The organism is Pseudomonas sp. WS 5146 (assembly GCF_012985495.1).
Taxonomy (GTDB): domain Bacteria; phylum Pseudomonadota; class Gammaproteobacteria; order Pseudomonadales; family Pseudomonadaceae; genus Aquipseudomonas; species Aquipseudomonas edaphica.
The window spans coordinates 111,919-225,698 of sequence record NZ_JAAQWL010000005.1; the positions used below are offsets into that span (position 1 = coordinate 111,919).

The following is a 113,780-nucleotide window of genomic DNA, read 5'->3' on the forward strand; positions in this document are numbered from 1 at the left end:
AAAGCCTACCGCGCGCAGATCGTTGCACTGTTGATTGAGCAGGCGCAGCACCTCGAACGTTTTTACACGCGCCACGGCACTTTTATTGATGCAAGCGGCGCCAGTGCCGGCAATGATCACTATAGAATCAGCACTGCATTGAGCCCCCAGTCATTCACACTGGTCGCCTCGCCTGCAGTCGGCGCCATCATGGCAAATGACCCATGCGGTGAGTTCAGCTTGTCCAGCACCGGCGTGCGCAGCAACCCGGGCGCGATACCTGAAATGTCGCGCCAGGCGTGTTGGGGGCAATGATGAGAGTACTGGATGAATGGGCGCCGGGTGCGCTTTTCCCTTTTTATCGGCTGGATCAAATGATGGCTAAGCAACAGCAAGTGGTGATTGTCGGTGGCGGTGTCATCGGCTTGTTGACCGCGTTTAACCTGGCCACGGAGGGGCAGGCCGTGGTGCTGCTGGAGCGGTCGGGGCTTGGGCAGGAGTCTTCCTGGGCGGGTGGCGGCATTGTTTCGCCGCTGTATCCATGGCGCTACAGCCCGGCGGTCACCGCACTGGCCCATTGGTCGCAGGATTTTTACCCGCAGTTGGCAGAGCGGCTGTTTGCGGCCACCGGGGTTGATCCAGAGGTTCACACCACAGGCCTGTACTGGTTGGACCTGGAAGATGAAGCCCAAGCGTTGGCTTGGGCTGCCCGAGAGGGTCGCCCGTTGAGCAAGGTAGATGTGTCGGCCGCCCATGATGCCGTGCCGGTGCTGGGCGGTGGATATTCCCAGGCGATCTACATGGCGAACGTGGCCAATGTGCGCAACCCGCGTCTGGTCAAATCCCTCAAGGCTGCGCTGTTGGCGTTGCCGGGCGTGACCCTTCATGAGCAGTGCGAAGTGGAGGGGTTTGTTATTGAAGATGGCAACGTCGTGGGTGTAAATACCGCTGCGGGGCCGATCCTGGGCGATCAGGTGGTGCTGGCTGCGGGCGCCTGGAGCGGCGAAATACTCGGCAAGCTGGGCCTGTCGCTGCCAGTGGAGCCGGTCAAAGGCCAAATGATTTTGTACAAATGTGCGTCGGATTTTTTGTCGAGCATGGTGCTGGCCAAAGGGCGTTATGCGATCCCGCGGCGTGACGGGCACATTCTGATCGGCAGCACGCTGGAGCATGAAGGGTTCGACAAGACCCCGACCGAGTCGGCCTTGGAAAGTCTCAAGGCGTCGGCGGTGGAGTTGATTCCCGCGCTGGCAGACGCGCAGGTCGTAGGTCACTGGGCCGGTTTGCGCCCCGGTTCACCGGAAGGTATCCCTTACATCGGTGAAGTGCCCGGTTTCAAAGGGCTTTGGCTCAACTGCGGGCATTATCGCAATGGGCTGGTGCTCGCGCCGGCATCCTGTCAACTGTTCGCTGACTTGCTGTTGGGGCGTCCCCCGATCATTGACCCGGCGCCGTATGCGCCCGCCGGTCGGATCAACGCTGAATAGATTTCGGCCCTTGTTCCAGGTGCGCCTGGGTGCAGTACCACTCCTGGCGTGAATTGAGTGCGCGATCTTGCGGCAGGTGCACGCCGCAGTGGGCGCAGCGCACCATCAGGGCCGCGCCCGGCTCGGCGGAGCGTTGCTGTTTAGCCGCCGGGCTTTTGAATTTGCGCCAGAACCATACCGCGGCAGCAATGACGGCAATCCAGAACAGTAGACGAAGCATGATGGGCAGTTTCTCGACAGGGAATGCGCCAGTTTAGCCAAGCGCGTGGCAAGCGCACAGCGCAATAACAAGACGCCCACAAAAAAGGAGCCTCGAGAGGCTCCTTCTTGATGACGCTGTGTGCAATCAGTCAAACACGCCGAAGGTCATGTAGCTGAACCACGAACGGTCTTCATTGTTGCCCAGGGCCTGCGGTGCTTCTTCTTCGATCACGTCGCCATTGGCGTCATGCGGCTTGAGCTCCGAAGGAATGGCTTCCTTGGCGTCCTGGAACTGCTTCATCACGTCCTGGTTGGCGCGGGTTTCGCCCGGCGGCAACGGTGGGCGGGAACTGATCAGGCCCAGGGTGTATTTGCTCAACCAGGAACGGTTGTCTGCTTCAGCTACCCGAGGCACGAACTGGCCGTCTTTCAGACTTGGGGAGTCCGGGTAGTTGAGCTTCAGGGTTTCCAGGCTGGTGGTTGCCAATGCATCCAGGTGCAATGCCTGGTAAGCCTGGGTCATCACCGCCAGGCCGTCACCCACGGATGGGGTCTCCTGGAAGTTCTCAACTACATAACGACCACGGTTGGCGGCAGCTACATACGCCTGACGGGTCAGGTAGTAGTCGGCCACGTGAATCTCGTAGGACGCCAGCAGGTTGCGCAGGTAGATCATGCGCTGCTTGGCGTCCGGCGAGTAGCGGCTGTTGGGGTAGCGGCTGGTGAGCTGGGCGAACTCGTTGAAGGAGTCGCGGGCAGCACCAGGGTCACGCTTGGTCATGTCCAGCGGCAGGAAGCGCGCCAGCAGGCCAACATCCTGGTCGAACGAGGTCAGGCCCTTCATGTAGTAGGCGTAGTCCACGTTCGGGTGCTGCGGGTGCAGGCGGATGAAACGCTCGGCGGCGGATTTTGCAGCTTCCGGCTCCGCGTTCTTGTAGTTGGCGTAGATCAGCTCGAGCTGTGCCTGGTCGGCATAGCGCCCGAACGGATAGCGCGACTCCAGGGCCTTCAGCTTGGCTGTGGCACTGGTGTAGCTATTATTGTCCAAGTCTTTTTGAGCTAATTGATACAGCTCGACTTCGCTCAGGTTTTCGTCGACGACTTCCTTTGTTGACGAGCAAGCAGCAGTCATGGCGAGGATGGCGATCAGCAGCAGGTGTTTCACTTGCATGGCGGCTTGCGTCCCTATGACGGCCGCTGTCTTGGGCGGGGCCGTCCTGTTATGATGAGCGCCCCGTTGAAAGCCTCGGGGCAAAAGACGCCGTATTTAACCACAAGCGCGCAGCCGAAACCAAAGGCTGTGCCACGCCTAGTCTGAGCATGTCCGATAAAATTGAACTTCGCGCAGAGGTGCCGTCCGAATTGGGCGGCCAACGCCTCGATCAAGTCGCCGCACAATTATTCGCTGAGCACTCGCGCTCGCGCCTTTCCGCCTGGATCAAAGACGGCCGCCTGACTGTGGATGGAGCGGTTATCCGCCCGCGAGACATAGTCCATGGCGGTGCGATTCTTGAGCTGACTGCCGAGCAGGAAGCCCAGGGAGAATGGGTCGCCCAAGACATCGAGCTGGATATCGTCTATGAAGACGATGACATCCTGGTCATCAACAAACCTGCAGGCCTGGTGGTTCACCCGGCGGTCGGGCACGCTGATGGCACTTTGCTCAATGCCTTGTTGCACCACGTGCCGGACATCGTCAACGTGCCGCGCTGCGGCATCGTGCACCGCCTGGACAAGGACACCACCGGCTTGATGGTGGTGGCCAAGACCATTCAGGCGCAGACGCAGTTGGTCACACAATTGCAGGCCCGCAGTGTCAGCAGGATCTACGAATGCATCGTGATCGGCGTGGTGGTGGCGGGTGGCAAGATCAACGCCCCGATCGGCCGCCACGGCCAGCAGCGCCAGCGTATGGCTGTGATGGAAGGCGGCAAGCCGGCCGTCAGCCACTACCGTGTGCTGGAGCGTTTCCGCTCCCACACGCATGTGCGGGTGAAGCTGGAGACCGGCCGCACGCACCAGATTCGCGTGCATATGGCGCACATCAACTTCCCGTTGGTCGGAGATCCGGCCTACGGTGGTCGCTTCCGTATTCCGCCAGCGGCCAGCCAGACCATGGTTGAATCGCTGAAAACCTTCCCGCGCCAGGCACTGCATGCACGTTTCCTGGAGCTGGATCATCCGACGAGCGGTAAGCGGATGAGCTGGGAATCGCCTCTGCCGGACGATCTGGTCTGGTTGTTGTCGCTGCTCAAGCAGGATCGCGAGGCGTTTGTAGGATGAGTGACTGGCTGATTCCTGACTGGCCCGCGCCGTCGGGAGTCAAAGCCTGCGTCACCACCCGTGCGGGCGGCGTCAGTCTGGCGCCGTTCGACAGCCTTAATCTGGGCGATCATGTCGAGGACAGCCTTGAGGCCGTCCTTGAAAATCGTCGCCGTCTTACCGACGCTTTTACTATCCAGCCTGCCTGGTTACGCCAGGTTCACGGGATAACCGTGGTGGAGGCTGACCCTTCGCGTATCGCTGAAGCCGACGCCAGTTGGACCAGCACACCCGGCATTGCCTGCACCTCAATGACCGCCGATTGCCTGCCCGCGTTGTTCTGCAACCGCGCCGGCACACGTGTGGCGGCTGCCCATGCCGGTTGGCGCGGGCTGGCGGCCGGTGTATTGGAGGCTGCGTTTGAAAGCTTGAATGCCGAGCCCGATGAAGTACTGGTGTGGCTAGGCCCGGCCATTGGCCCGCAAGCGTTTGAGGTCGGCCCCGAAGTGCGTGAAGCCTTCATGCAGCAATTGCCGACCACGGCCGAGGCCTTTGTACCTAGCCGCAACCCCGGCAAGTACATGGCCGATATTTACCAGTTGGCGCGCCTGCGCCTGGCCGCGCGCGGTGTCACCGCTGTATATGGTGGCGGTTTATGCACCGTTACCGACCCACGCTTCTTTTCCTATCGTCGCAGCCCGCGCACCGGTCGGTTCGCCTCCCTTATCTGGCTTGAGCGCTAGACTCTCCTGACTTGGGTCAATGCTGATCCACATCAAGGATCAGTTGCTTGAATCTTCCAGAATCCACCCCATCTATAAGGGTATCTGGCAGGTTTCTTCATTCAGGATGTGTATTTCTAGCTCCGGCCTGCTCAAAAGGAAGGTGACTAATGCGTATTGATCGTTTAACCAGCAAATTGCAGTTGGCACTCTCGGATTCCCAATCCCTGGCGGTCGGCCTCGACCACCCGGCGATTGAGCCTGCGCACTTGATGCAGGCGCTCCTGGAACAGCAAGGTGGTTCTATTAAACCCTTGCTGATGCAGGTGGGCTTTGACGTCAACAGCTTGCGCAAGGAGTTGAGCAAAGAGCTCGACCAACTGCCGAAAATCCAAAACCCTACCGGCGACGTGAACATGTCGCAGGACTTGGCGCGCCTGCTTAACCAGGCCGATCGCCTGGCCCAGCAGAAAGGTGACCAGTTCATTTCCAGCGAACTGGTGCTGCTCGCCGCGATGGACGACAACAGCAAGCTTGGCAAATTGTTGCTGGGCCAGGGCGTGAGCAAAAAAGCTCTGGAAAACGCCATCAACAACCTGCGTGGCGGCGAGGCGGTGAATGACCCCAATCATGAGGAGTCGCGCCAGGCCCTGGACAAATACACCGTCGACCTGACCAAGCGCGCCGAAGAAGGCAAGCTGGACCCGGTGATCGGCCGTGACGACGAAATTCGTCGCACCATCCAGGTGTTGCAACGCCGCACCAAGAACAACCCTGTGCTGATCGGTGAGCCTGGCGTGGGTAAGACCGCGATTGCCGAAGGCCTGGCCCAGCGCATCATCAATGGTGAAGTGCCGGACGGCCTTAAAGGCAAGCGCTTGTTGTCGCTGGACATGGGTTCGCTGATCGCCGGTGCCAAGTTCCGTGGCGAGTTCGAAGAACGCCTGAAGTCCCTGCTTAATGAACTGTCGAAACAGGAAGGGCAGATCATTCTGTTTATCGATGAACTGCACACCATGGTCGGCGCCGGCAAGGGCGAAGGTTCGATGGACGCCGGCAACATGCTCAAGCCGGCGTTGGCGCGCGGTGAGTTGCATTGCGTTGGCGCGACCACGCTCAACGAATACCGCCAGTACATTGAAAAGGACGCGGCCCTTGAGCGCCGCTTCCAGAAAGTATTGGTGGAAGAACCGAGCGAAGAAGACACCATCGCCATCCTGCGTGGCCTCAAAGAGCGTTATGAGGTGCACCACAAGGTGGCGATCACTGACGGCGCGATCATTGCGGCGGCCAAACTGAGCCATCGCTATATCACCGACCGTCAGTTGCCGGACAAGGCCATCGACCTCATCGACGAAGCGGCCAGCCGCATTCGCATGGAGATCGATTCCAAGCCGGAAGTGCTCGACCGCCTGGATCGGCGCCTGATTCAGCTGAAAGTTGAATCCCAGGCACTTAAGAAAGAAGAGGACGACGCAGCGAAGAAACGCCTGGAAAAACTTCAGGAAGAAATCCTGCGTTTGGAGCGCGAGTATTCGGACCTCGAAGAAATCTGGACCTCGGAAAAAGCCGAAGTGCAGGGTTCTGCGCAGATCCAGCAAAAGATCGAGCAGTCCCGCCAGGAACTGGAAGCAGCGCGCCGTAAAGGCGACCTGAACCGCATGGCCGAGTTGCAGTACGGGGTGATCCCGGACCTGGAGCGCAGCCTGCAAATGGTTGACCAGCACGGCAAGCCCGAGAATCAGCTGCTGCGCAGCAAGGTGACCGAGGAAGAAATTGCCGAAGTGGTCTCCAAGTGGACCGGCATTCCCGTGTCGAAAATGCTTGAAGGCGAGCGCGACAAGCTGCTGAAAATGGAAAGCCTGCTGCACCAGCGCGTCATCGGCCAGGAAGAGGCCGTGGTGGCAGTGTCCAATGCGGTACGGCGTTCGCGGGCCGGTTTGTCCGACCCGAATCGTCCGAGCGGCTCGTTTATGTTCCTCGGCCCAACCGGCGTGGGTAAGACCGAGCTGTGCAAGGCATTGGCCGAGTTCCTCTTTGATACTGAAGAGGCCATGGTGCGCATCGATATGTCCGAATTCATGGAGAAACACTCGGTGGCGCGCCTGATCGGTGCTCCACCAGGCTATGTGGGCTATGAAGAAGGCGGTTACCTGACCGAAGCCGTGCGGCGTAAGCCTTACTCGGTGATCCTGCTGGATGAGGTCGAGAAGGCCCACCCGGATGTGTTCAACATCTTGCTGCAGGTGCTGGAAGATGGCCGGTTGACGGACAGCCACGGGCGCACTGTGGACTTTCGCAATACGGTGATCGTGATGACCTCTAACCTGGGCTCGGCGCAGATCCAGGAGCTGGTCGGTGATCGTGAGGCCCAGCGCGCTGCGGTGATGGATGCGCTGACCTCGCACTTCCGTCCGGAATTTATCAACCGGGTCGATGAAGTGGTGATCTTCGAGCCTCTGGCGCGGGATCAGATCGCGGGTATTACCGAGATCCAGTTGGGCCGTCTGCGTAGCCGCCTGGCCGAGCGTGAGCTTGACCTGGAGCTGAGCAGCGAGGCGTTGGACAAGCTGATCGCGGTGGGTTACGACCCCGTGTACGGCGCACGGCCTCTGAAACGTGCGATACAGCGCTGGATCGAGAACCCGTTGGCGCAGTTGATCCTGTCGGGCAGCTTCATGCCGGGGACCAGCGTGGCGGCCACGGTGGAAAACGACGAAATCGTCTTCCACTAAGCCCAGACTGTAAGGCGATAAGAGGAGGCCCCGCATCGCGGGGCCTTTTTTTTCGATAGGGCGTTGAACTGTAAGGCAAAGGCTTGTAAAGTGCGCCCCGCAGCAACGTCAGCCCACGGGTTTCTTCTCCCCAAGAAGAAATCAGAAACAAGCGCAAATCATTGTCTTAAAAGCAATTTAAAGGGTTGACAGGGGTTTTTAAGATTGTAGAATAGCGCGCCTCAGAGACGTGAACGTAGCGATACGGACAAGCCGATGAGAAGGTTGTAAAGCAGTAGAAGTTGTAAATTTGAAATATGTAGTTCCGTGATAGCTCAGTCGGTAGAGCAAATGACTGTTAATCATTGGGTCCCAGGTTCGAGTCCTGGTCACGGAGCCAATTTCAAAACCGGGGTATAGCGCAGTCCGGTAGCGCGCCTGCTTTGGGAGCAGGATGTCAGGAGTTCGAATCCCCTTACCCCGACCATTTTTTGGGTCGTTAGCTCAGTTGGTAGAGCAGTTGGCTTTTAACCAATTGGTCGTAGGTTCGAATCCCACACGACCCACCATTTTTGAGACCAGTTAACGCTGGAATCGAATCTTAAGATCAGAGGCCAAAAGCACTGATCGAAGAAGGCGACTGAGAGGTCGCCTTTTTTTTACCGGGGTATAGCGCAGTCCGGTAGCGCGCCTGCTTTGGGAGCAGGATGTCAGGAGTTCGAATCCCCTTACCCCGACCATATTAAAAATCCTCGTATCGAAAGATACGGGGATTTTTTTTGTGCGCGCAAATCTTAAATATTACGCAAAAAATGTGGGAGCTGGCTTGTCGAATCGTCGCACCGCTGCGATAGCGGTGTATCAGCCTGTGCATCTTGTGCTGATCGATCGCCATCGCGGGCAAGCCAGCTCCCACATTAGTTTGTGTTGTTAATGGAGCTTGAGCCGCGGCTCAGTCCCGCGCCCAATCTTGCTGCCCAGCATCAACATCGCCGTGCGGAAGAACCCGTACAGCGCCATCTGGTGCATGCGGTACAGCGACACGTAGAACATCCGCGCCAGCCAGCCTTCGAGCATCACGCTGCCCGTCAGGTTGCCCATCAAGTTACCCACCGCCGAAAAACGCGACAGCGAGATCAGAGAACCGTAGTCGGTGTACTTGTAGGACGGCAGGTCCTTGCCTTCGATCCGCAGTTTCAGCGACTTGGCCAACAGTGAAGCCTGCTGGTGAGCGGCCTGGGCGCGTGGCGGCACATTGCGGTCGGTGCCCGGTTGCGGGCAGGCGGCGCAGTCGCCAAAGGCGAAGATGTTTTCATCACGGGTGGTTTGCAGCGTCGGCAATACCTGCAATTGATTGATGCGGTTGGTTTCCAGCCCGTCAATATCCTTGAGGAAGGCCGGTGCGCGGATACCCGCAGCCCAGACCTTGAGGCTCGCTGGAATGACCTGGCCGCTGCTGGTGATCAAGGCATCCGCGGTCACTTCGCTGACCGCCGAGTTGGTCAGTACCGTTACCCCAAGTTTCTCCAGGGTTTTGTGCACAGGCCCGCCGATCCGCTCCGGCAGCGCGGGCAATACCCGTGGGCCGGCTTCGATCAGGGTGATGTGCATGTTTTCCGGTTTGATGCGGTCCAGGCCATAGGCAGCCAGCTCATGGGCGGCGTTGTGCAGTTCAGCGGCCAATTCGACGCCCGTCGCACCAGCGCCGACGATAGCGACGCTGATGTTCTCTTCCACGTCGGTCTGGCCTGCATGGGCGCGCAGATAGTGGTTGAGCAATTGTTGATGGAAGCGCTCGGCCTGTTTGCGGGTGTCGAGGAACAGACAGTGCTGCGCCGCGCCCTCGGTGCCGAAATCGTTGGTGGTGCTGCCGACTGCGATCACCAGGCTGTCATAGCCCAGCACGCGCGCAGGCACCAGTTCACGGCCTTCTTCATCGAGGGTCGCGGCCAGCTGAATTTTTTTCTGTTCACGGTCAAGCCCGCTCATGCGCCCCAGTTGGAACTCGAAGTGGTTCCATTTGGCCTGGGCGACGTAATTGAGCTCGTCTTCCGAAGAGTTCAGCGAACCGGCGGCCACTTCGTGCAGCAGCGGTTTCCAGATATGGGTGAGGTTGGCGTCCACCAGCGTGATGCTGGCGGTGCCGCGCTTGCCCAGAGTCTTACCCAGGCGGGTAGCCAACTCCAGGCCGCCGGCGCCGCCGCCGACGATAATAATACGATGGGTCATGGGGATATCTCGCAAGGCTAAAAGAAATCGGAGCAGTTACCCTCGCGAGCGCGATGCAGCTCATAGCGTCAGGTAACTCAAAAGGCGGCTCAGCAGGCCGAGCCCGATCACCACCAACAGCACCACACCCAGGAGCAACCACGGCCGGAAAGGCTTGCGCTCGACTCGGTTTTGGGAGAGTTGCAGGTACTCTTCGACATGCTGTTGGTCATCGGGGTTCAGGCGGCTGGTCATAAAGGCCTCGTCAGGTAGACGTTGCAAAAGGGCGCCACGTTACAGCCAGAAGGTTGGCGGGTTCGCCACAAGCGTAGCCGGTGCCCGCGTCACAGGCTGATGCCCACGTCGAATACTATGCTGCGCCCCAGGTTGTTGCGCAAGAAGTCCGGTGCGTCCGGGTGGGCAAACAGTACGCGCGCAAAGGTCGGGCCTACCAACGACAGCGAGCGCCAGCCTTGGCGCAGGTATTCGGTGGGCGGTGGAAAATGGCTGTTGAGGTCCAGCACTTCACGCTTGAGGCTGGTGAAGGCAATCAGGTCCAACTCGCCCAGGTCTATGCCGCGTTCTTTGTAGTTATGTGCCTTTTTGCGCAACGTCGGCGCCAGGCGCAGCAGGAATTCATGGGCCGGAATGCGCCGTGGCTTGGCTTCGCGTCGCACCAACTGGCTCAAGGAAAACGCACTGCGCCGCCGCAGCAACTCATCACGCCATTCGTCGTTCAGGCGCCGGCCTTCATCCAATACGAAAAAAACTTCGAAACTGGCGTCGCGAAACAACACGTCCGGCGGCTCTTGGCCGGCGGGGTGAAACTCTTCGGCACGGTAAGGCACGTTCAAGCCTTGCAGCAGGCGCTGGCAGACCCAACGCTCACGCTCCCATTTGCGGGCATTGGACAGGAACGCATTGGCTTGTTCGGCCGCTACGGTGAGCAGGCGCAAATAATCTGAGTCATCCATATTGGCAGCTTAGCGTCCAATTGATGACCGCAGGAAGTCTTGCTTTGAAACGCCGGTGTAGACTGCTCATTCAACAGCAACTGCATGGACGAGGTGTGTGGTGAGGTTTTCTGCGAAGGCATTACGCTCGTGATCAGCGCTGCAGTGTTGGCGCCGCAAACGCTCATCATTGGCTGGCTGTTGTACGCGCCATTGGTCATGTGGGCGATCCTGCGCGCACCGTGGGTCGAGTTGCTTGCCGACCGGCGGCGCCAGCATTTGCTGTTCGGCACCGTGTTTGCCCTGTTTATGCTCTGGCTGGTACGGCGGGATTTCGACACCGGTGTGTCTTACCACTTTATCGGCATGACCGCCGTGACCCTGCTGCTGGATTGGCCCCTGGCTATCGTCGGCGGGTTGGCCGCGCAATTGGGTTTGGTGCTGCTGGGGCGCCAGGACCTGACGGCGGTCGGGGTCAATGGTTTGCTGCTGATTGGCTTGCCGGTGCTGGTCACCGAGACCTGCGCGCTGCTGGTGGAGCGGGCGCAACCGCGCAACCCCTTTGTGTATATCTTCTGTTCCGGCTTTTTCGCCGCAGCGCTGTCGGCACTGCTGTGCCTGCTGGCGGCGTTGGGATTGTTGTGGTTTGACGGCCGTTTTGCCATGCCCGAGTGGCTGGAAGACTTCGTCGGTTACCTGTGGCTGATCATCTTCCCCGAGGCGTTTATCAACGGCATGGTCATCAGTGCCCTGGTGGTGTTCTGCCCGGAATGGCTGGAGACCTTCAACCGTACGCGCTACCTGTCGGCGCCGTGGAAGGATGACGATTCGCGGCGTTGATCCAGATCAAATCCCAGGCGGCCGCGCAGGCCCATGCTCTGCGAAATTTTACTGAGCAGGGCGGGGCACAGACTATGAGTGTGTACGAATGGGCGCGGCAAGAGTTGCGCAGAAGCCAGGATGCGGCACAGGAAATCGGTTTTGACCCAGGCCTTACCCTGCGCGCCATGCTCAGTGCGGTGGTGCAGCAGAGCAAGGGTGTGCGCAGTTTTGAAGACCTGGCCGACGAGCTGCAATACCTTGCAGAAAACCTCGACGACCAGCAGGAATACGCCTTTATGCGGCCTTAGTGGCGCGGCGGCAGGTCTTCTGAGAACAGCTCGTCCTCGGCATCCGGGCTCACCGGAATCTTGTGTTCTTCCGCGGCCCAGGCGCCAAGGTCGATAAGCTTGCAGCGGTCCGAGCAGAACGGCCGGTTGAGGTTGTCGGGTTTCCATTCCACGGGTGCGCCGCAGGTTGGGCAGTCGACGGTCAAGGGTTGGCTCATGATCGGCCTCCACGCAAAGTAAGGTAAAAGTGGTGCAGTCGCTCGACCTCGCTGTGCAGCCAGGCGAGGTCCTTGTCGTTGACCAGCACGTCATCGGCATGGTTCAGACGGTCTTCACGGCTGGACTGAGCCTTGAGGATCGCCTGCACCTGCTGTTCGCTGATGCCGTCGCGCTGCAGGGTACGCTGAATCTGCAGCGATTGCGGCACGTCGATCACCAGGATGCGCTGGGTCATGCTGTACTGGCCGGACTCGATCAGCAGCGGTGAGACCAGGATCGCGTAAGGCGATTGCGCACGCGCCAGATGGCTGCGAATTTCTTCGCCAATCAACGGGTGCAGCAGGGCTTCCAGCCAGCGACGTTCTTCGGGAACTTCAAAGATCAGCTTGCGCAGGGCGGCGCGGTCCAACTGGCCGTCCGCCTGCAGCACACCTGCACCAAAATGCTCGGCAATGCGTGCGAGTGCTGGCCGGCCGGGTTCGACCACCCAGCGTGCGGCATGGTCGGCATCGACCAGGTCAATGCCCAGGTCGATAAAGTGCTGGGCGGCCGCGCTTTTACCGCTGCCGATGCCGCCGGTGAGGCCTAGAATCCAGGGTGTTGCGACACAAGTGGTCATCTGAAACCGACAGACTGCAAATAGAAGTCGGTTATTTGACCACCCCAGAGCAATGCAATCCAGCCGGCAATTGCCAGGCACGGGCCAAATGGCATCGGCACCGATGCCTGGGACTTGCGCAAACGCATCAGGACAAGGCCTGCGAACACGCCCAGCAGCGACGCTATCAGCAGCGTCATCGGCAGAACCTGCCAACCACCCCAGGCACCGAGCAGGGCCAATAGCTTGAAATCGCCATAACCCATGCCGTCCTTGCCGGTGACCACCTTGAACACCCAGAACACGCTCCACAGGCACACATAGCCTACGACTGCGCCCCATAGCGCATCGGGCAGTGTCGCCAACAGGTCGCCGCTATTGAGGATCAACCCCAGCCACAGCAGCGGCAACACCAGCACATCCGGCAGCAGTTGATGATCGACGTCGATCAGGCTCATCGCCAGCAGGCCCCAACCCAGCAGCATCACTGCGCCAGCTTGCCAGCCGAAGCCAAAATGCCAGGCGACCATGGCCGAGAGCAGCGCACAGGCCAGTTCGGTAAAGGGGTAACGCGCGCTGATAGACTCGCGGCAGCGGGCGCAGCGCCCCTTGAGTAGCAGGTAGCTGAGTACCGGGATATTTTCCCAGGGGCGAATCGGCTGGCTGCAATGCGCACAGCACGAGTTGGGATGCATCAGGTTGTAGGCAGGGCCGGCGGGGTCGGCCGGCAGGCCGAGTATTTCCTGGGCCTGGGCGCGCCATTCGCGCACGAGCATCTTCGGCAGGCGCCACACCAGCACGTTGAGAAAGCTGCCGACGATCAGGCCGAGCACCAACGCCATCCCGACAAAGACCCAGGGTTGTTCACCCAGCAGCAGGCTCAAAACGCCGACCCCAACTGGAACACCGGCAGATACATCGCAATCACCAACGCGCCGACAATGCCCCCCAACACCACCATGATCAGTGGCTCCATCAGGCTGGTGAGGTTATCGACCAGGTTCTCCACATCGGCTTCATAGTGGTTGGCGACTTTTTCCAGCATGAGGTCCAGGGTGCCCGACTCTTCACCGATGGCCGTCATCTGGATGGCCATGCTGGGGAACAGCCCGCTGTGGGCCATGGACTGGTTCAACGGCACACCTGTGGATACATCGTGCCGCATATGTTCGATCGCCTTTGTGAACAATCCATTGCCTGCCGCGCCTGCCACGGAGTCCAGAGCCTGCACCAATGGCACGCCCGCGGCAAAGGTGGTTGAAAGTGTACGGGCGTAGCGGGCGATGGCTGAGCGCCTCAGCAGTGTGCCAGCCAGGGGCGCGTTCAACAAAGCGGCATCCAGCCCGTCACGAAACCCCGGGTAAGCCCGATAGGCATGGCGCAGCGCAGTTATTGCCATACCCAGCCCCAAGGCAAGCATCCACCAGGCGTGCTGCAGGAAGTTGGACAGCGCAATCACCAGCAAGGTAAAGCCCGGCAGTTGGCCGTTTACCCCGGCGAAGATGTTCTGGAACTGCGGCACCACGTGAATAAGCAAAACTGCGCTGACCAGGCAGGCGACGACGATTACGGCGATAGGGTAGGTCATGGCTTTTTTGATTCGCGCCTTGAGCTGCTGGCTTTTTTCCAGGTGAATCGCCACCCGTTCGAGCAATGTTTCCAGGGCGCCTGCCTGTTCGCCTGCGGCAATCAGGTTGCAATACAAGTCATCAAAGTGACGCGGCTGTTTGCGCAGCGCTGCTGCCAGGCTACTACCGGCGGCAATCTCCTGCTTCAAGCCTTTTATCAACGCGCGCATCTGCCGGTTTTCGAAGCCTTCGCAGATGATGTCGAACGCCTGCAGCAGCGCAATGCCTGCCTTTAACAGGGTCGCCAATTGGCGCGTGAACAGCGCGATGTCGGCGGGTTTTATCGGCGCGGCAAAATATGGCCGGTGCGAAGCCTTTTTGCGCACGCGCCCGGGGTAAATCCCCTGCTGGCGCAGCTGTGCCTTGATCAGTGCCAGGTTATGCCCGGTGGCTTGCCCGGACACCCGGCGGCCTTTGCGGTTGGTGCCTTCCCAGGCGTAGATCGTTGAAGCGTCATTCATGGCACAGGTCCGCACACAGGTCGTCGTAGATTTATAGCTTAGTCAGATGACGGATTCGGACCGCTCGTGGGCGCACGATAAAATGTCAGAATGTGCGTCTTACCCACAATTGGGCGCTCACGGATGAGTACACTGGCGCCGCTGCACACTGCGGGGCGCAGGACGCGCCTTGATAAGGTTTTTATTCTGGAGAGTGAATGTGATGCGTCAGAAAGGCTTTACCTTGATCGAGTTGTTGATCGTCGTGGCAATCATCGGCATTTTGGCCACCATCGGTCTGCCCATGTACACCAAGCACCAGGCCAAGGCCAAGTTCACGGCGGGGCTGGCTGAAATTGCGGCGTTGAAGGCCGGTTTTGAAGACACCCTTAACCAGGGCACTGTGCCGACCTTGCCTTTGATTGGTGGCACCAGCCCGACTGCCAACTGCACGATCACCGTAACCGGCGATGTGGCCACGGGCGTCGGTTCCATTACCTGCGAAATCCTCGATGCACCTGCGCCGGTACTGGGCAAGACCATCACCTTGACGCGCAGCGCCACCCAGGGTTGGGCCTGTGCCAGCACGGTCGAGGCGCAGTACGCCGCCAAGGGTTGCGGCGCCGACGGGGCGTAATGCCTGCCGGGCGGTCAGCGAGTTTGTTGCTGCCTGCCCAATGCGGTGCTAGCTTTAGCCCACCGCCCGTGTAGCTCAGTTGGTAGAGCAGCGCACTCGTAACGCGAAGGTCGCAGGTTCGACTCCTGTCTCGGGCACAAGGCAACACTGTTTCAACGGCGACACTGTTTCAAAGGCAACGTTTTCAGATGATCCCAGAATGGTTCTGAAGGCCAGACGAGGCGGCATTCGTGCCCACTCTTTTGTATCTGCGCAACCTTGATGACCCAGATGCATCCCCATTCCATGATCTAAGAGAACAACATGACCACACAAGAAATGACCCAGGAACAGCGGCACGAAGCAGCCCTCAAAAAATACGTCGCGGAATCCCCGGAACTGCTCGACGAGATCAAGGACCTGAGCGCCGATGATCAAAAGGACCAGATCCAGTGGGCCTTCGAGGATGAGGCCGAGGCCCAGGGCCTGCAGCCATGGGAACTGACCCTCAAGTACACCTCGACGCCGCAAGAGTTCGAAGCGGCGCGCCTGGCCTTGCACAAGGAGGCCGCCGAGGTACTGGGCGTTGACTGGAACGAGTATTGCGGGATGAATAATCTCGCGATCTGAGCGCGAAATTGAAGGAGCGAGCAACCTCGCTCCTTTTGCTCGGATGTTGCTTGCTCAGGTGCTCAGGCGCATCGACAAATCCACCGCCTTCACATCCTTGGTCATCGCACCGATGGAAATGTAGTCCACCCCGGTCTGCGCGATAGGCAGCAAGGTGGTTTCATTGATCCCGCCGCTGGCTTCCAGCTTGGCCTTGCCGGCATTCAGGCGCACGGCCTCACGCATGTCATCCAGGCTCAATTCGTCGAGCATGATGATATCGGCGCCCGCCGCCAGTGCTTCACGCAGCTCCTCCAGGCTTTCCACTTCGATTTCCACTGGCTTGCCCGGCGCGATCTTGTGGGCGGCGGTAATCGCCTCGGCAATCCCGCCACAGGCGGCGATATGGTTTTCCTTGATCAGGAACGCGTCATACAACCCGATGCGATGGTTGTGGCAACCGCCGCAAGTCACGGCGTACTTCTGCGCCAGGCGCAGGCCCGGCAGGGTTTTGCGGGTGTCCAGCAACTTGACCTGAGTGCTGGCGACAAAGTCCGCCAAGTACTGCGCGCGCGTGGCGACGCCTGACAACATCTGCAGAAAATTCAGCGCACACCTTTCGCCGCTCAGCAGTGAGCGTGCCGGGCCTTCGAGGTGGAACAGCACTTGATTGGGGCTCACACGCTCACCGTCGGCCACCTGCCAATGCACCGCAACCCGTGGGTCGAGCTGGCGGAACACCGCGTCCACCCAGGCCGTGCCGGCGATAACGGCTGCGTCGCGAGTAATGATGGTGGCCTTGGCCAGCCGTTCGGCCGGGATCAGTTTCGCAGTGATGTCGCCGCTGCCGATGTCCTCCAGCAGTGCGCGGCGCACGTTGGCTTCGATTTCGGCGGTGAGGTCGGCAAGACGGAGATTCGGCATAACAGGCTCCACAAACAAAGTGCCTCGATTATAGGGGCAGCGCGCCGCCGAACCCATACTCGCCACTCATTTACAGCGCATTGGCAGAGTTCACTGGCGCAACAGCCCCCATTTGCAAGATAATCTCGCGCCTTGCGATTGGCGTCATAGCTTTGACGTCCTTGGAGATAACCGGTGTTTGCAGCCCGATGGGGCCTGTAGCCGATTTTTCCCCAACTCATCACCGCCGTTTCAGGAGGCCAGGATGCACATTGACGGAAAGGTGGTGCCCATCAATCGGGCACAGGCCACGCCATCGCCGCTCGCGCGCCTGCCGGTGGTGTTGCTGCAGGTTCGCGACAAGGCTGCACAGCAGTTGCAGCAAGGTTTGCAGGAGCTGTTCGATAACGCTGACGACACCTTGTTTGAAATGGCCGACAAGGCCCGCAGCAACGTCGACCACCATATTTTCTTTGAAGCCATGCGTGACCTGCGCCTCAAGCGCAAGAATTTCGAGCGCGTGTTCATGGAGCAATTGTTCGCCGCATTTATCGACCTGGGCCAGGCCGAGCGCGGTGAGTTTCACCTGGTGCCGATGGTGTCCTATGAGGCGGCGCCGGGTACGTCCAGTGATGAGCTGGAAAAAGCCGTCGCGCTGGAGGCCATGCTCGGCCGGGTGCGCCATCGCGATGGCCTGGCGCTGGGGCAATTGACCGCGCGCCTGGGTGCGCTGCTCGGCAACCCCCTGGATGAGCGCGATAACCCGCTGGGCCCGGCACTGCTGTGCGAGTTCTTCCTGCGTGCGGGGCGCAGCCTGGGGGTGGAGATTCGCGTCAAGCTGATCATGCTCAAGCTGTTCGAAAAGTATGTGCTCAGTGACGCCGACCAACTGTACGCCGAGGCCAACCAACTGCTGGTTGCCACTGGCGTTTTGCCGCAGCTCAAGGCTGTGCCGTCACGCCGCCCAGGTGGGCGTGAAGCTCGCGAGCAGCAGCGCGAAGGCAGTGTGCAGGCCGTTGATCAGCCCATGGATGAAAACGGCCAGCAAGCCTTCGCCGCGTTGCAGAAGTTGCTCGCTGCCGTGCGTGGCAGCGTCGCGCCCACCCTGGAAGCCAGCGCCGAACCCCAGCCCATCGCCACCCGCGATTTGCTGCGCCTGCTCTCCCACCTGCAGCAATATGTGCCGGAGCCCGAGGCCGAAGACGACTTCGACCTGCGTAACCAGCTTGAGCAGTTGCTGACTCGCGTGAGCGTCAAGAGCGGCAAGTCCCGTGTGGTGGAAGACGCCGATGAGGATGTGATCAACCTGGTCGCGCTGTTGTTCGAGTTCATCCTCACTGACCACTGCGTGCCTGACGTATTCAAGGCCTTGATCGCACGCTTGCAGATTCCGTTGTTGAAAGTGGCGGTGCTGGACAAGAGTTTTTTCAGCCGCGCCAGCCACCCGGCGCGACGTCTGCTCAATGAAATCGCCAGCGCCGCCATGACATGGAGCCCGCGCGATGATTATCAGCGTGACAGCCTGTACCTGCGCACTGAGCAGGTGGTGCAACGGCTGTTGAATGAGTTCGTTGAAGACCTGGCGATTTTCCCCCAGGTGCTGGCGCAGTTCAGTGCCTCTACTGCCGACGAGCGCCACCGCAGCGAGTTGCTCGAACAGCACACCTGTGAGGCCGAAGAAGGCCGGGTGCGCAAAGACGCCGCGCGTCAGCGGGTGGCCGAGGTGCTCAATCGACGGTTGGTGGGCCGAGTGTTGCCGCAGTCCGTGGTGCAGTTTATCCAGCAGGCCTGGAGCCAGGTGCTGTTGCTGGCCAGCCTCAAGCAGGGCGAGCAGTCAGTGCAATGGCAGGCGGCCGTGCGCACCATGGACGAATTGATCTGGAGCGTCAGCCTGCAAAAAGACACCGAGGCCGGCCGGCACTTGCTTGAGCAGCTGCCCGGCCTGCTCAAAGCCTTGCGTGATGGGTTGACCAGTGCTGCGTTCGACCCCTTCAGCACCCGCGAATTTTTTCTACGTTTGCAGGCCATGCACCTGCAGTCGTTCGAAGGCGAGCGCCTGGACACGCTGATCGAGGTGCGTGAGCCGTTTTCGCTCAGTAGCGAGGTGCCTGACGCCATCCCGAGTCTGCCCAGTGATGATCCGGAGTTGCTCAAGGTCCAGCAGTTGCACATTGGTCACTGGTTTGAGTTCCAGCAGGAGGACGGCAGCCGGCTGCGTTGCAAGCTGAAGGCCATCATGGCGCCGGCCAACCGCTATATTTTTGTCAGCCGCACCGGGCTCAAAGCCCTCGAGAAAAGTGCCGGCCAATTGGCCATGGCCCTCAAGCAGGGCGCGCTGCGCAGCCTTGATGAGGGGCTGCTGTTCGACCGCGCGCTGACGTCGGTGATTGGCACGCTGCGCCAACTCAATCGCGGCAAGTGATCGCAACCGCAGGGCTGAACGCGGCATACTGGTAACACCTCGTCTCATTCAAGGAACCCGTATGCAGTTGGACCCCACCAGCGGTTGGTGCCAGGGCATCCGTCATTGCCCGTCGCCCAACTTCAACGAGCGCCCCGCCGGCGAGATCTCACTGTTGGTGGTGCATAACATCAGCCTGCCACCGGGGCAGTTTGCTACTGGCAAAGTGCAGGAGTTTTTCCAGAATCGCCTGGACGTCACGGAGCATCCCTACTTTGAAAGCATTGCCAGCCTACGGGTGTCTGCGCATTTTCTGATTGAACGCGACGGCTTGGTGACACAATTTGTGTCGTGCCTGGAGCGTGCCTGGCATGCCGGGGTGTCCAGTTTCGAGGGACGTGAAGTGTGCAATGACTTTTCCCTCGGGATCGAACTGGAAGGCACGGACGAGCTACCGTTCACCGATGCGCAATATGTGTCGCTGATCGACCTGGCCCGGCAACTGTTGTCGGCCTATCCGGGCATTACCCAGCAGCGTATTTGTGGTCACAGTGATATCGCACCGGGACGCAAGACCGATCCAGGCCCGGCTTTTGATTGGACGCGCTTTCGCAGCGCCCTGCAGGATGGAGGACACGCACGATGAGTTTCCTGGTGTTGGTGCTGGCGGTGTGGATCGAGAAGTTCTCGGCCCTGCGTCGGCGGTTGCAACGTGACGGCGGATGGCTGCGCGAACTGGCCAAGCTGGAAACGAGCCCGCGCATGGGCAAGCAGCCTTGGCTGATCCTGGTACTGCTGGTGTTGTTGCCGGTGGCCTTGCTGGGGTTGTTGCTGTTGGTGTTGGAGCCCGTGGCTTATGGTCTGTTGGCGTTGCCGGTGCATTTGCTGGTGGTGATCTACAGCCTGGGGCGCGGCGATCTGCTGGGCGAGCTTGGGCCGTTTCGCGACGCCTGGCGGCGCGGTGACCTGCAAGCTGCCGAGCACGTTGCCGAGCGCGACTTGAAGGTGGCCGCCGACAGTGGCGAGCAACTGCTGGAGCGGGTTCAAGGCCATTTGCTGTGGCAGGCCTACCAAAGCTTTTTTGCGGTGATTTTCTGGTATTTCCTGCTTGGCCCGGTCGCGGCCCTGGCTTATCGCCTGTTGGCATTGGCCAGCGAGAACAGCCAGAACCCGCTGGTCGCCGAACGCGCCGGGCAATTGCGTCACGCATTTGATTGGCTGCCGGTGCGTCTGTTGGCGGCCAGCTTTGCCCTGGTGGGTAACTTTGTCGCGGTCAGCCGGGTGATGCTGCATGAGCTGTTGAGCTGGGACATCAGCGCTGCGCAACTGATGGAAAAAGTTGGCTTGGTGGCGGCTGAAATTCCACCACCGGTGGTGGGGGCCGATGGCATCAACAGCCTGGATCGTCTGTGGGAACTGCTGCTGCGGGCTGCGGTGCTGTGGTATGCCGGGTTCGCGATCTGGACGGTGTTGCCTTAGCTCCTCGCAACAGGATGGCTGCATGCGGTCAAAGTGTGGGAGCTGGCTTGCCTGCGATGGCCATAGGTATCTACACAACCGGTTAGGCTGTTGTGGCGAGCAGGCTTGCCCTGCGTTGGGCTGCGAAGCGGCCCCAAACCCAGACGCTGAGTTCTTTCAGGAAAATTGCAGTGCCTTTACTGGGGCTGCTTCGCAGCCCAACGCAGGGCAAGCCTGCTCGCCACAGGAGAAAGTGGCTGCCTTCAAAAGTTGTGTAGATACCTATGCTGCGATGGCATCAACTCGGTATGCCTGATACACCAAGGTGCCTGCATCCCCACATTGGGTCTGTGGTGAATTTCCAAGCCATTAACCTTACGTTACAAAACTCCCTTTCAAATTGAGCTATACAGTCAGAGCGCCAAATAGTGGCTATCTGCCGCCGCCCTGCGCCTCAATAAAAATAAGAAAGGGAGCTCACCCGTGAAGCGCTTGCTCTATCCCGCTGTCGCCCTGATGAACCGCCTGAGTTTTGGCATGAAGTTCAGCCTGATCAGCGTGCTGTTCCTGCTGCCGATGCTGGCGACCAACTATTTTCTGGTGCGTGACTCCTGGTCGCAATTCCAGGGCACCCGCATTGAACTGCAAAGCCTCGATTTGCTCGGCAGCAGCCTGGCCCTGCGGCGCGATCTGGAGACCCTGAACAATCAGGTGCAGATCAACGCGGTGCTGGGGCAATCAGGTAAGGCCGGCGACCTCGAAGGCAAGATCAGTGCCCTGGAGCAGGGCGTGCTGAGCCGTCTGCAAAGTCTCAATGCCATGACCGTCGACCCTGAGCAAGCCAGCGCCTTTGACGGCAAGCGCGACGAGTTGATCGCCGCCTTCAAGGCCCAGCAGCAGGAAACCTCGCTGCTGAGCAAAAGCGCGCTGATCGGCAAATTACTCAACAAGGCGCAGATGTTGAGCCAGATCATTGCCAGCCAGTCCGGCTTGAGCCGCGACCCTCAGAGTGATTTGCGCCAGCTCAGTGAGCTGCTCACCAGCGTTACCGCGCAAGTCACCCAAACCCTCGGCGAAGGGCGGGCCATGGGTGCGTACTCCCTCGGCCAGGGCTTTCTCAATTCATCCTCCAGCACGCGCTTTGACGAACTGTTGCAACAGTTGGAAAAACTCCAGGCTGAATACGCCTTGAAGCTGCAGGATGCCCTGGGCGCCAGTACCGCCGCGCACACGGCGCTCGACAGCTTGGCCCAGGCCAGCAGTGCCAGCCTCAAACAAGGCAGCGAGTTGTTTGAAGAGCAGGTCGTCATGGCGCAAACCCTCGACGCGCCGTGGCAGGGGTTCTACGACGATGTCAGCCGACTGATGGCCCAGACCTACCAGCTCAATGACACCACCCTGAGGTTCCTTGAGCAGCAACTGCAGCAGCGCCTGGCGCAAAACCGCACGCACATGGTGGTGCTGGTGTGTGCCCTGGTGGCGGTGTTCTTGCTGATCTTCTATTTGTATGCAGGCTTCTATGCCTCCACGCGCACTACCTTGCGCCGCCTGGGCGCGATGATGGACAAAGTGGCGGCCGGCGACATGACCGTCACGTTTGTGGCCCACAGTCGCGATGAACTGGGCGACCTGGGCCAAGTGTTCAACGGCACCGTGGCCAAGATCCACGACTTGATCGAACGTGTGGGGCACACCGTCAGCCAGGTCGAGCTGCAAGCCGGCCAGGTGCAGGCCGTCTCCTCGCAAAGTAACCAAGCGGTGTCCGGCCAGCGCAGCCAGATTGAACAGGTGGCGACGGCGATGAACCAGATGTCTTCCACGGCTCAGGAAGTGGCACGCAGCGCGGCGGCGGCGGTCAACAGCGCCCATAGCGTCAACCACGAAACCGTCACCGGCCGTGGCCTGGTGCAATCCCAGCAGGGCAGCATTGCGCGCCTGGCGTCGGAGATTGATGAATCGGTGCGGGTGATCAATCAACTGGCCGCCGACAGCCAGTCCATCAGCAGCGTGCTGGAAGTGATCAAAAGCATCGCCGAGCAAACCAACCTGCTGGCGCTCAATGCGGCGATCGAGGCGGCGCGCGCCGGTGAGCAGGGGCGCGGTTTTGCGGTGGTGGCCGATGAGGTGCGCACCCTGGCCCGGCGCACGCAGCATTCCACCGAAGAAATCGAACAGATGATCAGCCGTTTGCACAGCGGTGTAGGCGCAGCGGTGAAGGCCATGGGCACCAGCCATACCATGGCCGATGGCACCGTGGCTCAGTCGGAAAAGGTCCAGCAGGCCCTGGAAAATATCCTTGGCGCCGTGGGCATGATCGTCGATCAGAACCAGCAGATCGCCGCCGCCGTCGAGCAGCAAACCGCAGTCGCGCAGGATATCGACCAAAACATCGTCGAAATCAATCGAGCCGGCGAACATGCGGCCCAGGGCGCGCAGCAGACCGAGGCCGCCAGCCGGCAGCTGTCGTTGCAGGTCATTGAACTGAAGCACTTGATCGGGGCGTTTCGTGTGTAAGACCTGCGCGTAGGAATAGGCTTGATGGTTTGTGGTGCCTGTCCTTATTTTTCGGTGTGCCTGTTTTGATCATGTGATTGGGTGAGAATTTGTTTCACCCAATCCGGGTACTCGGGAGGCAACGCGATGACGGCGGTTATCGGCATCAAAGGGCACTGCGCCCATTGCGACATCACCTTCGAACTCAAGCCCTGGCAATTGAACGCCATTGCCATCCGTGAGCCGTTTGATTGCCCGTATTGTCAGCGGGTCCTGGAATTGAACTGCCCCAGGCAACTGCGCCAGTTCAAATCCCTGGATCACTGGGCCATGGTGCACCCCAGCATGATGGTACTGACCAGCGCGGTGCTGATCGTGGCGATGGTGGCCGAGTGGCTCGGCTTGATCAGTATGGTCGGGCAGCTCAACGTTTCATTGATAGTGGTACTTATGCACTTTCTGACGCTGCGTTACGTGCGCCACCGGCAGCGACTGACCTTGGATTTGCAGGTGGTCAACGTGCTACCAGTTGAACAGCTCGCACGCGTTGCGTGTGCTCGTTTCGGCCAGCACTGAAGGGCTGATGCCCATGCGTTCGGCCAAGGCGTCGCAGATAGCCGGCAGATGTTGCGGGCTGTTGCGCTGGCCGGGGTACATGGCCGGCGCCATGTCCGGCGAATCGGTTTCCAGCACCAGCGCCTCAAGCGGCAGCTGGGTCAGCACCTTGTGCATACGTAGCGCCTGGGGCCAAGTGGCCGCGCCGCCCAGGCCCAGTTTAAAGCCGAGTTTGATGTATTCGCGGGCCTCCTCAACGCTGCCGGCAAACGCATGAATGATGCCGCCGCGCGGCAGGCGGATGCGTTTGAGGGTGGCGATCACTGCCGCGTGGCTGCGGCGCACGTGCAGCAGGGCTGGGAGCTGGAAATCCACAGCCAGTTTCAGCTGCGCTTCAAACAGGCTTTGCTGACGTTCGCGGTCCAGTTGTTCGAGGAAGTAATCCAGCCCGATCTCACCGACGGCGCACAGTTGCCGATGGCCCTGTAGACGGGTCAGCCAATCACCCAACTCGATCAGGTCGGCGGGGCGATGATCTTCCAGATACACCGGGTGCAGGCCGAAGGCGGCAAATAAACCGTCATCGTCCTGCACCAGATCCCACAGCCGTTGCCAGTTCTGCTGATACACACCCAGCACCACCATGCGCTGCACGCCGAGTTGGCGGCTGTGGGCGAGGACTTCCCGGCGATCCGTGTCGAAATCCGGGAAGTCCAGGTGGGTGTGGGTGTCGATCAGCTCCACGCTCAAGCCTCGTGAATGCGCTGCTTGAAGGTCCGGCCGATGGCATGCACGCCGGGCTCATACTGTTCTTCTTCGATGGCCGCCAGGGCCAGGCGCAGGGCGGTGTCGGCGATCAGTTGATGTTGCTGGGCCATGGCGTTGACCGGCAGGGGCAGGAAGTCGAGCAGTTGGGTGTCGCCGAACGTGCCCAGGCGCAACGGCCGGGACTTGAGCGGGAAGTCATGCAACGCGTCGAACACACCTTGCAGCAGCACGTAGGAAGTCGTCACCAGCGCGTCAGGCAAATGCCCCAGGCGTTGCAGGAGTTCTTCCATCAGTTGGCGGCCACAGTCACGGCTGAAGGCTTCACCCTGCTCGATCAGCACGTCGCCCTTGAAGTCTCTCAAGGCTTCACGGAAACCGGCAGCGCGTTCCTGGCTGATGCTCAGTTCGGGGTGTGCGCCGATCAGCGCGATCTGCTTGGGCAGCGGCTGCAACAGGCTGCTGGTGAGTTGCTGGCAGGCCTGGCGGTCGTCGCTGACCACCGAGCAGAACTGCCCGGGTTCCATCACCCGGTCGATGGCGATCACCGGCAGGCCCTTGGCTTGCAGCTCACGGTAGCTGTCATCGCTGGCCGGCAAACAACTGGCCACGAACAGTGCATCGCAGCGCCGCGCGCGGAACAGTTGCAGGAGTTGGCGTTCGCTGTCGGCTTCATCATCGGAGCTGGCGATCAGCAGTTGGTAGCCGCGCGCCCGCGCGCCTTGTTCCAACAGCTTGGCGATGCGTGCGTAGCTGGGGTTTTCCAGGTCGGGCAAGATAAAGCCCAAGGTGCGCGTGTGCCGACTGCGCAGCCCGGCGGCCTGAGGGTTGGGCGTAAAGCCATGGGCTTCGACCACAGCACGCACACGCTCGACGGTGGCGCTGCTGATGCGTTGCTGTTCGGCCTTGCCGTTGATGACATAGCTGGCGGTGGTAACGGACACACCGGCCAGACGTGCGATATCACTGAGTTTCAAACCGGGATTTCCTTGTTTTTTAGAGCTTGCCCCGACATTTTGTCCAATCGTAACCGATTCCTGCACACGACTATTGTCTGAGCTCAAGTGCCGAGTGGTCCTTCAAGCTTGCATAATTAGCGCATAATCTGCCATAAATTCTAGATTAAACGTTTCAGCAAGCGTATTTTTACGATGTTCGCCACTGAGTGACTACTGCCAATTGACCACTCAGTCAGTTATTTATGAACGCGCCTGCGCTGATTTATTCAAAACAATACCTAGTGCCCACAGTGCACTAACTAGGAGAACGGCATGCTTGAGCTCACTGTAGAGCAGATTTCCATGGGCCAGGTGGCTGTGGATAAATCTGCTGCCTTGCACCTGCTCGCGGACAAACTGGTGGCCGATGGCCTGGTCGCCGAGGGTTATCTGAGCGGCTTGCAAGCCCGTGAAGCCCAAGGCTCGACTTTTCTCGGCCAAGGTATTGCCATCCCCCACGGTACGCCGGAAACCCGTGACCAAGTGTTTTCCACGGGCGTACGCCTGCTGCAATTTCCCGAAGGGGTGGATTGGGGCGACGGCCAGATCGTCTATCTGGCGATCGGCATCGCGGCTAAATCCGATGAACACCTGCGCCTGCTGCAACTGCTCACCCGCGCCCTCGGAGAAACCGACCTGGGCCAGGCGCTGCGCCGTGCCGGCTCCGCCGAAGCCTTGCTGAAACTGCTGCAAGGCGCACCACAGGAACTGGCGCTGGACGCGCAGATGATCAGCCTGGGCGTATCGGCCGACGATTTTGAAGAGCTGGTCTGGCGTGGCGCACGCCTGTTGCGTCAGGCCGATTGTGTCAGTAATGGTTTCGCCGCCGTGTTGCAGCAAGTCGACGCGCTGCCGTTGGGCGATGGCCTGTGGTGGCTGCACAGCGAGCAGACGGTGAAGCGCCCAGGCCTTGCGTTCGTGACGCCGGACAAACCGATGCGTTACCTCGGCCAGCCCCTGAACGGCCTGTTCTGCCTGGCCAGCCTGGGTGAGGCGCATCAAACCTTGCTCGAACGCCTGTGCGCGTTGTTGATTGAAGGGCGCGGCCAGGAATTGGGCCGCGCTACCAGCAGCCGGGCGGTGCTTGAAGTGCTTGGCGGCGAGTTGCCACCGGACTGGCCGAATGCGCGCATCACCCTGGCCAATGCCCATGGTTTGCATGCACGGCCGGCGAAGATCCTCGCGCAGTTGGCAAAAAGTTTTGACGGCGATATCCGCGTGCGCATCGTCGACGGCCCGGTGGGCGCGGTGTCGGTAAAAAGCTTGAGCAAATTGCTGAGCCTCGGCGCCCGTCGCGGCCAGGTGCTGGAGTTTGTCGCCGAGCCTGTGATTGCCGGTGATGCATTGCCCGCGCTGCTGGCAGCGGTGGAGCAAGGGCTCGGTGAGGAAGTCGAGCCGCTGCCGACCGTGAGTGCCCAACCTGCCATCCTTGATATTGAACCGGCGATCAGCGCGCCTGTGTCCGGCAGCCAGGTCCAGGCCATCGCCGCCGCGCCCGGCATTGCCATTGGCCCGGCGCATATCCAGACCCAGCAGGTCTTCGATTACCCGCTGCGCGGCGAGTCTGCAGCCATTGAGCGCCAGCGCCTGCACGCAGCGCTCACCGACGTGCGCGCTGATATCCAGGGCTTGATCGAGCGCAGCACATCCAAGGCGATCCGCGAGATTTTCATCACCCACCAGGAAATGCTCGACGACCCGGAGCTGACCGACGAGGTCGACACGCGCCTCAAGCAGGGCGAAAGCGCCGAAGCTGCGTGGATGAGCGTGATCGAAGCCGCGGCCAAACAGCAAGAGTCGCTGCAGGATGCCTTGCTCGCTGAGCGCGCCGCCGACCTGCGCGACATTGGCCGCCGGGTGCTGGCGCAATTGTGCGGCCTTGAAACCGCCCAAGAGCCAAGCGAGCCTTACATCCTGGTGATGGACGAAGTCGGCCCCTCTGACGTTGCCCGCCTGGACCCAACCCGCGTCGCCGGCATCCTCACCGCCCGTGGCGGCGCCACGGCCCACAGTGCCATCGTTGCGCGTGCCTTGGGCATTCCTGCTTTGGTAGGCGCCGGCGCGGCGGTGTTGTTGCTGGCCGCTGGCACACAGCTATTGCTCGACGGCCAGCGCGGCCGCCTGCATGTTGACCCCGACGCGGCCACGCTGCAACGCGCCACGGTCGAGCGCGACACCCGCGAACAGCACCTGCAAGCGGCCTCGGCCCAACGTCACGAACCGGCCATGACCCGCGATGGCCATGCCGTGGAAGTGTTCGCCAATATCGGTGAAAGCGCCGGCGTTGCGGCGGCGGTGGAGCAGGGCGCCGAAGGCATCGGGCTGCTGCGCACCGAGCTGATTTTCATGGCCCACCCGCAAGCACCGGATGAAGCCACCCAGGAAGCCGAATACCGCCGCGTGCTCGACGGCCTTGGCGGTCGCCCGCTGGTGGTGCGCACCCTGGATGTGGGCGGCGACAAACCGCTGCCGTATTGGCCGATTGCCGAAGAAGAAAACCCCTTCCTCGGTGTGCGCGGCATTCGCCTGACCTTGCAGCGCCCGCAGATCATGGAAGCGCAATTGCGTGCGCTGTTGCGCTCGGCGGACAACCGCCCGCTGCGCATCATGTTTCCCATGGTCGGCAGTGTCGATGAATGGCGAGCCGCCCGCGATATGACCGAGCGCCTGCGCCTGGAAATCCCGGTGGCCGACCTGCAACTGGGCATCATGATCGAAGTACCGTCTGCCGCTTTGCTCGCGCCGGTACTCGCCAAGGAAGTCGACTTTTTCAGCGTCGGCACCAACGACCTCACCCAGTACACCCTGGCCATCGACCGTGGCCACCCAACCCTGTCGGCCCAGGCCGATGGCCTGCACCCGGCCGTGTTGCAACTGATCGACATCACCGTGCGCGCCGCCCATGCCCATGGCAAATGGGTCGGCGTGTGTGGCGAACTGGCGGCGGACCCGCTGGCGGTGCCGGTGCTGGTGGGGCTGGGTGTGGATGAGTTGAGTGTGTCAGCCCGCAGCATTCCCGAAGTGAAGGCGCGGGTGCGTGAATTCAGTCTGAGCGAGGCCCAGGGCCTGGCGCAAAAAGCGCTTGCGGTGGGTTCGCCCGCGCAAGTGCGAGCCCTAGTGGAGACCGTGTAAATGGCGAAGATTCTGACCCTGACGCTGAACCCGGCGTTGGACCTTACGGTACGCCTGGCACACCTGGAACCCGGTGCAGTCAACCGCAGCGAAACCCTGTTGACCCATGCTGCCGGCAAGGGCGTGAATGTCGCCCAGGTGCTGGCGGACCTCGGGCATGAGGTGAGCGTGGGCGGTTTTCTCGGCGCCTCAAACCCTGAGGCTTTCGAAGCATTGATCGCCAGCCGCGGGTTTGGCGACGCGTTCATCCGCGTGCCGGGCGAAACACGTAGCAACATCAAGATTGCCGAGCAGGATGGTCGGGTCACCGACATCAATGCGCCGGGGCCGCTGGTGAGTGAGCAGGCGCAAAAACAACTGCTCAAAATGGTCGCGATCATCGGCCCTGAATTCGATGCGGTGGTGGTCGCCGGCAGTTTGCCGCGTGGCGTCAGCGCACAGTGGTTTCAGGAACTGATACACGCGTTGAAAGACCTTGGTTTGAAAGTCGTCCTCGACACCAGCGGCGAAGCCTTGCGCGCGGGCATCAAGGCCGGCCCGTGGTTGATCAAACCCAACACCGAAGAACTCGCCGAAGCCCTCGATTGCACCACCGACTCCATCGCACAGCAGGCCCAGGCCGCCGAGCGTTTGCATGCTCAAGGCGTGGAGCATGTGGTGGTCTCCCACGGCGCCGAGGGCGTGAACTGGTTCAGCCCAGGCACCGCGCTGCATGCCACGCCGCCCAAGGTCAGCGTCGCCAGCACCGTGGGTGCGGGCGATTCGTTGCTGGCCGGAATGCTGCACGGTCTGCTCAGGTTTGATCTGCCGGAAACCACCTTGCGCCGGGCCACGGCGATTGCCGCCATGGCGGTCACGCAGATCGGTTTTGGCATCAGCGATGACGCGCAGTTGGCGCGCCTCGAAAGCGGCGTCCATGTGCGCACGCTGACAGAACAATAAGAGGGTTTGTGATGAAGTTAGCCATTGTTACCGCCTGCCCGAACGGCATGGTCACCAGTGTGCTGTGCGCCCGCTTGTTGGACGCCGCCGCGCAGCGCCAGGGCTGGAGCACCAGCACCGAAGTCGTAGATGTGCAGCACCCTGAGCGCCAGTTGTCTCAAGCCACAATCGATGCTGCCGAATGGGTGTTGCTGGTCAGTAGCACGCCGGTGGATATGCAGCGGTTTGTCGGCAAGCGTGTATTCCAGAGCACGCCGGCCCAGGCGCTGGCGGATGTCGACGCGGTGCTGCGCCGTGGTGCCGAAGAGGCCCAGGAATACGTCGCCAGCCAAGCGCCGGTGGCGGCGAAGAATGCCCCGCGTATCGTCGCGATCACGGCCTGCCCGACCGGCGTGGCCCACACCTTCATGGCCGCCGAAGCCTTGCAGCAAACGGCCAAGCGCCTGGGCTATGACTTGCAGGTCGAGACCCAGGGGTCGGTGGGCGCACGCACGCCGTTGAGCGCGCAGGCCATCGCCGATGCCGATGTGGTGTTGCTGGCGGCGGATATCGAAGTCGCCACTGAGCGTTTCGCCGGCAAAAAGATTTACCGCTGCGGTACCGGCATCGCCCTCAAGCAGTCCGAGGCCACGCTCAACAAGGCGCTGGCCGAAGGCGCGGTAGAAAACGCCGCCAGCGGTGCGGTCGGCAAAAAAGAAAAAACCGGCGTGTACAAGCACCTGCTCACCGGCGTGTCGTTCATGTTGCCGATGGTGGTGGCGGGCGGGCTGTTGATCGCCTTGTCGTTTGTGTTCGGCATCCATGCTTTTGAAGAAAAAGGCACCTTGGCTGCCGCCCTCAAAACCGTCGGCGACCAGGCCTTTATGCTGATGGTGCCGTTGCTGGCGGGCTACATCGCTTATTCGATTGCCGACCGTCCGGGCCTGGCGCCGGGCATGATCGGCGGCTTGCTGGCGGGCACCTTGGGCGCCGGGTTTATCGGCGGCATCCTCGCCGGTTTCCTTGCCGGTTACTGCGTCAAGCTGATCACCCGCGCGGTGCAATTGCCGCAAAGCCTGGAGGCGCTCAAGCCGATCCTGATCATCCCGCTGCTGGCAAGCCTGTTCACGGGCCTTGCGATGATCTATCTGGTCGGCCCGCCGGTGGCGCGGTTGCTCACGGGGCTGACGGATTTTCTCAGCACCATGGGCACCACCAATGCGGTGCTGCTGGGCATTTTGTTGGGCGGCATGATGTGTGTGGATTTGGGCGGGCCGATCAACAAGGCGGCGTATGCGTTTTCTGTCGGCCTGCTGGCCGCGTCCAGTGGTGCACCGATGGCGGCGACCATGGCCGCTGGGATGGTGCCGCCAATCGGCATGGGCATCGCCACCTTGCTGGCGCGGCGCAAGTTCGCCCAGACCGAGCGCGAGGCGGGCAAGGCCGCAATGATCCTGGGCCTGTGCTTTATCTCTGAAGGCGCGATTCCATTTGCCGCCAAAGACCCGCTGCGGGTGATCCCGGCCAGCATCGCCGGTGGCGCGTTGACCGGCGCGCTGTCGATGTATTTCGGCTGCAAACTCGCCGCACCCCATGGTGGTTTGTTTGTGTTGGTGATTCCGAATGCAATGAACCATGCGCTCCTGTATTTGCTGGCGATTGTGGCGGGCAGCTTGGTGACTGGGCTGGTGTATGCGCTGATCAAGCGTCCCGAGGCGGCGGAGCTGTCGATCACTTCAGCCAAGGCCTGACACTGTTCAAAATGTGGGAGCTGGCTTGCCTGCGATTGCTTTCTGTCAGTCACCCTTTCAGTGACTGATTCACCGCTATCGCAGGCAAGCCAGCTCCCACCTTTGATCTCCAGTGTTCTTACGGTCGGTGTCACATCCGCTTCATGCTCCCGTGTTTAAGTTGCCCTTTTGATACTCAAGAGGGCACCTGCATGAGCCACTTCGATCTCGGCCGTCGCCGCGTGATGCAAGCCGTTGGCGCCGGTTTGTTGCTGCCGGGCCTGGCGCCGGCAGTGATCGCCTCGGTCAAGGACCGCCCGCAACTCACCGACGGCGTGCAGTCCGGCGACTTGCTGGGCGATCGGGCGATGATCTGGAGCCGCAGCGACCGCCCGGCGAAGATGGTGGTGGAGTGGGACACCCGCAGTGTGTTCAGCAACCCGCGCAAATTTATCTCGCCCCTGGCCGACAGCCGCACCGACTTTACCGCCCGCGTCGAACTCACCGGGCTGCCGGTCGATCAGGCGATTTTCTACCGTGTGCACTTTGAAGACGCCCAGACCGGCGTGGCCAGCGAGCCGTGGTTCGGCCACTTGCGCAGCGTGCCGCAGCAGCGTCGTGATATCCGTTTTGTGTGGAGCGGCGACACTGTCGGCCAGGGCTTCGGCATCAACCCGGACATAGGCGGCATGCGCATTTACGAAGCCATGCGCCTGCGCCTGCCGGACTTTTTTATCCACAGCGGTGACACCATCTACGCCGACGGCCCAGTGCCGGCCCAGCTGACCGTTGAAGACGGGCGCATCTGGCGCAACATCACCACTGAAGCCAAGAGCAAAGTCGCCGAAACCCTCGACGAATATCGCGGCAATTATCGCTACAACCTGCTGGATGAAAACGTGCGCCGCTTCAATGCCGAAGTGCCGCAGATCTGGCAGTGGGACGACCACGAGGTGATCAACAACTGGTCGCCGAGCAAGGTGCTCGATGAGCGTTACCAGACCAAGGACATCAACACCTTGGTCGGCCGCGCACGCCAGGCCTGGCTGGAGTATTCACCGATGCGCCGCCAGAGCGCCGATGGCGGTGGGCGCATCTATCGCAAGCTCAGCTACGGGCCGTTGCTGGATGTGTTCGTGCTGGACATGCGCAGTTATCGCGGGCCTAACGACGACAATCTGGGCGGCGAAAAGCCCTTTATGGGCCGTGAGCAACTGGACTGGCTCAAGCGCGAACTCAAGGCCTCCCAGGCGCAGTGGAAAGTCGTGGCCGCCGACATGCCTATCGGCCTCGGCGTGCCCGACGGTGAAGTCAGCCCCGGCGTGCCACGTTGGGAAGCCATCGCCAACGGCGACCCAGGCCCGGCCCAAGGTCGTGAGCTGGAGATTGCCGAACTGTTAGGGTTTTTGCGCGCGCAGCAGGTGCGCAACCATGTGTGGCTGACGGCGGATGTGCATTACTGCGCGGCGCATCATTACCACCCGGACCGCGCGGCGTTTCAGGATTTCGAGCCGTTCTGGGAGTTTGTGGCCGGGCCGCTGAATGCGGGGAGCTTCGGGCCTAATCAACTGGACAAAACCTTTGGACCGGAGGTGGTGTTCCAGAAGGCTCCGCCTGCGCAGAACACTTCGCCGTTTGCCGGTTTTCAGTTTTTTGGTGAAGTGCAGATTGACGGGCAGACGGCGGAGTTGACCGTGATCTTGCGTGACTTGGATGGGGTCTCGGTGTTCGAGCAAAAGCTGCAGCCCGCCTGACCTGCAATGCACGTAAAACTGTGGGAGCTGGCTTGCCTGCGATGGCATCACCCTGGTGTCACTGATACACCGAGGTGCCTGCATCGCAGGCAAGCCAGCTCCCACAGTTGCTCCTCGGTGTTTATGAGGGCTTAGTACACATCCCGTCGATAGCGGCCCTGCTCAATCAAACGCTCCACCGCTTCGCTGCCCAGCACCTCGTGCAGCACTTGATCCACACCCGTGGCCATGCCCTGCAAGCTGCCGCACACATAAATCGCGGCGCCTTCGGCCAGCCATCTACGCAATACGTCTGCCGATTCGCGCAGGCGGTCCTGTACGTAGATTTTCTCTGCCTGGTCGCGGGAAAACGCCAGGTCCAGCAGGGCCAGGTCACCGCTGGCCAGCCAGCCTTGCAGCTCGTCCTGGCACAGGTAGTCGTGGGCAATATTGCGTTCGCCGAACAACAGCCAGTTGCGCTGCTGGCCATCGGCGATGCGCGCTTTAAGCAAACTGCGCAGGCCGGCCAGGCCGGTGCCGTTGCCCAGCAGGATCAGCGGCACCGGCGCTTCGGGCAAGTGGAAGCCACTGTTGCGGCGCAGACGCAGGCTGACGCCGGAGCCGATGGCGGCGTATTCGGTCAGCCAGCCCGAGCCCAGGCCCAGGCTGCCGTCGGGGTGGCGCTCCTGGCGCACGATCAGCTCCAGCACGCCGTCGCTGGCGATCGAGGCGATGGAGTATTCGCGCATGCCCAAGGGCACCAGCGCGTTGACCAGCGCTTGTGCGTGCAGGCCCACCAGATGCGCGCGGTTGTCCGGCAGTTGGCGGGTGGCCAAAGCCTGGTTGAGGGTTTGCGCCAGGCCGTCGATCAACACACCATCGCTGCCGACCAGGCCCAGGCCTGCGAGGAAATGCTCGATGGCCCACGGGCAATTGCGCGGCAGCACTTCCACCAGGTCACCGGCCAGCCAGCTTTGCGGCGCAGGCGGCGTGAGGCCCAGCAGGTAGATGTCTGAGCCAACGCTGTCGCGGTTAAGCAGGGTGCGATGGGTGAGGGTCCAGTTTTCAAACTGAGGCGCTTGCCAGGCCGCTGCCGGTGCTTGGCCGGTGAGTTGGCCCAGTTGTTGTTGCCACATCAGCAGCGCTTCGCTGTCGCCGCTGTCGACTTCCACCGGCGCGAATAACGGCGTGCCGCCCTGGTGGGTCAGCCAGAAGTGCAGGCGCCGGGCAAAACCGCAGAAGTGTTCATACTGGCGATCACCGAGGGCCAGCACCGAGTAGTTCAAGCCTTTGAGCGACAGATCCTGGCCGAGCACGCTGCGCTCAAACCCCCGGGCGCTGTCTGGGGCTTCGCCGTCGCCGAAGGTGCTGACCACGAACAGCGCATGCTGCGATTGGCTCAGGTCGTGCTGGCTGACGCTGCCCAGCGGCTGCACTTTCACCGGCAAGCCGGCGGCCTGCAATTGCCCGGCGGTTTGCCAGGCCAACTGCTCGGCAAAACCGCTCTGGCTGGCAAAGCCGATCAGCCAGGCCGGCGCATCGCTGTGGTTGGCGCCGAGGCCGTTGCGGGCGTCGCGCACCTGGCGCTTTTTGCGGCGACGGTCCAGGTACAGCAGCCAGCCGGTGATAAAGAACAACGGCATCATCAGCGAACTGAGGGTGAGGAGGATGCGCCCGGTCCAACCGAAGTAGCTGCCGGTGTGCAACGCATAAATGCTGGTGAGCAATTGGGACTTGAGCGTCTTGCTGGCGTACGGGGCGTGGGTTTTGACCTCGCCGGAGGACGGGTCCAGGTTGATCTGGTTCAGCGCGCGGTCGTGGGGCGATGTGTTGAGCAGGTAATACACAATGGCTGGCTGCCCGGCGACGGCCGGCATGCGAATGTTGTAGGCGATCAAACCGGGGCCGGCGTTGGCGTAGATGCTGCTCCATATGGCGTCGTAGTTGGCCACCGGCGCCGGGCCTTCGGGCGGCGGGCCGCGTTTGCGCAGGCGCTCGTTTTGCGGCGCGTCGGACAGCAGTTTGTTCAGGCCCTGGCTGTACCAGTCGTAGGACCAATACAGGCCGGTGAGCGCCGAGAACAGATAGAACAACAGGCACCAGGTGCCGAACACCGAGTGCAGGTCCCAGTTGAAGCTGCGGCCTTTCTTGCGCCAGTCCAGCGTCAGCCAGGCGCGCCAGCTTGCCACTTGGCGCGGCCAGCGCAGGTACAGGCCCGAGAGGCAGAAGAACACCAGGATGAGGCTGCAGGCGCCGGTGATGTTACGCCCGGTTTCGCCGATGGCGAGGAAGCGGTGCAGCTGCAAGATAAAGCCGAGCACATCCTGGCCGACGGCGTCGCCCATGTAGTCGCCGGTGTAGGGGTCGAAGTAGCGCATCTGGCCACGCCGTTCGCCCGGCGGGGCGGTGAAGAACACACGCGCGGCGTTGCCGCTGTCGCTTTCCACCCACAGCATCGATACGGTCTTGCCTTCGGTGGCCTCAAGCTTGCGCACCAGTTCGGCAGGCGGCAGCACACCGGCTTCGCGTTTTTCGACCTTCAAGACTGTGGGGTTGAGCGCCCGCAGGATTTCATCCTGAAACGAGACCGCAGCCCCGGTCATCCCCATCAACGCCAGCACCAGCCCGGCAGTGATGCCGAAGAACCAGTGCAATTGGAACAGGGTTTTTTTCAACACGTCGGACCGCCTCGCTCATCTGGATGTCGTTGTCACGGCGCGCATTATGCCGTGGGTTAACGAGAAAAATTCTGTTTTACACGCAAAAGCCCCACGCATCCGATGCGTGGGGCTTTTGGCTGAACGTTGACCGGGTTTAGAAGTGGAAACTGGTGGTCAACAGCGCCGTACGCCCGGCGGCCTGGTTGGCAAAGTGCGCCGCGTAGGCTTTGTCGTAGTAGGTCTTGTCGGTCAGGTTTTGCACGTTCAATTGCAGGTCGACGTTCTTGGTCAGCTTGTAGCTGGCCATCGCGTCGTAGCGGGTGTAAGCCGGCACGTACACGGTGTTGGCCGGGTCGCCGTACACCTGATCGACGTAGAACGCGCCGCCGCCGATGGTCAGTTTTGGCGTGATGTCGTAAGTGGTCCACAGGCTGAAGGTGTTCTTCGGCGTGTTGGGCATTTGGTTGCCTTTGTTGGAGCCGGCCGACACTACGTTTTGACGGTTGCCGATCTTGCCTGGGTCGACCAGTTCGCTTTTCAGGTAGCTGTAGCCGGCAAACACCTGCCATTGATCGGTGAGCTTGCCGCTGGCCGACAGTTCCAGGCCATCGACACGGGATTCGCCGCCGTTTTCGAAGGTGTTGGAGTCCACCAGGATTCGCGTGTTTTTCTTCTCGGTACGGAACGCTGCTGCCGTCAACGACAGGCGGTTGTGGAACAGGTCCCACTTGGTGCCCAGCTCGTAGTTGACGGTCTCTTCGGGTTTCAGGTCGCTGGTGTTGATGCCGGTGACGAAACCATTGGTTTCTTGCCCTTCACCCACCAGCCCGCCGACTGGCTGCGCCGAGGTGGCGTAGGAGGTGTAGATGCTGCCGTTTTCCAGCGGCTTCCAGACCAGACCCGCCTGCCAGTTGAAGAACTGGCTGTCGTCCTTGAGCTTGCTGCGCCCGGCTGCGGCGTTGGTATTGGCTTGTGTATCAAAGGTGTCGTAACGCACGCCGACGTTCAGCAGCCATTTCGGGTCCAGCTCGATGGTGTCGAACACATAGGCTGCGCGGCTGGTGGCCTTGGTGTTGGTGCCCATGTAGTTGCGTGCCACGCTGCCGGTCCAGGCGTCATCCGGTGTCGGGTTGCTCAGCGAGGTGCACTGGCCGCCCAGGCTGCCTTTGGCCACGGTGCAGGTCGGGTTGCTGTTCGGGCTGACGGTGTAGCTGCTGACGCGGGTTTCTTCACCGGTGAATTCCAGGCCGGTGGAGTACGAGTGTTTCATGCCCGCCAGTTGGAAGTTGCCGAACAGATCAGTCTGGTTGGTGGTGGTGTCGGTGGTTGACACGCGGGTGTTGGCGCGGCGCCACACGGTGCCGAAACGGCTGACGTTGCGCTGGCTGTCATCCGGCTGAGTGAGTACGTAATCCTGGCCGGTGCTGCCATGGCGCAGGGTGTTTTTCAGCGTCATGTTGTCGTTCAGGTCGTGCTCGATGGAGAACGTGCTGATGTCGGCGCGGGTCTTGCGGAAATCGCGGTCTTTCAAACCGTAGAAGTTGTTGCCGTCGCCGCCGTCGGTGGGTTTGTCATGCCCGTGGGCAGTGGCGGTCGGCGAGCTGTAGCCATACGGAATGCCCGAGTCCGGGAGGTCGTCGCTTTCCATGTGGTAGTAGCTGAAGTTGACGCGGGTCGGTGTGCCCAGGCCGAAAGTCAGCGACGGTGCCACCCCCCAGCGGTCGTAGTTGATGGTGTCGCGGCCGGCCACATTCTGCTCGTGGCTCATCAGGTTCAAACGGAACGCGGCGTTGTCGAGGAACTGACGGTTCACGTCGAGTACGTAGCGGCGGGTCTGGTCGGAGCCGTAAGTGAAACCGCCGTTGGTGAAGTCACGCGCCTGTGGCGTCTTGCTCACCAGGTTGATGCTGCCGCCGGCCGAGCCACGGCCTCCGAACGAGGAATTGGGGCCTTTGCTGACTTCGATCGACTCGATGTCGAAGATCTCGCGGCTCTGGCCGCCGGTGTCGCGCACGCCATCCAGGTAGGTGTCGCCCTGGGCGTCAAAACCACGGATGAACGGGCGGTCGCCCTGGGGGTTGCCGCCTTCGCCGGCGCCAAAGGTGATGCCCGGTACGGTGCGCAGGGCATCCTGCAGCGACGTGGCGGCAGTGTCTTTCAACACTTGCTGCGGCACCACGGTGACCGAGCGCGGGGTGTCCACCAGCGGCGCGGTGTATTTTTGCGACGAGGCTTTTTCGACCTGGTAGGAGGTGTTGTCCTGTTCCTGGCCGGTGATGCTGGTGGCGCCGAGGGAGATGCTGTTGCGCTCGCCTTTTGGTTCGGTGCTTTCGGCCGCTTGCGCCAGTTGGGCGGCAGAGCTGGCACTGAGTGCAACGCCGATGGCCGAAGCCAGCATGCGCGGTGAACTGGCAGGTGTTTTTAGCGTAGTGCGCGACATAACAAGTCCTTTCCCCAAGGAGGTGAGGCCGCGGAATATAGGGTCAACAAGACTTTCTATCAATTGCGATACATTACTATTCGCACTGAATTTACATTCTTTACACTTTTGCCTTACGGTTTTTACCCACTCATTCGTCCGCCGCGTTTTACAGGGCAGATAAGAATCAATACCATTAGCGCCTCTCTGTTTTCAGGTATTGCCCCATGTTGCTGCATATTCCCGGCCTGTTCTCTCGCGAGGAGGTGCTGCGCATTCGCCAAGCCCTGGAAAACACTGAGTGGGCCGACGGTAAAATCACCGCCGGGCACCAATCCGCCAAGGCCAAGCACAACCTGCAATTGCCCGAAGGCCATCCGCTGGCCAAGGAAATCGGCGCGGCAATGCTGGAGCGTTTGTGGAACAACCCGCTGTTTATGTCGGCGGCGCTACCGCACAAAGTCTTCCCGCCGTTGCTCAACTGCTACACGGCCGGTGACAGTTTCGATTTTCATATCGACAATGCCGTGCGCCAGGCGCGCGGCAGCCACGAGCGGGTGCGCACGGATCTGTCGTCCACGCTATTCTTCAGCGACCCGGAGGAATACGACGGCGGCGAACTGGAAATTCAGGACACTTTTGGCCTGCAACGGGTAAAACTGCCGGCGGGCGATATGGTGCTGTACCCCGGCTCCAGCCTGCACAAAGTCAACGCCGTGACCCGTGGCACGCGCTACGCCTCATTTTTTTGGACCCAAAGCCTGGTGCGCGAAGACAGCCAGCGAACGTTGCTGTTCGAAATGGACGGCGCTATCCAGCAACTGACCACGGACGTACCCGACCACCCGGCGCTGATCCAGCTTACCGGCACCTACCACAACCTGCTGCGCCGCTGGGTTGAGGTGTAAGCATGGGCTTTTTATTGCGCCGTGAAGAAGTGCTCAATGTCGAGCAACTGCAAAGCATGCTCGACGACTCCCCGGTGCGCGCTGCGCAGGCGATTTTGATGGCGGCGAAGGAAGGCGTGGTCGACGCTCAAGCGTTGCTCGGGCAAATCCTGCTGGAAGGGCGCGGCATTGCACGCGATGAAGCGCTGGCACTGCGCTGGTTCCAGATCGCGGCCCATGGCGGGCATTGGATGGCGCGCAATATGACCGGGCGTTGCCTGGAGCATGGTTGGGGTTGCGCCGTCGATGAAGCAGCGGCTGCGCGCAATTATCGTCTGGCGGCAGAAGCTGGATTGGATTGGGGGCAGTACAACTACGCCAACTTGCTGGCGACCGGCCGCGGTGTTGCGCAAGACCGGGCGCAAGCGTTTGCGTTTTACCGGCTGGCCGCAGAGCAGGGCCATGCCAAGTCGATGAACCTGCTGGGGCGTTATCTGGAAGACGGCCAGTATTGCCCTCAGGATCTGGATGCGGCCGTAGCGTGGTATCGCCGTTCAGCCGAAGGCGGGGATTTTCGTGGGCAGTTCAGCTATGCGGCGGTGTTGGCTGATAGGGGCCAGATCGAGGAGGCGCTGGGTTGGCTGCGCCAGGCACTGGCTGGAGGGAACCTCAAGTTTTTGCGCACCGCGCACAAGGCGCTGTTAAATGCAGCGCAGCCGGAAATCAGGTCTTTGGCTAAAGATTTCGAGCAGCGAGTGGCTCAATTAAACGATGAGCGGCATGGGTTAGCAGTTGCCGCACCGATCTAAATCACTATGATTGAAGCTGATTCAGATTTAATCATATGTTTCGCAATGCTGCGAAGAGAGGATTTATGGGCGCCGACACTAAAGTACTGACCGCTCACGTCCCCACCGCCTTGGCGCAAAAAGTCGATCAGATGGCGGCACGGATGGATCGTTCGCGGGGCTGGATCGTTAAGCAAGCGCTCGCCGATTGGGTCGATATGGAGGAAGCACGCAGCCGGCTGACACGAGAGGCCATGGCCGATGTCGATGCCGGTCGGGTGATTGATCAGCAAGCGGTTCAAGCCTGGGCGGATAGTTTAAGCACTGATTCGCCGCTGCCGGTACCTCGCTGATGGAGTTGAAGTGGACCAGTAAGGCTTTATCGGATCTGGCTCGACTTTTCGACTTCCTGGCCGTCGTAAATCGCATGGCGGCGGCGCGTACGGTGCAGTCACTTTCCCAAGCACCTTTGAGCTTGTTAAGTAACCCACGCATCGGTGAACGCGTTGAAGAATTTGAACCGCGGGACGTAAGACGACTGTTGGTTGGTCATTACGAAATGCGCTACGAAATTCAAGAATCAACACTCTATATTTTGCGTTTATGGCACGTGCGCGAAGATCGTTGAAATGTGCAAGCCCGTAAAAAAACCCATGACATGTCATGGGTTTTTTGTGTGCAGCGTTCTTACACGTAGTAAGACTTCAGCGGCGGGAAGCCATTGAATTCAACCGCGCTGTAGCTGGTGGTGTAGGCACCGGTCGACAACCAGTACAAACGATCACCAATCGCCAGGTTCAGCGGCAGGCCGTACTTGTAGTTTTCATACATGATGTCGGCGCTGTCGCAGGTCGGGCCGGCGATGACCACTTCTTCCATCTCGCCTTTCTTCTCGGTCCAGATCGGGAACTTGATGGCTTCGTCCATGGTTTCGATCAGGCCGGAGAATTTGCCCACATCCGTGTACACCCAGCGCTCGACGGCGGTGCGCGATTTACGTGCAACCAGTACCACTTCGCTGACCAGGATACCGGCGTTGGCGATCAACGAACGGCCCGGTTCCAGGATGATTTCCGGCAGGTCGTCGCCGAAATCTTCCTTGAGGAAGCGGATGATTTCTTCGGCATAGGTTTCCAGGCTGTTGGTACGGGTGATGTAGTTGGCCGGGAAGCCGCCGCCCATGTTGATCAGCTTGAGGTGGATGCCGTCTTCTTCCTTCAGGCGTTCGAAGATCACTTTGACCTTGGCGATGGCGGCATCCCACACGCTGATGTCGCGCTGTTGCGAGCCGACGTGGAAGGAGATGCCGTAAGGCACCAGGCCCAGGTCGCGGGCGAGGATCAGCAGGTCCATGGCCATGTCGGTCTGGCAGCCGAATTTGCGCGACAAAGGCCAGTCAGCCGTGGTCGAGCCTTCGGTGAGGATACGCACATACACTTTCGAACCCGGCGCGGCCTTGGCGATGTTGCGCAGGTCGGCTTCGGAGTCGGTGGAGAACAGGCGCACGCCTTTATCAAAGAAGTAGCGGATGTCCTTGGATTTCTTGATGGTGTTGCCGTAGCTGATACGGTCCGGGCTGACGCCACGGTCCATCACTTTATCCAGCTCGTAGATCGAGGCGATGTCGAAGCTCGAACCCTTGTCTTTCAACAGGTCGATGATCTCGACGGCCGGGTTGGCCTTGACCGCGTAATAGACTTTGGCGAATTCGAAACCGGCGCGCAGGTCATCGTAGGCCTGGCTGATCATCGCGGTGTCGATCACCACGAACGGGGTTTCTTGCTTGTCGGCGAACGCCTTCATTTTGTCAAAAGTGGCGCGCGCGAAATAATCTTCGACGTTGATCGACATGCTGGGAACTCCTAAGGGCAAACTGTAGTAATCAATGGGTGCAACTGAACGTCCTCCGTATCCCCACTTTGGTTCGCCTACTTCCCAAGGCATGTCGCCGAAAGCAAAAAGGCCATGGGATAACCGCGTCCCTTGGCCTTGCTGTCTCGTCGTCAGTACTTGAGCCGGATGGATCGTTTCCAGCATGGACGTTCGGCGCGAACTTTAGGACGTGAGGGGCCATAGATCAACTAAAAATGTCGCGTTTTTGCACGCGTTCGTCGCGGGACCCGGTGCAGCTACTTATGTAACCGACAGGTGTGACGGATTGATGTTCCCCCGGGAGTGTTATTTGAGGGGGATTTGGAGCGCTTTGTGGCGAGGGAGCTTGCTCCCGCTGGGGCGCGAAGCGGCCCCAAAATCAGTCAACCCCGTTTACCTGAAACTATTGAGTCGTCTGTTCTGGGGCTGCTGCGCAGCCCAACGGGAGCAAGCTCCCTCGCCACAGAAGTTAATCAGGCCAGCGCGGTCTCGGCCGGCGACACGATACTGGTCTTGCCCCCACGCGACTTACCGGAACTCAGGTACTCGGCAATCGATTCCTGGGTCACTTCACCGAGGAACACCCGCTCAGCGTCCATCACCGGCAACCACGAACGGTTGAACTCGTACATACGCGACAGCAGGATGCGCAAATGCTCGTCATACGCCGCCGTGGCATTGAACTCGCGCAGGTACTGCCCGCAGGTACCGGTCTGACGGTGCAGGTCGCGACGTCGTACATACCCCAGCGCCTTGTTCTCGGCGCAGGTGACCACCACATAACGGCGGTCAGTTTCATCCATCAGCTCCAGCGCATCCGCCACCGGGGTTTCCGGGCTCACCGACGGGGCGTTGTCCGCCGCGTCTTCGGCTTTGACCAGCAGCAGGCGCTTGAGGGTGCTGTCCTGGCCGACGAAGTTGCTGACGAACTCGTCAGCCGGATGCGCCAGCAAGGTGTCCGGATGGTCGATCTGCAGCAGCTTGCCGGCGCGGAAGATCGCAATCTTGTCGCCCAGCTTGATGGCTTCATCGATGTCGTGGCTGACCATGATCACGGTCTTGTTCAGCGCCCGTTGCATCTCGAAAAACTCGTTCTGGATCATCTCGCGGTTGATCGGGTCGACCGCACCGAACGGTTCGTCCATCAGCAGCAGCGGGGCATCGGCGGCCAGCGCGCGGATCACGCCAATGCGCTGTTGCTGGCCACCCGACAGTTCACGCGGGTAGCGATGCAGGTACTGCTTGGGTTCCAGCTTGATCATGCTCATCAATTCGCGGGCGCGGTCGTGGCATTTCTGCTTGTCCCAGCCCAGCAGCTTGGGCACGACCACGATGTTTTCCTCGATGGTCATGTTCGGGAACAGGCCGATCTGCTGGATCACATAGCCGATGTTGCGACGCAGGGTCACTTCGTCGAGGTCGGTGGTGTCCTCGCCGTTGATCAGAATCTTGCCCGAGGTGGGCTTGATCAAGCGGTTGATCATTTTCAGCGTGGTGCTCTTGCCGCAGCCCGACGGGCCGAGGAATACGCAAATTTCGCCTTCGTTGACGGTCAGGCTTACGTCGTTCACGGCGGAGACAGTCTTGCCGTTGCTTTGAAAAGTCTTGGTCAGGTTTTGAAGTTCGATCATTTGAGCAGTCCTTTTGGAGTCAGCGAGCGTTGCAGCCATTGCAGAAGCAGGTCGGCGAAGATGGCCAGGAGACTGACCAGCACGGCGCCAACGATCAGCATCGACATGTCGCTGCGGCTGATGGAAGCCAGAATAAGTACACCCAGGCCACCGGCGCCGATGGTGGCGGCGATGGTCATTACACCAATGTTCATCACCACGGCGGTGCGCACACCGGCGAGGATCACCGGCACGGCAATCGGCAGTTCGACCATGCGCAGGCGCTGGCCGAAGGTCATGCCGATGCCTTTGGCGGCTTCGCGAATGCCAGGCTCGACGCCGGTCAGCGCCAGGTAGGTGTTACGCATGATCGGCAGCAGTGAGTAGAGGAACACCGCGGTAATCGCCGGCATCGGCCCCAGGCCCTGGCCGAACTTGGAGTAGAACGGCAGCAGCAGGCCGAACAGCGCGATGGACGGCACGGTCAGCAGCACCGTGGCGCTGGCTTGCAGCGGGCCGGCCAGGGTCGGGAAGCGTGTCATCAGCACGCCCAGCGGCACGCCCACGACAATCGCGAGAATGACCGCAATGCCGACCAGGGTGATGTGCTGCCAGGTCAGTTGCAGGACAAGTGCCCAATCAAGATGGGAAAAGGCGTTCAGGAATTCCATGTCTTCTCCTCTTATTGGCTGATGGGATGTTGGCGCAGAAAATCTGCGGCCACGGCGGATGGGCTTTCATGGTCGACGTCGACCCGCGCGTTCAACTGGCGCATGGTGGCGTCGTCAAACAGCGCAGCCAGCGGCTTCAGGTCGGCGGCCAATTGCGGGTGAGCGTCCAGATAAACCTGACGCACCACAGGCGCTGCGGTGTAGTCCGGGAAGTAATGCTTGTCGTCTTCCAGCAGCTTCAATTTGAAGGCATTCAGGCGACCGTCGGTGGTGTAGACCAACCCGGCAAACACCTGGCCATTACGCAGTGCGGTATAGACCAGGCCGGCGTCCATCTGCCGAGTGTTTTTACGCGTGAGGTTCATGTCATACAGCTTGACCATGCCGGCCATGCCGTCGGAACGGTTGGCGAACTCGGTGTCCAGGGCTACCAGGCGGTTTTCCTTGGTTTTTTCCGCCAGGGCTTGGGTCAGGTCGCTGATGCTATTGACCTGCGGGAACTCCTTAGCCACGTTCTCCGGCAATGCCAGGGCGTAGGTGTTGCTGAATTTCGACGGCGACAGCCAGACCAGGCCTTTTTTCGCGTCGAGTTCTTTCACCCGAGCGTAAGACTGTTCGCTGTCGAGCTTCTCGTCGATATGGTTGTAAGCCACCAGCGACACGCCGGTGTACTCCCAAATTAAATCAAGCTGCCCGCTTTCCTGGGCACTGCGTGCCAGGTTACTGCCCAGGCCGCCGGTCACACGGGTGTCGTAGCCCTTGGTGCGCAGGTACTGGGAAGTGATTTCGGCGAGCAGGGTCTGTTCGGTGAACACCCGGGCGCCGATGCGAATCACCGGTTTTTCGGCGGCTTGCGCAATGCCTGCAAACAGCAGGACGCAGCTCAATATCAAAGTCAGTTTTTTCATGTGATTTCCTTTGCCAAGCCTTAAGACGCACGCACTCCGCGTTCCAGCCAGAGGCGGCTGGCCATGGTCACCAGACCGTCGAGCAGCAATGCCAGCAGCGCGGTGCACGCGGCGCCGAGCAGCAGTTGCGGCTGATTGTTCAGGGCGATGCCGGGGAAAATCAGGCTGCCCAGGCTGTTGGCGCCAATCAGGAACGCCAGCGGGGCGGTGCCGACGTTGATCGCCAGGGCCACGCGCACGCCGCCGATGATGATCGGCACGGCGTTAGGCAGCTCCACGCGAAACAGCACCTGGCGCGGCGTCATGCCGATGCCGGTGGCAGCTTCTTTGAGTGAGCCTTGAACGTTTTTGAGGCCTTCGTAGGTGTTGCGCACGATGGGCAGCAACGAGGCGAGGAACAACGCGAAGATGGCCGGGCCACTGCCGATGCCGAGGACGCCGAGGGCGATGGCCAGTACGGCCAGGGGAGGGACGGTGTTGCCGATGTTGAAGATCTGCATGAAGCGTTCTGCGCGCCCGACCATGTTCGGTCGGCTGAGCAGGATGCCGGCGGGGATGCCCACAACGAGGGCGGCCAGCATGGAGACTAGAACGAGGATCAGGTGTGCTTGCAGGTAAAACAACAAATCGTCGCGGTACAGTTCGATCGTGTTGATGCCGATCCAGTGGACCAGCAGGGCCAGGAGTGCGACGACAACCGCACCTCCTATCAGCCCTTTGCCATAGCGAATAGCCACAGGCGGACTCCTTTTTTTCTTTTGTCGGCGAACACATTCTCCGGCGGCAATGCCATTGCTGGCTGCCTTCGAATGTGTTCGCGAAAAGCAGCTCGCCGATACCGGCAACGCGGTATGCGATCGAGCCATGAGCGCAGCCTCGTCAGGCTAACTTGCTGATTTTTCAGCCCCTGTTCCGAGTGCGGTAGCAGGGGAGTGGACGTCTCTACCTTTTAAAAGGTTCCATACTTGGCAGCATTTAGCCACCCCCAATCGGGTGAACGGTGGTCCGGTGCCTGGGGTTTGCGCTATACTCGCCGCCCTTTTTTGACTCACCTGCCAGGCGATTTCCCATGACCCACCAGGCCGCCGAAGTCGCGAAACGCCGCACTTTCGCCATTATTTCCCACCCCGATGCCGGTAAAACCACCATCACCGAGAAGCTGTTGCTGATGGGCAAGGCAATCGCTGTGGCCGGCACGGTGAAATCCCGCAAATCCGACCGCCATGCGACATCCGACTGGATGGAAATGGAAAAACAACGGGGTATTTCCATTACCACGTCGGTCATGCAGTTCCCGTATCGCGACCACATGGTCAACCTGCTCGACACCCCCGGCCACGAAGACTTCTCCGAAGACACCTACCGCACCCTCACCGCGGTGGACTCGGCCTTGATGGTTCTCGATGGCGGTAAGGGCGTTGAGCCACGGACCATCGCGCTGATGGACGTGTGCCGCCTGCGTGACACGCCCATCGTCAGCTTCATCAACAAACTCGACCGCGACATTCGCGACCCGATCGAGTTGCTGGATGAAATCGAAGCCGTCCTGAAGATCAAGGCCGCGCCGATCACCTGGCCGATTGGTTGCTACCGCGACTTCAAGGGTGTGTACCACCTGGCCGACGACTACATCATTGTCTACACCGCCGGCCACGGTCACGAACGCACCGAAACCAAGATCATCGAGAAGCTCGACTCGGACGAAGCCCGCGCCCACCTGGGTGACGAGTACGATCGTTTTGTCGACCAGCTGGAGCTGGTACAGGGCGCCTGCCACGAGTTCAATCAGCAGGAATTCCTCGACGGCCAGCTGACGCCGGTGTTCTTCGGTACTGCACTGGGCAACTTCGGTGTCGACCACGTGCTCGACGCCGTGGTGGACTGGGCACCGAAACCCCTGGCCCGGGTTGCCAACGAGCGCACCGTGGAACCGGTCGAAGAGAAATTCACCGGCTTCGTGTTCAAGATCCAGGCGAACATGGACCCCAAACACCGCGACCGGATCGCCTTCATGCGCATCTGCTCCGGCAAATACGAAAAAGGCATGAAGATGCGCCACGTGCGCACCGGCAAGGACGTGCGCATCGGCGACGCCCTGACGTTCTTCTCCTCCGAGCGTGAACAGCTGGAAGAGGCGTTTGCCGGCGACATTATCGGCCTGCACAACCACGGCACCATCCAGATCGGCGACACCTTCACCGAAGGCGAAGCGCTGGGCTTTACCGGCATCCCGCACTTCGCCCCGGAATTGTTCCGCCGCGTACGCCTGCGTGACCCGCTCAAATCCAAGCAACTGCGCCAAGGCCTGCAGCAGCTGGCGGAAGAGGGTGCCACCCAAGTGTTCTTCCCCGAGCGCAGCAACGACATCATCCTCGGCGCCGTCGGTGTGCTGCAGTTCGATGTGGTCGCCAGCCGCTTGAAAGAGGAATACAAGGTCGAATGCTCCTACGAGCCAATCACCGTGTACTCCGCGCGCTGGATCGATTGCAGCGATAAGAAGAAGCTGGAAGAGTTCTCCAACAAGGCCGTAGAAAACCTGGCGATCGACGGCGGTGGTCACCTGACCTACCTGGCACCGACGCGGGTCAACCTGGCGCTGATGGAAGAGCGCTGGCCGGATGTGAAATTCCGGGCGACCCGCGAACACCACTAAGGTCTGTGCGGTACACCAAAGGGCGAAGCTGTCATGGCTTCGCCCTTTTTTGTGTGCGCGACGCTGGTCCATTGTGGGAGCTGGCTTGCCTGCGATGGCGGTCTGTCAGTAACCCTATCAGTGGCTGGCCCACCGCTATCGCAGGCAAGCCAGCTCCCACATTTTGATCTTCATCTGTCCGGGCCATTGGCGCGAACCCCGCATCCGGTCTAGCGTTTTCAAATACTTCACCCACTCACCGACGGATCCGGAGGCGACCTTGCGTTTAACTCAACGTGCCGTCCAGTTGATGTTGCTGGCAGCCCCAGGCTCAGCCCGCGCCCAAAGAAATATCAAGAAAACCCCTACAATGACGGTGAGGACAGGATACGTGAGGCCTGATTGGCATAAACCCGAGAACGGAACTAGCTTCATTCACAGCGCCGGTCGAACGCTGGCGCACGTGTTTCACTGACTGGACGGAAATCGACCATGACTATCTTTCAACGTTTGGTGCTGTTGCTGAAAGTGTTGGTGATGTTATCGCTGGGCGCTTCTTCGGCGTGGGCCAGTACGGCTGTGCAGAGCCAGGCCCCAGGCTATGTGGCGGCGAAGACGGCGCAGGTGGGTGGTTTGCAGTTGGCCAAGAGCGAGTCTGAGGCCGGTGATGAGGACCAGGGCGGTTCCAAGGATGATGATGACCAGCAAGCGCCGCCAGATGACGATGACAACTCTGAAGGTGACAGCGATACCTGAGTCGAGATGAAAAAAAGCCCCGCCTGCCGGACTGATGCGCAATCCGACGGGTGGGGCGGTAGAACTCCTCTAAGTCGATCGTTCCCACGCTCCGCGTGGGAATGCATCCTGTGACGCTCTGCGTCACGCCTTAATCGAGCGACGGGACGCAGAGCGTCCTGGGCGGCGTTCCCACGCAGAGCGTGGGAACGATCCAGCGATCTCGTCACGCCACAAACTGCTCCGCATAGTGGCAAGCCACCTGACGGTTATCCAACGCTCGCAACTGCGGCTCCTCACTGCTGCACCGCGCCGTGGCATACGGGCAACGCTTGTGGAAAGCGCAGCCAGGCGGCGGGTTCAGCGGGTTGGGCAGTTCGCCGACGATCTTGATCTTCGGCTTGTTCGGGTCCGGGTGGATGGTCGGGGTGGCCGACAGCAGCGCCTGGGTGTAGGGGTGCAGCGGGCGCGCGTAGATGTCTTCCTTGGGGCCGACTTCCACGGGGCGGCCGAGGTACATCACCATCACGTCGTCGGCGACGTGTTGCACCACCGCCAGGTTGTGGGAGATGAACACGTAGGCGGTGTTGAATTCCTGCTGCAGGTCCATGAACAGGTTGAGTACCTGGGCCTGGATCGACACGTCCAGCGCCGAGGTCGGCTCATCCGCCACCAGCACTTTAGGCTGCAACATCATGGCGCGAGCCAGGGCGATGCGCTGGCGCTGGCCACCGGAGAACATGTGCGGGTAGCGCTGATAATGCTCAGGGCGCAGGCCCACTTGCTTCATCATGGCCTGCACTTTCTCGCGGCGTTCGGCGGCGGACAGGTTGGTATTGATCAGCAGCGGCTCGCCGAGCTGGTCACCGACCTTCTGGCGCGGGTTCAACGAGGCGTACGGGCTCTGGAACACCATCTGCACGTCTTTGCGCAATTGCTTGCGCTGGGCCTTGTCGGCGCCGGCGACTTCCTGGCCAGCGATTTTCAAGGAACCGGACGACGGCTCTTCGATCAGCGTCAATGCACGGGCCAGGGTGGATTTACCGCAACCCGACTCGCCTACCACGGCGAGGGTCTTGCCGGCTTCCAGTTCAAACGACACACCATTAAGCGCGCGCACCAGTGCATGGCCCTTGAACAGGCCACGGGACACTTCGTAGTGACGGGTGAGGTCGCGGGCGGTAAGAACGACGGCCATTACGCCACCTCCTGGTTCAAGGGGTAGAAGCAGCGCGCGAGGCTGTTGCTTTTCGGGTCAAGGCCGGGGCGCTGGGCACGGCAGGATTCCTGCACATACGGGCAGCGTGGCGACAGCAGGCAACCCTGCGGGCGGTCATAACGACCAGGCACGATACCCGGCAGCGTGGCCAGGCGCGTGGCGCCCAGGCTGTGCTCGGGAATGGCCTTGAGCAGTGCTTCGCTGTACGGGTGCGCCGGAATGTCGAACAGTTGCGGCACCTGGCCGACTTCCACGGCCTGGCCGGCGTACATCACGCACACGCGCTGGGCGGTTTCAGCCACGACCGCGAGGTCGTGAGTGATCAGCACCAGGCCCATGTTCTGCTCTTTTTGCAGGGCCAGCAGCAGTTCCATGATCTGCGCCTGGATGGTCACGTCCAATGCCGTGGTCGGCTCATCGGCGATCAGCAGCTTCGGCTCGCCGGCAATCGCCATGGCGATTGCCACGCGCTGGCTCATACCGCCGGACAGTTGGTGCGGGTAAGCATCCATACGGCTGGCGGCGCCTGGGATTTCTACCTTTTCGAGCAGTTCGATAGCGCGTTTGCGGGCTTGCTTGCCGGACATTTTCAGGTGCAGGCGCAGCACTTCTTCGATCTGGAAACCCACGGTGTAGCTGGGGTTCAGCGCGGTCATCGGGTCCTGGAACACCATCGCCAGGTCTTTGCCGACGATCTGGCGACGCTGGCGGTTGCTCAGCTTGAGCATGTCCTTGCCGTCAAAGTTCAGCGCGTCGGCAGTAACGATACCGGGGTGCTCGATCAGGCCCATCAGCGCCATCATGGTCACGGATTTACCCGAGCCCGACTCGCCAACGATCGCCAGTACTTCGCCTTTGTCGACGGAAATGTCGAGGCCATCGACCACCGGCACGGCGGTCTTGTCGCCGAAGCGCACGTTGAGATTCTTGATTTCTAACAGTGACATGGGAATCTCCTCAGGCGGCGTTCTTGAGTTTCGGGTCCAGCGCATCGCGCAGGCCGTCACCCATCAAGTTGATTGCCAGCACGCTGAGCAAAATGGTCAAACCAGGCAGGCTCACCACCCACCAGGCGCGTTCGATGTAGTCACGGGCCGAAGCCAGCATGGTGCCCCACTCAGGGGTTGGCGGTTGTACGCCAAGGCCAAGGAAGCCCAGGGCGGCAGCATCGAGGATCGCCGAGGAGAAGCTCAAGGTGGCCTGTACGATCAGCGGTGCCATGCAGTTGGGCAGCACGGTGATGAACATCAGGCGTGGCAGGCCGGCGCCGGCGAGGCGGGCGGCAGTCACGTAGTCGCGGTTCAGTTCGCCCATTACCGCAGCGCGGGTCAGACGGACATAAGACGGCAGCGACACGATAGCGATGGCGATGACGGTGTTGATCAGGCCAGGGCCGAGGATTGCGACGATGGCAACAGCCAGCAGCAGCGATGGCAGGGCCAGCATGATGTCCATCAAGCGCATGATGGTCGGGCCAAGCACGCGTGGGAAGAAACCGGCGAACAGGCCCAGCAGGATGCCCGGGATCAGCGACATCACCACCGACGACAAGCCGATCAGCAACGACAGGCGCGAACCCTGGATCAGCCGCGAGAGCAGGTCACGGCCCAGCTCGTCAGTACCCAACAGGAACTGTATTTGCCCACCTTCCAGCCAGGCCGGTGGGGTGAGCAGGAAGTCGCGGTATTGCTCGCTGGGGTTATGTGGCGCAACCCACGGGGCGAAAATCGCGCAGAACACGATCAGCAACATAAACAGCAGGCCGGCAACCGCGCCTTTGTTTTTGGAAAAGGCTTGCCAGAATTCTTTGTACGGGGACGGGTACAGCAGGCTTTGATCGACTGCTACCGCTTGAGTAGGTGTGCTCATGGTCATGATCTCAGCGCTGGTGACGGATGCGTGGGTTGGCGAAGCCGTAGAGGATATCCACCACGAAGTTCACCATGATCACTAGGCAGGCGATCAGCAAGATGCCGTTTTGCACCACCGGGTAGTCCCGCGCGCCAATGGCTTCGATCAGCCATTTGCCGATGCCGGGCCACGAGAAGATGGTTTCGGTCAGGACCGCACCGGCCAGCAGGGTGCCGACTTGCAGGCCGACCACGGTCAGTACCGGGATCAGCGCGTTACGCAGGCCGTGCACGAATACCACGCGCGCCGGCGACAGGCCTTTGGCCTTGGCGGTGCGGATGTAGTCTTCACGCAGTACTTCGAGCATCGACGAACGGGTCATGCGCGCAATCACCGCCAGCGGGATGGTGCCGAGCACGATGGCCGGCAGGATCAGGTGGTGCAGGGCATCCCAGAACGCGTCCGGCTCGTCAGCCAGCAAGGTGTCGATCAGCATGAAGCCGGTGCGCGGCTCGATGTCGTAGAGCAGGTCGATACGCCCGGAAACCGGGGTCCAGCCCAGGCTCACCGAGAAGAACATGATCAGGATCAGGCCCCACCAGAAGATCGGCATCGAATATCCCGCAAGGGAGATGCCCATCACCCCATGGTCGAACAGGGATCCTCGTTTAAGGGCCGCGATCACCCCGGCCAACAGGCCCAGGATACCGGCGAACAACAGGGCGGCCATGGACAGTTCCAGGGTCGCAGGGAAGAGGGCGGTGAATTCGGTCCACACGCTGGTGCGTGTGCGCAGGGATTCGCCGAGGTCGCCGTGGGCGAGCTTGCCTACATAGTCAAAGTATTGCGCATAGAGCGGCTTGTTCAGGCCAAGGCGTTCCATTGCCTGTGCGTGCATCTCGGGGTCGACACGGCGTTCGCCCATCATGACTTCTACGGGGTCGCCGGGAATCATGCGAATCAACGCAAACGTCAGCAACGTGATGCCGAAAAACGTGGGGATCAATAACCCCAATCGGCGGGCAATAAAACTAAACATCTTGTTGTGTACCTCAATCAGCCGGTTAGGCAGGTTCGGCACCGTCAATGTCGACGGTGCCGAGCGTCTTCTCTTATTTACTTCACCTGGGTGGTGGCGAAGTTATTTGTACCCAGAGGGCTTTGGGTAAAGCCTTCTACGTTCTTGCGCATGGCGGTGAACAATTTCGGGTAAGCCATGGGCAGCCATGGTTGATCTTTTTCGAAAACGTCCTGTGCTTGTTCATAGAGCGCAGCGCGCTGGCCGGGTTCAGCGATCGCGCGCGCTTTGTCGATCAAGTCTTGAAACTCTTTGTTACACCAGCGGGCGTAGTTTTCGCCGTTTTTCGCTGCATCGCAACTCAGGTTTGGCGTGAGGAAGTTATCCGGGTCGCCGTTATCACCGACCCAACCGGCCGAAACCATATCGTGCTCACCGTTTTTGGCACGCTTGAGCATCTCGCCCCATTCCATCACTTTGATGTTCACTTTCAGGCCGATCTGCGCCAGATCCGCTTGCATGCGCTGGGCGCCGAGCATCGGGTTGGGGTTGGTCGGGCCGCCACCGTTACGGGTGAACAGGGTGAACTCGGTGCCTTCCGGCACGCCGGCTTCCTTGAGCAGGGCGCGGGCCTTGTCGAGGTCACGGGGTGGGTTTTTAAGCTTGTCACTGAAACCCAGCAAGGTTGGCGGGTAAGGGCCGGTGCCCACCACGGCATTGCCTTTGCCGAACAGGGCTTCGGTATAGCCGGCCTTGTCGAATGCGATGTTGATCGCGTGACGCACCCGTGCATCGCTCATGTACTTGTGGGTGGTGTTCAGTGCGGTGTAGCTGGTGGTCATCGCCGCCAGTTCATCGACTTTCAGGTTCGGGTCTTTCTTGATGCTTGGAATGTCATCCGGCTTGGGGAACAACGCGATCTGACATTCGTTGGCCTTGAGCTTCTGCAGGCGCACGTTGTTGTCGACGCTGATCGCCAGGATCAGCGGGTCGACTGCCGGTTTGCCGCGGAAGTAGTCAGGGTTGGCCTTGAACCGCGCCTGGGCGTCTTTCTGGTAACGGATGAAGACGAACGGGCCAGTGCCGATCGGCTTGGCGTTGAGGTCTTCGGTCTTGCCGGATTTGAGCAACTGGTCAGCGTATTCCTTCGAGTGGATTGAAGAGAACGCCATGCCCAGGTCGGCAAGGAAAGGTGCTTCAGGACGGGTCAGAGTAAAGACGACGGTGTGATCGTCGGTCTTCTCTACGCTCTTGAGCAGTTCCTTGAAGCCCATGCTTTCGAAATACGGGTAGCCCACGAGAGACTTGTTGTGCCAAGGGTGATTCGGGTCCAGCTGGCGCTGAAAGCTCCAAAGCACGTCGTCGGCGTTCATGTTGCGCGTGGGTTTGAAGTAGTCGGTGGTGTGGAACTTTACATCGTCACGCAGGTGGAAGGTGTAGGTCAGGCCATCAGCGCTGATCTCGGGCAGGGCCTTGGCCAGTGCCGGTACAACTTCGGTGGTGCCGGGCTTGAAGTCCACCAGGCGGTTGAACATGGTTTCAGCGGCGGCGTCGGCGGTTACTGCGGTGGTGTACAGAACCGGGTCAAAACCTTCCGGGCTGGCTTCGGTGCAGACCACCAGCGGTTTGGCTGAAACGCCGATCGCAACGCTCAACAGCGCAGCGGCAATGGCAGCTTGTAGCGGGAGCATTTTCATTCAGAGCCCTCTGCAATCGATTAAACCAGACAAGCGTAGACGGCGGGCTCGTGATGAGCCCGCCGTCTACCTGGCGCTAATTAAAGAATGTTGAACGGGATGGTGGTGACCAGGCGGAACTCACGGATGTTGCCGTCAGCCTGGTTGGCGCTGGCACGGTGAGTCACGTAGGTACCACGGATGGTGGTGGCCTTGAGTGGGCCGCTCTGCAGGGCGTAGGAAGTACCGATGCCGTATTCCTGGTGTTTCTCGCCATCCTGGTTCTGGATGCCGTTGTAAGCGAAGCCTTTCACGCCGCCGTCGCCGGTGTAGTGAGTGCCGTCGATGCCCCAGCCGCGAGCCGAGTAGATGTTGAACTTCAGGCCAGGCACGCCGTATTCGGCCATGTTGAGGCCGTAAGCGACCTGGAACGATTTCTCGTTCGGGCCGTTAAAGTCGGACGTCAGGGAGTTGGCCAGGTAGATGCCGTTGGTTTCGTGCAGGTAGTCGAAGTACTCGTTACCGTTAACTTCCTGGTACGAGAAGGTCAGGCTGTGAGCCTGGTGAGTCAGGCCCAGCGACAGCGAGTAGGTGTCGTTGTCGATCTTGCCCATCAACTTTTTGCCTTCGTCGACGGTCTTGTAGTAGTTCAGGCCGGTGGTCAGGGCCAGGGTCTGAGCATCACCCAGTTCGTGGGTGGCGCCGAAGTAGTACTGGTTCCAGAAGTCTTTGACTTGAGCGCCAAAGAAGCTGGTTTTCAGGCTCTTGAACGGCTGGTAGTTCACGCCGGCGGTGTAGACGTGATCCGCTTCCTGGCCATTGCCGTACTCACTGCGGAATTTCGACAGGCTCTGTTCGGTACGTGGCGACACGCGGTCGAAGTAAGCGCCCTGGAACGACAGGTTGCTGAATTCTTCGCTGTTCAGGGCGAAACCTTCGAAGCTCGATGGCAGCGCACGGTTGCCGATGGTGTCGACGATGCCGCTGCTGAAGTTCTGGCGACCGGCGGTCAAGGTGGTGTTCGACACACGGAACTTCACGTTGGCCAGGCCCAGTTTGCTCCACTGGTCGACTGCATCACCGTTGGAGTCGGCCAGGGTACGGTTGGAACCACCCTTGATGTCGCGCTTGCTGCGGTCCAGAACCAGAGCGTTGTAGGCCGCGACTTCGGTAGCGACGCCCACGGTGCCTTGGGTAAAGCCCGAGCTCAGGTTGAGGATGGTGCCCTGTACCCAGTTGGTACGGTAAGCGTCAGTGCGCGCTTCGCCGTGCTTCTGGTAGGTGAACTTGCCGCCACGGAACTTCTGTTCGTTGGAGAACCAGTTACGGGTGGTACCGCCCAGGCTTGCGCCGTCGACAAAGCCTTTGGCCTCGCTTTGGGCACTGGTGCCGGCCAATGTGGTTGGAACGAAGTCCTGGCTCTGGGTTTCAGCGAAGGCGGTTGCCGTGATGCTGCTGATGGCCAGGGCCAGAAGCGCTTTGCTGCTCAGTTTCATGGGTGGAGCTCCTTTGGTTCTCTTTTTAATGCCGGTCTTTTTAGGTGAACCGGCTATTGGGTGTGTAACTCGTTCAAGCTATTGCAAACGTTTGCCGTAGGATAAATCCCAACAAAAGGCTGCACGTTTGCTACGGAGCCGATTTGGCTCCGCACCATCCGGTTATTTTCTTATGGGTTGAAACTGACGCCCGAGAACACGTTGCGGCCGAAGGGGCTGACTTTGAAACCTTCGACTTTGGCGCTTAACGGCTGGTTGACCGTCGAGTGGGCGACTGGCGTGATTGGCACTTGCTGTTTAAGCAATTGCTGCGCCTGTTTGTACAGAACAGTCCTTTGTTCGCGGTCGGTCACGACCTTGGCTTGCTTGATCAGCTTGTCGTACGCCGGGTCACACCACATGGAGTAGTTGTTCCCGCCGATGGCGTCGCAGCTGTAGAGGGTGCCCAGCCAGTTGTCCGGGTCACCGTTGTCGCCGGTCCAGCCGATCAGGCTGATATCGTGCTCGCCGTTTTTGGTGCGCTTGATGTACTCGCCCCATTCGTAGCTGACGATCTTGACCTTGAGGCCGATCTTGGCCCAATCGCTTTGCAGCATTTCGGCCATCAGCTTGGCGTTGGGGTTGTACGGGCGCTGCACCGGCATGGCCCACAGGGTGATCTCGGTGCCTTCTTTAACGCCGGCGGCCTTGAGCAGTTGCTTGGCTTTTTCCGGGTTGTAGGCGGCGTCCTTGATGCTGTCGTCGTAGGACCACTGGGTCGGCGGCATGGCGTTGACCGCCAGTTGGCCCGCGCCCTGGTACACGGCATTGAGGATGCTCTGCTTGTTCACCGCCATGTCCAGCGCCTGGCGCACTTCGAGCTGGTCGAAAGGTTTGTGGCGCACGTTGTAGGCGATGTAGCCGAGGTTGAAACCTGGCTTGGTCAACAGTTGCAGGTTTGGATCGGCCTTGAGCGCGTCGACGTCAGCGGGGCGCGGGTGCAGGGTCACCTGGCACTCGCCAGCCTTGAGCTTCTGCACCCGCACCGAGGCGTCGGTGTTGATGGCGAAAATCAGTTGGTCCAGCTTGACGCGGCTCGGGTCCCAGTACTGCTTGTTGCCCACATAACGGATCTGCGAGTCTTTCTGGTAGCGCTGGAATACGAACGGGCCTGTGCCGATCGGCTTCTGGTTGATGTCGCTGGGTTTACCTTGTTTAAGCAACTGTTCGGCGTACTCGGCCGACAGGATCGAGGCAAAGCTCATGGCGATGTTTTGCACAAACGCGGCATCAACCGTGTTCAGGGTCATCACCACGGTGTAAGGGCCGGTCTTCTCGACCTTGGCGATGTTCTTGTTCAGGCTCATCCCGTTGAAGTATGGAAACTCGGTGGGGTAGGCCTTGCGAAACGGGTATTCAGGGTCGAGCATGCGGTTGAAGGTGAACAGCACGTCGTCGGCGTTGAAGTCGCGCGTCGGCTTGAATTCCTTGTTGCTGTGGAACTTCACCCCTTCACGCAGGTGAAAGGTGTAAGTCAGGCCGTCTTCGGAAATATCCCACTTGGTTGCCAGCCCAGGCACCACGTCAGTCGCGCCTTTTTCGAATTCAACCAGGCGGTTGTACAAGGGCTCCGCCGCGTCGTTGTCGGTGGCGGTGGTGTACTGCGCGGTGTCGAACCCGGCCGGGCTGCCTTCAGAGCAGAACACCAGGCTCTTCTTTTCGGCGGCTTGGCCCATCGTGGCCACAGCCAGCAGGCTGGTGCCAAAAATTGCGGATAGAACAGTGGTATGGCGCATGACGATCCCGATCCTTGTTTGTTGTTGTCACCAGCGAACAATCACCCAGGCGTCGGGCCTGGGAGACATCACTGATCCCACATACAGCAAGTGCCTTTCCTAGGTTGGAGCCTCTGCTGTCCTACGACGGTATGGGTCGCGGAGCTTGCAGTAAATGCGCCAAAACGGATTGACCTTGTAGGCAACGGATGCACATGTCGCAGTTCATTGCTGTAGGACGGCAATGTTGCGGATGTGGTCTGTTTCCTACGGTCTGGGCGGATGCAATAACGGCGACGTTATGAAACGTCGCCGCTACTGAGCCTTACTTGCCGCTTACGCTAACGCCGTAGAAGGAGTTCAAGCCAAACGGGCTGATCTTGAAGTCCTGCACGGTGTTGCGCATGGGTTGATACACCGTCGAGTGCGCGATAGGTGTCATCGGGACTGCATCTTTGAGGATATGTTGCGCCTGCTTGTACAGCTCGGTGCGTTTGGCGACATCCGATGTGGCTTTGGCTTCTTTGACGATGCCGTCGAATTTCTTGTCGCACCATTTGGAGAAGTTGTTACCGGACAGCGAGTCGCAGCCGAACAGCACGTTCAGCCAGTTGTCCGGGTCACCATTGTCACCGCTCCAGCCAATGATCATGGCCTGGTTCTCGCCGCCTTTGGAACGCTTGATGTACTCGCCCCACTCGTAGCTGACAATGTTGACCTTCAGGCCGATCTGTTTCCAGTCGTTCTGCAGCATCTCGGCCATCAGCTTGGCGTTCGGGTTGTACGGACGTTGAACCGGCATGGCCCACAGGGTGATTTCGGTGCCTTCCTTGACGCCCGCTTCCTTGAGCAAAGCCTTGGCTTTGGTCACATCATGCGGGGCATCCTTGATGGTGGTGTCGTAGGACCACTGGGTCGGCGGCATGGCGTTGACGGCCAGTTGGCCTGCGCCCTGGTACACGGAGTCGATGATCTGCTGCTTGTTCACCGACATGTCCAGCGCTTCACGTACACGCAGGTCAGACAGTGGGTTGGCGGCGGTCTGGCCCTTGAGCACCGGCATAACGTTGTAAGCGATGTAGCCCAGGTTGAAACCGGCCTGGTGCGGCAGTTTCAGGTCCTTGTCTTCACCCAGCGCCTTGAGGTCGGCTGGACGCGGGAACAGGGTCACCTGGCATTCGTTTTTCTTCAGCTTCTGGATACGCACCGACGGGTCAGTGGTGATGGCGAAGATCAGGTTGTCGATCTTCACGTCTTCAGGCTTCCAGTAATCCTTGTTGCCGGTGTAACGGATGTTGGAGTCTTTCTGGTAGCTCTTGAACACGAACGGGCCAGTGCCGATTGGCTTCTGGTTGATGTCCTGTGCCTTGCCTTCTTTCAACAGTTGGGCGGCGTATTCAGCCGACTGGATCGACGCGAAGCTCATTGCCAGGTTCTGGATGAAAGCGGCGTCCACAGTGCCAAGGGTGAACTTGACGGTGTGGTCATCGACTTTCTCGATGTTCTTGATGTTGGTGTCCATCCCCATGTCCGTGAAGTACGGGAACTCGGTGGGGTAGGCTTTGCGAAACGGGTCGTCCTTATTGATCATGCGGTTGAACGTGAACAGCACGTCATCAGCATTGAAGGTACGGGTCGGCTTGAAGTACGAGGTGGTGTGGAACTTCACGCCATCACGCAGGTGGAAGGTGTACGTCAGGCCATCCGGGGAAACGTCCCAGCTGGTGGCCAGCCCAGGAATCACAGCAGTGCCGCCGCGTTCGAACTGGGTCAGACGGTTGAACATGGTTTCGGCCGAGGCATCGAAGTCTGTTCCGGTGGTGTACTGGCCTGGGTCGAAACCGGCCGGGCTCCCTTCGGAGCAGAACACCAGGTTAGTCGCCGCTTGGGCGAATGGAGCTGCGGCCATAAGGCCAGCACTCACTAAAAGCGGAAGGACTGCGTGTTTAAGCATGTTGGCCTCATGATTTGTTGTCATTTTTGGTGGTGAGGGCGACCTCGTGAGTCGGCCTGCGGATACTTATGCAGGGGCCATACCCATTGCAAGATGCTGAACCGTTGCGAGAGGCAAACTGTGGTACGAACGTACAGGAATGTCGCATTTATGAAAGTTTGTACATAAATGCATATATATAGAGGGTTTTTTCGGTGCATTGTGCGCACCAAAAAGGCCCAGCCGAGGCGTCTGGCGCACTCGGTTGGGGCGATGATGTTACTTATCTAGACTGACACCATAGAACGGCGTAAGCCCAAACGGGCTGATCTTGAAGTTTTGCACTTCCTTACGCAGTGGCTGGAAAACCGTCGAGTTCGCAATAGGTGTTATAGGTACTTGTTCCTTAAGTATTTTTTGCGCCTGTTGATACCACTTGATGCGTTGCTCGCGGTCGTTGCTGACCTTGGCCTGTTGCACCAGCTTGTCGTAGGCCGGGTTACACCATTTGGCGTAGTTACTGCCCTTGACGGCGGCACAACTGTAGAGCACGCCGAGCCAGTTATCCGGGTCGCCGTTGTCGCCGGTCCAGCCATAAATCATGGCGTCATGCTCGCCATTTTTGGCGCGCTTGATGTATTCGCCCCATTCGTAGCTGATTATGTTGGCCTTGATACCGACCTTCGCCCAATCCTGCTGGATCATTTGTGCCGACATGCGTGCGTTGGGGTTTGAAGCACGCTGTACCGTCATGGCCCACAAATTGATGGTGGTACCTGGTGCAACCCCTGCTTCTTTTAGTAGCGCCCGGGCCTTGGTCGGATCGTAGGGCGCATCCTTGATAGTGGGGTCATAAGACCACTGCGCCGGTGGCAGTGCGTTCTGCGCCAATTGTCCGGCGCTCTGGTAAACGGCCTTGATGATCGCGGGCTTGTCGATGGCCATGTCCAGCGCCTGGCGCACTTTGAGCTGGTCCAGCGGCGGATGCGTCACGTTATAGGCCAGGAAACCCAAGTTGAAACCGGCCTGTTGCAGCACGCGCAGGTTGGGGTCTTGTTTCATTATTTCAATGTCGGACGGACGCGGGTAACCGCTGACCTGGCATTCACCGGCCTTGAGTTTCTGCAGGCGCGCGGCGGCGTCCGGGGTGATGGCGAATACCAGATTGTCGAGCTTCACATCCTCGGGCTTCCAATACTGCTTATTGGCCACGTAGCGAATCTGCGAATCTTTCTGGTAGCGCTTGAACACAAACGGGCCTGTGCCCACCGGCTTCTGATTGATCTGCTCGGCTTTGCCTTCTTTTAACAGTTGGGCGGCGTATTCGGCTGATTGCACCGAAGCGAAGCTCATGGCCAGGTTCTGTACGAACGAGGCATCGACATTGTTCAGGTTGAACTGCACGGTGTGGTTGTCGAGTTTCTCGACGTTTTTGATCGTGGTGTTCAAACCCATGTCAGTGAAGTAAGGCGATTCTGACGGGTAAGCCTTGCGAAACGGGCTGTTGGCATCGAGCAAGCGATTGAACGTGAACAGCACATCATCCGCATTGAAGTCACGGGTAGGGGTGAAGTAGTCGGTGGTGTGGAATTTGACGCCATCGCGCAGGTGGAAGGTGTAGGTCAGGCCGTCTTTGGAGACCTCCCAGCTTGTTGCAAGGCCAGGCTCTACCTCGGTGCCACCGCGCTTGAACTGGGTCAGGCGGTTAAAGACGGTTTCGGCTGAGGCATCGAAATCGGTGCCGCTGGTGTACTGGCTGGGGTCGAAGCCGGCGGGGCTGGCTTCGGAGCAGTAGACCAGGGTAGTCGCCGCCTGAGCGGTCGGCATCAAGGCCAGGAGGCCGGCGGCAAGGAGCAACGGTTTTAAGGTGATTCTTTCCATGGAGACCCCTGAAGTGGTGGGCATATAAAAGCTGCCCAAACGGAAGCGACGGTCACCGAGGTTACCGCCGTTCAGGGTTATCAGGTAGAGACAGTGGTTCACTTAATGCAGTCAGATGATGCCCTTCGGCAGGTTCTCGCTGTTATGGTTGTGGGAAGGTCATTGGCTTATAAGTAAATACCCACCATGAAAACGGATTCCAATAGGGATTTTTCTTTACGGGTTTGAAGTTTATGGTTTTCGCCAATTCTTTGGCGACGTATTTTTCAGCTTCGTCTCTGGCCAATGCCCTATCGGCATCAGTCAGCGGGGAGTTCTGAGTTTGTTTTAGGGCTTTCAAATATTCTTTTTCTACTTTTTCAATCGCGGCATTTATTTCTTCCGGCACGAGGTTGCCTGTGAGCGTGCCACGATAGCCTTTGACAGGGCGCTGTATGAGCCTCTGAAACTCAGCCGCGAAGGAGGCATCTCCACCACTTGCAGAGTCACATGACAGCAGCCGTATATTGTCAAACGTCTCCGGGTGAATACCTGCGTCTTTAAGTGTCTGAAGTAGCTCTTCGGGCGTATGGAGTTTTCCGGCATATGAAACTTTCGCGATACCAGTAGCAGGGTCGACGCTCCCATGGACGAGTATGTTGAGTCGTTCTGCACTGCCTTTTTTGTTGAAATCGGTAAATGTGTAGAGTTTTTTGTCAAGGGCGTTTAGGTCATTGAGTTCTCCACTCAGAATTACGTTTTTTTCAGGCGTAGAAAAAAGAGCCTCGCCGGTCGGTAAGTCTTCAATGGACCTTAGAATCGAACGTTTACTGTTTTGCGCTTCGATTGTCGGGGGCACGCCTTCTGTCTCAATGGCCGGTGGCGTACTCGGTTCGTTTGGCGCGGCGTGGGTGGCGGGGTGTATATCGCTTTCGCTCGACACTTTTATGTTTCGCTCAAAATTAAAACTCTTGGTCTGCTCATTGTATTTCCAGCCGTAAACTTCGCTGCCCGCGGTAGTAGGTCCGATGGGGGCTTCACCCAACCCTGCATCCGTCCCAATTTGTGCAACTTCGTGCGCGAGTTGCAGGGCAGATATCACCGCGGCAGCAGTGCCGCCAACGCGATCGCTGGCTGTCATACCCGTGGCGGCGTCATGAATGCCAAACACGATATTGCCCGTATTGCCGACAACGGGGACGTAACCGAAGGTATTGCCCCACGCCTCTTTCGCGGCCTTCCACGATTGCTTCGAGGCACCAAACACCTGCGTCTGATCGTCCGATTTTGCATTTTTGGTGTTCATCTCCTGATAGGCGTGGGCAATACCGGAGTTAAGGCTTCCAAACTTTAAATAATAGTGTGAATTTCGCGACTGGGTATAATTAAAAGTCTCCTCCACCGGTACAACTTTTTCGCTGGTTTTACCGGCACGCCCCGGGTAGGTGGCACCTTTACCGATAATCAAATTTTCGAGTACATCGCCCGCCGGGGGCCAATGAGTATTTTGGCCGCCCTGCCTGTCCTTGGAGTTGAAACTCCGTAGCAACTCATTACGGTTTTCTTTTGCCCAACTGGCAAATTCATCATCGCCGTCTATTTTACTGACCTTGCCGTTCTTCAAGTCAATCATCAGGCCTCTATTGGGCCGGTGATCATAATCGCCATGGTAGTTTTTGTAAGGGATAAACGCATACCCGGCGAGCGGATAGCCGTAGATATTTGGAATAACCACGTTGCCGTTTTTGTCTAGTGTTCGGTCGATGGCTTCTTGTGCCTCAGCCCCGAGCGCCTTATAACTTTCCTTGTCGTTGCGCAGACTGTGCAAGGTGCCCCGCACTACATAGGCATCGGCCAACCCTGAGCGCTTCGCCAGTGCGCCCGAATGATCCGCCATGGGCTTGATTATCTCGTTTTTCCAATGATGCTGAAGCTTGGCGCCCATCGACTCCAAGTCGTTAATTTTATTTCGGTCTTCTGGCCTGATTTGCATGCTTTGGGCATTAATCACGCCGCCTCCCGCGGGTCTATCGTGCTTAAGGGCTCCGGCTGCAATCTCCCATGCAAAGTAGGTGCGCTCGTCTTTGCTGGTCAGGTGAGAAGCACCATTAAGCTCCTTGGTGTAAGCGGTGAACGTCACCGTGATTGTTTCATGCGGGTCATACCCGGCTGCCAGCAAACCGCCACTGAAGTAACCTGCGGGTTCCATGTATTGACGGGCGTCTTGGAATTTAATATTCCTTTCGCCTTCGCTACCGTGTTCCACAAGCTTTAACTTCCACCTTACGCGATCCGCATAGTCACCCATACGTGCCTCCCGTTCTTGCAGGGAGGCGTTCGCCGGGGGGGGAGTGACGCTCCACCCATAAATGACTCCCGGGATATTACCCGGTTTAAGATCGTCGAAGGGCGAGTGTCCATGAAACCCACCGCGATAAAACGGCTGGCCCCTCGGTAAACCTCTTGAATTTCTATCCGGAGGGGATAGATCGCGAGTGACGCGATTGCCCATGTGTGCTTGTTCTGGATAGTTTGAATCCAAGGGAGTAGTTGGTGTAGCGCAAGCGTGCAGCGAAGAGGGTGCCATTGTTTGCATGGTCGGCTCGATTTACTGAGGGGGTTGTGAACTTAACTGTCGATCCTCACTGGGCAGCAGGCGGCCGCAAGTTTACGCTGCGGTGCAATAGCAGGCATCGCACAGAGAACGTCGAATAAACACGTTGCTTGTTAAGTCAAGGCAGCAGTGATGATCACTCAGTGGGTGTCTGGAAGCGTCGAGTTCCGCTTTACACCCTGGTTGAGCACGTAAAGTTGATGCTTAAACTTATTCCGACTGTGCAGAAGAAAAGTTTTACATGAAGGTACTGTCAACTGTTGCATGGCAGTTTGAGTGGGAAAGCTTTCCACTTGAAATTTTACGGTCGTCGTTAATGAAATGTTGCTGTATGGCGTTCGAGCGCGGCGATGTGAGTTGTGATTTTGCGATGTCGGTGTGGGGCTGTTGGGCGACATAAGCGCGGTCAAAAAAAAGCGCAGCCTGTCAGGCTGCGCCGTTTCTAATATCGCAAAGGGTTTAGTGCAAGACCTCAATCACCCCATCAGCGCTCATGTTGACCTGGCTGGTGCCGGCTTCTACTTCTGGCGTTGGCGCCGAATCCGCCATGGCCGCCTTCATCATCATCCCGCCATTGCGGGCGTAAGGCATCGGGTAACCATTGGTGTTGAAGTTCAGGTTGACGATCTTGTAGCCCTTGCCACCCAACGCGTCAGTTGCGAGCTGGGCACGGGCCTTGAACGCGGCGACCGCATCCTTGAGCAACGCATCTTCGCTGGCCTTGCGCGTGGTGTCGGCGATGGCGAAGTCCATGTTTTCCATTTTCAGGGTGTTCAACAGCTCGCCAGTGAGTTTGGACAGTGCCGGGAAGTCGGCGCTTTCCAGACGCAGTTCGGCGCGTTCGCGCCAACCGGTGATCTTCTGGTTCTTGCTGTCGTAGATCGGGTAGCTGTTGCGGCTGCCTTGGCGCAGGGTTACGGCTTTGACTTCACGTGCCTGGCCCAACGCCTTGTTCATGGTGTTGGTGATTTCGGCAGCAAGCTTGGCCGGGTCGGCATTTTGCGATTCGGTGTACAGCGTGACGATCATCTTGTCGCGGGCAACCTCCTGGCTGACCTCGGCGCGCAGGGAAATCTGGTTGTAGTTCAGCCCTTCGGCTGCCAAAGCGGGGAGGCTGGCAAGGGTGGCCACGCCCAGGGTGATAACAGCTGCACTGCGAGTGAAACGAGACATGGAAGCTCCTTAAGGTGTTCGTATCGGGTATGACTGTAGACGGTGGTATCGGGTTCTTCGGGTTTACACATTCGCTACAAGTTGTGATGGCGCCGACGAACGGTCGTTTGGCCGGCCTGCGTCAAAGAGCCACACGCGCCGTGCCAGCGGGTCTGCTTCGTTTATACTCGTGCCGATCCGCCTGCAGCGCTCACCGGGAGAGCTCATGCTCGCCGCCGTAAAACTGACTTCCGCCACACGCCAGAACCTCTGGCGCCTGACGTTCATCCGCACCCTGGTACTGGCCGCACAGGCCGGCTCCGTCGGGCTTGCCTATTGGTTCGACCTGCTGCCGCTGCCGTGGCTGCAACTGGGTGTGACCCTGGCGTTTTCCACTGTGCTGTGCGCGTTCACGGCCATCCGCCTGCGTACCACGTGGCCTGTGACCGAGTTGGAATACGCACTCCAGTTGGCCTGCGATCTGTTTATCCACAGTGTGTTGCTTTATTTCTCTGGTGGTTCCACCAACCCGTTTGTTTCTTACTACCTGGTGCCACTGACCATCGCCGCCGTGACCTTGCCATGGCGCTATTCGGTAGTGCTGTCGGGTATTGCGCTGACGCTCTATACCTTGCTGCTGGCGCAGTTCTATCCGTTGCAAACCTTTCCCATCGCCCGCGAAAACCTGCAGATCTACGGGATGTGGCTGAGCTTCGCGCTGTCTGCTGCAGTGATCACGTTCTTCGCTGCACGCATGGCCGAAGAACTGCGCCGTCAGGAAGAACTGCGCGCCATTCGCCGCGAAGAAGGCCTGCGTGACCAGCAATTGCTGGCCGTCGCCACCCAGGCCGCGGGTGCCGCCCACGAGTTGGGCACACCACTGGCGACCATGAGCGTGCTGCTTAACGAAATGACCCAGGACCATCACGACCCGGTGTTGCAAGAAGATCTCGGCGTGCTGCGCGAACAGGTCAAACAATGCAAGCAGACCTTGCAGCAACTGGTGCGCGCCGCCGAAGCCAATCGCCGCCTGGCGGTGGAGATGCAGGACGTGACCCAGTGGCTCGACGAAGCCCTGAATCGCTGGCACCTGATGCGCCCCGAAGCCAGTTACCGTTTTCATCTATTAGGGCAGGGCAGTGTGCCGCGCATGGCGCCGCCGCCGGACCTGACCCAGGCCTTGCTCAACCTGCTGAACAACGCCGCCGACGCTTGCCCCGAAGGCTTGGGCGTGCAGCTGGACTGGGACGCGGAAAACGTCACCATCAGCATTCGTGACCACGGCGCGGGCGTGCCGCTGGCCATTGCCGAACAAATCGGCAAACCCTTCTTTACCACCAAGGGCAAAGGCTTCGGCCTCGGCCTGTTTTTGAGCAAGGCCAGCGTGACCCGCGCGGGCGGCTCAGTGAAGCTCTATAGTCATGAGGAAGGTGGCACGCTCACCGAGCTGCGCCTGCCCCGTGTCGCACGAGGAGATATCGATGAGTGACGAGATCCAAGTCGAAGGCGAAGAACTGCCGCACCTGTTGCTGGTAGATGACGACGCCACCTTTACCCGCGTGATGGCGCGCGCCATGAGCCGTCGTGGCTTTCGCGTGAGCACCGCAGGTTCGGCTGAAGAAGGCCTGACCATCGCCCAGGCCGACCTGCCGGACTACGCCGCGCTCGACCTGAAAATGGATGGCGACTCCGGCCTGGTGCTGCTGCCCAAGCTGCTGGAGCTCGACCCGGAAATGCGCGTGGTGATCCTCACCGGTTACTCCAGCATCGCCACCGCCGTCGAGGCCATCAAGCGCGGCGCCTGCAACTACCTGTGCAAGCCGGCGGATGCCGACGACGTGCTGGCTGCGTTGCTCTCAGAGCACGCCGACCTCGATACCCTGGTGCCGGAAAACCCGATGTCGGTGGACCGCCTGCAGTGGGAACACATCCAGCGCGTGCTCACCGAACACGAAGGCAATATCTCCGCCACTGCCCGTGCCCTGGGCATGCACCGTCGCACCCTGCAACGCAAGCTGCAGAAGCGTCCTGTACGGCGCTGAACAAAGTCTGAACAATCTGCTTCAGGCTGCACAGCGCGCTGAACCGATCGTCTATGATCGGTTCAAACGCCTGTCACATTTTCTTACAGAGCCTGAACGATGAATCAGAACGCTGAGTATTCCGCGGTCAACGACGCGGTGCGTGGGCAATTCTTGCGCCGAACCTGGGCGATGATCACACCGTATTGGCGTAGTGAAGAGAAGGGCAAGGCCTGGTTGTTGCTGGCTGTGGTGATTGGTCTGACGCTGTTCAGCGTGGCGATTTCCGTGTGGCTTAACCACTGGTACAAGGATTTCTACAACGCCCTGGAAAAAAAGGACACTGCGGCCTTCTGGCAACAGATCATCTATTTCTGCGGCATCGCTGCAGTGGCTATTCTCGGCGCGGTCTACCGCCTCTATCTGACCCAGATGTTGACCATTCGCTGGCGCGCGTGGCTCACCGAAAAGCACTTTGCACGCTGGCTTAACAACAAGAACTACTACCAGTTGGAGCAGGGCGGCTACACCGATAACCCGGACCAGCGGATTTCCGAAGACCTCAATAGCTTTACCTTGAACACATTAGCTCTGGGTTTGGGCCTGCTGCGCAATGTGGTCAGTCTGGTGTCGTTCTCGATTATCTTGTGGGGCGTGTCGGGCAGCATCGAAGTCTTCGGTATCACCATCCCCGGCTACATGTTCTGGTGCGCATTGCTGTATGCCGCCGTCGGCAGTTGGCTGACGCACCTGATCGGCCGTCGTTTGATCGGCCTTAGCAACCAGCAGCAACGGTTCGAAGCAGACTTGCGTTTCTCCATGGTGCGCGTGCGGGAAAATGCCGAAAGCATTGCTTTGTACAATGGCGAGTCAAACGAGAATCAACGTTTGAGTGCGCGGTTCGGCAAGGTCTGGCACAACTATTGGGACATCATGAAGGTGTCCAAGCGCCTGACATTCTTCACCGCAGGCTATGAGCAGATCGCGGTTGTCTTTGCATTTATCGTGGCGGCACCGCGCTATTTCGCCGGCAAGATCGAACTGGGCGAGCTGATGCAAATCAACTCGGCGTTCGGCAATGTGCAGGGCAACTTCAGCTGGTTTATCACCGCTTACTCCGACCTCGCCAGCTGGCGTGCCAGCAGTGACCGTCTGCTGAGTTTCCATGAGGCCATGAGCCACAACGAACAACGTGCTCCGGCCATCGATGTGCGCCCGCAAGGCGAGCAACTGGTGGTCAAAGACCTGGGCATGGACCTGGCCGACGGCCGCCACCTGCTCACCGACGCCGACATGACGGTAGAGCCTGGCCAGCGTGTGATGCTCAGTGGGCGTTCCGGTAGCGGTAAAAGTACATTGCTGCGCGCCATGGGCGCCTTGTGGCCGGCGGGCCACGGCAGCATTTGCCTGCCGGCGGCGCGTTATCTGTTCCTGCCGCAAAAGCCTTACTTGCCGATTGGCAGCCTGAAGGCCGTGTTGAGTTATCCACAAGACGACAGCACCTACCCGGCCGAACGTTATGCACAGGTCCTGGAAACCTGCCGCTTGCCCCATCTGGTCAGCCGTCTGGATGAGGCCAACCATTGGCAACGCATGCTCTCGCCCGGTGAGCAGCAACGTCTGGCCTTTGCGCGTGCCTTATTGTTCGCGCCGCAGTGGCTGTACATGGACGAAGCCACCTCGGCGATGGATGAAGAGGATGAAGCGAACCTGTATCAAGCGCTGATCGATGAACTGCCGGGCGTGAGCATCGTCAGTGTCGGCCATCGCAGCAGCCTCAAGCGTTTTCATGGGCGGCATGTGCGGATTGAAGGCGGGCTGTTGCAGGAGCAACAACCGGCTTAAGGTCTTACGCGGTCAATGTGGGAGTCGGGCTTGCCCGCGATGGCGGTGTGTAGGCAATGGAAGCTTTGCTGATACACCGCTATCGCAGGCAAGCCAGCTCCCACAGTTGACCGGTGTCGCCTGCTTGATTGAGGCCCACAAAAAAGCCCGGCTGATCATCGATCAACCGGGCTTTTTAGTGTTTGAAAAAACTTACTTCTTCAAACCGTAATGCTCATCCAGCATGCCTGGGGCGTTCGGCGTTTTTGGCGCGTAGTCCCGTGGCGGCTCCTGGTTTTCCCGCGGTGGCGTCAGGCGCTCCCGTGGGGCTTGCGGTGCATCGGAATGCAACGCGGCCAGCAGGCGCTGGCGGGTGATGTCGTCGAGGGCGAGGCGGTTGGCGCCATCGGCGAGATGATCCTGTACTTCCTGGTAGCTCTGGGTGAGCTTCTTGACCAGGGTCGCGGTGCTGTTGAAGTGGGTAACAACCTCGTTCTGATAACTGTCAAAACGTTCCTGAATGTCATCCAGCTGACGCTGCGTGCGGTTAGGCGCGGCATTCGGCAGCAGGCGGGCAACCAGGAATCCAATGGCGACACCGGCAACCAGGGCAAGAGTCGGCAACAACCAAACTAAGAGCGAGTGTTCCACGAGTCCTTCCTCTATAAACGGCTTTGCTTTACGTTAACGGCTCAAACCTGCGCTGTATACCGCGATTAAGCTCGCAATGATGCCATGCACAGACTTTTAGCTAGACGAGTCGACCCTTTGAGAGGTCACGGAGTTCATTCCTTGCTCATGCGTGAAACCCCCGTTTTGATCGCTGGCCCGGTGGGCCAATTGGAAGCCTTGTACCTGGATCACCCCGAGCCACGTGGCCTGGCGCTGATCTGCCACCCTAACCCGGTGCAAGGCGGGACCATGCTCAATAAAGTCGTTTCGACCCTGCAACGCACTGCCCGCGATGCTGGTTTGATTACTTTACGTTTCAATTACCGTGGCGTCGGCGCGAGTGCCGGAACTCACGACATGGCTACCGGTGAAGTAGACGATGCCGAAGCGGCGGCCACCTGGCTGCGGGAAAAGCACCCCGACCTGCCGATCACCCTGCTCGGGTTTTCGTTCGGCGGTTATGTTGCAGCCAGTCTCGGCGGCCGCCTGGAAGCCAAGGGCGAAAAACTCGCGCACCTGTTCATGGTCGCCGCTGCCGTGATGCGCCTGCGCGATAGCGACGTGCTGCCCCAAGGCTGCCCGTTAACCCTGATCCAGCCGGAAACCGACGAAGTGGTCGACCCACAGACCGTGTACGACTGGTCCGCCGCCCTGAAACGCCCCCATGAGCTGCTGAAAGTGGCAGAATGCGGACACTTTTTTCATGGCAAGCTCACCGACCTCAAGGATCTGGTGCTGCCGCGCCTCTCGAATTGATAGCAGTCTGATAAGCGATTACCCATGACGACTCGTACCCGTATTCTCACCGGCATCACTACCACCGGCACGCCGCACCTGGGCAACTACGCCGGTGCGATCCGCCCTGCGATCCTCGCCAGCCAGGACGCGAATGCCGATTCCTTTTACTTCTTGGCCGACTACCACGCCCTGATCAAGTGCGATGACCCGCAGCGCATCCAGCGCTCGCGCATGGAAATCGCCGCGACCTGGCTCGCCGGTGGCCTGGATGTGAACCGGGTGACCTTCTATCGCCAGTCCGACATCCCGGAAATCCCTGAACTGACCTGGCTGCTGACCTGTGTTGCCGCCAAGGGCCTGCTCAACCGCGCCCATGCCTACAAGGCCTCGGTGGACAAGAACGTTGAAGCCGGCGAAGACCCGGACGCGGGCATCAGCATGGGCCTGTACAGCTACCCGGTGCTGATGGCGGCGGACATCCTGATGTTCAACGCGCACAAGGTGCCGGTCGGCCGTGACCAGATCCAGCACGTGGAAATGGCCCGCGACATCGGCCAGCGTTTCAACCACCTGTTCGGCAACGGTAAAGAATTCTTCACCATGCCTGAGGCGTTGATCGAAGAAAGCGTCGCCACTTTGCCGGGCCTCGATGGCCGCAAGATGTCCAAGAGCTACGACAACACCATCCCGTTGTTCACCAGCGCCAAGGACATGAAAGACGCGATCTCGCGGATCGTCACCGACTCGCGTGCGCCCGGCGAAGCCAAGGACCCGGACAATTCGCATCTGTTCACCTTGTTCCAGGCGTTTGCCAGCAAGGCTCAGGAACAAGAGTTCCGCGCCGATCTGCTGCAAGGCCTGGGCTGGGGCGAGGCGAAGAGCCGCCTGTTCCAACTGCTCGACAGCCAACTGAGCGAGCCGCGTGAGCGTTACCATCAGTTGATGTCGCGCCCCTCGGACATGGAAGACCTGCTGCTGATCGGCGCCAAGAAAGCCCGCGCCGTGGCCGCGCCGTTCCTTGCCGAGCTGCGTGAAGCCGTGGGCCTGCGCTCGTTCGTCAACCAGGCCGCCGCGCCGGTGGTGGCCAAGAAGAAAGCCGCGAAGGCTGCGCGCTTCGTGAGCTTCCGTGAAGACGACGGCAGCTTCCGCTTCCGCCTGCTGTCGGCCGAGGGCGAGCAATTGCTGTTGTCGCGCAACTTTGCCGACGGCAAGGCGGCGGGCGCAGTGACCAAGCAACTGCAAAGCGGCGACGCGCTGGACGTACGCAATGAGGCCACAGGCTTCAGCGTATGGCTGGACGGTGCTGCCGTGGCCGACAGCGCTGAATTTGCCGACGAAACGTCGCGTGATGCTGCCATCGCCGCCTTGCGCGTTGCGTTGACCCCCATCGAGGATTAACCCGACCAAGGGTTGATTGCCATTATCCAGGGCCGTCGTTACAGTGACGGCCCGTTTTTGTTGCCTTGCTAACGAAATTATGACGCCCCTAGAACGATATCAAGCTGATCTGAAACGCCCTGAATTCTTCCATGACGCGGCCCAGGAAAATGCGGTGCGTCATTTGCAGCGCCTGTACGACGACCTGGTCGCGGCCTCGCACAACAAGCCAGGGATGTTCAGCAAGCTGTTTGGCAAGAAAGACCACACGCCGGTCAAAGGCCTGTATTTCTGGGGTGGCGTGGGCCGCGGCAAGACTTATCTGGTCGACACCTTCTTCGAAGCGCTGCCGTTCAAGGAAAAGGTCCGTACGCACTTCCACCGCTTCATGAAGCGTGTGCACGAAGAGATGAAGACCCTGCCGGGCGAGAAAAACCCGCTGACCATCATCGCCAAGCGCTTCTCCGAAGAGGCAAGGGTGATCTGCTTCGATGAGTTCTTCGTCTCCGACATTACCGATGCCATGATCCTCGGCACCTTGATGGAAGAGCTGTTCAAGAACGGCGTGACCCTGGTCGCCACCTCGAACATCGTTCCCGATGGCTTGTACAAGGACGGCCTGCAACGCGCACGTTTCCTGCCGGCCATCGCGCTGATCAAGCAGAACACCGAGATCGTCAACGTCGACAGCGGTGTCGACTACCGTTTGCGTCACCTTGAGCAGGCCGAGCTGTTCCACTTCCCGCTGAACGAAGCGGCGCATGAAAGCCTGAAAAAGAGCTTCCGCGCGCTGACGCCGGAATGCACCCAGGCGGTGGAAAACGACAAGCTGATGATCGAGAACCGCGAAATCATCGCCCTGCGTACCTGCGATGACGTGGCCTGGTTCGAGTTCCGCCAGCTCTGCGACGGCCCGCGTAGCCAGAACGACTACATCGAGCTGGGCAAGATCTTCCACGCGGTGATCTTGAGCGGTGTGGAGCAAATGAGCGTCACCACGGACGACATTGCGCGCCGGTTCATCAACATGGTCGACGAATTCTACGACCGTAACGTCAAGCTGATCATCTCGGCCGAAGTCGAGCTCAAGGACCTCTACACGGGCGGTCGCTTGAACTTCGAATTCCAGCGCACGCTGAGCCGCTTGCTGGAAATGCAATCCCACGAGTTCCTGTCGCGTGGGCACAAGCCGTAAGCGATGTGCATGAAATGACCAAGGCCTGCAGTGATGCAGGCCTTTTTTATGGGGGTGTCCAGAGCAATGGAGATCACCTGTGGGAGCCGGGCTTGCCCGCGATGGCGGTGGTTCAGGAACAAATGTACTCACTGATCCACCGCTATCGCAGGCAAGCCAGCTCCCACATGGGTTTGTGTTTACTTTGGGTCAGGCGGCTTGCTGGAACTGCTGGCGATACTGGTTCGGCGACAGCTCGGTGTGCTGCCTGAACAGCCGCGCGAAGAAGCTCGCATCGTCGTATCCCACTTCATAGCTGATGGTCTTGATGCTCTTGCGGCTGCCTGAAAGCAGGCCTTTGGCCGTCTCGATGCGCAGCCTTTGCAGGTAATGCAGCGGCTTGTCGCCGGTGGCCGTCTGGAAGCGGCGCATGAAGTTGCGGATGCTCATGCCGTGTTCCCGGGCGACGTCTTCGAAGCGGAACTTGTCGGCAAAGTGCTCTTCCAGCCAGTGCTGGATCTGCAGGATGATCACGTCCTGGTGCAGCTTCTGCCCGCCAAAACCGATGCGCCCTGGCGCGTAGCTGCGCTGCACTTCGTAAAGAATGTCGCGGGCCACGGCCTGGGCAATGTTGGCGCCGCAGAAGCGTTCGATCAGGTAGATGTAAAGGTCGCACGCCGAGGTGGTGCCACCGGCGCAGTACAGGTTGTCGGCGTCGGTGAGGTGCTTGTCCTGGTTGAGCTGTACCTTGGGGAAACGCTCGCTGAAGGCGTTGAAGAAGCGCCAGTAAGTGGTCGCCTCCTTGCCATCGAGCAGCCCGGCTTCGGCCAGCCAGAACACCCCGGTGGCTTCGCCGCACAGCACCGCGCCACGCGCATGTTGCTCGCGCAGCCAGGGCAGCACTTGCGGGTAACGGGTGCACAGCGCGTCGAAGTCGTCCCAGAAGGCCGGCAACACGATGATGTCGGCGTTTTCCAGGCCGCCGTCCACCGGCATGATCACATCGCTGAAGCTGCGTACCGATTGCCCGTCGGGGCTGACCAGGCGCGTTTCAAATGCCGGGGTCAGGCCCAGGCCTTGCTGCTTGCCGTAACGCAGGCTGGCGAGGTGGAAGAAATCCTTGGCTTGCATGAGGGTGGAAGCGAATACCCGATCAATGGCCAAAATGCTGACGCGCCGCAAGGGCGTGGAGATTTGGTTAGACATAATTTCATTTATTCTTATAGGGGAAAGTGGTCACCAGACGGCTGGATCGTCTTATTTTTTGTCGCATGTGTCCAGTGTCCTGTGACGCCTTCGCGGCATAGGCTCTGTGGGCTGGTCTTTGTCCGACAATCCACGCAGGTGACCCATGATCCCCAGAACCTTGTTCAGCTCGGAGCACGAACTCTTCCGCGAGAGCGTGCGTACCTTCCTCGAAAAACACGCCGCGCCGTTCCATGGGCAGTGGGAAAAGCAGGGTTACATCGACCGTAACCTGTGGAGCAAGGCGGGGGAGGCGGGGATGCTGTGCTCCCATCTGCCGGAAGAATATGGCGGGCTGGGCGCGGACTTTTTGTACAGCGCGGTGGTGATCGAAGAGATCAGCCGCCTGGGCCTTACCGGCATTGGCTTTTCCCTGCATTCGGACATCGTCGCGCCGTACATCCTGCATTACGGCAGTGAGGCACTGAAGCAAAAGTACCTGCCCAAATTGATCTCCGGCGAGATGGTCACGGCCATTGCGATGACCGAACCGGGCGCCGGCTCTGACTTGCAGGGCGTCAAGACCACCGCCGTGTTGGACGGCGATGAGTATGTGATCAACGGCTCCAAGACCTTCATCACCAACGGCTACCTCGCCGAGCTGGTCATTGTCGTGGCCAAGACCGACCCCAAGGCCGGCGCCAAGGGCACCAGCCTGTTTCTGGTGGAAGCCGATACGCCGGGCTTCGACAAGGGCAAGCGCCTGGAGAAGGTCGGCATGAAGGCCCAGGACACCTCGGAACTGTTCTTTCAGGACGTGCGCGTGCCCAAGGGTAACCTGCTGGGCCAGGCAGGCATGGGCTTCGCCTACTTGATGCAAGAACTGCCTCAGGAGCGCCTGACGGTAGCGATTGGCGCGCTGTCATCCGCCGAAGCCGCGCTGCAGTGGACCCTGGACTACACCCGCGAGCGCAAGGCGTTCGGCAAGGCGATTGCCGACTTTCAGAACACTCGATTCAAACTGGCGGAGATGGCCACCGAGATTCAGATCGGTCGCGTGTTTGTCGACAAGTGCATGGCGCTGCACCTGGAAGGCAAGCTTGATGTGCCCACTGCCGCGATGGCCAAGTACTGGGCCACGGACCTGCAATGCAAGGTGCTCGACGAGTGCGTGCAGTTGCACGGTGGCTACGGCTTTATGTGGGAATACCCGATTGCGCGGGCTTGGGCGGATGCGCGGGTGCAGCGCATTTATGCGGGGACCAATGAGATCATGAAGGAGATTATTGCGCGGGCGCTTTGACGCCCATCGGATCGTTCCCACGCTCTGCGTGGGAATGCATCCGGTGACGCTCTGCGTCATACCTTCAAGCGCGGACGCGGAGCGTCCAGGGCGGCATTCCCACGCAGAGCGTGGGAACGATCATTTCGGCTCAATCAAGGCGCTGGGTTCGGATGATCCTTCTGAATCGCCTCAATCCCTTCCAGCACTTCCTTGGACAGCTTCAAATCAGCACTGGCAATGTTGCTGTCCAGCTGCTCCAGGCTCGTGGCCCCAATAATATTACTGGTCACAAACGGCTGTTGCGTCACAAATGCCAGCGCCATCTGCGCCGGGTCCAGGCCATGTTCCCGCGCCAGGGCCACATAACGGCTGCACGCGGCTTCCGACTGCGGGTTGAAGTAGCGGCTGAAACGGCTGTACTCGGTGAGGCGCGCCTTGGCCGGGCGTGCGCCATTTTCGTATTTGCCGCTGAGCATGCCGAATGCCAGCGGTGAATAGGCCAGCAAGCCGCATTGCTCGCGAATAGCCACTTCCGCCAAACCCACTTCAAAGCTGCGGTTGAGCAGGTTGTAGGGGTTCTGGATCGACACGGCGCGGGTCCAGCCACGGGCTTCGGCCAGGGCCAGGAACTTCATGGTGCCCCACGGGGTTTCGTTGGACAGGCCGATGTGGCGGATCTTGCCGGCTTTTACCTGCTCGTCCAGCGCTTCGAGGGTTTCTTCCAGCGGGGTCAGGTCGTCTTCGTCCTTGTGCTTGTAGCTCAATTGGCCAAAGAAGTTGGTGCTGCGCTCCGGCCAGTGCAACTGGTAGAGGTCGATCCAGTCGGTTTGCAGGCGCTTGAGGCTGGCATCCAGGGCGTCGACGATGTGCTTGCGGTTGTGGCGCAGGTGGCCGTCGCGGATGTAGTCGATGGTATTGCCGGGGCCGGCGATCTTGCTGGCGAGGATCCAGTCGGCACGGTCGCCGCGGCTCTTGAAGTAATTACCGATATAACGCTCGGTGGTGGCATAGGTGTCGGCCTTGGGCGGCACCGGGTACATTTCTGCGGTGTCGAGGAAGTTGATCCCTGCGGCCTTGGCCCGTTCGATCTGTGCGAAGGCCTCTGCCTCGCTGTTCTGCTCACCCCAAGTCATGGTGCCCAAGGCGATCGCGCTTACGTTCAGATCGGTGCGGCCCAGCTGTCGATAATCCATCGGGTACTCCTTCGGGGAAAACAATCATAAAAGCAGGTTGAATTTTTTTTCGCAATCTGCATAATTGCCCACCTCTTTCTGCAGTGGAAGTGATGCGCCGCCTGCCGAAGAATCTTGCCGTTGAACGGACGCGCCGACCCGAGCCCCCGATAGCGTCTGTATCCGGCTGCCTTTGACTTGTCAAAGTACGCACTATTCAGTAAGATCCGCCGTCTAATTTACAGGGCGGCCCCTGAGGCTATTAAAGAATGACAACTTTTACTGCAAAACCGGAAACAGTTCAGCGCGACTGGTTTGTCGTCGACGCCGCTGGTCAGACCCTGGGTCGTCTGGCCACTGAAGTCGCCAGCCGTCTGCGTGGCAAGCACAAGCCTGAGTACACCCCTCACGTTGACACCGGTGACTACATTGTCATCATCAACGCCGAGCAGGTACGTGTTACCGGCAACAAAGCGCAAGACAAAATGTACTACCGTCACTCCGGTTTCCCAGGCGGTATCAAGTCTTCGAACTTCGAAGGCCTGATCTCCAAGAAGCCTGAAGCCCCGATCGAAATCGCGGTCAAAGGTATGCTGCCTAAGGGCCCACTGGGTCGCGATATGTTTCGCAAGCTGAAAGTCTATGCGGGCGCTGTACACCCTCATGCTGCTCAGCAGCCCCAAGAACTGAAGTTTTAACGGAATAGTTCATTATGTCGGCGACTCAAAATTACGGCACTGGCCGTCGCAAAACCGCTACCGCTCGCGTTTTCCTGCGTCCGGGTACTGGTAACATCTCGATCAACAACCGCACTCTGGAAAACTTCTTCGGTCGCGAAACTGCCCGCATGGTAGTTCGTCAGCCGCTGGAACTGACCGAGACTGTTGAAAAGTTCGACATCTACGTCACCGTTATCGGTGGCGGTGTAAGTGGTCAAGCTGGCGCAATCCGCCACGGTATCACTCGCGCTCTGATGCAGTACGACGAAACCCTGCGTGGCGCTCTGCGCAAAGCTGGCTTCGTAACTCGCGATGCTCGTGAAGTTGAACGTAAGAAAGTCGGTCTGCGTAAAGCGCGTAAGCGTCCGCAGTACTCGAAGCGTTAATTCGCTTTACGTTCCACAAAAACGCCCAACTCCTCACGGAGCTGGGCGTTTTTTATTGCCTGCGATTTATGCATAAATTTCGCCGTGACAACTTGCCACATCCGTAGACGCCCTATACTACAAGGCCTGGAGGCTGAGCCCAGGGCAATTCCCTTGTCATACGTGGGGCTTTTCATTACCATCCGACAAAATTTTTATAAGTAAAGATTCAACACTTAGTAGACGCCTGATTTAACAGGCCAAAAAGCTGATGGGAGAGGACTGAATGAGCAATGACGGCGTGAATGCAGGCCGGCGTCGCTTCTTGGTAGCAGCCACATCCGTGGTGGGTGCTGCAGGAGCGGTGGGGGCTGCGGTCCCGTTCGTGGGGTCATGGTTTCCCAGTGCCAAGGCGAAAGCCGCAGGTGCACCGGTGAAGGTGAATGTCAGCAAGATCGACCCAGGCCAGCAGATGATTGCTGAGTGGCGCGGTCAGCCGGTTTTCATTGTTCGTCGTACTGAGGAGATCCTGGGGAATCTGAAGAAAATCGAAGGTCAGCTGTCTGACCCGACATCCGAAAAGTCCGACCAGCCCACCTACGTCGATAAGGAAATTCGTTCGATCAAGCCAGAGATCCTGCTGCTGATCGGTATCTGCACCCACTTGGGTTGCTCGCCTACCTTCCGCCCGGAAGTTGCTCCTGCCGACCTTGGCAAGGATTGGGTCGGTGGCTACTTCTGCCCTTGCCACGGCTCCCATTACGACCTCGCCGGTCGCGTCTACAAGTCACAACCCGCACCACTGAACCTGCCAGTGCCGCCACATCACTACGAGACTGACAGTGTCATTGTCATTGGCGTCGACGAGGGGGAGAAAGCCTGATGAGCAAGTTCATGGATTGGGTGGATGCGCGCTTCCCCGCCACTAAAATGTGGGAAGACCATCTCAGCAAATATTACGCGCCAAAAAACTTCAACTTCTTCTACTTCTTCGGCTCGCTGGCCTTGCTGGTGCTGGTCAACCAGATCGTCACCGGTGTGTGGCTGACGATGAGCTACACGCCGTCGGCGGAAGAGGCGTTCGCCTCCGTCGAGTACATCATGCGTGACGTCGAGTACGGCTCGATCCTGCGCCTGCTGCACTCCACCGGCGCATCGGCGTTCTTCATCGTCGTGTATATGCACATGTTCCGCGGCCTGCTCTACGGCTCGTACCAGAAGCCACGCGAACTGGTGTGGGTCTTCGGCATGCTGATCTACCTGGCGCTGATGGCCGAGGCCTTCATGGGTTACCTGCTGCCGTGGGGCCAGATGTCGTACTGGGGCGCCCAGGTGATCATCTCGCTGTTTGGTGCGATCCCGGTGATCGGCAACGACCTGACCCAGTGGATTCGCGGTGACTACCTGATCTCCGGCATTACCCTGAACCGCTTCTTTGCGTTGCATGTCGTTGCATTGCCTATCGTGATTCTGGGCCTGGTGGTGCTGCACATCCTGGCGCTGCACGAAGTGGGTTCGAACAACCCCGATGGCGTGGACATCAAAAAGCATAAAGATGAAAACGGCATTCCGCTGGATGGCATTCCGTTCCATCCGTATTACACCGTCAAAGACATTGTCGGTGTGGTGGTCTTCCTGTTCATCTTCTGCTCGATCGTGTTCTTTTTCCCGGAGATGGGTGGTTATTTCTTGGAGAAGCCTAACTTCGAACAGGCCAACGCCTTCAAGACGCCTGAGCACATTGCACCGGTCTGGTACTTCACGCCGTTCTACGCGATCTTGCGGGCGATCCCCGACAAGCTCATGGGCGTAATGGCCATGGGCGCGTCGATTGCGCTGCTGTTCGTACTGCCATGGCTCGACCGCAGCCCGGTCAAGTCGATGCGCTACAAAGGCTGGCTGAGCAAGATCTGGCTGTGGGTGTTCTGCATTGCATTCGTGATCCTGGGCGTGTTGGGCGTATTGGCGCCGACCCCTGAGCGCACGCTGCTGTCGCAGGTCTGCACCTTCCTGTACTTCGCCTACTTCATTCTGATGCCGTTCTACACCCGGCTCGAGAAGACCAAACCGGTTCCGGAAAGGGTGACTGGCTGATGAAAAAGTTATTCGTTGCTTTGATCCTTGCGGCGCTGCCGCTACTGTCCTTCGCTGCCGAGCACGGCGCGGAGCTGGAAAAAGTCGATATCGACGCGTCCGACAAGGCCGCCATGCAAGATGGCCTGCGTACGTTCACCAACTACTGCATGGGCTGCCACAGCGCCAAGTTCCAGCGTTACGAGCGTGTCGCCGATGACCTGGGCATTCCCCATGACGTGATGCTCAGCCACGCCGTGTTCACCGGCGCCAAGATCGGCGACCACATGAACATCGGCATGCAGCCTGCGGATGCCAAGGCCTGGTTCGGCGCTGCGCCGCCCGACCTGACCCTGGTGGCGCGCGTGCGCGGCACCGATTGGCTCTATGGCTACCTCAAATCCTTCTACGAAGACCCGGCGCGCCCTTACGGCGTGAACAACAAAGTCTTCCCGAACGTCGGTATGCCTAACGTTCTGGTCGGCCTGCAGGGTCGCCAAGTGGTAGGATGCAAGCAGGTTCAGGTCGTTGAAGACGGCAAGAAGCAATATGATCCGTTGACCGGCACGCCTTTGACACACGAAGCGTGCGATCAACTGACCATCGTGCCCAAGACCGGTACGCTGAACGAAGAGCAGTTCGACGAGAAGGTCAAGAATCTGGTGACCTTCCTGGCCTACTCGGCCAACCCGGTCAAATTGCAGCATCAGCGCATCGGTACGTATGTGTTGCTGTACCTGGCCTTCTTCTTCGTATTCGCTTATCTGCTTAAACGCGAATACTGGAAGGATGTGCATTGATCCAACCGTAAGCAATTGCTGTTAATCTTGCGCGCCCAGCGGCATCTCTGAATACGTAGCGGTCTGGTTGAACCAGGCACTACAGGGATGCTCTCTGGGCGCGCTCGTTTTTGAGCTTTCCATAATTTCAACAAGCGAGGAGGACCGCCATGGGCGTGACCAATCGGTTGGCCTGTTACTCCGACCCCGCCGACCACTATTCCCACCGAGTACGCATCGTGCTCGCAGAGAAGGGTGTCAGCGCCGAGATCATCAGTGTGGAGGCAGGTCGTCATCCGCCGAAACTGATCGAAGTGAACCCTTACGGCAGCTTGCCCACCCTGGTCGATCGTGACCTGGCGTTGTGGGAGTCAACCGTGGTGATGGAATACCTGGATGAGCGTTACCCGCATCCGCCTTTGCTGCCGGTGTATCCGGTGGCGCGTGCCAACAGCCGCCTGCTGATCCATCGGATCCAGCGTGACTGGTGCGGGCTGGTGGATGTGATCCTGGATACGCGCAGTAAAGAAGCCGTTCGTGTGCAAGCGCGCAAGGAATTGCGCGAGAGCCTGACCGGCGTTTCGCCGCTGTTCGCCGACAAGCCTTTTTTCCTCAGTGAGGAACAAAGCTTGGTGGATTGCTGCCTATTACCCATACTCTGGCGCTTGCCGATCCTGGGCATTGAACTGCCACGGCCGGCCAAGCCGTTGCTTGATTACATGGAGCGCCAGTTTGCGCGTGAGGCTTTCCAGGCGAGTCTGTCTGGTGTCGAACGCGACATGCGCTAAGGCTTAAGGAGCCGCTGATGAACTCCAGTCGACCCTATTTGGTCCGCGCGCTCTATGAGTGGATTGTGGACAACGATTGCACCCCGCACATGCTGGTCAACTCTGAATTTCCCAAGGTTGACGTGCCGCAGGGTTTTGCCAGTGACGGGCAGATCGTGCTGAACGTATCACCGAGTGCAGTGCGTCACTTGCACATGGACAATGAAGCCGTCAGCTTCGAAGGGCGTTTTGGCGGCGTGCCGCATACGCTGTTCGTGCCGATTGGTGCCATCCTCGGGATCTATGCCCGGGAAAATGGCCAGGGCATGGTGTTTGATCTGGAATCGCCTTTCGAGGACGACGAAACGATCGAAGGCGAGGACGGTGATGATGTACCGCCACCAGACTCCGAGCCGCCGCGTCCAAGCGGTCGGCCAAGCCTGAAAGTGGTGAAGTAAGCGGCGTTCACCCTTGGGTGAAGTCTAAAAATGCCTCGGCCTGTGCCGGGGCATTTTTTTGCGCAAAGGATATGGATGAAAGTCGTGACAGAACGGTGATCGTACAACCGCCATGGGCTATGATGCGGACTCAAGTTCGCCGAGAAAGATCATTCGTCATGGAAAACGCCAACATCGCCCCTCGTCTTCCCCGCAAGCGCCGCAGCCTTGCCCAGGAATTGGTCACGGTGTTGTCCGAGCAGATCCGCGACGGCCAGCTCAAGCGTGGCGACAAGTTGCCCACCGAGTCGGCCATCATGGAAGGCCATGGGGTCAGCCGCACGGTGGTGCGTGAGGCTATCTCACGTTTGCAGGCGGCGGGGCAGGTGGAAACCCGCCACGGTATCGGCACCTTTGTGTTGGACACGCCAAGCCCGAGCGGTTTCCGGATCGACCCGGCCACGGTGGTGACACTGCGGGATGTGCTGGCGATTCTTGAGTTGCGTATCAGCCTGGAAGTGGAATCGGCTGGCCTTGCCGCGTTGCGCCGCAGTGACGAACAGCTGGCAGCCATGCGCGCGGCCCTTGATGCGTTGAATGAAAGCGCGGCCCACGCAGGGGATGCGGTGGCGTCAGACTTTGCGTTCCATCTGGAAATTGCGCTGTCCACCGGCAACCGCTACTTCACCGACATCATGACCCACCTGGGCACCAGCATCATTCCGCGTACCCGGCTGAATTCGGCGCGCCTGGCCCATGATGACCAGCAGCACTACATGGGCCGCCTGGGCCGCGAACACGAAGAGATTTATGAGGCGATTGCCCGCCAGGATTCGGATGCGGCCCGCGCGGCCATGCGCCTGCATTTGACCAACAGCCGTGAGCGGCTGCGCCATGCCCATGAAGAGGCAGAGGCGCAGCGCGGTTAACCGCCAAACACGCTCTAGTGTGGGAGCTGGCTTGCCTGCGATGGCTGAGTGTCAGGCAACTGATACTGTGTGCACGCACCGCTATCGCAGGCAAGCCAGCTCCCACATTTTGATCTCCTTGGCCTGGAGTTGATCGTTCCCACGCTCTGCGTGGGAATGCCGCCCTGGACGCTCCGCGTCCCCGATGTGCGCGAGTATCTCAAGCCCCGTGCAAGGTGACGCAGAGCGTCACAGGATGTATTCCCACGCAGAGCGTGGGAACAATCATTCCGCGTGCCCGCCAGGATTCGGATGCGGCCCGCGCGGCCATGCGCCTGCATTTGACCAACAGCCGTGAACGGCTGCGCCATGCCCATGAAGAGGCAGAGGCGCAGCGCGGTTAACCGCCAAACACGCTCTAGTGTGGGAGCTGGCTTGCCTGCGATGGCTGAGTTTCAGGCAACTGATACTGTGTGCACGCACCGCTATCGCAGGCAAGCCAGCTCCCACATTTTGATCTCCTTGGCCTGGAGTTGATCGTTCCCACGCTCTGCGTGGGAATGCCGCCCTGGACGCTCCGCGTCCCGATGTGCGCGAGTATCTCAAGCCCCGTGCAAGGTGACGCAGAGCGTCACAGGATGTATTCCCACGCAGAGCGTGGGAATGATCAGTGGCAGGTCGGTTGGTACGATCAGTGTCAGGCCGGCTGGTTGGGCTTGTAGTCCTTGAGCAGCAGGTAAGTGCTCCAGCCCCACCAATCATTGGTCCAGTGCTTGTCGTTCAGGTCATTCACGTCCTTGCGGCGCAGCACCTTGTCACCCTCCATCTTGAACAGCGGCGAAAAGTTGTTCGCCGGGTTCTGCGCAGCATTCAGGTCCGGCACATACAGCGGTGCCTTGAAGCTGGCCGGGGAGGGCGCGACACCGCTGATAAAGGTCTCGAAGATCTCATCGGCCGAGGCCTGCACTGCACGTTTAACCATGGCCCGATTGTCCGCGTCGATCGCATCGAAGTAGCGCTTGTCCCCATAGGCGTGCCATTGATCACCCTTGGCATTGCGTACCTTGAGCCCGAACTTGCTGTCTTCGTCGTGCATGAAGCGGCTGATCAGTGAGCCCAACTCTCCTGGCGTGACCACCGCCGCCAATTGCTTGCGCGGCACGCGCAGGTGGCCGGCAGAAAACAGATCGGTCAAAAAGTGATCGGCAAAGCTGTTCATTGCATACGCCAGTTCCAGCGCCTGGTCGGTGCCAGTCTGGTGCGCGATGACCGCCTGTTGCAGTGCCGCCGTATGGCCGGCCAGGTACGCCGACAGCGCCCATTCGCCAAAGTGGTCGGCGTTGTCTGCTGCCAGCTTCAAGTAACGCCCCAGTGGAATCAGCGGCGAAACCGCACTGCCGCCGCCGGTAATGCGGTTCCATTCTTCGGACAACGTATCACCCAGCGCGTCATAGGCTTCATGGGGTTGTTTGCCGTCGCGGATGGCCTGGTTGACCGCGTTGATCTCCTTTTGCATGACTGCGAGGATTTTCCCGGCTTCTTCACGCGAGGCCGGTAGCACCGCCAGTGTGTTGAAAGCGGCGGTAAAACGTTGCACACGGTCGGCCGGGGAGGCGCCATCGCTGATGGCCTGGCCGGGAATGCCATAGAAATCACCGCCCAGGGCAATCACTTGGCCGTAGGTCAGCGCCAGGCCGTTGGGCAGGTGCAGTTCGACTTGCCGCGCAGGAATCGCCGGGGCGTCCTTGACGAAACGCAGCAGCGTGTCATCGCCGATGGCAGTGTGTTCACCGCCTTCAAAACGTAGGGTGGGCGGTGTTTTTTCGGGTGCTGCGAGTTCAAGACCTGACATGTTAGCTCCTTGCTATGTCGTAGGAATCTTCCGTAATAACTGTATATGCATACAGTCATTCAGAGCATAGAGGAATAATTTCCTACGTCAAGAAGCTGCGTTTAAACACGTGCCTGCGGATGAAGCCCGATGAATTGCAGTTGACGAATCATTTTATAGTTGTACGATGACGTACGACATCATCAAAACCAACAACAACCTTTCGACAGAAAGTCTTCATCCAGGGTGTTCGAATAATGAATCCACAAGAACTGAAGTCCATCCTCTCCCACGGTCTGCTGTCTTTTCCGGTAACCGATTTCAATGCCCAGGGTGACTTCCACCAGGCGGGCTACATCAAGCGTCTGGAATGGCTGGCCCCTTATGGCGCCACCGCCTTGTTCGCCGCCGGCGGCACCGGTGAGTTTTTCTCCCTGGCCGCCAGCGAATATTCCCAAGTGGTGAAGACCGCCGTTGATACCTGCGCCACCAGCGTGCCGATCCTGGCCGGTGTCGGCGGTTCGACCCGTCAGGCCATCGAATATGCGCAGGAAGCCGAGCGTCTTGGCGCCAAAGGCTTGCTGCTGTTGCCGCACTACCTGACCGAAGCCAGCCAGGACGGCGTCGCCGCCCACGTTGAGGCCGTGTGCAAGTCGGTCAAAATCGGCGTAGTGGTCTACAACCGCAATGTTTGCCGCCTGACTGCACCCTTGCTCGAACGCCTGGCCGAGCGCTGCCCGAACCTGATCGGCTATAAAGATGGCCTGGGTGATATTGAGCTGATGGTGTCGATTCGCCGCCGTCTCGGCGACCGTTTCAGCTACCTCGGCGGCCTGCCGACTGCCGAGGTTTACGCCGCTGCCTACAAGGCCCTGGGCGTGCCGGTGTACTCCTCGGCGGTGTTCAACTTCATCCCGAAAACCGCGATGGACTTCTACCACGCGATTGCCCAGGACGATCACGCCACTGTTGCCAAAATCATCGACAACTTCTTCCTGCCTTACCTCGATATCCGCAACCGTAAAGCCGGTTACGCGGTGAGCATCGTCAAGGCGGGCGCCAAAATTGCTGGTTACGACGCAGGCCCGGTGCGCACGCCGCTGACCGACCTGCTGCCGGAAGAATACGAAGCCCTGGCCGCGCTGATCGACAAGCAAGGTCCGCAGTAACTTATCAACAAGGCCGCTGAGTAATCAGCGGCCTTTTGCGTCAGGAGAAGATTTGTGTCCCAAGCCAAACGTTTTGAAAACTACATCAATGGCGAGTGGGTGGCCGGTGCCGACTACTGCAATAACATCAATCCGTCGGAGTTGTCCGATGTCATTGGCGAATACGCCAAGGCCGATGTAGCCCAAGTCAACGCCGCCATCGATGCCGCCCGCGCCGCGTTCCCGGCCTGGTCGACGTCCGGCATCCAGGCACGCCACGATGCACTGGATAAAGTCGGCAGCGAAATTCTCGCCCGCCGCGAAGAACTTGGCACCTTGCTGGCTCGGGAAGAGGGCAAGACCCTGCCCGAAGCCATCGGCGAAGTGACCCGCGCCGGTAACATCTTCAAATTCTTCGCGGGCGAATGCCTGCGCTTGTCTGGCGATTACGTGCCATCGGTGCGCCCAGGCGTGAATGTGGAAGTCACTCGCGAAGCCCTCGGTGTGGTCGGCCTGATCACGCCGTGGAACTTCCCGATTGCCATCCCTGCGTGGAAAATCGCTCCGGCCCTGGCCTACGGCAACTGCGTAGTGATCAAACCGGCTGAACTGGTGCCGGGTTGCGCCTGGGCCTTGGCCGAAATCATCTCCCGCGCCGGTTTCCCGGCCGGTGTGTTCAACCTGGTGATGGGCAGCGGCCGTGTGGTCGGCGATGTGTTGGTCAACAGCCCGAAAGTCGACGGCATCAGTTTTACCGGTTCGGTTGGCGTCGGGCGTCAGATCGCGGTCAGCTGCGTGTCGCGCCAGGCCAAAGTACAGTTGGAGATGGGCGGTAAAAACCCGCAGATCATCCTCGATGACGCCGACCTTAAACAGGCCGTCGAGCTGTCGGTACAGAGCGCGTTCTACTCCACCGGCCAGCGTTGCACGGCCTCCAGCCGCTTGATCGTCACCGCCGGTATCCACGACCAGTTCGTCGCGGCCATGGCCGAGCGCATGAAGTCGATCAAAGTCGGCCACGCGCTCAAAAGCGGCACAGACATTGGCCCGGTGGTCTCCCAGGCCCAGTTGGACCAGGACATGAAGTACATCGACATCGGCCAAAGCGAAGGCGCGCGGCTGGTCAGCGGTGGCGGCCTGGTGACCTGTGACACCGAAGGTTACTACCTGGCGCCGACGCTGTTTGCCGACAGCGAAGCCGCCATGCGTATCAGCCGTGAGGAGATCTTCGGCCCGGTGGCCAATGTGGTGCGTGTTGCGGATTACGAGGCGGCGCTGGCCATGGCCAATGACACCGAGTTCGGCCTGTCGGCGGGCATCGCCACCACCTCGCTCAAGTACGCCAACCACTTCAAGCGCCACTCCCAGGCCGGGATGGTGATGGTCAACCTGCCGACCGCCGGTGTGGACTACCACGTGCCGTTCGGTGGGCGTAAGGGTTCATCCTATGGTTCGCGTGAGCAAGGTCGCTATGCGCAAGAGTTCTACACAGTGGTGAAAACCAGCTACATCGGTTCGTAATACCTGCGAGCCCTGCTTGTGTGGGAGCTGGCTTGCCTGCGATAGCATCACTGCGGTGTACCTGACACACCGCGGTGCCTGTATCGCAGGCAAGCCAGCTCCCACACAAAGCCGGTCCCGCATACAACAAGACCATTACCCGCAAAAAAAATAATTAGTGGGAGTACATCTTCATGCAAGCGACCAAGCCGACTCACGTCCGCTATTTGATCCTGCTCATGCTGTTCCTGGTGACCACGATCAACTACGCCGACCGAGCCACTATCGCCATCGCCGGCTCCAGCCTGCAAAAAGACCTCGGCATCGACGCGGTCACCCTCGGTTATATCTTCTCTGCATTCGGTTGGGCCTACGTGGCCGGGCAAATCCCCGGTGGCTGGCTGCTGGACCGGTTCGGTTCAAAAAAAATCTACGCGCTGAGCATCTTCACCTGGTCGCTGTTCACCGTGCTGCAAGGCTATGTGGGTGAGTTCGGGGTTTCCACCGCGATTGTTGCGCTGTTTATGCTGCGCTTTTTGGTGGGCCTGGCTGAGGCGCCTTCGTTTCCCGGAAACGCCCGTATTGTGGCGGCGTGGTTTCCTACGGCCGAACGCGGCACTGCTTCGGCGATTTTCAACTCGGCGCAGTACTTCGCTACGGTACTGTTTGCACCGCTGATGGGCTGGATCGTCTACAGCTTCGGCTGGCAGCACGTGTTTATCGTGATGGGCGGCATCGGCATCCTGTTCTCGCTGATCTGGCTGAAACTTATCCACAGCCCGCGCCAGCATCCGATGATCAACGAAGCCGAGTTCAACCACATCGCGGCCAACGGTGCGATGGTCGACATGGACCAGGACAAAACCAAAGGCCAGAAAACCGACGGGCCGAAGTGGGATTACATCCGCCAACTGCTCACCAACCGCATGATGCTCGGCGTGTACCTGGGCCAGTACTGCATCAATGGCATCACCTATTTCTTCCTGACCTGGTTCCCGGTGTATCTGGTGCAGGAGCGTGGCATGACCATTCTCAAGGCGGGGTTCATTGCCTCGTTGCCAGCCATCTGCGGCTTTATCGGTGGCGTACTCGGCGGCGTGATTTCCGACTACCTGCTGCGCAAAGGCCATTCGCTGACGTTCGCGCGCAAGGCGCCGATCATTGCCGGCTTGTTGGTCTCCAGCAGCATCATCGCGTGTAACTACGTTGACGTTGAATGGATGGTGGTGGGCTTCATGGCTTTGGCCTTCTTCGGCAAAGGCGTTGGCGCACTGGGTTGGGCGGTGGTGTCCGACACCTCGCCGAAACAAATCGCCGGGCTCAGTGGCGGCTTGTTCAATATGTTTGGCAACCTGGCGTCCATCAGCACGCCGATCGTGATTGGTTACATCATCGCCACCACCGGCTCGTTCAAGTGGGCGTTGGTGTTCGTCGGCGCCAACGCGCTGTTGGCGGTGTTCAGCTACTTGGTGATCGTCGGCCCGATCAAGCGCGTGGTGCTCAAAGAGCCGCCAAGCAAAGGGCCGGAACTGACTAACCTTACCCAAGCACACTCCTGAGGGGCGATGTAATGCAGTTGATTGAACATGCCGACTCGCCGCGCTCGATTCGTTTGCACGCGCGCGACAATGTGGTGATCGTGGTGAACGACCAGGGCGTGCCGGCCGGCACCGAGTTTCCGGACGGCCTGGTCACCGTGGATTTCATTCCACAGAGCCACAAGGTGACCCTGGAAGATATCCCCGAAGGCGGTGAGATTATTCGCTACGGCCAGACCATCGGCTATGCGCTGGCGCCGATTCCGCGTGGCAGTTGGGTACAGGAAGACCAATTGCGCATGCCGACTGCGCCGCCGCTGGACAGCTTGCCGCTGTCGACCGAGGTGCCAGCAACGCAGGCGCCGTTGGAAGGCTTCACGTTTGAGGGCTACCGCAACGCCGACGGCACCGTGGGCACGCGCAATATCCTCGGCATCACCACCACGGTGCAATGCGTCACTGGTGTGCTGGACCATGCGGTCAAGCGCATCAAGGACGAGTTGCTGCCCAAGTACCCGCACGTTGACGACGTGGTGGCGCTGACCCACAGCTATGGCTGTGGCGTGGCCATCACCGCGACCGATGCCTACATCCCGATCCGCACCGTGCGCAACCTGGCACGCAACCCGAACCTGGGCGGCGAAGCGCTGGTGATCAGCCTGGGCTGCGAAAAGCTGCAGGCCGGGCAGGTGATGCACGACAACGACAGTTCTGTCGACCTCAGTGAGCCTTGGCTGTACCGCTTGCAGGACTCCAGCCACGGGTTTACCGAAATGATCGAGCAGATCATGGCACTGGCCGAAACCCGCTTGAAGAAACTCGACCAGCGTCGCCGGGAAACCGTGCCGGCGTCCGAGCTGATCCTGGGCATGCAATGCGGCGGCAGTGATGCGTTTTCCGGCATCACCGCCAACCCGGCGTTGGGTTATGCCTCGGATTTGCTGTTGCGAGCCGGGGCGACGGTGATGTTTTCCGAAGTCACCGAAGTGCGCGACGCCATCTACCTGCTGACGTCGCGCGCCGAGAGCAAGGAAGTTGCCCAGGAACTTGTCAGGGAAATGGACTGGTACGACCGTTACCTGGCCAAGGGTGAGGCGGATCGCAGCGCCAACACCACGCCGGGTAACAAGAAGGGCGGGTTGTCGAACATTGTCGAGAAGTCCCTGGGCTCCATCGTCAAATCCGGCAGCAGCGCGATCAATGGCGTGCTTGGCCCGGGTGAGCGGTTCAAGGGCAAGGGCCTGATCTTTTGCGCCACGCCGGCCAGCGACTTTGTCTGTGGCACCTTGCAACTGGCGGCCGGGATGAACCTGCATGTGTTCACCACCGGGCGTGGCACGCCTTACGGGCTGGCGATGGCGCCGGTGGTGAAGGTCTCAACGCGCACGGAACTGGCGCAGCGCTGGCCGGACTTGATCGATATCGACGCCGGGCGTATCGCCACCGGGCGTGCGACCATCGAGGAGCTGGGCTGGGAGCTGTTCCACTTCTACCTGGATGTGGCCAGCGGCAAGAAACAGACGTGGGCGCAGCGGCATAAGCTGCATAACGACATCACCCTGTTCAACCCCGCGCCCATCACCTGAGACCAGCACGGACTCTGTGGTAGCTGGCTTGCCTGCGATGGCGGTGTATCAGTAACGAATGCATCGACTGACACTGCGCCATCGCAGGCAAGCCAGCTCCCACATTTGCTCGGGGTTGCCCAGACGAACCGGGCTGCATGGCTTATCATTAGCCACCTGACGACACCCACCAAGGTTCTCCCCGGCATGCTGGCTATCTTCCTCACCACCCTGACCATCACCGCGCCGGTGTTTGCCATGCTGTTTTTGGGGGTGCTGCTCAAGCGCATCAACTGGATCAACGACAACTTCATCCACGTTGCATCGTCGCTGGTGTTCAACGTCACCATGCCGGCGCTGCTGTTTCTCGGCATCCTCCACGCCGACCTGCATTCGGCGCTCAAACCCGGTTTGTTGATCTACTTTGCCGTTGCCACGCTGCTGAGCTTTGCCCTGGCCTGGGGCTGGGCGATCTTTCGCTGCCCGCGTGAAGACCGTGGCATTTATGCCCAGGGCGCGTTTCGCGGCAATAACGGCGTGATCGGCCTGGCGCTGGCGGCCAGCATGTACGGCGACTACGGCATCTCCCTTGGCGCGATTCTCGCGGCGCTGGTGATCCTGTTCTACAACACGCTGTCGACCATTGTGCTGGCGGTGTACAGCCCGGTGATCAAGTCCGACCCGTGGAGCATTTTCAAAAGCGTGATAGCCAACCCGCTGATCATCAGTGTGATCGTCGCCGCGCCGTTCGCGATCTTCAAGATCGGCTTGCCGGGGTGGCTGGAGTCGTCCGGGCAGTATCTGGCGGACATGACCTTGCCGCTGGCGCTGATCTGCATCGGCGGCACCTTGTCGTTGGCGGCCTTGCGCAAAAGCGGGAGCATGGCCTTGAGTGCCAGCCTGGTGAAGATGATCGGCCTGCCGCTATTCGCGACGTTGGGCGCGTGGCTGCTGGGCTTTCGTGGGCCGGAATTGGGGATTTTGTTTCTGTATTTCGGCGCGCCGACGGCGGCGGCGAGTTTTGTCATGGCCAGGGCGGCTGAGGGCAACCACGAGTTGGCGGCGGCGATTATTGTGATCACCACGTTGATGGCGGCGGTGACCACCAATATCGGAATTTTTGTGTTGCAGGCGGGTGGGTGGATCTAGGGTTTGTGGTGTGCTTGAGGGCCAATCGCAGGCAAGCCAGCTCCCACATTTTGAATGTATTCACAGTTCAAATGTGGGAGCTGGCTTGCCTGCGATTGCGATCTAACAGTCACTACTGGTCTGCCTGATACGCCTCAATCACTTCCTGCGCCGCCCGAAACGCATCAATCGCCGCCGGCACACCCGCGTACACCGCGCAATGCAGCAGCGCTTCGCGAATCTCTTCCACCGTGCAGCCATTGTTCAGTGCGCCGCGCACGTGGCCCTTGAGTTCCTGTGGGCACTTGAGTGCGGTCAGGGCCGCGAGGGTGATCAGGCTGCGGGTCTTTAAGGGCAAGCCTTCGCGATTCCACACGCTGCCCCAGGCATGTTCGTTGACAAAATCCTGCAGTGGCTGGGTGAACTCGGTGGCGTTGCCCAGGGCGCGATCGACGAACACGTCGCCCATCACCTGGCGACGCATCTCAACCCCGGGCTTTCTCTGATCGGTCATTGCGCTTCCCTCTTGTGTTGGCGGCGCCAGGCTCGCAGCGTGCTGAGTACCAGAAACGCCACCAGCGCCGGCAGGACGTAATACAGCATCAGTTTTTCAAGACGGGTAGCCAAGGGCATGCCGAACGTGAACGAGACCACATGCAATGCGTACACCAGGTACAGGCCCAGAAAGACCAGGCCTTCGGCGCGGGTGACTCGGTAACCGGTGTAGAACACCGGCAGGCACAGCGCCACCACGCCGAGCATTACCGGCAAGTCGAAATCGAGGGCGTTGGGCGATACCGACAGCGGTGACGGCGCTACCAACGCGGTAAACCCCAGCACACCGAGCAGGTTGAACAGGCTGCTGCCGATCACATTGCCCACGGCAATCTCGCGCTCGCCGCGCACGGCGGCAATCAGCGAAGTGGCCAGGCACGGCAACGAAGTGCCGACGCCGATCAAGGTCAGGCCGACGATGCGCTCCGACAGGCCCAGATCACTCGCCACGTCCACCGCCGCGCCCAGCAGCAAATGCCCGGCCAGCACCAGAATCAGCAGCCCGCCGAGCATCAGCAACACGCTGCTCAACCACGGCGCTCTGGCCACGGTGTCCAGCGTGCGCGGGCGCCGGGAATGGCGGGTCTGGTAATGCAGCACACCCAGGTAGGCCACCAGCGCTGCGAGGAGTACCAGCCCGTCAACGGGCGTCAACGTTTCATTGGCCGACAGGGTAAACACCAGCAGCGCGGCGCAAATCATCACCGGGATGTCCAGGCGCACCAGTTGTCGCGACACCCGCAGCGGGATGATCAGCGCAGACAGGCCCAGGGTGACGAGGATGTTGAATATGCTGCTGCCGATCACGCTGCCCACGGCGATATCGGTATTGCCGGCCAGGGTGGCTTGCAGGCTGACGGTCATTTGCGGCGCGCTGCTGCCGAAGGCAACGATGCTCAAGCCGATGATCAGCGGCCGCACCTTGAGGCTGGCCGCCAGGCGCACGGCGGCGCGCACCAGGATTTCGGCGCCGAGAATCAGCAGCAGCAGGCCGCTGACCAATTCGAGCAGGCTGAAGGGCGAGAGGGCGGTGAGTACGGAAATGGCCAAGGCTCCTGTCAGTTGCTCAGCGCTTGCACGCGAACCCGTGCGGTGCCGCTGCCCAGCATACCGAGTTGCTCAGCCGCTTTGCGGGAAACATCGATCAGACGGCCACGGGTGTGCGGGCCGCGATCATTGATGCGCAGCACGACGGATCTGTTGTTGTCGAGATTGGTCACCTTGACCCGCGTGCCGAAGGGCAGGCGCCGATGGGCGGCGGTCAGGGCATTCTGGTTGAAGGGTTCACCGCTGGCGGTTCTATTGCCATGGTGCTTGGCGCCGTAATAGGAGGCGGTGCCGGTTTCGTCGTAGCCGTTGGGGTCGATGAGGCCGCTGGCGCAACCGGCCAGCAGAGAGAACAGGGCCAGGAGGCCGAGTAGACGCTTCATGTTGAGCAAACCCCCAATTGATCGTTCCCACGCTCTGCGTGGGAATGCAGCCCGTGACGCTCCGCGTCACAAAAGCGGACGCGGAGCGTCCAGTGAGGCGTTCCCACGCGGAGCGTGGGAACGATCAAGTGTCAGCCTTCGAGCTTGCTTTTGAGCAGTTCGTTCACCTGTTGCGGGTTGGCTTTGCCTTTGGAGGCTTTCATCGCCTGGCCGACAAAGAAGCCGAACATCTTGCCGCGTTTAACTTCGTCTGCCGCACGGTATTGTTCAACTTGCTCAGCATTGGCGGCGAGCATCTCATCGAGCACGGCCGAAATAGCGCCGCTGTCGGTGACTTGCTTGAGGCCACGCTTCTCGATGATGTCGTCGGCGCTGCCTTCGCCTGCGGCCATCGCTTCAAACACGGTCTTGGCGATTTTGCCGGAGATAGTGTTGTCTTTGATGCGCAGCAGCATGCCGCCCAACTGCTCGGCGGTCACCGGGGCTTCGTCGATCTCCAGGCCCTGTTTGTTCAACAGGCTGCCCAGCTCAACCATCACCCAGTTGGCCGCCAGCTTGGCGTCACCGGCAATGCTCACGACTTTTTCGAAGTAGTTGGCTTGCTCACGGCTGGAGGCCAATACGCTGGCATCGTAGACCGACAGGCCGAACTGTTCCTGGAAACGCTCGCGTTTTTGCGGCGGCAGTTCCGGCAGGGTGGCACGCACGTCATTAAGGAACGAGTCCTCAATGATCACCGGCAACAGGTCCGGGTCGGGGAAGTAGCGGTAGTCGTTGGCTTCCTCTTTGCTGCGCATGGCGCGGGTTTCGTCTTTGTTCGGGTCGTACAGGCGCGTTTGCTGGATCACCTTGCCGCCGTCTTCGATCAGCTCGATCTGGCGACGCACTTCGGTGTTGATCGCCTTCTCGATGAAGCGGAACGAGTTGACGTTCTTGATCTCGCAGCGTGTGCCGTACTCGGCCTGGCCTTTTGGCCGCACCGACACGTTGCAGTCGCAACGCAGCGAACCTTCGGCCATGTTGCCGTCGCAGATGCCCAAGTAGCGCACCAGCGCGTGGATGGTCTTGACGTAGGCCACGGCTTCCTTGGCGCTGCGCATGTCCGGCTCGGAAACGATCTCCAGCAGCGGCGTACCGGCGCGGTTCAGGTCGATACCGGTGGCGCCGTTGAATTCTTCATGCAGGCTCTTGCCGGCATCTTCTTCCAGGTGCGCACGGGTCACGCCGACACGCTTGATGGTGCCGTCTTCCAGCGGGATATCCAGGTAGCCCTTGCCGACGATCGGCAATTCCATCTGGCTGATCTGGTAGCCCTTGGGCAGGTCCGGGTAGAAGTAGTTCTTGCGCGCGAACACGTTGTGCTGGCCGATCTCGGCGTCAATCGCCAGGCCGAACATCACCGCCATGCGCACCGCTTCCTCGTTCAGCACTGGCAGTACGCCGGGCATGCCCAGGTCTACCAGGCTGGCCTGGGTGTTGGGTTCTGCGCCGAACGTGGTGGCGCTACCGGAGAAAATCTTCGATTGGGTGGCGAGCTGGGTATGAATCTCCAGCCCGATCACAACTTCCCATTGCATAGTGTTCTCCTCAGAAGCCGGTAGGGGTGCGAGTGTGCCAGTCGGTGTTCAACTGGTACTGGTGCGCCACATTGAGCAGGCGGCCTTCCTGGAAATACGGGGCGAGCAATTGCACGCCGACCGGCAGGCCATCGACGAAACCTGCGGGCATGGACAAGCCCGGCAAGCCCGCGAGGTTGGCGGTGATGGTGTAGAGGTCTTCCAGGTACTCGGCGATCGGGTCGCCGGTCTTGGCGCCGATCTTCCAGGCCGGGTTCGGCGTGGTCGGGCCGAGGATCACGTCGACTTCTTCAAAGGCGGCCATGAAGTCGTTCTTGATCAGGCGACGGATCTTTTGCGCCTTGAGGTAGTACGCGTCGTAGTAACCGGCGGAAAGTGCGTAGGCACCGACCATGATCCGGCGTTGTACTTCGGCACCGAAGCCTTCGCCACGGGAGCGTTTGTACAGGTCGGTAAGGTCTTTCGGGTTTTCGCAGCGGTAGCCGAAGCGCACGCCGTCGAAACGCGACAGGTTCGAGGAGGCTTCTGCCGGCGCGATCACGTAGTACGCAGGAATCGCGTGCTGGTTGTTCGGCAGGCTGATTTCCTTGATCACGGCACCGAGCTTTTCCAGCTCTTTAATGCTGTTGTGCACCAGTTCGGCGATACGCGGGTCGAGACCGGCGCTGAAATACTCTTTCGGCACGCCGATACGCAGGCCTTTAAGCGAGGTATTAAGGCTGGCGCTGTAGTCCGGCACCGGCTCATCGATGCTGGTGGAGTCCTGTTTATCGAACCCGGCCATACCTTGTAACAATATTGCGCAGTCTTCAGCCGTGCGTGCCAGCGGGCCGCCCTGATCGAGGCTGGAGGCATAGGCAATCATGCCCCAACGGGAAACGCGACCGTAGGTCGGCTTCAAACCAGTGAGGTTGGTGAAAGCGGCGGGCTGGCGGATCGAGCCGCCGGTGTCGGTGGCCGTGGCCGCCGGCAGGAAACGCGCGGCAACAGCAGCAGCCGAGCCGCCGGAGGAACCGCCGGGCACGTGCTCCAGGTTCCACGGGTTTTTTACCGCACCGTAGTAGCTCGACTCGTTGGCCGAACCCATGGCGAATTCGTCCATGTTGGTCTTGCCCAGGGTCACGGCCCCGGCGGCCGCCAGCTTGGACACTACGGTGGCATCGTAGGGTGCCTTGAAGTTGTCGAGCATCTTCGAGCCGCAGCTGGTGCGAATGCCCTGGGTGCAGAACAGGTCTTTGTGGGCGATCGGGGCGCCCAGCAGTGCGCCGTTTTCACCGTTGGCGCGACGTGCGTCGGCGGCCTTGGCCTGGCTCAGGGCCAGTTCCTCGGTGAGGCTGATAAAGCTGTTGACCTTGGGATCCAGCGCGGCAATTCGCGCCAGCAGGGTCTGGGTCAGCTCTTCGGAAGAAAACTTTTTGTCGGCGAGACCGCGGGCGATCTCGGCCAGAGTCATGTGATGCATGAAAGGCTCTTTCCCTTTAGTCGATGACTTTCGGAACCAGGTACAGGCCGTTTTCGACCGCTGGCGCGATGGACTGGTAGGCCTCGCGATTATTTCGCTCGGTCACAACGTCTGCACGCAGGCGCTGGCTGGCTTCCAGCGGGTGAGCCAGGGGCTCGATGCCGTCGGTATTTACGGCCTGCATTTGGTCGACCAGCCCGAGAATGCTGTTCAGGGCTGCGGTGGTCTGTGGAAGATCGGCGTCATTAAGGCCAAGCGAGGCCAGATGCGCGATTTTTTCCACGTCGGAGCGTTCAAGCGCCATGGGTTTCTCCAGTGGAAAACAGAACGGAGGGCATCCGTGTGTTAGATTGTCGGAACACTACCGCATTTCTACGGTCATAAGGCCGCGATTGTGGGGGTTGGTGCACAGAAAGTCGGCCAATTTAGCACATTGGCGCCTTGCCCAAAATCCCTGTCGTTGTTAGAGTTTGCCGCACTTTTTTACCCACGCGTTGCCTAGGGTCCTTTCCCCATGTTCAAGAAACTGCGTGGCATGTTTTCCAGCGATCTTTCCATTGACCTGGGCACTGCCAACACCCTTATTTACGTGCGCGAGCGCGGTATCGTTCTGAATGAGCCATCGGTTGTGGCCATTCGGACCCATGGTAATCAGAAAAGTGTCGTTGCCGTTGGCACCGAGGCCAAGCGCATGCTCGGCCGTACACCAGGCAATATTGCTGCCATTCGTCCGATGAAAGACGGCGTGATCGCCGACTTCAGCGTCTGCGAAAAGATGCTGCAGTACTTCATCAACAAAGTTCACGAAAACAGTTTTCTGCAGCCCAGCCCACGTGTGCTGATCTGCGTTCCGTGCAAGTCCACCCAGGTGGAGCGTCGTGCCATCCGTGAATCGGCCCTTGGTGCCGGTGCCCGTGAAGTGTTCCTGATCGAAGAGCCTATGGCTGCCGCAATCGGCGCCGGCCTGCCGGTTGAGGAAGCGCGCGGTTCGATGGTGGTGGATATCGGTGGTGGTACTACCGAGATCGCCCTGATTTCCCTGAACGGTGTGGTGTATGCCGAATCCGTGCGTGTAGGCGGCGACCGTTTCGACGAAGCGATCATCACGTATGTACGCCGTAACTACGGCAGCCTGATCGGTGAGTCCACTGCTGAGCGCATCAAGCAGGAAATCGGCACCGCTTACCCGGGCGGCGAAGTTCGCGAAGTCGACGTTCGTGGTCGCAACCTGGCCGAAGGCGTTCCACGTGCCTTCACCCTGAACTCCAATGAAGTGCTGGAAGCTCTGCAAGAGTCGCTGGCCACCATCGTTCAGGCTGTGAAAAGCGCCCTGGAGCAATCGCCGCCGGAACTGGCTTCCGATATCGCCGAGCGTGGCCTGGTGCTGACCGGTGGTGGCGCCTTGCTGCGCGACCTCGACAAGCTGCTGGCCCAGGAAACCGGCCTGCCGGTGATCGTCGCCGAAGACCCGCTGACCTGCGTCGCCCGTGGCGGTGGTCGTGCACTGGAAATGATGGATAAACACACCATGGACCTGCTCTCCAGCGAATAAGATCGTTGGTTGCGCCATGCTTCGCTCGCAGGCAGCACTTTGCAGTGCTGCCTGTTGGCGTTTATCTTCTTCAATCTGCATCCAGGCCGGTTTGATGCCGTATGAATAAAGAGAACATTTGCCTGGGAGGAGCGGCTTATTAAACCGCTTTTCGCCAAAGGCCCCTCATTGGGCGTGCGCTTGTTGGTGCTGGTCGTGCTTTCGGTCGCGCTGATGGTGGTCGATGCCCGCTTTGCACTGCTCAAGCCCGTGCGCAGCCAGATGTCGCTGGTGTTGATGCAGACTTACTGGATCACCGACCTGCCGCAACGGCTCTACCAGGGCGTGGCCAGCCAATTCGGCAGCCGCACCGAGCTGGTCGCCGAGAACGAAAAACTCAAGACTGAAAACCTGCTGTTGCAGGGGCGCATGCAAAAGCTCGCGGCCCTCACCGAGCAGAACGTTCGGCTGCGCGAGTTGCTCAATTCTTCGGCATTGGTCAACGAGAAGGTCGAAGTGGCCGAGTTGATCGGCATGGACCCAAATCCCTTTACCCACCGCATCATCATCAACAAGGGTGAGCGCGACGGTGTCGTGCTGGGCCAGCCGGTGCTTGATGCCCGTGGGCTGATGGGCCAGGTGGTGGAGCTTATGCCCTACACCTCACGGGTATTGTTGCTGACGGACACCACCCACAGCATTCCGGTACAGGTCAACCGTAACGGCCTGCGGGCGATTGCCAGCGGCACCGGCAACCCGGAGCGTCTGGAGTTGCGTCACGTTGCCGACACCGCCGATATCAAGGAAGGCGACCTGCTGGTCAGCTCCGGTTTGGGTCAGCGCTTCCCGGCGGGTTACCCGGTGGCGACGGTCAAGGAAGTGATCCACGATTCCGGCCAGCCTTTCGCTATCGTGCGTGCCGTGCCAACCGCTGCCTTGAACCGCAGCCGCTATCTGTTGCTGGTATTCAGCGACAATCGCACTCCGGAAGAGCGCGCCAACGACGCCGCCCAAGCCCAGGAAGCGGAAGACAAGCAGAACGGTATAACGCCGATCGTTCCCGCAACGGTGCCCAAGCCCGCATTTGTTGGGCCGCCTGCACCGGTGGCAACTCCGGCAGCACCGGTGGCGACGCCCGTTAAACCTGCCACCCACAACGCCCGCCCGGCGAAACCCGCCGCAACCAAACCGCCTGCGTCGACGCCTGCCGCCACACCAGCCGCTCGACCAGCGGCCGCTGCCCCGGCAACCACGCGGCAGAGGGAGGAATAATGGCCGGTACTCATTCACGCAATGGTTGGATCGTCTGGCTGACCTTCGCCATCGGCTTATTGCTTAGCGTCTCGCCGCTGCCGCAATTCATGGAGATCCTGCGACCGCTCTGGCTCGCGTTGTTGCTCGCGTTCTGGTCGCTGACCCTGCCGCATAAAGTCGGGATGGTCACGGCGATGTGCCTGGGCTTGGCGGAAGACGTGCTCTATGGCACTTTGCTGGGTCAGAACGCATTGATCCTCACGCTGATTACTTTCCTGGTGCTGTCGTTGCAGCAGCGTTTGCGCATGTTCCCGATGTGGCAACAGTGCCTGGTGATCCTGGTGATCTTCGGCCTGGCGCAGTTGGTGCAACTGTGGCTCAGTGCCTTGACCGGCAACCGCCAACCGACCTTGGCGCTGGTGTTGCCAGCGTTGGTCAGTGCGCTGCTGTGGCCTTGGGTCAGTTTCGGCCTGCGTGGGTTACGTCGTCGCTATAAAATCAATTGAATGGATTGCGAGGCTCTGCCTGGTTATCAAACTCTACAGGGAGAGTCTGCAATGAATTCGCTTTACCTGGCCTCGGGCTCACCGAGGCGGCGTGAACTGTTGACCCAGATCGGTGTGCCTTTCACCGTGGTCAGCGCCGCCATTGATGAAACCCCTCTTACTAATGAACCCGCCGTTGCCTACGTCGAGCGCCTTGCGCGCGGCAAGGCCGAGGCGGGTTTTGCTGCGCTTGAACAAAGTGTGCAGGCCTGTGTGCTGGGTGCGGACACGGCGGTGATCGTGGATGGCCAGATCCTTGGCAAGCCCGTGGACCAAGCCGATGCCTTGGCGATGCTGATGGCGCTTTCAGGTCGTGAACATGAAGTGCTCACTGCCATTGCCCTCACCGACGGCCATCGTTGCGAAACGCGTTGTGTAAGCAGTCGTGTACGTTTTCGCGCTATTTCTGTCCAGGAAGCTACATCCTACTGGCACAGTGGCGAACCTGCGGACAAGGCCGGCGGCTATGCTATCCAGGGGCTGGGTTCGGTGTTTGTCGCCGGGCTCAATGGCAGCTATTCCGCTGTGGTCGGCCTGCCGGTGTGCGAAACCGCGCAACTGCTCGGCCAATTCGGCATACCCTGTTGGCAAAACCTTACCGCGCGCTGAACGCCTTTATTTGCGCGCCAAGCCTTAAGCGATCGGTCACTATTGTGAAAACGCCTGAACGAGACCCAGCCATGAGTGAAGAGATTCTGATCAATATCACGCCGATGGAATCGCGCGTGGCGGTGGTAGAAAACGGTGTTCTGCAGGAAGTGCACGTCGAGCGCACCCAGAAGCGCGGTATTGTCGGCAATATCTATAAAGGCAAGGTGGTGCGCGTATTACCGGGCATGCAGGCGGCTTTCGTCGACATCGGCCTGGACCGTGCCGCGTTTATCCACGCCTCGGAAATTTCCCTGCGTGAAGGCCCGGCGGTAGAAAGCATCAGCGCCCTGGTGCACGAAGGGCAGAGCCTGGTGGTGCAAGTCACCAAGGATCCGATCGGTTCAAAAGGCGCGCGGCTGACGACGCAACTGTCGATCCCCTCGCGCTATCTGGTGTACATGCCGCGTACCGCGCATGTGGGTATTTCCCTCAAGATTGAAGACGAAGCCGAGCGCGAGCGCCTGAAAAAGGTGGTCAGCGACTGCGTAGCGGCCGAAGGCATCAAGGAAGCCGGCGGGTTTATCCTGCGCACCGCCGCTGAAGGCGCCGGTGCTGACGAAATCCTCATGGACATCCGCTACCTGCGCAGGCTGTGGGATCAGATCGGCGCACAGATCAAAACCATTGGTGCGCCGAGCGTCATCTATGAAGACCTCGGTCTAGCGTTGCGTACTTTGCGTGACCTGGTCAGCCCAAAGATCGAGAAAATTCGCATCGACTCGCGGGAAACCTTCCAGCGCACTACGCAATTCGTGGCCGAGCTGATGCCGGAAATTGCCGACCGCCTGGAGCATTATCCTGGCGAGCGGCCGATCTTCGACCTGTATGGCGTCGAAGATGAAATCCAGAAAGCCCTGGAGCGCAAAGTGCCGCTCAAGTCCGGCGGCTATCTGGTGGTCGATCCGGCCGAAGCCATGACCACCATCGATGTCAACACCGGCGCGTTCGTGGGCCATCGCAACCTCGAAGAAACCATCTTCAAGACCAACCTCGAAGCGGCCACCGCGATTGCCCGTCAACTGCGCCTGCGCAACCTGGGCGGCATCATCATTATCGACTTCATCGACATGGAAGACGAAGAGCACCAGCGCCAAGTGCTGCGCACCCTGGAGAAGCAACTGGAGCGTGACCACGCCAAGACCAACATTATCGGGATCACCGAGCTTGGTCTTGTGCAGATGACCCGCAAGCGCACCCGCGAAAGCCTTGAGCAAGTGCTGTGCGAGCCGTGCAGCAGTTGCCAGGGGCGTGGAAAGTTGAAGACCCCGGAAACGGTTTGCTACGAGATTTTCCGCGAAATCTTACGGGAGGCACGTGCCTACCAGGCGGAAGGCTATAGAGTGCTTGCCAACCAGAAAGTGGTCGACCGATTGCTGGATGAAGAGTCCGGTAACGTTGCTGAGCTTGAGGGTTTTATCGGGCGTACCATTCGTTTCCAGGTCGAAACCATGTATTCCCAGGAACAATACGACGTGGTGCTGCTCTGATCCCCAATCGCTTTCTTTATTCGAGACCGGCAGGCGTTGATCTGCCGTCCGCTAACTGCCTTGAGGGTCGCATGACATGGAGCGTCTGACACGCTTTTTTGCCGCCTTGACCCGTTGGGGCCTGGGCCTGTGCGCCTTGCTGCTGGTACTGGCGGCGGTGTACGTGAGCCTGGGTCGTGAGTTGGTCCCACTGGTGGCGGAGTACCGCGCCGAAGTTGAAGCCAAGGCGCAGGCTGCGGTGGAGATGCCCCTGCACATCGGCAGCCTCGAAGGGCGCTGGAGTGGTTTCGCGCCGATATTGCTGGCCCACGACGTGATGGTCGGCGAAGGCAACAGCGCCTTGCGCCTGGATCAGGTTGAAGTGGTGCCGGATATCTGGGCCAGCCTGATGGCGCGCGAAGTGCGTATCGCCCACCTGGAAGTCAGCGGCCTGCAGTTGAGTGTCAAGGAAGACCAGGACGGCCACTGGGCGCTGCAAGGTTTGCCGGTGCAGGATGACCAGCCGTTGGACCCGCAGCAGTTGCTCACGCGCATGCAGATGGTCAAGCGCGTGTCGTTGCTCGACAGCCAGGTGACATTGCAGCCGTTCGAGCAAGCGCCGTTGACCCTGACCTATGTGGGCCTGAGCCTGCATACCGGCAACACCCGCCAACGCCTGGATGCACGCGTCACCCTGCCGGACGGCCAGCCTTTGGCGCTGAGCCTTCGTAGCCGTATTCGCGCAAGCGCATGGAAAGAGGGCGAAGTCGAAGCCTACCTGAGCCTGCCTCAAAGTGACTGGGCCAAATGGATTCCCGCCAGGCTGACCCAGCAATGGAAGCTCACTCAGTTCAAAGCCGGTGGCGAGTTCTGGCTCAATTGGGGCAAAGGCACCGTCCAAAGTGCCGTGGTGCGCCTCAACTCACCGCAAGTAAAGGGCAGTTACGCCGACCGCAAACCTGTGCATATCGAAAACCTCGCCCTGACCGCCTACCTGCAACGCAGTGACAGTGGCCTTAAGGTGTTGTTCGATTCACTGGCGATGAACATCGGCGATACCCGCTGGGAATCACACCTGCAACTGCAACAAAGCGTGGCGACCGACAAAGACCAGGAAACCTGGAAGCTTCAGGCTGACCGCCTTGACCTGACCCCTGTTACCCCGCTGTTGAATGCCTTGGCGCCATTGCCGGAAGGTTTTGCCAAAACCATCGAGCACCTCAAGGCCACGGGCGTGTTGCGCAATGTGTTGGTGGATTTCCATCCGCAGGACGCCACCGATAAAAAACTCAGCTTCGCCGCCAACCTTGAACGCATCGGTTTTGACGCGTACTTCGGTGCGCCAGCCGCACGGAACGTATCCGGGAGTATCAGTGGCGATTTGGGCCAGGGTGAGTTGCGTATGGACAGCAAGGATTTTTCCCTGCACCTGTACCCGATCTTCGCCAAGCCCTGGCAGTACATCCAGGCCAACGCGCGCCTGACATGGAAGCTGGATAAAGAAGGCTTCACCCTGATTGCCCCTTACATCAAGGTGCTGGGCGAGGAGGGCAAAGTGGCTGCCGACTTCCTGATTCGCCTGCACTTCGACCATGCCCAGGAAGACTACATGGACCTGCGGGTCGGTATGGTCGATGGCGATGGTCGTTTCACGCCCAAGTATTTGCCGGCCGTGTTGAGCCCGTCCCTGGATGAATGGCTGCGCACCGCAATTCTTAAAGGCGCCGTGGACCAAGGGTTCTTCCAGTACCAAGGTTCGCTCAACCATGACGCGCTGCCCGCTGCGCGCAACATCAGCTTGTTCTTCAAGGTGCATGACGCCGAACTGGCCTTCCAGCCGGGTTGGCCGCATGTGAGCAAGGTCAATGGCGAAGTGTTTGTCGAGGAGAGCGGCGTGCGCATCCTGGCCAGCAAGGGCCAATTGCTCGATACCAAGGTCAAGGACGTCTACGTCAATATTCCCCACGCACCGGCCGGTAAAGACAGCCACCTGCTGATCACCGGTGGGTTTGCGGGCGGCCTGGGTGATGGTTTGAAGATCCTTCAGGACGCGCCGATAGGCACGGGTTCAACCTTTGCCGGCTGGAAGGGCGACGGCGACCTGCAAGGCAATCTGGACCTGGACATTCCGCTGGTCAAAGGCACCGAGCCGAAGATCGTGGTGGACTTCAAGACCGACAAAGCCCGTCTGCAATTGGCGGAGCCGACCTTGGACCTGACACAGCTCAAGGGCGATTTCCGCTTCGACAGCAGCAAGGGCTTGAGTGGCCAGAACATCTCGGCCCAGGCATTCGATCGACCGATCACCGCGCAAATTGTTGCCGATGGCAAGCCAGGCAACATCAGTACCCGCGTCACCGCCAAGGGCCAGGTCACGGTCAAGCGCCTGACCGATTGGTTAAAAATCAGCCAGCCGTTGCCAGTGTCCGGTGATATTCCGTACCAGCTGCAACTCACACTGGACGGCGCCGACAGCCAACTGATGGTCAGTTCCAATATGAAGGGTGTGGCGGTAGACCTGCCGGCGCCCTTCGGCATGCCGGCGAGCCAAGGCCGTGACAGCGTGTTCCGCATGACCTTGCAAGGCCCGGAGCGGCGTTACTGGTTCGATTATGGCGAGCTGGCGAGCTTCACCTTTGCCTCACCGCCGGACAAATTCAATGACGGGCGCGGGGAGTTGTTCCTTGGCGCCGGCAATGCTGTGTTGCCCGCAGCCAAAGGCTTGCGTATTCGCGGTGTGCTGTCGGAACTGGATATTGACCCATGGAAAAAACTCGCCAACCGCTACGCCGGTAACGACCCAGGCGGCAGCGCCAAACAGTTGCTCAGTGGTGCCGACTTCAAAGTGGGCAAACTGATCGGTTTTGGCACCCAGCTTGATCAGGCCAACCTTCAGTTGGACCGCAAGCCTGCCGCCTGGGGTTTGCAGCTCGACAGCCAGCAGGCCAAGGGCACGGTCAACCTGCCGGACGCCAAGGGCGCGCCGATTGCGATCAACCTGCAATACGTGAAGCTGCCGGCGGTGGACCCGACCGCGCAGGCCGACGAAAACGCACCGGACCCGTTGGCGGATATCGACCCCAAGGACATCCCCGCGCTGGATATCGCCATCAACCAGCTGTTCCAGGGCCCCGACCTGGTGGGCGCCTGGTCGCTGAAGATCCGCCCGACTGCCAAAGGCCTGGCCTTCAACAACCTCAACCTCGGCCTCAAGGGCATGCAGCTTAATGGTGCCGGCGGTTGGGAAGGCGCGCCCGGCGCCAGCAGCAGCTGGTACAAGGGCCGCCTGGACGGCAAGAACATTGCCGACGTGCTCAAGGGCTGGGGTTTTGCGCCGACCGTGACCAGCGAAGACTTCCACCTGGATGTGGATGGCCGTTGGCCGGGTTCGCCGGCCTGGGTTGGCCCCAAGCGTTTCTCCGGTAGCCTGGATGCGTCATTCCGTAAAGGCCAGTTTGTCGAAGTGGAAGGTGGCGCCCAGGCATTGCGGGTGTTTGGTTTGCTCAACTTCAATTCGATCGGTCGCCGTTTGCGCCTGGACTTCTCGGACCTGCTCGGCAAGGGCTTGAGTTATGACCGGGTCAAAGGCTTGCTGGCCGCCAGTGATGGGGTGTTCGTCACCCGTGAACCCATCACCATGACCGGCCCGTCCACCAACCTGGAGCTCAATGGCACCCTGGACCTGGTGGCTGACCGTGTCGACGCCAAGCTGCTGGTCACGTTGCCGGTGACCAACAACCTGCCGATTGCCGCGCTGATTGTCGGCGCGCCCGCCATTGGCGGCGCGTTGTTCCTGATCGACAAGCTGATCGGTGACCGTGTTTCGCGCTTCGCCAGCGTGCAATACAAGGTTCAAGGCCCGTGGAAGGATCCAAAAATCACCTTCGACAAGCCATTTGAAAAGCCAAACTGAGAGCCTGTGGAGTAGCATGGCCGCATGCCTATTATGGAGTGTCGGCCCATGCCCTTTGCGGTAATTCAAATGGTCAGCCAGAGCGATGTTCTGGCCAACCTGGCCCAGGCCCGGCGCTTGCTGGAGCAGGCGGCAGCGGGCGGTGCGAAGCTTGCGGTACTGCCGGAGAACTTCGCTGCCATGGGTCGCCGCGACGTGGCCGATATCGGTCGCGCCGAAGCCTTGGGCGAAGGCCCGATCCTGCCCTGGTTGAAACAGACCGCCCGCGACCTCACCTTATGGATAGTGGCCGGCACTTTGCCGTTGCCGCCCAAGGACCAACCGCACGCCAAGTCCAACGCTTGCTCGCTATTGATCGATGATCAGGGCGAAATCGTCGCCCGGTACGACAAATTGCACCTGTTTGATGTCGATGTTGCAGATGCCAGGGGGCGTTATCGCGAATCTGACGACTATGCTTTCGGGAGCAATGTGGTGGTGGCGGACACGCCGGTGGGGCGCTTGGGCCTGACGGTGTGCTACGACTTGCGGTTTCCCGAGCTGTACAGCGAGCTGCGTGCAGCGGGGGCGGAGTTGATTACCGCGCCTTCGGCCTTTACGGCGGTGACCGGCGCGGCACATTGGGATGTACTGATTCGGGCGCGAGCCATCGAAACCCAGTGCTATTTATTGGCCGCCGCTCAAGGCGGTGCGCACCCGGGGCCACGGGAAACCTTTGGCCACGCAGCCATTGTCGACCCTTGGGGGCGTGTGCTGACACAACAGGATCAAGGCGAAGCGGTGTTGTTGGCCGAACGCGATAGCAGTGAACAAGCGTCGATACGGGCGCGCAAGCCGGTGGTCAATCATCGGCGCTTTTTCTCGCAGGGCGCGCAGCGGCCTGCTTCAGAACGATGAATTTAAGGCCAAACCTATGAGCGAGTTGTTGTCCTCAGTCAGTGAACACCTCCTGGCACCCGGTGGCGTGACCATCGAAAGTTTGCAAACCGTGCTCGGTGATCTGGCCGGGCCGGGCATCGACGCGGCCGACCTGTATTTCCAGGGCCAGATTTCCGAGTCGTGGGCCCTCGAAGACGGCATCGTCAAGGAAGGCAGTTTCAACCTTGACCAAGGCGTAGGCGTGCGCGCGCAATCCGGTGAAAAGACTGGTTTTGCCTACAGCAACGCCATCACCCTTGAAGCCCTCGGCCTGGCGGCGCGCGCGGCACGCTCGATTTCCCGCGCCGGCCAGAACGGCACTGTGCAGGCTTTCAGCACTCAGGACGTGGCCCAGCTGTACGCGCCGGATAACCCGCTGGAGGTGATCAGCCGCGCGGAAAAGGTCGATTTGCTCAAGCGTATCGATGCGGCCACTCGTGCGCTCGACCCGCGTATTCAGCAAGTAACGGTGAGCATGGCTGGCGTGTGGGAGCGCATTCTGGTGGCGTCCACGGACGGCGGGCTGGCGGCGGACGTGCGGCCGCTGGTGCGTTTCAACGTGAGTGTGATTGTTGAGCAGAACGGCCGCCGCGAGCGCGGTGGTCACGGCGGTGGCGGGCGTACCGACTACCGTTATTTCCTCGCTGAAGACCGCGCCATGGGTTACGCCCGTGAAGCGCTGCGTCAGGCGCTGGTCAACCTGGAAGCCATTCCGGCGCCGGCCGGTACCTTGCCGGTGGTGTTGGGCTCGGGCTGGTCTGGCGTGCTGCTGCACGAAGCCGTGGGCCACGGCCTGGAAGGCGACTTCAACCGCAAAGGCAGTTCGGCCTACAGCGGGCGCATGGGCGAAATGGTTGCATCCAAACTCTGCACCATTGTCGATGACGGCACCCTGGCTGGCCGGCGTGGCTCGTTGAGTGTCGACGACGAAGGCACGCCGACCGAATGCACCACGCTGATTGAAAACGGCGTGCTCAAGGGCTATATGCAGGACAAGCTCAACGCCCGCCTCATGGGTGTGGCGCGTACCGGTAACGGCCGTCGCGAGTCTTACGCGCACCTGCCGATGCCGCGCATGACCAACACCTACATGCTCGGTGGCGAAAGCGACCCCGCGGAAATCATCGCCTCGGTAAAACGCGGGATCTACTGCGCCAACCTCGGCGGCGGCCAGGTCGATATCACCAGCGGCAAGTTTGTGTTCTCCACCAGCGAAGCGTACCTGATCGAAGACGGCAAGATTACCGCGCCGGTCAAAGGGGCGACGTTGATTGGCAATGGGCCGGAAGCCATGAGCAAGGTGTCGATGGTCGGTAATGACCTGTCGCTGGACAGCGGCGTGGGCACCTGCGGTAAGGATGGGCAGTCGGTGCCAGTCGGCGTCGGTCAGCCAACCTTGAAAATCGATGCGATCACCGTGGGTGGCACGGGGTCGTAATGGCCGGAGCTTCGGGTGGCGAAGACCGCCACCCGGGGAAGAGGGTCAACGCAGGCCGCGTTGAGTCTCGTCCAGCTCACGGATGTATTTGAAGATTTTACGGCTGGTGGCCGGCGCCTTGTTATGCGCCTGCTCGTGCTGGGCCTGACGGATCAGGGAGCGCAGTTGCTGGCGGTCCGCGTCCGGGTAGTCCAGCACGAATTTCTCCAGCACCGCGTCATCGCCCGAGATCAGGCGGTCACGCCAGCGCTCCAGGTTATGGAAGCGTTCGTTGTACTGGCGAGTGGAGGCATCGGTTTGATCGAGCAAGGCCAGAATGGCATCAGTGTCCTGATCGCGCATCAGCTTGCCGATAAACATGATGTGCCGTTTACGCGCGATATTCGCGGTGTGCTTGGGAGCATCCGCAAGCGCCCGGCGCATTTCGTCGGTCAGTGGCAATTTGGCAATCAAGTCTTTCTTGAGCGTTGTAAGGCGCTCGCCGAGGTCAACCAGCGCATGCAGCTCGCGTTTGACCTGGGTTTTGCTTTTCTCCCCATCGAGGGAGTCGTCGTAAGAATCAACCATGGTGGCAGTCCGCAAAGAAACGCCGCCATGATAACCAGTCGGGGGCCGCTTGTCCGGCCCGGTCGCTCGATGGCCTTAACCGAAAGCAGAATTTGAGTGGAGAAAACCATGAGTGCAGCCCAAAGCGTCGGTCCGCAAGCGTTACCGGCACTGCAGGAACAAGTCGAGCAGATCCTTGCCGAGGCCAAGCGCCAGGGGGCCAGCGCCTGTGAAGTAGCCGTGTCGCTGGAGCAGGGGCTGTCGACGTCGGTGCGCCAGCGTGAAGTAGAAACTGTTGAATTCAATCGCGACCAGGGTTTTGGTATCACGTTGTATGCCGGGCAGCGCAAAGGCTCGGCCAGTACTTCCGCCAGTGGGCCGGAAGCAATTCGTGAAACCGTGGCGGCGGCGCTGGCGATTGCCAAGCACACCTCCGAGGATGAAAGCTCGGGCCTGGCCGACAAAGCGCTGATGGCCAAGGACTTGAAGGATTTCGATCTGTTTCACGCCTGGGACATCACGCCCGAGCAAGCGATCGAAAAGGCACTGATCTGCGAAGCAGCGGCGTTTGATGCCGATGCCCGCATCAAGAACGCTGATGGCACCACGTTGAGCACTCATCAAGGCTGCCGTGTCTACGGTAACAGCCATGGTTTTATCGGTGGTTATGCCTCCACTCGCCATAGCTTGAGCTGCGTGATGATCGCCGAAGCCAATGGCCAGATGCAGCGCGATTACTGGTACGACGTGAGCCGCCAGGGCGAATTGCTCGCCGATCCAGTCAGCATCGGTCAGCGCGCGGCGCAACGTGCAGCGAGCCGCCTGGGTGCACGCCCGGTACCAACGTGCGAGGTGCCGGTGCTGTTTTCGGCCGAGCTGGCTGGCGGTTTGTTCGGCAGTTTCCTGGGCGCGATTTCCGGCGGCAACCTGTACCGAAAATCTTCGTTCCTTGAAGGCGCGATTGGCCAGAAACTGTTTCCTGAATGGCTGACGATTGATGAGCGCCCGCACCTGATGCGTGCCATGGGCAGTTCCTCATTCGATGGTGATGGCCTGGCCACCTATGCCAAACCGTTTGTCGAAAAGGGCGAGTTGGTGTCCTACGTGCTGGGCACTTACGCCGGTCGCAAGCTGGGCCTGCCAAGCACGGCGAACGCCGGTGGCGTGCACAACCTGTTCGTCACCCATGGCGATGAAGACCAGGCAGCGCTGTTGCGTCGTATGGGCCGAGGCCTGCTGGTCACCGAGCTGATGGGCAGTGGCCTGAACATGGTGACCGGTGATTATTCACGCGGTGCGGCGGGTTTCTGGGTAGAAAATGGCGAGATTCAATTCGCCGTCCAGGAAGTGACTATTGCCGGCAACATGCGCGATATGTTCAAGCAGATCGTCGCAGTGGGTAATGACCTGGAGCTGCGCAGCAACATTCGCACCGGTTCGGTGCTGATTGAGCGGATGACCGTCGCCGGCAGTTAACGGCGCGACGCTTCATCAAAAAGGCACGCCATCCTCAAGATGGCGTGCCTTTTTTAATGGCTGCAATTTGCTGCTCTTGTTTTGATTCTCAATATCATTTAATAATAAATATCATTACCGAATGAGCGTGGATCATGAGTTCTGTCCTGCATGAGGATCCGTACCTGGAAAGTTGGCGTTGGATGAGTCGTCAGATTCGCTGCGGCCTTGATCCCAATGAACCGCGACTGATCGAACATTACCTCAACGAAGGGCGATACCTGGCGTGCTGCACCGCGACCCATCCGTGGACGATCGCCGAAACGTCATTCCGCCTTTTGATCGACACCGCGGGCGACATCGCCTTGCCCTGGCACTGGCGATCCATGTGCCTGGACCAGGCCTGGCGCCCACTTCGCGACCTGGAAAAACTTTCCCACTGTGCCTGCCGCCTCAAGCGCTGGCAGACCTTTGCCTGGCAATTGGCGACCTGCGAATTGCTGCCTTCCCTTTCTGTTTCTGACCTGGTGCAAGGATCAAACGATGAGTAACACCCGTATCGAACGCGACAGCATGGGCGAGCTGCAAGTGCCTGCCGAGGCTTTGTATGGCGCGCAGACCCAGCGCGCGGTGAACAATTTTCCGATCAGTCATCAACGCATGCCGGCGCAATTCATTCGCGCCCTGATCCTGGCCAAGGCCGCCGCCGCCAAGGTCAATGTCGACCTCAAGCAAATCAGCGAAGGGCAGGGCAAGGCCATCGTTGACGCGGCCCAGGGCCTGCTCGAAGGCAACTTCATGCCGCACTTCCCGGTGGATATTTTCCAGACCGGCTCCGGCACCAGCTCGAACATGAATGCCAACGAAGTGATTGCGACCTTGGCCAGCCGTTTGCTGGGTGAAGCGGTTAACCCCAATGATCATGTGAACTGTGGCCAAAGCAGCAACGACATTATCCCAACCACCATCCACGTCAGCGCAGCCTTGGTGCTGCATGAGCAAACGCTGCCGGCCTTGCTGCACTTGGTGCAAGTCATCGAGCAAAAGGCCGAAGAGGTCCACCCGTTCATCAAGACCGGCCGAACGCACCTGATGGACGCCATGCCGGTGCGCATGAGCCAGGTGCTTAATGGTTGGGCGCAACAGCTCAAGGCCAATATCGGCCATTTGCAGGATTTGCTGCCGAGCTTGCAGGCGCTGGCACAGGGTGGCACGGCGGTTGGCACCGGGATCAATGCGCACCCCGAATTTGCTGCGCGTTTCAGTCAGCAACTGAGCATCCTTAGCGGGGTGAAATTCACCCCCGGCAAGAACCTGTTCGCGCTGATCGGCTCCCAGGACACCGCCGTTGCCGTTTCCGGCCAGTTGAAAGCCACTGCGGTATCGCTGATGAAAATCGCCAACGACCTGCGCTGGATGAACTCCGGCCCGCTCGCAGGCTTGGGTGAAATCGAATTGGAAGGCTTGCAGCCAGGCTCCTCGATCATGCCGGGCAAGGTCAATCCAGTGATTCCGGAGGCCACCGCCATGGTTGCCGCCCAGGTCATCGGCAATGACACGGTGATCACTGTGGCGGGTCAGTCCGGCAACTTCGAGCTGAACGTGATGCTGCCGATCATCGCCCAGAACCTGCTCAGCAGCCTCGAACTGCTGGCCAATTCCAGCCGCTTGCTGGCCGACAAAGCCATCGCCAGCTTCAAGGTCAACGAAGCCAAGCTTAAGGAAGCGCTGTCGCGTAACCCGATCCTGGTCACCGCACTCAACCCGATCATTGGCTACCAAAAGGCCGCTGAAATCGCCAAGAAAGCCTATCAGCAAGGCCGCCCGGTGATCGATGTCGCTCTTGAGCACACCGACTTGTCACGTAGCCAACTGGAGATCCTGCTGGACCCGGAAAAGCTCACGGCCGGCGGCGTGTAATCACCGACCCTGCTTTGGAGGCGCACCATGGAGCACTGGAAACGCACGATCGAACGGGCCAATCGCTGTTTTATGGCGGGCGAGCTGGTCGACGCTCGTGAGGCCTATTTGCAAGCCCTGGCCCTGGCGCAAGTGTTGTTCGAGCGTTGGGCGGATGCCGACGAAGCAGTGGCGGCTTGCGTCATTTCCCACCACAACCTGGCGGACCTGCACCTGCGCCTGAACCAGCCGGAGGAAAGCGCGGAATACCTGTGCGCCATTCACCAACGGCTGTTGCAGACCATGCAGGACCCGCGTCTGAACCCGCAATTGCGCGAGGCGGCGTTGCGCCAGAGCAGCAAGACCTACGTCGAACTGTTGAATTTCATCAGCGATCACGGCGAGTACCCGCGTACCCATCGCCTGCTGGGCGGTACTGCGGCGCAACCGATCACTCCACACTACGGAGCACATTGATATGACCTACACCTTGCCTGCCCTGCCTTACGCCTACGACGCCCTGGAGCCGCATATTGATGCGCAAACCATGGAGATTCACTACACCAAGCATCACCAAACCTACATCAACAACCTCAATGCAGCGGTCGAAGGCACGGAGTTTGCGGGTTGGCCGGTAGAGAAGTTGGTGTCCAGCGTGCAGCAACTGCCGGAAAAGCTGCGTGCTGCCGTGATCAACCAAGGGGGTGGTCACGCCAACCACTCGTTGTTCTGGGCGGTGATGTCTCCAAAGGGCGGCGGTAAACCTGACGGCGCACTGGGCAAAGCCATCGACGAGCATTTGGGCGGCTTCGACAGTTTCAAAGAGGCCTTCACCAAGGCCGCCTTGACCCGCTTCGGCAGCGGCTGGGCATGGCTGAGTGTCACCCCGCAGAAGACACTGGTGGTGGAAAGCAGTGGCAATCAGGACAGCCCGTTGATGAGCGGCAACACGCCAATACTGGGCCTGGACGTGTGGGAGCACGCCTATTACCTGCTGTATCAGAACCGTCGCCCGGAATACATCAACGCCTTTTATAGCGTGATCAACTGGCCGGAAGTCGCCGCACGCTACCAGGCCGCCCTGGCCTGATATTCAACCTATAACAAGATCTAAGGCCGACTATGGGCACTGAAACACTGGCGATCAGCAGCGGGCGAATGTTTCGTTATGCGTTTGGCTCGCTGTTGCTGTTGGCAGGGACTGCATTGCTGGTGGCCCATGGGCTGGCCTGGCTAAACCTTGAACCGCGTATCCTGCGCGCCTTGCAGGGCGGCGCTATCTGCGCGCTCGGCACGGCACTGGGCGCGGTGCCCGTGCTGGTCATACGCCGCATGCCGGTAGCGCTGAGCGATACCTTGCTGGGCTTCGGTGCCGGGGTAATGTTGGCGGCGACGGCTTTCTCGCTGATCGTACCGGGCATTGCGGCTGCCGAAGGCCTGGGGCTCTCGCCTTGGGGCGCCAGTGGTTTGATCAGCTTCGGCATCATGCTGGGGGCGTTCGGGCTGTATCTGGTAGACCGCAAGGTTTCCGGTGCGAGCCCGGAAATGCTGGTGGGTACGTCGGATAAACCCGTGATTGCGCCGCGTATCTGGTTGTTTGTGTTCGCCATCATTGCTCACAACATTCCGGAAGGTATGGCAGTGGGCGTTTCTGCCGGTGGTGGCATGCCGGACGCCGACAGCCTGGCCATGGGCATTGCCTTGCAGGATGTGCCGGAAGGTTTGGTGATTGCACTGGTGTTGGCAGGCGCGGGCATGTCGCGGGTCAAGGCGTTCTTGATCGGCGCCGCGTCAGGCTTGGTCGAGCCGGTGTTTGCCGTGCTGTGTGCGTGGTTGGTGAGCCTGGCTGAGGTTCTGTTGCCATTGGGGCTTGCGCTGGCGGCGGGGGCTATGTTGCTGGTGGTGACTCACGAAGTGATCCCGGAATCGTGCCGCAACGGTCACGAAAAGCTTGCCAGCCTGGGGTTGTGCATCGGGTTTTGTTTGATGATGGTGATGGATACCGCATTAGGGTGAGGCCATTGCAGCCTCACACCTGTCTCAAAGGGTGGGTTTACTCACCCTCGTCAAAGTAGTTGTTGATCAACTTGACTAGGGCGTCCATCGCTTCCTGCTCTTGTTCGCCTTCCGTCTTCAAGTGAATCTTGGTGCCCTTGCCCGCAGCCAGCATCATCATGGCCATGATGCTTTTGCCGTCGACCATCGATTCCGGCGTGCGCCCGGCGCGGATCTGGCAAGGGAACTGCCCGGCAACGCCGACAAATTTGGCCGAGGCGCGGGCGTGCAGGCCCAGCTTGTTGATGATTTCAATTTCCAGAGCGGGCATCGCGGGGGTGTTCCTTTCA

101 protein-coding genes, 5 tRNA genes and 2 pseudogenes (2 of these 108 only partly in view) are annotated in these 113,780 nt (G+C 59.9%); 65 read left to right on the forward strand and 43 right to left on the reverse strand.

Features of this window, described 5'->3' with window-relative positions; all coding sequences use genetic code 11:
- Positions 1-294: the 3' portion of a type IV pilin protein gene (locus tag HBO41_RS15235; RefSeq protein ID WP_017137600.1), read on the forward strand. 108 nt of this gene lie to the left of the window's left edge; only the last 294 of its 402 coding nucleotides appear in the window; its start codon lies off the left edge, out of view; its stop codon occupies positions 292-294.
- Between the two features lie 62 nt (positions 295-356).
- A complete protein-coding gene (thiO, locus tag HBO41_RS15240; RefSeq protein WP_169986840.1) occupies positions 357-1,466 on the forward strand; it encodes a glycine oxidase ThiO in 1,110 nt (369 codons plus the stop codon).
- Here thiO and HBO41_RS15245 read toward each other — a convergent pair.
- Both HBO41_RS15245 and HBO41_RS15250 read right to left on the reverse strand, forming a co-directional pair.
- Positions 1,453-1,686 (reverse strand): PP0621 family protein, encoded by a 234-nt coding sequence (locus HBO41_RS15245; protein WP_017137598.1) that lies wholly within the window; start codon positions 1,684-1,686, stop codon positions 1,453-1,455. The genes thiO and HBO41_RS15245 overlap by 14 nt on opposite strands.
- 126 nt (positions 1,687-1,812) lie before the next feature.
- Positions 1,813-2,838 (reverse strand): outer membrane protein assembly factor BamD, encoded by a 1,026-nt coding sequence (locus HBO41_RS15250; protein ID WP_017137597.1) that lies wholly within the window; start codon positions 2,836-2,838, stop codon positions 1,813-1,815.
- Positions 2,839-2,987: 149 nt separating this feature from the next.
- Between HBO41_RS15250 and rluD the strand changes: the two genes are divergently transcribed.
- From rluD to HBO41_RS15285, 7 genes are all read left to right on the forward strand, one after another.
- Complete coding sequence (rluD, locus tag HBO41_RS15255) at positions 2,988-3,950, forward strand: 23S rRNA pseudouridine(1911/1915/1917) synthase RluD (protein WP_017137596.1); 963 nt, start codon at positions 2,988-2,990, stop codon at positions 3,948-3,950.
- Positions 3,947-4,672, forward strand: a complete 726-nt coding sequence (gene pgeF / locus HBO41_RS15260) for a peptidoglycan editing factor PgeF (protein ID WP_169986842.1) — start codon at positions 3,947-3,949, stop codon at positions 4,670-4,672. Before rluD ends, pgeF begins: the two co-directional genes overlap by 4 nt.
- A 149-nt stretch (positions 4,673-4,821) precedes the next feature.
- The gene (gene clpB, locus HBO41_RS15265; protein ID WP_017137594.1) at positions 4,822-7,386 is read left to right on the forward strand and encodes an ATP-dependent chaperone ClpB; all 2,565 of its coding nucleotides are present in this window, start codon (positions 4,822-4,824) and stop codon (positions 7,384-7,386) included.
- A gap of 303 nt (positions 7,387-7,689) precedes the next feature.
- A tRNA-Asn gene (locus HBO41_RS15270) sits at positions 7,690-7,765 on the forward strand.
- 10 nt (positions 7,766-7,775) lie between these two features.
- A tRNA-Pro gene (locus HBO41_RS15275) sits at positions 7,776-7,852 on the forward strand.
- 6 nt (positions 7,853-7,858) lie between these two features.
- Positions 7,859-7,934, forward strand: a tRNA-Lys gene (locus HBO41_RS15280).
- 94 nt (positions 7,935-8,028) lie between these two features.
- A tRNA-Pro gene (locus tag HBO41_RS15285) sits at positions 8,029-8,105 on the forward strand.
- A 190-nt stretch (positions 8,106-8,295) separates the two neighbouring features.
- Here the strand turns inward: HBO41_RS15285 and HBO41_RS15290 are convergent.
- The 3 genes from HBO41_RS15290 to HBO41_RS15300 form a co-directional block, all read right to left on the reverse strand.
- Entirely contained in the window at positions 8,296-9,594 is a 1,299-nt protein-coding gene (locus HBO41_RS15290; RefSeq protein ID WP_017134502.1) for an NAD(P)/FAD-dependent oxidoreductase, read from the reverse strand.
- 60 nt (positions 9,595-9,654) lie between these two features.
- Entirely contained in the window at positions 9,655-9,828 is a 174-nt protein-coding gene (locus tag HBO41_RS15295) for a DUF3094 family protein (protein ID WP_017134503.1), read from the reverse strand.
- 89 nt (positions 9,829-9,917) lie between these two features.
- Positions 9,918-10,547 carry a DUF1780 domain-containing protein gene (locus HBO41_RS15300; RefSeq protein WP_017134504.1) on the reverse strand — a complete coding sequence of 210 codons (630 nt, stop codon included), beginning with the start codon at positions 10,545-10,547 and terminating at the stop codon, positions 9,918-9,920.
- Between the two features lie 129 nt (positions 10,548-10,676).
- Between HBO41_RS15300 and HBO41_RS15305 the strand changes: the two genes are divergently transcribed.
- Both HBO41_RS15305 and HBO41_RS15310 read left to right on the forward strand, forming a co-directional pair.
- Positions 10,677-11,366, forward strand: coding sequence for an energy-coupling factor ABC transporter permease (locus HBO41_RS15305; protein ID WP_169986844.1), 690 nt, complete (start codon positions 10,677-10,679; stop codon positions 11,364-11,366).
- A 74-nt stretch (positions 11,367-11,440) separates the two neighbouring features.
- Positions 11,441-11,656, forward strand: a complete 216-nt coding sequence (locus HBO41_RS15310; RefSeq protein ID WP_003171680.1) for a hypothetical protein — start codon at positions 11,441-11,443, stop codon at positions 11,654-11,656.
- Here HBO41_RS15310 and yacG read toward each other — a convergent pair.
- Genes yacG through HBO41_RS15330 form a run of 4 tightly spaced genes read right to left on the reverse strand, consistent with a single transcriptional unit; the run spans position 11,653 to position 14,541 of the window.
- Positions 11,653-11,853: a DNA gyrase inhibitor YacG gene (yacG, locus tag HBO41_RS15315; protein ID WP_017134507.1), complete on the reverse strand. Its 201-nt coding sequence runs from the start codon at positions 11,851-11,853 to the stop codon at positions 11,653-11,655. The two genes, HBO41_RS15310 and yacG, sit on opposite strands and share 4 nt — an antisense overlap.
- Entirely contained in the window at positions 11,850-12,473 is a 624-nt protein-coding gene (gene coaE / locus HBO41_RS15320; protein WP_017134508.1) for a dephospho-CoA kinase, read from the reverse strand. The genes yacG and coaE overlap by 4 nt, the downstream gene beginning before the upstream one ends.
- Entirely contained in the window at positions 12,470-13,336 is an 867-nt protein-coding gene (locus HBO41_RS15325) for an A24 family peptidase (RefSeq protein WP_275942381.1), read from the reverse strand. The genes coaE and HBO41_RS15325 overlap by 4 nt, the downstream gene beginning before the upstream one ends.
- Positions 13,333-14,541 (reverse strand): type II secretion system F family protein, encoded by a 1,209-nt coding sequence (locus HBO41_RS15330; protein ID WP_169986846.1) that lies wholly within the window; start codon positions 14,539-14,541, stop codon positions 13,333-13,335. Before HBO41_RS15330 ends, HBO41_RS15325 begins: the two co-directional genes overlap by 4 nt.
- Before the next feature lie 202 nt (positions 14,542-14,743).
- Here HBO41_RS15330 and HBO41_RS15335 point away from each other — a divergent pair, with 202 nt between their 5' ends.
- The 3 genes from HBO41_RS15335 to HBO41_RS15345 all read left to right on the forward strand — a co-directional run bounded on the left by HBO41_RS15335 (position 14,744) and on the right by HBO41_RS15345 (position 15,766).
- Positions 14,744-15,157 carry a pilin gene (locus HBO41_RS15335; protein WP_099550503.1) on the forward strand — a complete coding sequence of 138 codons (414 nt, stop codon included), beginning with the start codon at positions 14,744-14,746 and terminating at the stop codon, positions 15,155-15,157.
- A 64-nt stretch (positions 15,158-15,221) separates the two neighbouring features.
- A tRNA-Thr gene (locus tag HBO41_RS15340) sits at positions 15,222-15,294 on the forward strand.
- Between the two features lie 166 nt (positions 15,295-15,460).
- Positions 15,461-15,766, forward strand: a complete 306-nt coding sequence (locus HBO41_RS15345) for a DUF6388 family protein (RefSeq protein ID WP_017134512.1) — start codon at positions 15,461-15,463, stop codon at positions 15,764-15,766.
- A 54-nt stretch (positions 15,767-15,820) separates the two neighbouring features.
- Here the strand turns inward: HBO41_RS15345 and nadC are convergent, their stop codons facing one another.
- Positions 15,821-16,669, reverse strand: a complete 849-nt coding sequence (nadC, locus tag HBO41_RS15350; protein WP_169986848.1) for a carboxylating nicotinate-nucleotide diphosphorylase — start codon at positions 16,667-16,669, stop codon at positions 15,821-15,823.
- A gap of 244 nt (positions 16,670-16,913) precedes the next feature.
- Between nadC and HBO41_RS15355 the strand changes: the two genes are divergently transcribed.
- The 6 genes and pseudogenes from HBO41_RS15355 to HBO41_RS15375 all read left to right on the forward strand — a co-directional run bounded on the left by HBO41_RS15355 (position 16,914) and on the right by HBO41_RS15375 (position 23,576).
- Positions 16,914-19,070 carry a DUF1631 domain-containing protein gene (locus tag HBO41_RS15355; RefSeq protein WP_169986850.1) on the forward strand — a complete coding sequence of 719 codons (2,157 nt, stop codon included), beginning with the start codon at positions 16,914-16,916 and terminating at the stop codon, positions 19,068-19,070.
- A 61-nt stretch (positions 19,071-19,131) separates the two neighbouring features.
- Positions 19,132-19,695 carry a 1,6-anhydro-N-acetylmuramyl-L-alanine amidase AmpD gene (ampD, locus tag HBO41_RS15360; RefSeq protein WP_099550501.1) on the forward strand — a complete coding sequence of 188 codons (564 nt, stop codon included), beginning with the start codon at positions 19,132-19,134 and terminating at the stop codon, positions 19,693-19,695.
- Positions 19,692-20,528: a regulatory signaling modulator protein AmpE gene (gene ampE / locus HBO41_RS15365; protein WP_065911640.1), complete on the forward strand. Its 837-nt coding sequence runs from the start codon at positions 19,692-19,694 to the stop codon at positions 20,526-20,528. The genes ampD and ampE overlap by 4 nt, the downstream gene beginning before the upstream one ends.
- A 1,431-nt stretch (positions 20,529-21,959) precedes the next feature.
- A pseudogene (locus tag HBO41_RS29865) lies at positions 21,960-22,163 on the forward strand (HAMP domain-containing protein); the annotation flags it as partial.
- A 153-nt stretch (positions 22,164-22,316) separates the two neighbouring features.
- Positions 22,317-23,021 carry a methyl-accepting chemotaxis protein gene (locus HBO41_RS29870; RefSeq protein WP_370589494.1) on the forward strand — a complete coding sequence of 235 codons (705 nt, stop codon included), beginning with the start codon at positions 22,317-22,319 and terminating at the stop codon, positions 23,019-23,021.
- Between the two features lie 126 nt (positions 23,022-23,147).
- A complete protein-coding gene (locus tag HBO41_RS15375; RefSeq protein WP_017138307.1) occupies positions 23,148-23,576 on the forward strand; it encodes a hypothetical protein in 429 nt (142 codons plus the stop codon).
- On the opposite strand, the gene HBO41_RS15380 is transcribed toward HBO41_RS15375, so the two are convergent.
- Complete coding sequence (locus HBO41_RS15380; RefSeq protein WP_169986854.1) at positions 23,523-24,299, reverse strand: TatD family hydrolase; 777 nt, start codon at positions 24,297-24,299, stop codon at positions 23,523-23,525. The genes HBO41_RS15375 and HBO41_RS15380 overlap by 54 nt on opposite strands.
- Before the next feature lie 2 nt (positions 24,300-24,301).
- The gene (gene cra / locus HBO41_RS15385; protein ID WP_017138305.1) at positions 24,302-25,297 is read right to left on the reverse strand and encodes a catabolite repressor/activator; all 996 of its coding nucleotides are present in this window, start codon (positions 25,295-25,297) and stop codon (positions 24,302-24,304) included.
- A gap of 294 nt (positions 25,298-25,591) precedes the next feature.
- Between cra and ptsP the strand changes: the two genes are divergently transcribed.
- The 4 genes from ptsP (at position 25,592) to HBO41_RS15405 (ending at position 32,855) form a co-directional block, all read left to right on the forward strand.
- Positions 25,592-28,450, forward strand: coding sequence for a phosphoenolpyruvate--protein phosphotransferase (gene ptsP, locus HBO41_RS15390; RefSeq protein WP_169986857.1), 2,859 nt, complete (start codon positions 25,592-25,594; stop codon positions 28,448-28,450).
- Positions 28,451-29,392, forward strand: a complete 942-nt coding sequence (pfkB, locus tag HBO41_RS15395; protein ID WP_169986859.1) for a 1-phosphofructokinase — start codon at positions 28,451-28,453, stop codon at positions 29,390-29,392.
- Between the two features lie 11 nt (positions 29,393-29,403).
- Complete coding sequence (locus HBO41_RS15400) at positions 29,404-31,122, forward strand: PTS fructose-like transporter subunit IIB (protein ID WP_138451114.1); 1,719 nt, start codon at positions 29,404-29,406, stop codon at positions 31,120-31,122.
- 191 nt (positions 31,123-31,313) lie between these two features.
- Positions 31,314-32,855 carry an alkaline phosphatase gene (locus HBO41_RS15405; protein ID WP_099548346.1) on the forward strand — a complete coding sequence of 514 codons (1,542 nt, stop codon included), beginning with the start codon at positions 31,314-31,316 and terminating at the stop codon, positions 32,853-32,855.
- Positions 32,856-32,986: 131 nt separating this feature from the next.
- Here the strand turns inward: HBO41_RS15405 and HBO41_RS15410 are convergent, their stop codons facing one another.
- Together HBO41_RS15410 and HBO41_RS15415 are read right to left on the reverse strand one after the other, a co-directional pair.
- Positions 32,987-35,512, reverse strand: a complete 2,526-nt coding sequence (locus HBO41_RS15410) for a sulfite reductase flavoprotein subunit alpha (protein ID WP_169986861.1) — start codon at positions 35,510-35,512, stop codon at positions 32,987-32,989.
- Positions 35,513-35,648: 136 nt separating this feature from the next.
- Complete coding sequence (locus tag HBO41_RS15415) at positions 35,649-37,934, reverse strand: TonB-dependent siderophore receptor (protein WP_169986863.1); 2,286 nt, start codon at positions 37,932-37,934, stop codon at positions 35,649-35,651.
- Positions 37,935-38,140: 206 nt separating this feature from the next.
- On the opposite strand from HBO41_RS15415, the gene HBO41_RS15420 reads away from it, so the two are divergent.
- The 4 genes from HBO41_RS15420 to HBO41_RS15435 all read left to right on the forward strand — a co-directional run bounded on the left by HBO41_RS15420 (position 38,141) and on the right by HBO41_RS15435 (position 40,216).
- A complete protein-coding gene (locus HBO41_RS15420; RefSeq protein WP_099548350.1) occupies positions 38,141-38,821 on the forward strand; it encodes a Fe2+-dependent dioxygenase in 681 nt (226 codons plus the stop codon).
- A gap of 2 nt (positions 38,822-38,823) precedes the next feature.
- A complete protein-coding gene (locus HBO41_RS15425) occupies positions 38,824-39,609 on the forward strand; it encodes a tetratricopeptide repeat protein (RefSeq protein WP_169986865.1) in 786 nt (261 codons plus the stop codon).
- A gap of 65 nt (positions 39,610-39,674) precedes the next feature.
- On the forward strand, positions 39,675-39,941 hold the full coding sequence (locus HBO41_RS15430) for a CopG family ribbon-helix-helix protein (RefSeq protein WP_017138296.1): 267 nt from the start codon (positions 39,675-39,677) through the stop codon (positions 39,939-39,941).
- Positions 39,941-40,216 carry a type II toxin-antitoxin system RelE/ParE family toxin gene (locus HBO41_RS15435; protein WP_080593787.1) on the forward strand — a complete coding sequence of 92 codons (276 nt, stop codon included), beginning with the start codon at positions 39,941-39,943 and terminating at the stop codon, positions 40,214-40,216. The genes HBO41_RS15430 and HBO41_RS15435 overlap by 1 nt, the downstream gene beginning before the upstream one ends.
- Before the next feature lie 59 nt (positions 40,217-40,275).
- Here HBO41_RS15435 and HBO41_RS15440 read toward each other — a convergent pair whose 3' ends face one another.
- The 5 genes from HBO41_RS15440 to HBO41_RS15460 form a co-directional block, all read right to left on the reverse strand.
- Positions 40,276-41,439, reverse strand: coding sequence for a type III PLP-dependent enzyme (locus HBO41_RS15440; RefSeq protein ID WP_017138295.1), 1,164 nt, complete (start codon positions 41,437-41,439; stop codon positions 40,276-40,278).
- Positions 41,440-41,933: 494 nt separating this feature from the next.
- The gene (locus tag HBO41_RS15445; protein WP_017138294.1) at positions 41,934-43,091 is read right to left on the reverse strand and encodes a betaine/proline/choline family ABC transporter ATP-binding protein; all 1,158 of its coding nucleotides are present in this window, start codon (positions 43,089-43,091) and stop codon (positions 41,934-41,936) included.
- Entirely contained in the window at positions 43,088-43,741 is a 654-nt protein-coding gene (locus tag HBO41_RS15450; protein ID WP_017138293.1) for an ABC transporter permease, read from the reverse strand. Before HBO41_RS15450 ends, HBO41_RS15445 begins: the two co-directional genes overlap by 4 nt.
- 11 nt (positions 43,742-43,752) lie before the next feature.
- On the reverse strand, positions 43,753-44,649 hold the full coding sequence (locus HBO41_RS15455; RefSeq protein ID WP_017138292.1) for a glycine betaine ABC transporter substrate-binding protein: 897 nt from the start codon (positions 44,647-44,649) through the stop codon (positions 43,753-43,755).
- Positions 44,650-44,669: 20 nt separating this feature from the next.
- Entirely contained in the window at positions 44,670-45,386 is a 717-nt protein-coding gene (locus HBO41_RS15460; protein ID WP_017138291.1) for an ABC transporter permease, read from the reverse strand.
- A gap of 332 nt (positions 45,387-45,718) precedes the next feature.
- Between HBO41_RS15460 and HBO41_RS15465 the strand changes: the two genes are divergently transcribed.
- Both HBO41_RS15465 and HBO41_RS15470 read left to right on the forward strand, forming a co-directional pair.
- Positions 45,719-47,302, forward strand: a complete 1,584-nt coding sequence (locus HBO41_RS15465) for a peptide chain release factor 3 (protein WP_017138290.1) — start codon at positions 45,719-45,721, stop codon at positions 47,300-47,302.
- A gap of 471 nt (positions 47,303-47,773) precedes the next feature.
- Entirely contained in the window at positions 47,774-48,037 is a 264-nt protein-coding gene (locus HBO41_RS15470) for a hypothetical protein (protein WP_017138289.1), read from the forward strand.
- A 205-nt stretch (positions 48,038-48,242) separates the two neighbouring features.
- On the opposite strand, the gene HBO41_RS15475 is transcribed toward HBO41_RS15470, so the two are convergent.
- The 11 genes from HBO41_RS15475 to HBO41_RS15525 form a co-directional block, all read right to left on the reverse strand.
- Entirely contained in the window at positions 48,243-49,214 is a 972-nt protein-coding gene (locus HBO41_RS15475; protein ID WP_017138288.1) for a peptide ABC transporter ATP-binding protein, read from the reverse strand.
- Positions 49,214-50,182, reverse strand: coding sequence for an ABC transporter ATP-binding protein (locus HBO41_RS15480; protein WP_017138287.1), 969 nt, complete (start codon positions 50,180-50,182; stop codon positions 49,214-49,216). Before HBO41_RS15480 ends, HBO41_RS15475 begins: the two co-directional genes overlap by 1 nt.
- Before the next feature lie 10 nt (positions 50,183-50,192).
- Entirely contained in the window at positions 50,193-51,104 is a 912-nt protein-coding gene (locus HBO41_RS15485) for an ABC transporter permease subunit (RefSeq protein ID WP_017138286.1), read from the reverse strand.
- Between the two features lie 10 nt (positions 51,105-51,114).
- Positions 51,115-52,125, reverse strand: coding sequence for an ABC transporter permease subunit (locus tag HBO41_RS15490; RefSeq protein ID WP_026013789.1), 1,011 nt, complete (start codon positions 52,123-52,125; stop codon positions 51,115-51,117).
- A 77-nt stretch (positions 52,126-52,202) separates the two neighbouring features.
- On the reverse strand, positions 52,203-53,801 hold the full coding sequence (locus HBO41_RS15495; RefSeq protein WP_138449133.1) for an ABC transporter substrate-binding protein: 1,599 nt from the start codon (positions 53,799-53,801) through the stop codon (positions 52,203-52,205).
- 80 nt (positions 53,802-53,881) lie between these two features.
- Positions 53,882-55,276 carry an OprD family porin gene (locus tag HBO41_RS15500; protein ID WP_017138283.1) on the reverse strand — a complete coding sequence of 465 codons (1,395 nt, stop codon included), beginning with the start codon at positions 55,274-55,276 and terminating at the stop codon, positions 53,882-53,884.
- Positions 55,277-55,446: 170 nt separating this feature from the next.
- The gene (locus tag HBO41_RS15505) at positions 55,447-56,991 is read right to left on the reverse strand and encodes an ABC transporter substrate-binding protein (protein WP_370589437.1); all 1,545 of its coding nucleotides are present in this window, start codon (positions 56,989-56,991) and stop codon (positions 55,447-55,449) included.
- A gap of 364 nt (positions 56,992-57,355) precedes the next feature.
- Entirely contained in the window at positions 57,356-58,984 is a 1,629-nt protein-coding gene (locus tag HBO41_RS15510; protein ID WP_017138281.1) for an ABC transporter substrate-binding protein, read from the reverse strand.
- A 258-nt stretch (positions 58,985-59,242) separates the two neighbouring features.
- Complete coding sequence (locus tag HBO41_RS15515; protein WP_169986868.1) at positions 59,243-60,844, reverse strand: ABC transporter substrate-binding protein; 1,602 nt, start codon at positions 60,842-60,844, stop codon at positions 59,243-59,245.
- Between the two features lie 142 nt (positions 60,845-60,986).
- Positions 60,987-63,131: a hypothetical protein gene (locus HBO41_RS15520; protein WP_169986870.1), complete on the reverse strand. Its 2,145-nt coding sequence runs from the start codon at positions 63,129-63,131 to the stop codon at positions 60,987-60,989.
- A gap of 765 nt (positions 63,132-63,896) precedes the next feature.
- The gene (locus HBO41_RS15525) at positions 63,897-64,610 is read right to left on the reverse strand and encodes an SIMPL domain-containing protein (RefSeq protein ID WP_017138278.1); all 714 of its coding nucleotides are present in this window, start codon (positions 64,608-64,610) and stop codon (positions 63,897-63,899) included.
- Positions 64,611-64,815: 205 nt separating this feature from the next.
- Between HBO41_RS15525 and HBO41_RS15530 the strand changes: the two genes are divergently transcribed.
- The 3 genes from HBO41_RS15530 (at position 64,816) to HBO41_RS15540 (ending at position 68,455) form a co-directional block, all read left to right on the forward strand.
- Entirely contained in the window at positions 64,816-66,078 is a 1,263-nt protein-coding gene (locus HBO41_RS15530; RefSeq protein WP_017138277.1) for an ATP-binding protein, read from the forward strand.
- Positions 66,071-66,631: a response regulator transcription factor gene (locus HBO41_RS15535; protein WP_003171731.1), complete on the forward strand. Its 561-nt coding sequence runs from the start codon at positions 66,071-66,073 to the stop codon at positions 66,629-66,631. Before HBO41_RS15530 ends, HBO41_RS15535 begins: the two co-directional genes overlap by 8 nt.
- Positions 66,632-66,730: 99 nt before the next feature.
- Positions 66,731-68,455: an ABC transporter ATP-binding protein/permease gene (locus HBO41_RS15540; RefSeq protein WP_169986872.1), complete on the forward strand. Its 1,725-nt coding sequence runs from the start codon at positions 66,731-66,733 to the stop codon at positions 68,453-68,455.
- A 192-nt stretch (positions 68,456-68,647) separates the two neighbouring features.
- Here HBO41_RS15540 and HBO41_RS15545 read toward each other — a convergent pair whose 3' ends face one another.
- Positions 68,648-69,085, reverse strand: a complete 438-nt coding sequence (locus HBO41_RS15545; RefSeq protein WP_017138275.1) for a YhcB family protein — start codon at positions 69,083-69,085, stop codon at positions 68,648-68,650.
- A gap of 147 nt (positions 69,086-69,232) precedes the next feature.
- Between HBO41_RS15545 and HBO41_RS15550 the strand changes: the two genes are divergently transcribed.
- From HBO41_RS15550 to zapE, 3 genes are all read left to right on the forward strand, one after another.
- Positions 69,233-69,862, forward strand: a complete 630-nt coding sequence (locus HBO41_RS15550) for an alpha/beta hydrolase (protein WP_099548364.1) — start codon at positions 69,233-69,235, stop codon at positions 69,860-69,862.
- A 24-nt stretch (positions 69,863-69,886) separates the two neighbouring features.
- Positions 69,887-71,242, forward strand: coding sequence for a tryptophan--tRNA ligase (locus HBO41_RS15555; protein ID WP_169986874.1), 1,356 nt, complete (start codon positions 69,887-69,889; stop codon positions 71,240-71,242).
- A gap of 79 nt (positions 71,243-71,321) precedes the next feature.
- The gene (zapE, locus tag HBO41_RS15560) at positions 71,322-72,416 is read left to right on the forward strand and encodes a cell division protein ZapE (protein WP_138451290.1); all 1,095 of its coding nucleotides are present in this window, start codon (positions 71,322-71,324) and stop codon (positions 72,414-72,416) included.
- A 189-nt stretch (positions 72,417-72,605) separates the two neighbouring features.
- Here zapE and HBO41_RS15565 read toward each other — a convergent pair whose 3' ends face one another.
- A complete protein-coding gene (locus tag HBO41_RS15565) occupies positions 72,606-73,526 on the reverse strand; it encodes a GlxA family transcriptional regulator (protein WP_169986983.1) in 921 nt (306 codons plus the stop codon).
- A 220-nt stretch (positions 73,527-73,746) separates the two neighbouring features.
- On the opposite strand from HBO41_RS15565, the gene HBO41_RS15570 reads away from it, so the two are divergent.
- The gene (locus tag HBO41_RS15570) at positions 73,747-74,883 is read left to right on the forward strand and encodes an acyl-CoA dehydrogenase family protein (RefSeq protein ID WP_169986876.1); all 1,137 of its coding nucleotides are present in this window, start codon (positions 73,747-73,749) and stop codon (positions 74,881-74,883) included.
- A 134-nt stretch (positions 74,884-75,017) separates the two neighbouring features.
- Here HBO41_RS15570 and HBO41_RS15580 read toward each other — a convergent pair whose 3' ends face one another.
- Complete coding sequence (locus HBO41_RS15580) at positions 75,018-76,058, reverse strand: NADP(H)-dependent aldo-keto reductase (protein WP_017138269.1); 1,041 nt, start codon at positions 76,056-76,058, stop codon at positions 75,018-75,020.
- A 248-nt stretch (positions 76,059-76,306) separates the two neighbouring features.
- On the opposite strand from HBO41_RS15580, the gene rplM reads away from it, so the two are divergent.
- The 9 genes and pseudogenes from rplM to HBO41_RS15625 form a co-directional block, all read left to right on the forward strand.
- Positions 76,307-76,735, forward strand: a complete 429-nt coding sequence (rplM, locus tag HBO41_RS15585; protein ID WP_003171742.1) for a 50S ribosomal protein L13 — start codon at positions 76,307-76,309, stop codon at positions 76,733-76,735.
- 14 nt (positions 76,736-76,749) lie between these two features.
- The gene (gene rpsI / locus HBO41_RS15590) at positions 76,750-77,142 is read left to right on the forward strand and encodes a 30S ribosomal protein S9 (protein WP_003216038.1); all 393 of its coding nucleotides are present in this window, start codon (positions 76,750-76,752) and stop codon (positions 77,140-77,142) included.
- Positions 77,143-77,407: 265 nt separating this feature from the next.
- Positions 77,408-78,004, forward strand: a complete 597-nt coding sequence (gene petA, locus HBO41_RS15595) for a ubiquinol-cytochrome c reductase iron-sulfur subunit (RefSeq protein WP_099548371.1) — start codon at positions 77,408-77,410, stop codon at positions 78,002-78,004.
- A complete protein-coding gene (locus HBO41_RS15600) occupies positions 78,004-79,215 on the forward strand; it encodes a cytochrome bc complex cytochrome b subunit (protein ID WP_017138268.1) in 1,212 nt (403 codons plus the stop codon). Before petA ends, HBO41_RS15600 begins: the two co-directional genes overlap by 1 nt.
- Positions 79,215-79,994, forward strand: a complete 780-nt coding sequence (locus HBO41_RS15605; protein ID WP_169986878.1) for a cytochrome c1 — start codon at positions 79,215-79,217, stop codon at positions 79,992-79,994. Before HBO41_RS15600 ends, HBO41_RS15605 begins: the two co-directional genes overlap by 1 nt.
- A 149-nt stretch (positions 79,995-80,143) precedes the next feature.
- Positions 80,144-80,761 carry a glutathione S-transferase N-terminal domain-containing protein gene (locus HBO41_RS15610; RefSeq protein WP_017138266.1) on the forward strand — a complete coding sequence of 206 codons (618 nt, stop codon included), beginning with the start codon at positions 80,144-80,146 and terminating at the stop codon, positions 80,759-80,761.
- A 17-nt stretch (positions 80,762-80,778) separates the two neighbouring features.
- Positions 80,779-81,198: a ClpXP protease specificity-enhancing factor gene (locus tag HBO41_RS15615; RefSeq protein ID WP_017138265.1), complete on the forward strand. Its 420-nt coding sequence runs from the start codon at positions 80,779-80,781 to the stop codon at positions 81,196-81,198.
- Positions 81,199-81,356: 158 nt separating this feature from the next.
- Positions 81,357-82,106: a FadR/GntR family transcriptional regulator gene (locus HBO41_RS15620; RefSeq protein ID WP_169986880.1), complete on the forward strand. Its 750-nt coding sequence runs from the start codon at positions 81,357-81,359 to the stop codon at positions 82,104-82,106.
- Between the two features lie 275 nt (positions 82,107-82,381).
- Positions 82,382-82,489: pseudogene (locus HBO41_RS15625) on the forward strand (GntR family transcriptional regulator); the annotation flags it as partial.
- A gap of 293 nt (positions 82,490-82,782) precedes the next feature.
- Here the strand turns inward: HBO41_RS15625 and HBO41_RS15630 are convergent.
- Entirely contained in the window at positions 82,783-83,937 is a 1,155-nt protein-coding gene (locus HBO41_RS15630) for a phospholipase (protein ID WP_169986883.1), read from the reverse strand.
- Positions 83,938-84,173: 236 nt separating this feature from the next.
- On the opposite strand from HBO41_RS15630, the gene kdgD reads away from it, so the two are divergent.
- From kdgD to HBO41_RS15655, 5 genes are all read left to right on the forward strand, one after another.
- Positions 84,174-85,085, forward strand: a complete 912-nt coding sequence (gene kdgD, locus HBO41_RS15635) for a 5-dehydro-4-deoxyglucarate dehydratase (protein ID WP_017138261.1) — start codon at positions 84,174-84,176, stop codon at positions 85,083-85,085.
- A gap of 54 nt (positions 85,086-85,139) precedes the next feature.
- Positions 85,140-86,585 (forward strand): aldehyde dehydrogenase family protein, encoded by a 1,446-nt coding sequence (locus HBO41_RS15640; protein WP_017138260.1) that lies wholly within the window; start codon positions 85,140-85,142, stop codon positions 86,583-86,585.
- 173 nt (positions 86,586-86,758) lie between these two features.
- On the forward strand, positions 86,759-88,123 hold the full coding sequence (locus tag HBO41_RS15645) for an MFS transporter (RefSeq protein ID WP_099548377.1): 1,365 nt from the start codon (positions 86,759-86,761) through the stop codon (positions 88,121-88,123).
- A gap of 11 nt (positions 88,124-88,134) precedes the next feature.
- Positions 88,135-89,688 (forward strand): galactarate dehydratase, encoded by a 1,554-nt coding sequence (garD, locus tag HBO41_RS15650; RefSeq protein ID WP_017138258.1) that lies wholly within the window; start codon positions 88,135-88,137, stop codon positions 89,686-89,688.
- A gap of 186 nt (positions 89,689-89,874) precedes the next feature.
- On the forward strand, positions 89,875-90,816 hold the full coding sequence (locus HBO41_RS15655) for an AEC family transporter (protein WP_017138257.1): 942 nt from the start codon (positions 89,875-89,877) through the stop codon (positions 90,814-90,816).
- Between the two features lie 112 nt (positions 90,817-90,928).
- Here the strand turns inward: HBO41_RS15655 and HBO41_RS15660 are convergent, their stop codons facing one another.
- The 6 genes from HBO41_RS15660 to gatC all read right to left on the reverse strand — a co-directional run bounded on the left by HBO41_RS15660 (position 90,929) and on the right by gatC (position 96,123).
- Entirely contained in the window at positions 90,929-91,309 is a 381-nt protein-coding gene (locus tag HBO41_RS15660) for a carboxymuconolactone decarboxylase family protein (RefSeq protein ID WP_017138256.1), read from the reverse strand.
- A complete protein-coding gene (locus HBO41_RS15665; RefSeq protein WP_032865800.1) occupies positions 91,306-92,352 on the reverse strand; it encodes a calcium/sodium antiporter in 1,047 nt (348 codons plus the stop codon). The genes HBO41_RS15660 and HBO41_RS15665 overlap by 4 nt, the downstream gene beginning before the upstream one ends.
- Before the next feature lie 56 nt (positions 92,353-92,408).
- A complete protein-coding gene (locus HBO41_RS15670) occupies positions 92,409-92,780 on the reverse strand; it encodes a septal ring lytic transglycosylase RlpA family protein (protein ID WP_026013786.1) in 372 nt (123 codons plus the stop codon).
- A 131-nt stretch (positions 92,781-92,911) separates the two neighbouring features.
- Complete coding sequence (gene gatB, locus HBO41_RS15680; protein ID WP_169986887.1) at positions 92,912-94,357, reverse strand: Asp-tRNA(Asn)/Glu-tRNA(Gln) amidotransferase subunit GatB; 1,446 nt, start codon at positions 94,355-94,357, stop codon at positions 92,912-92,914.
- 10 nt (positions 94,358-94,367) lie between these two features.
- Positions 94,368-95,819 (reverse strand): Asp-tRNA(Asn)/Glu-tRNA(Gln) amidotransferase subunit GatA, encoded by a 1,452-nt coding sequence (gene gatA / locus HBO41_RS15685; protein WP_065911562.1) that lies wholly within the window; start codon positions 95,817-95,819, stop codon positions 94,368-94,370.
- A 16-nt stretch (positions 95,820-95,835) separates the two neighbouring features.
- Positions 95,836-96,123, reverse strand: a complete 288-nt coding sequence (gene gatC, locus HBO41_RS15690; protein WP_003188556.1) for an Asp-tRNA(Asn)/Glu-tRNA(Gln) amidotransferase subunit GatC — start codon at positions 96,121-96,123, stop codon at positions 95,836-95,838.
- Between the two features lie 210 nt (positions 96,124-96,333).
- On the opposite strand from gatC, the gene mreB reads away from it, so the two are divergent.
- From mreB to tldD, 8 genes are all read left to right on the forward strand, one after another.
- A complete protein-coding gene (gene mreB, locus HBO41_RS15695; RefSeq protein WP_002555108.1) occupies positions 96,334-97,371 on the forward strand; it encodes a rod shape-determining protein MreB in 1,038 nt (345 codons plus the stop codon).
- 138 nt (positions 97,372-97,509) lie between these two features.
- Positions 97,510-98,622, forward strand: coding sequence for a rod shape-determining protein MreC (gene mreC, locus HBO41_RS15700; protein WP_080593785.1), 1,113 nt, complete (start codon positions 97,510-97,512; stop codon positions 98,620-98,622).
- Positions 98,622-99,110: a rod shape-determining protein MreD gene (mreD, locus tag HBO41_RS15705; protein WP_017138250.1), complete on the forward strand. Its 489-nt coding sequence runs from the start codon at positions 98,622-98,624 to the stop codon at positions 99,108-99,110. The genes mreC and mreD overlap by 1 nt, the downstream gene beginning before the upstream one ends.
- A 51-nt stretch (positions 99,111-99,161) precedes the next feature.
- The gene (locus HBO41_RS15710) at positions 99,162-99,758 is read left to right on the forward strand and encodes a nucleoside triphosphate pyrophosphatase (protein WP_017138249.1); all 597 of its coding nucleotides are present in this window, start codon (positions 99,162-99,164) and stop codon (positions 99,756-99,758) included.
- Between the two features lie 71 nt (positions 99,759-99,829).
- Positions 99,830-101,287: a ribonuclease G gene (gene rng / locus HBO41_RS15715; protein ID WP_010213134.1), complete on the forward strand. Its 1,458-nt coding sequence runs from the start codon at positions 99,830-99,832 to the stop codon at positions 101,285-101,287.
- Positions 101,288-101,363: 76 nt separating this feature from the next.
- A complete protein-coding gene (locus HBO41_RS15720) occupies positions 101,364-105,179 on the forward strand; it encodes a YhdP family protein (protein ID WP_169986889.1) in 3,816 nt (1,271 codons plus the stop codon).
- 48 nt (positions 105,180-105,227) lie between these two features.
- Positions 105,228-106,076: a carbon-nitrogen hydrolase family protein gene (locus HBO41_RS15725; protein WP_169986891.1), complete on the forward strand. Its 849-nt coding sequence runs from the start codon at positions 105,228-105,230 to the stop codon at positions 106,074-106,076.
- Positions 106,077-106,092: 16 nt separating this feature from the next.
- Positions 106,093-107,535 carry a metalloprotease TldD gene (gene tldD, locus HBO41_RS15730; protein WP_064450712.1) on the forward strand — a complete coding sequence of 481 codons (1,443 nt, stop codon included), beginning with the start codon at positions 106,093-106,095 and terminating at the stop codon, positions 107,533-107,535.
- Between the two features lie 45 nt (positions 107,536-107,580).
- Here tldD and yjgA read toward each other — a convergent pair whose 3' ends face one another.
- Complete coding sequence (gene yjgA / locus HBO41_RS15735; protein ID WP_017138246.1) at positions 107,581-108,102, reverse strand: ribosome biogenesis factor YjgA; 522 nt, start codon at positions 108,100-108,102, stop codon at positions 107,581-107,583.
- Positions 108,103-108,210: 108 nt separating this feature from the next.
- Between yjgA and pmbA the strand changes: the two genes are divergently transcribed.
- The 6 genes from pmbA (at position 108,211) to HBO41_RS15765 (ending at position 113,451) form a co-directional block, all read left to right on the forward strand.
- Positions 108,211-109,557, forward strand: a complete 1,347-nt coding sequence (gene pmbA / locus HBO41_RS15740; RefSeq protein WP_138449094.1) for a metalloprotease PmbA — start codon at positions 108,211-108,213, stop codon at positions 109,555-109,557.
- 134 nt (positions 109,558-109,691) lie between these two features.
- Complete coding sequence (locus HBO41_RS15745; RefSeq protein WP_099548385.1) at positions 109,692-110,087, forward strand: FagA protein; 396 nt, start codon at positions 109,692-109,694, stop codon at positions 110,085-110,087.
- Positions 110,080-111,456 (forward strand): lyase family protein, encoded by a 1,377-nt coding sequence (locus HBO41_RS15750; RefSeq protein WP_169986893.1) that lies wholly within the window; start codon positions 110,080-110,082, stop codon positions 111,454-111,456. Before HBO41_RS15745 ends, HBO41_RS15750 begins: the two co-directional genes overlap by 8 nt.
- Positions 111,457-111,483: 27 nt before the next feature.
- On the forward strand, positions 111,484-111,912 hold the full coding sequence (locus HBO41_RS15755) for a hypothetical protein (RefSeq protein WP_017138243.1): 429 nt from the start codon (positions 111,484-111,486) through the stop codon (positions 111,910-111,912).
- Position 111,913: 1 nt separating this feature from the next.
- Entirely contained in the window at positions 111,914-112,525 is a 612-nt protein-coding gene (locus HBO41_RS15760) for a superoxide dismutase (RefSeq protein WP_017138242.1), read from the forward strand.
- Between the two features lie 32 nt (positions 112,526-112,557).
- The gene (locus tag HBO41_RS15765; RefSeq protein ID WP_169986895.1) at positions 112,558-113,451 is read left to right on the forward strand and encodes a ZIP family metal transporter; all 894 of its coding nucleotides are present in this window, start codon (positions 112,558-112,560) and stop codon (positions 113,449-113,451) included.
- Positions 113,452-113,488: 37 nt separating this feature from the next.
- Here HBO41_RS15765 and HBO41_RS15770 read toward each other — a convergent pair whose 3' ends face one another.
- Entirely contained in the window at positions 113,489-113,761 is a 273-nt protein-coding gene (locus HBO41_RS15770) for an HPr family phosphocarrier protein (protein ID WP_017138240.1), read from the reverse strand.
- Positions 113,762-113,777: 16 nt separating this feature from the next.
- Positions 113,778-113,780, reverse strand: the final stretch of a protein-coding gene (gene rapZ, locus HBO41_RS15775) for an RNase adapter RapZ (RefSeq protein ID WP_017138239.1). It continues 855 nt past the right edge of the window; only the last 3 of its 858 coding nucleotides appear in the window; its start codon lies off the right edge, out of view; its stop codon occupies positions 113,778-113,780.

What these genes read in the sequence shown, in the direction of transcription:
- thiO (WP_169986840.1), top strand. Translation starts at nt 357, where the DNA reads ATGGCTAAGCAACAGCAAGTGGTGATTGTCGGTGGCGGTGTCATCGGC.
- HBO41_RS15245 (WP_017137598.1), bottom strand. Translation starts at nt 1,686, where the DNA reads ATGCTTCGTCTACTGTTCTGGATTGCCGTCATTGCTGCCGCGGTATGG.
- HBO41_RS15250 (WP_017137597.1), bottom strand. Translation starts at nt 2,838, where the DNA reads ATGCAAGTGAAACACCTGCTGCTGATCGCCATCCTCGCCATGACTGCT.
- rluD (WP_017137596.1), top strand. Translation starts at nt 2,988, where the DNA reads ATGTCCGATAAAATTGAACTTCGCGCAGAGGTGCCGTCCGAATTGGGC.
- pgeF (WP_169986842.1), top strand. Translation starts at nt 3,947, where the DNA reads ATGAGTGACTGGCTGATTCCTGACTGGCCCGCGCCGTCGGGAGTCAAA.
- clpB (WP_017137594.1), top strand. Translation starts at nt 4,822, where the DNA reads ATGCGTATTGATCGTTTAACCAGCAAATTGCAGTTGGCACTCTCGGAT.
- HBO41_RS15290 (WP_017134502.1), bottom strand. Translation starts at nt 9,594, where the DNA reads ATGACCCATCGTATTATTATCGTCGGCGGCGGCGCCGGCGGCCTGGAG.
- HBO41_RS15295 (WP_017134503.1), bottom strand. Translation starts at nt 9,828, where the DNA reads ATGACCAGCCGCCTGAACCCCGATGACCAACAGCATGTCGAAGAGTAC.
- HBO41_RS15300 (WP_017134504.1), bottom strand. Translation starts at nt 10,547, where the DNA reads ATGGATGACTCAGATTATTTGCGCCTGCTCACCGTAGCGGCCGAACAA.
- HBO41_RS15310 (WP_003171680.1), top strand. Translation starts at nt 11,441, where the DNA reads ATGAGTGTGTACGAATGGGCGCGGCAAGAGTTGCGCAGAAGCCAGGAT.
- yacG (WP_017134507.1), bottom strand. Translation starts at nt 11,853, where the DNA reads ATGAGCCAACCCTTGACCGTCGACTGCCCAACCTGCGGCGCACCCGTG.
- coaE (WP_017134508.1), bottom strand. Translation starts at nt 12,473, where the DNA reads ATGACCACTTGTGTCGCAACACCCTGGATTCTAGGCCTCACCGGCGGC.
- HBO41_RS15330 (WP_169986846.1), bottom strand. Translation starts at nt 14,541, where the DNA reads ATGAATGACGCTTCAACGATCTACGCCTGGGAAGGCACCAACCGCAAA.
- HBO41_RS15335 (WP_099550503.1), top strand. Translation starts at nt 14,744, where the DNA reads ATGCGTCAGAAAGGCTTTACCTTGATCGAGTTGTTGATCGTCGTGGCA.
- HBO41_RS15345 (WP_017134512.1), top strand. Translation starts at nt 15,461, where the DNA reads ATGACCACACAAGAAATGACCCAGGAACAGCGGCACGAAGCAGCCCTC.
- nadC (WP_169986848.1), bottom strand. Translation starts at nt 16,669, where the DNA reads ATGCCGAATCTCCGTCTTGCCGACCTCACCGCCGAAATCGAAGCCAAC.
- HBO41_RS15355 (WP_169986850.1), top strand. Translation starts at nt 16,914, where the DNA reads ATGCACATTGACGGAAAGGTGGTGCCCATCAATCGGGCACAGGCCACG.
- ampD (WP_099550501.1), top strand. Translation starts at nt 19,132, where the DNA reads ATGCAGTTGGACCCCACCAGCGGTTGGTGCCAGGGCATCCGTCATTGC.
- ampE (WP_065911640.1), top strand. Translation starts at nt 19,692, where the DNA reads ATGAGTTTCCTGGTGTTGGTGCTGGCGGTGTGGATCGAGAAGTTCTCG.
- HBO41_RS29870 (WP_370589494.1), top strand. Translation starts at nt 22,317, where the DNA reads ATGTCTTCCACGGCTCAGGAAGTGGCACGCAGCGCGGCGGCGGCGGTC.
- HBO41_RS15375 (WP_017138307.1), top strand. Translation starts at nt 23,148, where the DNA reads ATGACGGCGGTTATCGGCATCAAAGGGCACTGCGCCCATTGCGACATC.
- ptsP (WP_169986857.1), top strand. Translation starts at nt 25,592, where the DNA reads ATGCTTGAGCTCACTGTAGAGCAGATTTCCATGGGCCAGGTGGCTGTG.
- pfkB (WP_169986859.1), top strand. Translation starts at nt 28,451, where the DNA reads ATGGCGAAGATTCTGACCCTGACGCTGAACCCGGCGTTGGACCTTACG.
- HBO41_RS15400 (WP_138451114.1), top strand. Translation starts at nt 29,404, where the DNA reads ATGAAGTTAGCCATTGTTACCGCCTGCCCGAACGGCATGGTCACCAGT.
- HBO41_RS15405 (WP_099548346.1), top strand. Translation starts at nt 31,314, where the DNA reads ATGAGCCACTTCGATCTCGGCCGTCGCCGCGTGATGCAAGCCGTTGGC.
- HBO41_RS15415 (WP_169986863.1), bottom strand. Translation starts at nt 37,934, where the DNA reads ATGTCGCGCACTACGCTAAAAACACCTGCCAGTTCACCGCGCATGCTG.
- HBO41_RS15420 (WP_099548350.1), top strand. Translation starts at nt 38,141, where the DNA reads ATGTTGCTGCATATTCCCGGCCTGTTCTCTCGCGAGGAGGTGCTGCGC.
- HBO41_RS15425 (WP_169986865.1), top strand. Translation starts at nt 38,824, where the DNA reads ATGGGCTTTTTATTGCGCCGTGAAGAAGTGCTCAATGTCGAGCAACTG.
- HBO41_RS15430 (WP_017138296.1), top strand. Translation starts at nt 39,675, where the DNA reads ATGGGCGCCGACACTAAAGTACTGACCGCTCACGTCCCCACCGCCTTG.
- HBO41_RS15435 (WP_080593787.1), top strand. Translation starts at nt 39,941, where the DNA reads ATGGAGTTGAAGTGGACCAGTAAGGCTTTATCGGATCTGGCTCGACTT.
- HBO41_RS15440 (WP_017138295.1), bottom strand. Translation starts at nt 41,439, where the DNA reads ATGTCGATCAACGTCGAAGATTATTTCGCGCGCGCCACTTTTGACAAA.
- HBO41_RS15445 (WP_017138294.1), bottom strand. Translation starts at nt 43,091, where the DNA reads ATGATCGAACTTCAAAACCTGACCAAGACTTTTCAAAGCAACGGCAAG.
- HBO41_RS15450 (WP_017138293.1), bottom strand. Translation starts at nt 43,741, where the DNA reads ATGGAATTCCTGAACGCCTTTTCCCATCTTGATTGGGCACTTGTCCTG.
- HBO41_RS15455 (WP_017138292.1), bottom strand. Translation starts at nt 44,649, where the DNA reads ATGAAAAAACTGACTTTGATATTGAGCTGCGTCCTGCTGTTTGCAGGC.
- HBO41_RS15465 (WP_017138290.1), top strand. Translation starts at nt 45,719, where the DNA reads ATGACCCACCAGGCCGCCGAAGTCGCGAAACGCCGCACTTTCGCCATT.
- HBO41_RS15470 (WP_017138289.1), top strand. Translation starts at nt 47,774, where the DNA reads ATGACTATCTTTCAACGTTTGGTGCTGTTGCTGAAAGTGTTGGTGATG.
- HBO41_RS15475 (WP_017138288.1), bottom strand. Translation starts at nt 49,214, where the DNA reads ATGGCCGTCGTTCTTACCGCCCGCGACCTCACCCGTCACTACGAAGTG.
- HBO41_RS15480 (WP_017138287.1), bottom strand. Translation starts at nt 50,182, where the DNA reads ATGTCACTGTTAGAAATCAAGAATCTCAACGTGCGCTTCGGCGACAAG.
- HBO41_RS15485 (WP_017138286.1), bottom strand. Translation starts at nt 51,104, where the DNA reads ATGAGCACACCTACTCAAGCGGTAGCAGTCGATCAAAGCCTGCTGTAC.
- HBO41_RS15490 (WP_026013789.1), bottom strand. Translation starts at nt 52,125, where the DNA reads ATGTTTAGTTTTATTGCCCGCCGATTGGGGTTATTGATCCCCACGTTT.
- HBO41_RS15495 (WP_138449133.1), bottom strand. Translation starts at nt 53,801, where the DNA reads ATGAAAATGCTCCCGCTACAAGCTGCCATTGCCGCTGCGCTGTTGAGC.
- HBO41_RS15500 (WP_017138283.1), bottom strand. Translation starts at nt 55,276, where the DNA reads ATGAAACTGAGCAGCAAAGCGCTTCTGGCCCTGGCCATCAGCAGCATC.
- HBO41_RS15505 (WP_370589437.1), bottom strand. Translation starts at nt 56,991, where the DNA reads ATGGGCCAAGCCGCCGAAAAGAAGAGCCTGGTGTTCTGCTCTGAAGGC.
- HBO41_RS15510 (WP_017138281.1), bottom strand. Translation starts at nt 58,984, where the DNA reads ATGCTTAAACACGCAGTCCTTCCGCTTTTAGTGAGTGCTGGCCTTATG.
- HBO41_RS15515 (WP_169986868.1), bottom strand. Translation starts at nt 60,844, where the DNA reads ATGGAAAGAATCACCTTAAAACCGTTGCTCCTTGCCGCCGGCCTCCTG.
- HBO41_RS15520 (WP_169986870.1), bottom strand. Translation starts at nt 63,131, where the DNA reads ATGGGTGACTATGCGGATCGCGTAAGGTGGAAGTTAAAGCTTGTGGAA.
- HBO41_RS15525 (WP_017138278.1), bottom strand. Translation starts at nt 64,610, where the DNA reads ATGTCTCGTTTCACTCGCAGTGCAGCTGTTATCACCCTGGGCGTGGCC.
- HBO41_RS15530 (WP_017138277.1), top strand. Translation starts at nt 64,816, where the DNA reads ATGCTCGCCGCCGTAAAACTGACTTCCGCCACACGCCAGAACCTCTGG.
- HBO41_RS15535 (WP_003171731.1), top strand. Translation starts at nt 66,071, where the DNA reads ATGAGTGACGAGATCCAAGTCGAAGGCGAAGAACTGCCGCACCTGTTG.
- HBO41_RS15540 (WP_169986872.1), top strand. Translation starts at nt 66,731, where the DNA reads ATGAATCAGAACGCTGAGTATTCCGCGGTCAACGACGCGGTGCGTGGG.
- HBO41_RS15550 (WP_099548364.1), top strand. Translation starts at nt 69,233, where the DNA reads ATGCGTGAAACCCCCGTTTTGATCGCTGGCCCGGTGGGCCAATTGGAA.
- HBO41_RS15555 (WP_169986874.1), top strand. Translation starts at nt 69,887, where the DNA reads ATGACGACTCGTACCCGTATTCTCACCGGCATCACTACCACCGGCACG.
- zapE (WP_138451290.1), top strand. Translation starts at nt 71,322, where the DNA reads ATGACGCCCCTAGAACGATATCAAGCTGATCTGAAACGCCCTGAATTC.
- HBO41_RS15565 (WP_169986983.1), bottom strand. Translation starts at nt 73,526, where the DNA reads ATGCAAGCCAAGGATTTCTTCCACCTCGCCAGCCTGCGTTACGGCAAG.
- HBO41_RS15570 (WP_169986876.1), top strand. Translation starts at nt 73,747, where the DNA reads ATGATCCCCAGAACCTTGTTCAGCTCGGAGCACGAACTCTTCCGCGAG.
- HBO41_RS15580 (WP_017138269.1), bottom strand. Translation starts at nt 76,058, where the DNA reads ATGGATTATCGACAGCTGGGCCGCACCGATCTGAACGTAAGCGCGATC.
- rplM (WP_003171742.1), top strand. Translation starts at nt 76,307, where the DNA reads ATGACAACTTTTACTGCAAAACCGGAAACAGTTCAGCGCGACTGGTTT.
- rpsI (WP_003216038.1), top strand. Translation starts at nt 76,750, where the DNA reads ATGTCGGCGACTCAAAATTACGGCACTGGCCGTCGCAAAACCGCTACC.
- petA (WP_099548371.1), top strand. Translation starts at nt 77,408, where the DNA reads ATGAGCAATGACGGCGTGAATGCAGGCCGGCGTCGCTTCTTGGTAGCA.
- HBO41_RS15600 (WP_017138268.1), top strand. Translation starts at nt 78,004, where the DNA reads ATGAGCAAGTTCATGGATTGGGTGGATGCGCGCTTCCCCGCCACTAAA.
- HBO41_RS15605 (WP_169986878.1), top strand. Translation starts at nt 79,215, where the DNA reads ATGAAAAAGTTATTCGTTGCTTTGATCCTTGCGGCGCTGCCGCTACTG.
- HBO41_RS15610 (WP_017138266.1), top strand. Translation starts at nt 80,144, where the DNA reads ATGGGCGTGACCAATCGGTTGGCCTGTTACTCCGACCCCGCCGACCAC.
- HBO41_RS15615 (WP_017138265.1), top strand. Translation starts at nt 80,779, where the DNA reads ATGAACTCCAGTCGACCCTATTTGGTCCGCGCGCTCTATGAGTGGATT.
- HBO41_RS15620 (WP_169986880.1), top strand. Translation starts at nt 81,357, where the DNA reads ATGGAAAACGCCAACATCGCCCCTCGTCTTCCCCGCAAGCGCCGCAGC.
- HBO41_RS15630 (WP_169986883.1), bottom strand. Translation starts at nt 83,937, where the DNA reads ATGTCAGGTCTTGAACTCGCAGCACCCGAAAAAACACCGCCCACCCTA.
- kdgD (WP_017138261.1), top strand. Translation starts at nt 84,174, where the DNA reads ATGAATCCACAAGAACTGAAGTCCATCCTCTCCCACGGTCTGCTGTCT.
- HBO41_RS15645 (WP_099548377.1), top strand. Translation starts at nt 86,759, where the DNA reads ATGCAAGCGACCAAGCCGACTCACGTCCGCTATTTGATCCTGCTCATG.
- garD (WP_017138258.1), top strand. Translation starts at nt 88,135, where the DNA reads ATGCAGTTGATTGAACATGCCGACTCGCCGCGCTCGATTCGTTTGCAC.
- HBO41_RS15655 (WP_017138257.1), top strand. Translation starts at nt 89,875, where the DNA reads ATGCTGGCTATCTTCCTCACCACCCTGACCATCACCGCGCCGGTGTTT.
- HBO41_RS15660 (WP_017138256.1), bottom strand. Translation starts at nt 91,309, where the DNA reads ATGACCGATCAGAGAAAGCCCGGGGTTGAGATGCGTCGCCAGGTGATG.
- HBO41_RS15670 (WP_026013786.1), bottom strand. Translation starts at nt 92,780, where the DNA reads ATGAAGCGTCTACTCGGCCTCCTGGCCCTGTTCTCTCTGCTGGCCGGT.
- gatB (WP_169986887.1), bottom strand. Translation starts at nt 94,357, where the DNA reads ATGCAATGGGAAGTTGTGATCGGGCTGGAGATTCATACCCAGCTCGCC.
- gatA (WP_065911562.1), bottom strand. Translation starts at nt 95,819, where the DNA reads ATGCATCACATGACTCTGGCCGAGATCGCCCGCGGTCTCGCCGACAAA.
- gatC (WP_003188556.1), bottom strand. Translation starts at nt 96,123, where the DNA reads ATGGCGCTTGAACGCTCCGACGTGGAAAAAATCGCGCATCTGGCCTCG.
- mreB (WP_002555108.1), top strand. Translation starts at nt 96,334, where the DNA reads ATGTTCAAGAAACTGCGTGGCATGTTTTCCAGCGATCTTTCCATTGAC.
- mreD (WP_017138250.1), top strand. Translation starts at nt 98,622, where the DNA reads ATGGCCGGTACTCATTCACGCAATGGTTGGATCGTCTGGCTGACCTTC.
- HBO41_RS15710 (WP_017138249.1), top strand. Translation starts at nt 99,162, where the DNA reads ATGAATTCGCTTTACCTGGCCTCGGGCTCACCGAGGCGGCGTGAACTG.
- rng (WP_010213134.1), top strand. Translation starts at nt 99,830, where the DNA reads ATGAGTGAAGAGATTCTGATCAATATCACGCCGATGGAATCGCGCGTG.
- HBO41_RS15720 (WP_169986889.1), top strand. Translation starts at nt 101,364, where the DNA reads ATGGAGCGTCTGACACGCTTTTTTGCCGCCTTGACCCGTTGGGGCCTG.
- HBO41_RS15725 (WP_169986891.1), top strand. Translation starts at nt 105,228, where the DNA reads ATGCCCTTTGCGGTAATTCAAATGGTCAGCCAGAGCGATGTTCTGGCC.
- tldD (WP_064450712.1), top strand. Translation starts at nt 106,093, where the DNA reads ATGAGCGAGTTGTTGTCCTCAGTCAGTGAACACCTCCTGGCACCCGGT.
- yjgA (WP_017138246.1), bottom strand. Translation starts at nt 108,102, where the DNA reads ATGGTTGATTCTTACGACGACTCCCTCGATGGGGAGAAAAGCAAAACC.
- pmbA (WP_138449094.1), top strand. Translation starts at nt 108,211, where the DNA reads ATGAGTGCAGCCCAAAGCGTCGGTCCGCAAGCGTTACCGGCACTGCAG.
- HBO41_RS15745 (WP_099548385.1), top strand. Translation starts at nt 109,692, where the DNA reads ATGAGTTCTGTCCTGCATGAGGATCCGTACCTGGAAAGTTGGCGTTGG.
- HBO41_RS15750 (WP_169986893.1), top strand. Translation starts at nt 110,080, where the DNA reads ATGAGTAACACCCGTATCGAACGCGACAGCATGGGCGAGCTGCAAGTG.
- HBO41_RS15755 (WP_017138243.1), top strand. Translation starts at nt 111,484, where the DNA reads ATGGAGCACTGGAAACGCACGATCGAACGGGCCAATCGCTGTTTTATG.
- HBO41_RS15760 (WP_017138242.1), top strand. Translation starts at nt 111,914, where the DNA reads ATGACCTACACCTTGCCTGCCCTGCCTTACGCCTACGACGCCCTGGAG.
- HBO41_RS15765 (WP_169986895.1), top strand. Translation starts at nt 112,558, where the DNA reads ATGGGCACTGAAACACTGGCGATCAGCAGCGGGCGAATGTTTCGTTAT.
- HBO41_RS15770 (WP_017138240.1), bottom strand. Translation starts at nt 113,761, where the DNA reads ATGCCCGCTCTGGAAATTGAAATCATCAACAAGCTGGGCCTGCACGCC.